This window comes from Eubacterium sp. SB2 (assembly GCF_001244405.1).
Classification (GTDB): Bacteria; Bacillota; Clostridia; order Lachnospirales; family Lachnospiraceae; genus Faecalicatena; species Faecalicatena contortus_B.
The window spans coordinates 1-115,343 of the sequence record NZ_LN865150.1; the positions used below are offsets into that span (position 1 = coordinate 1).

Sequence of the window (115,343 nt, forward strand, 5' to 3'; positions counted from 1 at the left end):
GAACTCCAACCCGTGAGAGAAGGCAAGTTGGTTATGCTAATAAGAGCGTATGGTGGATGCCTTGGCACTAAGAGCCGATGAAAGACGTGATAAGCTGCGATAAGCTTCGGGGAGGGGCAAATACCCATCGATCCGGAGATTTCTGAATGGGGAAACCCACTGGAGCAGACCTCCAGTATCCTTAACCCAATCCATAAGTTAAGGAAGGGAACCCGGTGAACTGAAACATCTAAGTAGCCGGAGGAAGAGAAAACAACATGTGATTCCGGAAGTAGCGGCGAGCGAAACCGGAAGAGCCCAAACCAGGGTGCGTGCACCCTGGGGTTCGGACCGCATAATTGATTCATGGAAGATAGCAGAACAGTTTTGGGAAAGCTGGCCAGAGAGGGTGAAAGCCCCGTAAGCAAAATCCAACATGACATGGCGGTATCCAGAGTACCACGAGACACGAGAAACCTTGTGGGAATATGCGGGGACCACCCCGTAAGGCTAAATACTCCTTAGTGACCGATAGCGCATAGTACTGTGAAGGAAAGGTGAAAAGGACCCCGGGAGGGGAGTGAAAGAGAACCTGAAACCATATGTTTACAAACTGTGGGAGCACTATATAGGTGCAACCGCGTACTTTTTGTAGAACGGTCCGGCGAGTTACGCTGGCTGGCGAGGTTAAGGGCCAAAGGCCCGGAGCCGAAGGGAAACCAAGTCTGAATAGGGCGATCATAGTCAGTCGGAGTAGACCCGAAACCGGGTGATCTATCCATGTCCAGGTTGAAGTTGCCGTAAAAGGCAATGGAGGACCGAACCCACATCCGTTGAAAAGGGTGGGGATGAGGTGTGGATAGGGGAGAAATTCCAATCGAACCCGGAGATAGCTGGTTCTCCTCGAAATAGCTTTAGGGCTAGCCTCATACTCAAGTCTTGCGGAGGTAGAGCACTGAATTTCCTAGGGGGCGTCAAAGCTTACCAAAGAATATCAAACTCCGAATGCCGTGTAGATGATGTATGGGAGTCAGACTGTCCGAGATAAGTTGGATGGTCAAAAGGGAAAGAGCCCAGACCTACAGCTAAGGTCCCAAAATGTGTGTTAAGTGGAAAAGGATGTGGGATTTCGAAGACAACTAGGATGTTGGCTCAGAAGCAGCCATCCATTGAAAGAGTGCGTAATAGCTCACTAGTCGAGAGGTCCTGCGCCGAAAATGTCCGGGGCTGAAACACACTACCGAAGCTTAGGAATTAACGAATGTTAATTGGTAGAGGAGCATTCTTAACTGCGACGAAGCTGTACCGTAAGGAGCAGTGGAGTGTTAAGAAGAGAGAATGCCGGAATGAGTAGCGAGAGGAAGGTGGGAATCCTTCCGGCCGAATATCTAAGGTTTCCAGAGTAAAGCTGATCTGCTCTGGGTAAGTCGGGGCCTAAGGCGAGGTCGAAAGACGTAGTCGATGGACAACAGGTTGAAATTCCTGTACTTTTAACTGACAGAACTGTGGGGACGCAGAGAGAAAGCGCAAGCCGGGAGTGGAAAATCCGGTGCAAGCGGGGTAGGAGTATATCAGGCAAATCCGGTATACAATCCGAAGACGTGATGCGGAGCGAACTAAAGTAGCGAAGTGCGTGAGCTAGCTGCCAAGAAAAGCCGCTATTGTTCAGTTAAAACCCGTACCGTAAACCGACACAGGTGGATGAGGAGAGAATCCTAAGGCCGACGGGAGAAGCATTGTTAAGGAACTCGGCAAAATGACCCCGTAACTTCGGGAGAAGGGGTGCCTCGCGAGAGGCCGCAGAGAATTGGCCCAAGCAACTGTTTAGCAAAAACACAGGTCTATGCAAAACCGAAAGGTGAGGTATATGGGCTGACGCCTGCCCGGTGCTGGAAGGTTAAGGGGAGAGGTTAGCGCAAGCGAAGCTTTGAACTTAAGCCCCAGTAAACGGCGGCCGTAACTATAACGGTCCTAAGGTAGCGAAATTCCTTGTCGGGTAAGTTCCGACCCGCACGAAAGGCGTAATGATTTGGGCACTGTCTCAACAATGCACCCGGTGAAATTGAAGTACCAGTGAAGATGCTGGTTACCTGCGCCAGGACGGAAAGACCCCATGGAGCTTTACTCCAGCTTGATACTGGGATTCGGTATTGCATGTACAGGATAGGTGGGAGGCTAAGAACTTATGACGCCAGTTGTAAGGGAGCCGCTGTTGGGATACCACCCTTGCAGTATTGGGTTTCTAACCATCAGCCGTGATCCGGCTGGGGGACAATGTCAGGTGGGGAGTTTGACTGGGGCGGTCGCCTCCGAAAGGGTATCGGAGGCGCTCAAAGGTCTTCTCAGAATGGTTGGAAACCATTCGCAGAGTGCAAAGGCATAAGAAGGCTTGACTGCGACACCGACGGGTGGAGCAGGTACGAAAGTAGGACTTAGTGATCCGGTGGTATAAAGTGGGATTGCCATCGCTCAACGGATAAAAGCTACCCTGGGGATAACAGGCTTATCACTCCCAAGAGTTCACATCGACGGAGTGGTTTGGCACCTCGATGTCGGCTCATCGCATCCTGGGGCTGAAGTAGGTCCCAAGGGTTGGGCTGTTCGCCCATTAAAGCGGTACGCGAGCTGGGTTCAGAACGTCGTGAGACAGTTCGGTCCCTATCCGGCGTGGGCGTAGGATATTTGAGAGGAGCTGACCTTAGTACGAGAGGACCGGGTTGGACTGGCCGCTGGTGTATCTGTTGTTCTGCCAAGAGCATAGCAGAGTAGCCAAGCCGGGAAGGGATAAACGCTGAAGGCATCTAAGCGTGAAGCCCCCCTCAAGATGAGATATCCCATAACGTCAAGTTAGTAAGACCCCTTGAAGACGACGAGGTAGATAGGACAGAGGTGGAAGTATGGCAACATATGGAGCTGACTGTTACTAATAGGTCGAGGGCATAACCAAGCAAGGTGATAGGAAATGGATGTATTTAATTCTTTGTATGCAGTTTTGAAGATACATATCTTCATATGGCCCAGTGGCTCAGTTGGTTAGAGCGCCGCCCTGTCACGGCGGAGGTCGAGAGTTCGAGTCTCTTCTGGGTCGTTGCTTATTTACCGTATAGGCTTTTAATTTGGTAAATAGCATTAATTTTGTGGGATCTTAGCTCAGCTGGGAGAGCATCTGCCTTACAAGCAGAGGGTCATAGGTTCGAGCCCTATAGGTCCCACTTAACAAGAATGGATGGATTCCCGAGTGGCCAAAGGGGGCAGACTGTAAATCTGTTGGCGACGCCTTCGAAGGTTCGAATCCTTCTCCATCCACTTGAGAAGTAATTCTCATAAGCCGTAAGGTGAGTGCTGATGTGGCTCAATTCATTAAGATTGACTATGTCAATCGCAGGCAGAGTTCTGATTACAAATCAGTTGCTCTGAGAGGATGTAATTATGCCGATGTGGCTCAATTGGCAGAGCAGCTGATTTGTAATCAGCAGGTTATCGGTTCGAGTCCGATCATCGGCTTTATCTCATTAGAGATAAGAAAAATTTAATAGCGCGGGGTGGAGCAGTCTGGAAGCTCGTCGGGCTCATAACCCGAAGGTCGTAGGTTCAAATCCTGCCCCCGCAACTCAGACTTTTTAAGTCTAATGCCCAGATAGCTCAGTTGGTAGAGCAGAGGACTGAAAATCCTCGTGTCGCTGGTTCGATTCCGGCTCTGGGCATTTTCTTTGCCAAAAAGAAAGACAACTTAATAGGGGCGTGTAGCTCAGGTGGTAGAGCACTTGACTTTTAATCAAGTTGTCCGGGGTTCGAATCCCCGCACGCTCATTACAAAAAAATGCCGCAAATCCTTAAAATACAGAGGGTTTGCGGTATTTTAATTTTTATGCAAATTGTAATTATCCACAATCTGCGGGCGCGCATTGGTTTCATTCTCCCAAGACAGCTAAAAAGATTGTGGTTATCCCTTATTTTATGGTACCATATAAGAGGGTTATTGGACGGAAAAATTAGACGTAGAAATGGAATTTACGGCGTTAGCCGGAGTATAGGAGTATGAATGGACAATTTATATAAAAAATTGCGGGAATACAGCCGTTCTGATTATTATGGATTTCATATGCCGGGGCACAAGCGGAAAGGAATCCTGACAGGTTGTGATCTGCCGTATTCAATCGATATTACAGAGATAGAAGGATTTGATGATCTGCACCATGCAAGAGGTATTCTAAAGGAGGCAGAAGAGCGTGCTGCTGCATTGTACCATTCTTTAGAGACACATTACCTGATTAATGGCAGTACAACAGGGATCTTGAGCGCTGTAATGGGGTGTACGGCAAAAGGGAACAGAATCTTAATGGCAAGAAACTGCCACAAATCAGTTTACCATGCAGTTTTAATGCATGAACTAAGACCAGTATATATTTACCCGCAATTTTATGCAGATATGGAATTAAACGGACCTGTTAAATCAGAGGATGTAGAAAATGCCTTGGATAAGTATGAGGATATCAAGGCGGTGGTAATTACGTCTCCAACATATGACGGAGTTGTATCGGATATAAAATCTATTGCGGCTGTGGTTCACAGGAAGGGGATTCCTTTGATTGTCGATGAGGCTCATGGAGCCCATCTGGGGTTTCATCCATATTTTCCGAAAAATTCAGTGTCCCTTGGGGCCGATGTGGTTATACACAGCCTTCATAAAACTCTTCCTGCACTGACACAGACAGCCTTAATCCATATCAATGAAAATAAGAATTTAAAAGAAAATCTGGATATCAGTGGGGAGATCACGCAGTATCTGCATATGCTGCAGACGAGCAGTCCTTCCTATGTACTGATGGCAGGTATAGATGTATGCGTTGAGATGATGTCCTATGAAGGGCATACGTATCTTGATAAATATGCAGTGTTATTAAAGCAGTCACGTGAATTGATGCGAAAATTAAATTGTATGAAACTACTTGAAACAGAAGTATATGATAAATCTAAGATAGTGATTTCAGTAAAAGGGACTGGTATAACGGGACGGCAGCTCTATATGACTCTTTTGGAGCGATACCATCTGCAGCTGGAGATGGCGGCCGGGTCTTATGTGATTGCCATGACTTCGATGGGAGACACAAAAGAGGGCATGAAGCGCCTCACAGATGCGCTGCTGGAAATTGACGCGGGCCTGTCAGCTGAAAAAGGGGTGTCTGCAGATTTTGCACTTCCTCCGCTTAGGCAGATATATACGAGTGCAGAGACAAAAGAAGCTGTGGGAAGAGGAAGCGGCCGTAGAACCCAAAGCCTGGAATGGGGAAAATCTGTTGGTAGAGTTTCATCAGAATATGCTTATATTTATCCTCCTGGGATTCCGTTAATTGTTCCCGGGGAAGAGATTTCTGAAGAAGCAGCCGCTTTACTTGAAAAATACCGGAATCTGGGATTTTCTGTGGAAGGTTTGAAAGAAGAAGGAAAAATTGAGGTGTTGATCAATGGGTAAGATATGTTACATTATGGGAAAAAGTTCCTCCGGAAAAGATACTATTTTTAAAAAATTGAAGGAGATACTGCCTCAGTTCAGAACGATTATTCTATATACGACAAGGCCGATCCGGGCAGGGGAAACGGATGGGGTGGAGTATTATTTCACTGATGAGGCAAAGCTGGAAAGTCTGGAGAAGCAGGGGGCTGTCATTGAGATGAGAGCCTATCATACAAAATGCGGCGTATGGAAGTATTTTACGGCAGACGACGGGCAGATAGATCTGGAAAAATATGACTATATTGTCATTGGGACGCTGCAGTCTTATGAGGAAATGCGCCTGTATTTTGGGAAGGACAGGCTGGTACCTGTTTATATAGAAGTGGAGGACGGGGAAAGGCTCTCAAGGGCGCTTATGAGAGAGCGGCAGCAAAGTGAGCCTAAGTATTCCGAGATGTGCAGACGGTTTCTGGCAGACCAGGAAGATTTTTCAGAAGAAAACCTGGAAAATGCAGGAATTATAAGGCGGTTTCAAAATAATAATATGGAAGAATGTATTCAGGAAATACAGATGTATCTGGAGAGAGAGATGGATGAGGGATAGTTTATTTATACAAAGAGGGAGAAACAGATTACTCTGCTTCTCCCTCTGCTACTATATCCTCGAGTACACGAATCAGGTCGTGAATGTTCTTTAATTGGACATTTCTTTCGAGTATACAGTCTTTCAAGTTGATCGGTAATGATTCAAACTTGTCCCGGAGTTCCGGTGCTATATAAGATGCCATATTCTCACCTCAGTATAGGATGTCCGGATCGGGGATAAATTATGAGTGAAAAATAGAAAAAAGAGTGATGATTCAAAAAACATTTCATGCCCTATTTGGGACAAAACAGCAGTCAGGCGGAGGGAAATCACCTTTCCCTTTATTTTTTTGATTTTGGGGCGTTTTAAGGACATTGAAAAGTGTTTTACGGACTCACTGTGCTGAAAGTTGTTTCTTAAAAAATAATTCGATAATAAATTAATTGACTGTGATAGGGCAGTGATAGTTACTGTTCAGACCGTGCCGTGCACCTCGCTGCACGGCATCGGAGCCGATGAAGTGATGGTCTCGGGGCATCTGCCCTTCGCCGTAGGCGACTTTAAATGGGCAGATGCCGTTACTGTGCACACCCATAGGGTGTGAACAGTAACCAGTGATAAATTCTCGAAGAAATCCCGTATTTATGGGCTATATCTTCATGAATATTTATGATATACTTAATGAGTAGTTCACAACTTTGTAAGAAACCTATTGTACAATAAACGTAACTGTTCATACTTTGAACAAGTACAGTAACCAGATGGTAACTTACAAAGGAATACGGAGAGGCAGCAGGTGATGTAATGAGCGGTTTTAAGGATGTAGTCGGACACAAAAATATTATACAATATATAGGCAATGCAGTGAAGACGGACAAGGTCTCACATGCATATATAATGAATGGGGAAAAAGGGGCAGGCAAGAAGCTGCTTGCTAATTTATTTGCGATGAGCCTGCAGTGCCGGAACCGGGAGGAAGACGGAGATGCCTGCGGCAAATGCCAGTCCTGCAAACAGGCGCTGAATCAGAATCAGCCGGATATCATTAAGGTTACGCATGAGAAACCCAATACGATCAGCATCGACGATATCCGTGAACAGGTAAATAATGATATTGTGATCAAACCATACAGCAGCAGATATAAGATTTATATTATAGCAGATGCGGATATGATGAGCGTACAGGCCCAGAACGCGATTCTTAAGACGATTGAAGAGCCGCCGGAATATGCGGTTATTATGCTGCTTACGGAGAATGCGGAGACGCTGCTTCCCACAATCAGGTCCAGATGTGTGATGCTCAAGCTGCGGAATATTAAGGACCAGCTTGTGAAAAAGTATTTGATGGAACAGATGCAGGTGCCGGATTATAAAGCGGATGTCTGTGTGGCGTTTGCTCAGGGCAATATGGGAAAGGCCATTATGCTGGCCACTTCGGAACATTTTAACGAGATTAAGGAAGAAGCGGTTCATTTGCTGAGAAATATCAATGATTTGGATTTGAATGAACTGATCGAGGCAGTGAAGAGATGCATGTCTTATAAGCTGGAGATCACGGATTACATGGATGTGATCGCAGTATGGTACAGGGATGTGCTTATTTATAAGGCAACCAGAAATGTGGACAGGGTTGTATTTTCGGATCAGCTGAAGTATATTAAAGAACGGGCGAGCAAGAGTTCTTATGAGGGAATCGAGATTATTCTGGATGCACTGGAAAAGGCAAAGTCCCGCCTAAAGGCGAATGTAAACTTTGAATTGACTATGGAATTGCTTTTATTGACAATAAAGGAGAATTAACGGGATGACGAAAGTAATAGGTGTGAGATTCCGCACCGCAGGAAAGATATACTTCTTTGCACCGGGGAAGTTTGATATCACACAGGGTGACAATGTAATTGTTGAGACAGCGAGAGGCGTAGAATACGGGCGTGTTGTAAGCGGACCAAAAGAGGTGAAGGACGAGGAAGTTGTGCAGCCGCTGAAGTCGGTGATCCGTGTGGCTACTGAGCAGGACCGCAAAGTAGAGGAGAAGAACCGTGAGAAGGAAAAAGATGCCTTTAAGATCTGTCTGGAGAAGATCCGCAAGCACGGCCTGGATATGAAACTGATTGATGCTGAATATACATTTGACAATAATAAAGTGCTGTTTTATTTTACGGCGGATGGCAGGATCGATTTCAGGGAGCTGGTAAAGGATCTGGCAGCAGTATTCAGAACCAGGATCGAACTCCGTCAAATCGGTGTGAGGGATGAGACAAAGATCCGCGGAGGAATCGGCATATGCGGGAGACCTTTGTGTTGCAATACTTATTTATCTGAATTTGCTGCAGTTTCTATCAAGATGGCGAAGGAGCAGAATCTGTCCCTGAATCCGACGAAGATATCGGGCGTTTGCGGCCGTTTGATGTGCTGCCTGACCAACGAGGAAGAGACATACGAGGAGCTGAACAGCCAGCTTCCTACTTTGGGAGATACCGTTACAACGCCGGAGGGGCTTTCAGGAACGGTTCATTCACTGAGCGTACTGCGGAAGCTTGTAAAGGTTATAGTGGTGCTGGAAAACGATGAAAAAGAGATACGGGAATACAGAGCGGAGGAACTGAAGTTCAGGCCGCGGCGTAAAAAGGCAAAGGTGTCCAAGGAAGAGATGAAGAAGCTGGCCGCGCTGGAAAAAGGTGAAGGAGCATCGAAGTTAGATGACAACTAAGTTAAGACCGGGAGAGAGGCTGGATGATCTCCAGCTGGACGGATATGAGATTATTCAGAATCCGGAGAGGTTCTGTTTTGGGATCGATGCCGTTCTGCTCTCCGATTTTGTAAGAGTAAAAAAAGAGGAGACGGTTCTGGATTTGGGGACTGGGACGGGTATCCTGCCCATTCTCCTGGCGGCAAAGACGCAGGGAAAGCATTTTACGGGGCTGGAGATACAGGCGGAAAGCGCAGATATGGCGGTGCGAAGTGTGGAGCACAACCGGCTGGGAGACCGGATTGATATTGTAACAGGAGATATCAAAGAGGCAGCGGAGATATTTCGGCCTGCCTTTTTTGATGTTATCGTGACAAACCCGCCGTATATGCTGGCGGAGCACGGACTTCAAAATCCCGGGGATGCCAAAGCCATTGCCAGGCATGAGGTGCTCTGTACGCTGGATGATATACTGCGGGAGAGCGGGAAGCTGCTGCAGGAGAGCAAAGGTAGATTTTATATGATTCACAAACCGTTTCGTCTTGCAGAGATTATTATCAAGATGAATCAGTATAAGATCGAACCGAAGCGTATCCAGTTTATCCACCCGTATGTGGATAAAGAGCCGACGATGGTTCTGATTGAAGGAATCAAGGGCGGAAAGTCCAGGGTAAAAATCGAACCTCCTGTTATTATGTACAAATAGATGTAACCGTTCAGACTTGCCCGAACGGTTACCAATAGACAGCGGGTGGGATATCTGTGGCTGATAAGGAGGAGTTATGTCAGGAATATTATACTTATGCGCTACCCCGATCGGAAATCTTGAGGATATGACGTTTCGGGTGATCCGGACTCTGAAGGAGGCGGATCTGATCGCGGCGGAAGATACACGCAATAGTATCAGACTGCTGAATCATTTTGAGATCCGGACTCCTATGACTAGCTACCATGAATATAATAAGTTTGAGAAGGGCCGAAAACTTGTGGAAAAGCTGCTGGACGGCCAGAATATTGCGCTGATTACAGATGCGGGAACACCCGGGATCTCAGATCCGGGAGAGGAACTTGTCCGGATGTGCTGCGAAGCAGGGATAACAGTGACCTCTCTTCCGGGTGCGTCGGCTTGCATTACGGCGCTGACAATATCCGGTCTGTCCACCAGGAGGTTTGCTTTTGAAGCTTTTCTTCCCACGGACAAGAAGGAGAGGGAGTGGGTGCTGGAAGAACTGGAGGGAGAGTTTCGGACGATTATTTTGTATGAGGCGCCGCACAGGCTTGTGAAGACGCTGAAGCTTCTTCTGGAGCGTCTGGGGAACAGACGGATTACCGTCTGCAGAGAGCTGACGAAAAAGTATGAGACTGCATTTACTACGACCCTTGAGGAGGCTGCTTTGTATTATGGGGAGCATGAGCCAAAGGGGGAATGTGTGCTTGTGGTTGAGGGCCGCAGCCGCAGTGAGGCTGTCCGTGAAGAACAGGAAAAATGGGAAGAGATGAGCATTGAGGCACATATGGAATATTATACTTCCCGGGGAATGGCAAAAAAAGAGGCTATGAAGACGGTAGCAAAAGACCGTGGAGTTCAGAAACGGGAGATTTACAATTATTTGGAACGTCAGAAATAATCATATTGTTAAGAATTAGTCAACATAGACAGAGAGATTAAAAATTTCCACCTGAATTTTAGAAAATTGTAACATTGACGATTTGGAAAGGAAAGTATAGAATAAATTACAAGTTCAAGAAAACCAGGCAGACAAAGGCGTCGCATTTAGAGGCGGCCCTTTTTCTTTTAAGATCTCCGGACAGGACATTTTGGACAGACATCGGGTAAGACAGCAGGACAGACATCAGGTACAGACATCAGTTAAGGCATCTTGAAGAGACATCGGATCAGGCATCCATGCAGAGCATGACAGGAGTTCCGGAATATACAGCATCAGACTTGGATTGAACTATGTTAGGGCGTATTACATTTTATGTAATGCGCCTTTTCATATGCAGATTTATTGGGGAAAATAGAATAGCTGAGGAAAAAGAAAAAAGGGTATGGCCCTTTTTTTTGTCCGTTTTTACGAAGATAAGGCTGTTTAGTAAATATTTCAGGCTCTCTCTTTTATAAAACTTAAAAAACGCAAGCTAAAATAAGAAGAAATAAAAAAAGTTCGTCAAGATAAACATATTAAAAGTCTTAAATAGTATAAATAATGGTAAAAATTCACTAATAAAATTTGGTGAATGATAAAAATTAGTATAAAAATATAATTAAAACGAAATAAAACAGATAATAAATGTTGAATATGCACAATTGCAATGCTAGAATGTTAAAAAATGAAATCGCGATTCATTATATGAAATGCAAGTCCTGCATTTTACACTTATTACCTAAAAATGAGATGGTGTTTCACAATGCGGGACAAAGGAGGAATCATATGGAAATATCCAGAAATACGCAAGGTATAAAACCATCCTCCATACGGAAGATGTTTAATAAAGCATTGCTGTATGATAATGTAATTAGTTTTACATTGGGGGAGCCGGATTTTACAGCTTCCGAAAATGTTGTAGAAGCAGGATGCCGGGCCATCCGGCAGGGATATACAAAATATTCCGCGAATGCAGGGCTGCTTCCGCTTAGAAAAGCGATTGGTGAAGCCCTAAATAAAGAGACTGGGCAGAACTATGATGCGGATCGTGAGATTACGGTAACAGTAGGGGCCATGGGGGCTTTATATCTTTCACTGAAAGTACTCATCAATCCGGGGGATGAAGTCATTATATGTGAGCCTTACTGGACGAATTATGTACAGCAGGTAAAGATGTGTGATGGAGTTCCTGTATTCGTCATATGCAGAGAAGAGAATCACTTTATGCTGGATGTAAATGATCTGGAGAAGGCGATTACGGAGAAGACCAAAGCGGTCATATTAAATTCCCCTTCCAATCCGACCGGAGGAGTGCTTGATATGCAGAGTCTGGAAGCAATTGCACAGGCAGCCAAAAAGCACGGGCTTGCGGTGATCTCGGATGAGGTATACAAAACCATTGTTTATGATGGAACCAAAGCTCCCTCCATTGCTTCCGTGGAAGGAATGAAAGAACGTACCATTGTGATTAACAGTTTTTCAAAAGGGTATGCCATGACAGGGTGGAGAGTGGGATATGCCGCAGGGCCGGAAGAGGTGATAAGCAATATCACGAAACTGCAGGAAAATGTGGCGGCATGCGCAGCTATGCCCAGCCAGTATGCGGCCCTGGAAGCTTTGACCGGCCCGCAGGATTACAAGGAATATATGGTGGAAAAGTATAAGGAAAGGCGCAATGTGATGGTGACAAGGCTGAATGCAATTCCCGGCATGTCCTGCAGCGCGCCAAAGGGTACCTTTTATGCATTTGTGAATATCAGGAATCTTCCTTTGACATCAGAAGAGTTTGCAGACAGGCTTCTAGAAGAAAAACAGGTGGTGGTAGTTCCGGGAACTGCTTTTGGTGAAGGAGGAGAAGGATATATCAGGCTGTCTTATGCAACTTCCCTGGAAACGATTGAAAGAGGCATGGATTTAATCGAAGAATTTGTAAAAACTCTTTAACAGCCAGGAGGTAACCTGAATGGATATTAATGGTGACAGGCTCCTCAAGGAGCTTACAGAACTTGGAAATATAGGATATAAAGAGGGTGTTGGAACGAGCCGAATGGCATATTCCGAAACATTTAACCAGGGGCGGAATTATGTGAAGCAGCTGATGGAAAGTAGCGGGATGGCAGCAAGGGTTGATGAAGTCGGTAATCTTACCGGTGTGCTGAAAGGGGAAACCGACAAAATCATATCCATAGGCTCCCATATTGATACAGTACCGGGAGGCGGAATCTATGACGGCGCCCTGGGAGTTCTGGCAGGGATTGAAGCAGTAAGGGCATTAAAATCAGCCGGATACCGCAGCAGACACAGCATAGAAGTGATTGCATTTACCGAGGAAGAGGGGAATGTGGTTGGCGGCACATTTGGAAGTAAAGCCTTTACCGGACAGCCCCAGGAACCAGATTCGCTGCAAAGGGCAGTCAGGTACAATATTACGGAAACGGATATCCTGAATGCCAGGCGGAATCCGGAAGATTACAGATGCTATCTGGAATTACATATTGAACAGGGTGGACGGCTGGAACAAGAGCAGATCCCCTTTGGGATTGTGCAGGGCATTGTAGGAATTGCAAGGTATAGGGTGACTGTTGCAGGTAAAACCAATCATGCCGGCAGTACTCCCATGAATCTGCGCGATGATGCTCTGGTAAAAGCAGCTCCCATGATCACGGGAATGATGGATATCGCACGGGATATAAACTCCGATATGACATGCACCATAGGGAAAATCCGGGTGGAACCCGGCGCAGTCAATGTAATCCCCGGATTAACGGAATTTATGATTGAACTAAGATGTATGGATACGCAGGATATCAAAAAAGCCATCCATAAATTTAAATCAGAGTTTCAGAGTGAAGATATTACAATTGAAAATTTTCTGTGGCAGGAAGCGACAAATATGGATGGAGAATTAATGGAAGTCTTTCAAAAGTGCTGTCTTGGAAGAAAAACAAACTTCTGCCATATGCCAAGTGGTGCTGGTCATGATGGGATAAACATGGCATTATTCACACCTTCAGCAATGATTTTTATCCCGAGTATCGGCGGAATCAGCCATAATATAAGGGAAGAAAGCAGACCGGAAGATATCATAAAAGGAAGTAATATACTGTTGGATGCGATTCGAATGATTGACCGGCAGTGATGAGGGGGAGGCAGTATGAAAATAAAACTGATCAATCCAAATACGACAGTGGCTATGACACAGAGCATTCAAAGCTGTGCAGAAAAGTATGCGCGAAAAGATACTGAAATATATGCGGTCAACCCAACTGTCGGTGTAAACAGTATCGAGTGTTATGTAGACGAATATCTGGCGATTCCCGGAGTATTGCGGGAAGTCCAGAAAGGGGAGCAGGAAGGGGCCGATGCGTATGTCATTGCCTGCTTTGGAGATCCCGGCCTACAGGCAGCAAGGGAAATCACGGACAAACCGGTCTTAGGAATTGCAGAGTCCGCCATCGCCGCTGCCAAAGTAATTGCACCGTATTTTTCAATTGTATCTGTTCTGGACCGTTCAATCAAGGTGACGGAAGATGTGGTTGTCAATTATGGAGCAGAAAAATTCTGCAGATCCATCCGCTCCACGGGACTCAGTGTTCTGGAATTTGGAGAAAGCCCGCAAAGAGGGCTGGATGCGCTTCTGCATCAAAGCAGACTTGCAGTGAGTGAGGACAAGGCGGAGTGTATTCTTCTTGGATGTGCAGGGTTTGTTGATTTTGTAGAAAAGATAAAGAAGGAATTGGGGGTTCCGGTGCTCGACGGGGTTATGCCGGCCGTAAAGTTTGCAGAAGCATTTGTGGAAATGGGGCTTGGCACCAGCAAAGCAAATACTTGGAGTTATCCTGAGAAAAAAGAATATGCAGGTTATGATCTTGAAACGGTAACATGGATGCCAGGAAAACCGATGATATGTGGTAAATAGGAGGAAATATGTATGAGAAAGAAAAGATTGTTAGCATTTGTACTTAGTTGTGTAATCGTATGTTCCGCACTTCTTGCAGGATGTTCCGGGGGAAGCAAAGATGAAAAACAGCCTGAACCTAAAGCTGAACAGACAGAGGAGACAAAAGAAGAGTCCGGAGAGCCGGCTAAGGTATTGGATTCCGGCGATGTTAAGGTCGGTATCAGTATCAATGCGCTGGATGCGATTAATAACCGCCAGGTATTTGAAATGATGCAGAATAAGGCAGAGGCAGCCGGTTATGAATACGTTGCGACCAATGCGAACGGCACGGCAACCCAGCAGTCCACGGATATTGAGAATCTGGTTCAGCAGGGATGCAATGTGATTGTTGTTTTGAACGGCGATACAGAAGGGCTGACCAATGCGGTAAAAGAGGCATCTGAAAAGGGTGTATACGTAATCAGCGTAGAATCAGGATATATTCCGGGGATTTCTGCTTACTTTGCAAAAAACGATTTTGCCCTGGCATCCGCAATGTATATGATGCTTGCAGGAGAGATGGGGTATGAGGGTGAAATTATAGCAACCGGGCATAATGATCATCCTGCTATCCGGGCAAGAGTAAATGTCCAGGAAGCAATGCTGAAGGAATATGCCAACATTAAACTGGTAAACCGCGTAACAACGGGATACCCGGGAACGACAGAACTTGCTTATAACGGCGTGGAAAGCGCACTGCAGCAGAATCCGGACGTTAAGACAATCTGGTGTACCTTTGACCTGGAGGCACTGGGGGCGGCACAGGCATGCGAAGCGCTGGGCAAGAAGGATATCAAAATTGTAGGAGCCGACGGAGAAATTGATGTGCTCCGTATGATAAAAGACGGAAAATATATTATTGCGACATCCGTAGCTGACTTGGAGGCAACGACCGATGATGTTATTCAGACGGTGGCTGATTTATCTTCCGGAGCGGAAGTAAAGATGTTCCATGAGATGCCATTTATTATGATCACAGAGGAAAATGTAGATGAATGGATTGAAAGGACAGAGTCCTATCTGAAAGAAAGCGAATAAGAATTGTAAAGGGCGCTTGCAGGCGCCCAATACTCAAATACAAAAACTGTTTTAAGCCGGAAAGGAGTAAATATGGCAGAGCAGGAAATGGCAGTAGAAATGAGAAATATCAGTAAATATTTCAATGGCATATGCGCACTCCATGACGTAAACCTGCAGATAAAAAAGGGGACTATCCATGCCCTGCTTGGCGAGAATGGGGCGGGAAAATCCACCTTAATGAAGATACTTTGCGGAATTATTAAGAAAGAACAGGGGTCCGTTTATCTGTTCGGAAAAGAAATGAACATAAGGTCTGTGATAGAGGCCCAGGATCATAAGCTTGCGATTGTGCCTCAGGAACTGGCATTAGTAGATTATTTTACCGTAGCCGAAAACATTTATCTGGGGCGTGAGCAGGTAAAAGGGCCGGGCCTGGTATCACGCAGCAAAATGTTTGAAGAAGCAGAAACGATTCTGAAAGAACTCAAGATTCATCTGGATCCAAGAACGTCTGCCGGTAAACTGAGTGTTTCAGACAAACAAATGCTTGTAATTGCAAAAGTGCTGTCGCTGGATGCAGAAGTGATCATTATGGATGAACCTACCGCCAGGCTGGGCGTTAAGGAAATCAAGGAGTTTCTGGAGTACATGAAATACTTGAGAAGCATTGGAAAAACCATTATTTACATATCCCATAAATTAGAGGAGATTTTTGAAATCTGTGACGAAATCACGGTACTGCGCGACGGTCAGACGATCGGAACCCATCGGACCGCGGATATCACGGTTGACCAGCTGATTAAAGAGATGGTCAACAGATCCTCGGAAAGTCTGGATATTAAAAAGAATCTAAAAGAGTTCGGGGAAGAGATCCTGAAGGTCGAGGGACTGTCATGCGAAAGAATGGTGGCGGATGTACATTTTTCTTTGAAAAAAGGAGAAATTCTGGGCTTCTATGGACTAGTCGGTTCTGGGCGTACAGAGATGATACGCGCAGTTCTTGGCATTGATCCCATGAAGAGCGGTGAAGTCACCTATAAAGGAAACAGGGTCAGGTTTAAAAATATCCGTGAATCCATGGCTGCGGGGCTGGTTTTAATCCCGGAAGAGAGAAGAAAACAGGGACTTGTTATGAATCTGTCTATCCGCCAGAATGCGTCGCTTACGAAGCTAAAAAGATTCAGTAAAGCCGGATTTATGAATAAGAGTAAAGAAGTGGAAAGCGCGGAAAAACTGCGGGAGGAGTTACAGCTCTCCTGCCCCGGCATTGAAAGCCCGGCCGGTGCATTAAGCGGCGGGAACCAGCAGAAGGTTGTCCTGGCGAAATTTGTAGACATGCCGGTGGATATCTTTATATTTGATGAACCGACCAGAGGGATAGATGTGGGGGCAAAAAGCGAGATTTATACATTGATAGAGAAAATTTCAGAACGGGGAGCATCTGTCATTATTATTTCATCCGAAATACCGGAACTGCAGTCAATCTGCGACAGGGTTGCAGTCATGCGGGAGGGCCGGGTTACGGGAGTATTGGGCAGTGAAGAGTTCCAGGATGCGGAGACCATTCTGAAATATTCTATAGGAGGCTAATATGACAGGACAGGTGCAAATGAAAAAGAAAGTGCATTTTTCAGAATTTGTGATGAAATACGGGACATTGATGTTTTTGGTGCTTCTGTGCATCGCATTTTCGGTATTACGGCCAAGCACATTTTTAAGTGTGGGCAATCTTTTGACCGTACTGAGGCAGATTGTAATCTTGAGCATACTGGGCGGAGGCCTTACGGTTGTTATGATTACAAACCGCATTGACCTGACGATAGGCTATACGACCAGTTTTCTTGGAATTGTTGCAGGTGCGCTGATGGTAGACTTCGGGATTCCTGTTCTGCCTGCAGCGATCCTGACTTTGATAGCGGGGGCCATACTGGGGAGCCTGAGCGGTATTGCTGTGGCATTAATTGGGATTCCTGATTTTATTGCGACTTTATCCTTGGGATTTTTGATTTCAGGCTTTAACCAGTCCTATACAAAAGGGCATCCGATCTCAGGGCTCCCGGCGGAGTTCAGCATATTTGGCGCTAAGTTTGTTAAGGGAATACCGACTTCCATATTTTTTATGATTGTATTTCTGGTTATTATTTTTATACTGCTTAACTTTACAAGGTTTGGAAGACATGTTTATGCAATCGGCGGTAATGAAGAGGCATCCCTGATGTCAGGTGTAAATGTAAAGGCGAATCTGATCTGGGCTTATGTTGTCAGCGGTGTCGGCGCAGGACTGGCCGCATTGATCCTGGCGTCTAAGCTTGGAACCGCACATCCTACGGCGGGGGATAATTATCTGATGGAAGCGCTGGCCACCGTCTATGTTGGGGGAACGGCATTTAAGAGCGGGGAACCTAATATTGCGGGAACCTTTGTGGGTGCTATGATTATCGGAGTTCTTACAAATGGACTGACCCTCTGCAACGTTCAGTATTACAACCAGGACATTGCGAAAGGGCTTGTCATTTTTCTGGCTGTCACCATAACATCCATCCAGAGAATGAAAAAGAAATAAGAAGGAAGGGGCATACATATGAGTATTTTAATAAAGAACGGAACCGTATTGACAGCGGAAAACGAGGTAAAAGCCGATATTTTAATCATTGATGAAAAAATTGCTGCGGTTGGACAGAATATAGGGCAAGAGACAGATGAGGTGATTGATGCAGAGGGAAAATATGTATTTCCGGGAGGAATCGACCAGCACACCCACTTTTCTGCACTTTGTAATTCGGGCGATAAGGATACCGCAGGATACGAGACAACGAAAGCAGTTATCGTAGGGGGGACTACTACGATTATAGATTACGCGCCCCAGGATCCGGGCTGCGGGCTGATTGAATCTGCACAGTACCGTATCAACACGAGGGCAAAGGGTAAGACATGCGTTGATTTTGCCCTGCATTCTCTGGTAACCGAAGTGACGGACGCTATGTTTGACGAGATAAAACAGCTGCCGGACTATGGCATTGCAAGTATCAAGGTGTTTATGGCGTATATCGGTTCCCCGCTCCACGTAGGGGACGATACCTTATATAAGGTACTCCAGGAAAGTAAAAAGGTGGGGGTAACCGTATTTGTGCATGCGGAAAATGGAGAGATCATCGATATGCTGCAGAAGGAGTGTGTAAAAGCCGGGAATGTAACGCCGGAATTCCATGCGGTATCCCGCCCGCCGCTTGTTGAGACAGAGGCTGCCCAGAGAGCCATCTACATAGCGGATCAGTTAGACGCACCGCTTTTTATCGTACATGTTTCCTGCAAGGGGGCGTCAGACGCCATTGCAGAGGCAAGATATAAAAAACAGAGAGTATATGGCAAGACATGTACACAGTATCTTACGACGACAAAGGACCGCCTGAAAGATCCGGACTTTAATATTGCCGCCCAATTCGTATGTTCGCCGGCGCTCCGTGATGAGAGTGATATTGACGCCATGTGGCAGGCGTTATATGATGGTGTATTAAGCGCTGTGGTATCGGATCACTGTGGAATTGACCTTGCAGAAATGAAGCAGACGGGAAGGGAAAATTTTGTGGATATACCAAACGGGGCTCCCGGGGCAGCCGACCGCATTCATATGATCTGGACAAATGGCGTGGCTAAAAACAGGATTTCCAGACAGAAGTTTGTGGAGGTATGTTCGGAAATGCCTGCAAAGATTAATGGCATATATCCAAGAAAAGGTACCATAGCAGTTGGGTCAGATGCGGATATTGTCATTTTCAATCCGGACTACAGAGGTGTTGTAAAACTTGCGGATAACCCGAATGGCGTAGACTATAATATTTATGAAGGAAGAGAGCAGATCGGGCAGGTGGAAACCGTACTGCTGCGCGGTAAAAAAGTAGTAGAACATGCACAATTTGTGGGCGAAATGGGACAGGGAGAGTTCATACCAAGTAAACCATATGCTTATTGCTTTGAAGGAAGAGAATAGTCAGGAGGCTGTTTTATGGACAAGATATTAGAAAAAATCCGCGAGTACGGAGTGATGCCTCTTGTTACGCTGGATGATCCGCAGGATGCGTATGTACTTGGCAGAGCACTGACGGATTGCAGCCTGCCCATTGTGGAGATTACGTTTCGGTCCGGCGCGGCGGAGGAAGCAATCCGTATTCTCAGAAGCACCTATCCGGATATGTTGGTCGGAGCAGGGACGGTGCTGGATGCGGATATGGCGGAGCGGGCGATCAAAGCGGGAGCACAGTTTGTACTGGCGCCTGGTATGAATCCCGGCATGATAGAATATTGCCTTGAGGAGGAAATTCCTGTATTTCCGGGGTGTATGACTCCAACAGATCTGGGACAGGCGCAGAACCTGGGGCTTAAGGTTGTGAAGATATTTCCGTTTATGCAGTTGGGCGGGATCCCGATGCTCAAAGCAATCTCAGCCCCTTTTGGCAAAATGGAATTTTTGGCAACCGGAGGAATCAATGATGAGAATTTAGCCTCGTCCCTTGCATTTCCAAGAATGGCTGCATGCGGGGGCAGCTGGCTGATTAAAAAAGAAAAGCTGAGAAAAGGCGACCTGGAAGGCTTGAAAAGCGATATTAACCGGACTTTAACGGCAATGCTCGGGCTGCGGTTTGCACATCTGGGGATCAATTATGGGATGGAGGCAGCGAAAACATTGGAGCAGATTCTGAATGTACAGACTCTCTGGGGGCAGACCTCCGGCTTCACCGGAGATTATGTTGAGGCTGTAAAAACCGCAGGACAGGGGAAAAATGGGCATATAGCGGTTGGAACCTGTGATATCGGGCGGGCAATATTCTATCTGCAAAGGAAGGGTTTTGGTATTCAAACGGAGTCTGTCAAAAAAAATGAAGCAGGTCATATCTTAGCTGCTTACCTGAAAGAAGATGCGGGCGGTTTTGCAGTCCATCTTCTTCAGGAAACATTAAACTGAGAGATCTGGAAAGGGTTACTATGTCAACAGCAACGGTACAATCAATTGATAGGGCATTTGAGATTCTGGAGGCGTTGGGAAACTGCCCGAATGGGATGCAGGTCAAAGAATTGTCGGCTGCGCTTGCACTGAATAAAAGTACGGTGAGCCGTATTCTTTTGACTTTGGCCAGTAAAGGTTATGTGGTAAAAAATAAAGATAATTATTATCGACTGGGAATGCGTCTGGTGGATTTGTGCAGCTTCTACTTAAACAGTCTTCAGCTGAAAACGGAGGCGCTTCCTTTTTTAGAAGAGCTTAGAAACCAGACGGGACTCATCGTGCATCTGGGAAGTCTGGATGAAAATGAAGTAGTTTATCTGGATAAAATCAGTTCATTTAATAATATACGGATGTATTCCCAGATAGGGAAACGCGCCTATGTTCATTGCACAGGGCTTGGAAAAGCAATGCTATCCCGGATGAGCAGGGAAGAAGTAGAGGAGATCCTGGCCGTGAAAGGGCTTCCGATGATGACAGAATATACCTGTACGGACCAGAAGAATTTTTTTGACGAACTGGATCGGACACGTGCCAGGGGCTATGCCGTAGATGAACAGGAAAATGAGGCGGGAATCAGGTGCGTGGCGGCGCCGGTTTTTGACTACAGAGGGAATGTGATAGCCGCGGTAAGCGCAACGGGATTTATCGATATGTTTCCAAAAGCGCGGATAGAAGCAATGTCTGTGTATGTGAAGAAATGTGCGGAAAGTATTTCAAGAAGCATGGGGTATCGCTGAAAATAAGTAGTCTGAAGAAAAGCGAGGTGAGACATTTGGCGGAAGTGATTACATTTGGTGAGGCAATGGTTGTCTTTATTTCTGAGGAGACAGGGGAGTTTAAAGATGTTTCTGACTTTACTAAAGGCCTTGCCGGGGCGGAATTGAACGTTGCGGTTGGAATCACCAGGCTTGGACACAATGTAAAATACATAACCAGGCTTGGCACAGATCCATATGGTGATTATATTTTTGACTTTATTAAAAAAGAAGGCATTGATACAAGCGGGGTAATATTTGACAGGGACCATTTGACAGGTTCTTATATCAAGTCTAAAGTCCATCAGGGGGATCCGCAGGTTTTTTATTATAGAAAGAATTCGGCGGCATCCTGTGTGAGCAGGAAGGATATAGATCAGGTAGACTTTGAAGGCGCAGGGGTATTACATCTCAGTGGAATTACGGCGGCTATCTCTGGAAGTTGTCTGGATGCGTGTTATTATGCGTTGGAGAAAGCAAGAAAATGCGGCATGAAGGTAGTATTTGACCCAAATATCAGACGGAAGCTTTGGAACAGTGAGGAAGAAATGATTTGGACTTTGAACGACCTTGCAGGCAAATGTGATGTTGTATTACCCGGGATCGAGGAAGGCAGAGTGCTGGCTGGTACAAAGGATGAAAAGGAAATCGCCCGGTTCTATTTGTCACTGGGGGCTAAAACGGTAGTTGTTAAGTTAGGGGCCTCCGGAGCATTTTATCAGGAAAACACCGGAAGAAACGGTTATGTGAAAGGTTTTAAGGTGGACAATGTAGTAGATACGGTCGGTGCGGGGGATGCTTTTGCATCCGGCTTTATCAGTGGTATTCTGGAGGGAATGCCGGTGGAAGATGCGGTTGTCAGGGGAAACGCAATGGGGGCTATTATTATTACCTCCAAGACCGATAATGAGATATTGCCGACAAAAGAGGAATTAGAAAAGTATTTGCAGAAACACTTGATGCTGGGATGAGGAAAACAGGATGAACGAATTAGACAAAATTGACATTCAGCTTCTGAAAGCACTACAGGAGAATGCGCGGACTTCGATTAAAGAACTGGCCAGTCAGGTATACCTTTCTTCGCCGGCCACAGCATCCCGGATATCCAGAATGGAGAAGATGGGGTATATCAAGGGATACACTGTTATCGAGGGAGAAAGCGAACTGGGGTATCCAATCAAAGCAATCATTAATATACAAACGGATAGAAAAGGCAGAGAGAGTCTGTTTTCTTTTATCTACAGGTGTCCAAATGTTACAGAATGCGCTTTTGTATCGGGAATATATTCCATAGTGATATCTGTCTTTTTTGAAAATACACAAAAACTGGATAAGTTTATTAATGAAATCCAGAAACGGGGTGCTGATACGATGACACAGATCGTGCTGTCAACACCTATACTGCACAGAGGTATAGGAGGAATTATGGAGGAATAAAAAAAGGGGGCTGCCCCCTTTTTTTAATTTCCGCCAATGTGCTCTCTGATCTCGGTGATCTTTCCTTCCTTCATGAATATTACCCGGTTTCCCATCGTAATAGCTTCATCGTAATCATTTGTCACGTATAATACAGTAATTCCAAGCACTTTATTGATCTTCTGAATATCTTCGATCATCTCCATCCTCCGCTGCTCATTCTGCCTTGCAAAATCTTCATCGACAAGAAGAACCTTGGGGTGGCAGACAACAGCACGTCCAAGCGCAACCTTCTGTCTGGCTTCATCGTTGATCGACTTAATCTTTTTATCGAGCTTATCTGCGATGCCGAGAAATTCAGCTGCCGTCTTCACACGGGTATCAATCACTCCGCGCGGAAGATTGCGGAGCCTTAGGCCAAGTGCCATATTATCATAAACATTAAAGTAGGAATACAGTACATAGTTCTGAAAAGCCATTGCAAGGCTTCTGTCTCTGGGAAGTATGTCATTGAGGAGATCATCTCCCAGGTATATCTCTCCTGAGGTAATATCCTCCAGGCCTCCAATCATGCGGAGAATGGTGGACTTTCCGCATCCGCTCGGGCCGTGAAAGGCAACGAATTCCCCATCTTTAATATGGAGAGATACGTTCTTTACGGATATAAATCCGTTAGGATATGTCTTATTTAAGTTCTTAAATGTCACGCTTGCCATAAAAACACCTCCGCTTATTCTTATCACAATTTTAGCACATACCGTATGCCAATGCAAAGGGGGCAAGGTTTTTTAAGGGAGTTTTTATCAAAAATGCAGAATATTCAGAAAACGGTGAGCAAAGGGGTCAGACCCCTTTACATCATTCCTGCGATCAGGACGCTTGCGGCAAGTCCGGCTAAGGTTGCCAGCAGCGCTCCGGTGAGTGTATAACGCGTTTTTTTAATTTTTGCGGTCATGAAATATACGCTCATTGTATAGAAAATTGTCTCTGTGCAGGCCATGGATATGGAGGCAATAAGCCCCAGCCGGGAATCAGTGCCGTATTCTTTGAAGATGTCCAGCAGGAGACCGGTGGCAGCGGAGGAAGAGAACATTTTTACAATGGTGAGTGGGACGAGTTCTCCGGGGAAGCCTATGTATGCGGTAAAATGGCCGATTAAGGAGGACAGAAAATCAAGGAAGCCGGAGGCGCGCAGGATTCCGACTGCAACCATGAGGCCGATGAGGGTGGGCATAATTTTGATGACGGTGAAGAATCCGCTTTTTGCCCCTTTGATAAAGTTGTCGTATACATTGGTTCTCATAAGTATGCCGTAAGTAACGATAGCCAGAATAATAAACGGAACTATGAAATCCGTAATATACAGAAAAAACTGCATAAACATCCCTCGGCAATCTGTAATATCATTGCTTTATTTATATGCTTATCCGGGGGAAACGATACCTTATTTTGCAGCTCAGCTGCAAATCCACCCGTCAGGACTTGAGCTTACGGGGGGCATTGGGTATGAATTAAAGAGGATGGAATGCCTGGCGTTAGCATAACAGGGGATTTTTACTCATAATATGAAACAAAGACTTTGGGGGAGTTCCTATGCCATCTCTAATTCCCAAACATATCAGAAAACGGCTTCTTGCCGTGTGTCTTACCGTCAGCACAACAGCGGCCCTTTTGTTTACAGGGTGCAGCGTCAGTACAAATACCAACCAGAATAAAACATTCCAGTCATTTACAAAAGAGGTGTTCTGCCAGGAGGTTTCCTCCAATTCGATCAGTCTGCATTATTCACTGAAGGAGCCGGAAAAGTATGGAATCAAGGAAGCACCGGTTACTTTTGGCGGTTTTACTACGGATTCGAATGAAGCGGCGGCCTCACTGGAAAATCTTCGTGCAGCACTTGACAGATTTTCCTATGACAGCCTGTCGGTGGAAAATCAATTGACCTATGACGTTCTGGATTATTACCTGAATATGGCAGAAAAGAATACGGATTATCTGCTGTACAATGAGCCTCTCGGCCTGGTCAGCGGGATCCAGACACAGCTGCCGGTCCTCTTATCAGAATATCAGTTCTACGACGAGGAGGATGTGGATACATATTTAAAATTGATGCAGTCAACACCGGAATATTTTGAGTCACTTATCGCATTTGAAAAGCAAAAATCGGCGGCAGGCCTGTTTATGGCGGATTATGCAGCGGATACGGTGATTTCCCAGTGTACAGCTTTTATGGAAATGGGCGAAAGTAATTATTTAATTTCTACCTTCGTAGAGCGGATCAAACAGCTTGGACTATCGTCTGAGGCTCAAAGCCGCTATATTAAAAGAAATGCCCAGATGCTCCAAAGTTATGTCCTGCCTGCTTATAATCAGCTGATTTCAGCCGTACAATCTTTAAAGGGCACCGGAAAAAATGAGGAGGGGCTCTGCCACCTTCCCGACGGAAAGGCCTATTATGAACAGATCGTGGCTGAATCAACAGGATCAGAAAAGACGGTTCCGGAGCTGGAGGATCTCACCAGGAGACAGATTATATCTGACCTGGAGGCCATGGAGGAAGTGCTTAATATAGCCGGAGACCAGGCAAAAGAGACGGCAGCCATGGAGGAGAGTAATCCGGTTACCATACTGAACGAATTGGAGCGCAAGACGGGCGGGGCATTCCCAGAGCCGCCGGAAACGGTGACACAGGTCAAATACGTGCCTGAGGCTATGGAGGAACACCTGAGCCCCGCATTTTACATGATTCCCGCCATTGATAATACAGCGGAAAATGTAATCTATGTGAACCAGTCTCATATGAGCAACAACCTGACACTCTATACCACGCTTGCCCATGAAGGGTATCCGGGTCATTTGTATCAGACGGTATACTATGCAGGGACAGATCCTGACCCGTTAAGAAGTATTTTTAATTTTGGCGGATACGTGGAAGGATGGGCAACTTATGCGGAAATGTGCAGCTATTACCTGTCCTCACTGAGTAAAGAGCAGGCTACACTGCTGCAGAAAAACAGCTCCATTGTACTCGGGCTCTACGCACTTGCGGATATGGGGATTCACTACGATGGGTGGAGCAGGATTGACACGGTGGCTTTTTTCAAAAATTATGGGATCAAAGACGCGAAAACAATAGAACGTATTTATGAACTCATTATAGGTTCGCCGGGAAATTATCTGAAATATTATATCGGTTATGTAGAATTTTTGGAACTGAAAAAAGAATGGGCCGCGAAAAAAGGCAATCATTTTTCACAGAAAGAATTCCACGAGGCAGTGCTGTCTGTAGGACCGGCTCCTTTTGCTCTCGTGGAAGAATATATGTGGAAAATGCCTGTTGATTAGAAGAACAGGCGGGAATCCACGGTGATTCATTATCTGAAAATCATGTGAGAATATGATAGAACGCATACTGATTCTTGCCATTTTGCTTTGAAAGGTACAGCGCTTCATCTGCGTGCTTAAACAGCTCTCTGAAAGTGGTACCATCGGCGGGGGACAGGGCGATGCCGATGCTGGCTCCTATTTGGGGGAGTTCCCTGTCAGCCGCAGTGTTTATCGCATTGATTGCTTCAAGAAACTGCACAATACGGCCCCGGGGGACGTCGTCACTTGAACAGTCGGGGAGAAAGATTAAAAACTCATCGCCCCCGATACGCCCTATGATATCCGAAGAGCGGAACGTTTCCTGCAGTACTGCCCCTACTTCTTTGAGCACCTGATCGCCGCAGTCATGCCCACCGGAATCATTGACCAGTTTAAAATTATCAATGTCGATGACTAAAAGTGCACCCTGGGCATTGGGGCGGGAAAGATGGGAAGTAATCTTTCTCTCACAGAATCCACGGTTCCAGAGACCGGTCAGCTTATCCGTATCTCTTTGAATTTCCAGAATGTTATTAGACATGATCTGCTGGAAATTGAGGTAGTTGAACTGGTGAGAAGTAAAAATGCTGAGCAGATAAAAAACAACGGTATTTATAATATCATAAGAGGCAGTGTAAGGAGTCTTATATATTTTGGAAAAAATACAGAAGATCACACAGAATATGCCCATAAACATGCAGATGCGGGACGGTATATCAACGATAAAAAGGGGAAGTCCCACAAGAAATACTATAAAGGCTACTGCGTTGAGCTCCGGCTGCATAATAGTACCTAAATAGACTGACACCCCGAGTATGATGGCAGCCATAGTATAAAGGGCGGCAGGTATTAGCCTTTTATGCGCCTTCAGGTACGTTTTTGCCAGGATATTCAGAAAAACCGAAGCTGCAGAAATAATAATATACGGTATCGTTGCGTTCAGGAAGCTTTCCAGAAAAAGGCTGATGAGAATGAGCGGAATGCCCATTAAAAACCCAAGGGTCGTTATAAGACGCAGGCTTTTTAGATTTCTGTCCGCAATGTCGTCATAATAAGTATGATAATTTTCAACAAAATAGTTACTATATGGAATCATGATATTAACCCCCGATAAAATATACTGATACATTGTTTCTATTCTACCATATAAAGTAAGTAATATTATGAATAAAATAAAAAAATTTCAGGAGGGTCCTATGCTGAATTACTTATGGGCGGGCATGATTATCGTCGGTGTTATCTTCGGGGCTTTTAACGGGAAGATGCCGGATATTACGAATGCGGCGCTGGATTCTGCAAAAGAAGCGGTAACCCTGTGCATCACGATGATGGGAGTGATGTCTTTTTGGGTGGGAATGATGGAGATTGCAACAAGGGCCGGGATTATTGAGATTGCTTCTAAGAAGCTGCGGCCGCTGGTACGGTTTTTGTTCCCCAATATACCGGAGGGGCATAAGGCAAATGATTATATTACGACAAATTTTATCGCCAACTTTCTGGGGCTGGGCTGGGCGGCTACGCCTGCAGGACTGCAGGGGATGGGAGCGCTGGCGGATCTGGAAAAGGAGAGACGGGAAGGAAGGGCGCCGGGGGCAGCGCAGAAGCCGGGGGTGGCTTCGGATGAGATGTGCACGTTTTTGATTATGAATATATCATCCTTGCAGTTGATACCGGTGAATGTGATCGCTTACCGGAGCCAGTACGGGAGTGTGAATCCCGCGGGAATTGTTGGGGCGGGAATTGTGGCTACGGCGGTGAGTACGGCGGTGGCTATGGTTTATTGTAAGGTGAAGGCGAAGAGGCGGAGGGCTTAATAAGCCCTCTGTTTTTATGATTTGAGAGCTGTTATTGTTGTGAATTGGCAATAAGATGAATAAACGAAATTAAACACGTATTATCTGCTAAGCAGGAGAACCAAGGATAATCTCTACACCTGCTTCTTTAAGTCTGGTAACATAAGTGGAATCCAAGTCACTGTCAGATATCAGGCATGTTATTTCATTGATATCTACTGTTTTTTCGATAAACGGTTTTACAGAAAATTTAGTTGAATCAGCCAGTATATAGCATTTTTTTGCGCACTTAATCAGGCTTTGTTCAGTTCTGGGATCAATATCGAGAGAGGTAATTCCCACATCAAGATCCACAGAGTCACAGCCGGAATAAGCTTTGTCCACCTTCACCGTACTAAAAAAAGCTTCGGATGTAGGACCGAAACACGCACCGTTGCGTTCGCGGATCTGGCCGCCGCAGACATAGAGCTTTATGTTGGGGTGGAACAAAAGAAGGTTTGCTACAGGGATGGAGTCTGTAACGACTGTTAAATTTTTCTTATGTATAATTTTGGACGCGAGAAGAAGAGCCGTAGACCCGCTGCTGATAGCAATAAAATCGCCGTCCTCAATTGTTTCAGCTGCGGCTGCAGCAATCTCCTGTTTCTTATCATAATTGACAATCCCATCAAATATTTCCGGCTGAACTGTTCTCGTATTAAAGTCTTTTGGATAATCCGCCTTTATAGCGCCACCGTGGGTGCGCAATAGCAACCCTTTTTCATGCATACTTTGAAACTGAAGACGTATTGTGGAAACAGACAAGCCTGTAAGCTCAGCTGCTTCAGCAACAGTTATCCTGCCATTCTTTTGAAGTAAATCTAATATCACTTTTTCGCGTTCTTCGTAAAAGGAACCGTGTGTTTTTCCTGCCATATAATTCTCCAAATAATAAAAGGTTAATCTGTACATGCGGCGTATCTGTTCATGATTCTGAACAGATACAATGTATTTTATAATTATATCATTGGGAATGATGGAAAACAAGTAAAAATGATAATTCACTATTTTATATCAGCGATATAAAATGGAAAACGGTTAAAAACAATCGAAATACATAGCAAAACTAACAAATATCGATGATTTAAATTGTTAATAATAACAAATACAATTAAAAACGGTAAAAAACGCTTGATATTAATTAAAAACGGTGATAATCTAATAACAGAAACCCGGGGAACAGTTAAGAAGTTTTAGAAACAGTGTAAATCATGCATATTTAGAAAGGATGAGTGGCTATGTCGGGGAATAACAACAGATATTCTAAAGAATATCTTCAGGAAGCAGAGATACGGCTTGAGGAAATGGAAGATCCGAATTATGAATTTCCAACTCCATTCAGTAAATTAGATTGGATTCTGGCAATTGCAACAATTATAGTATCTGGATTACTGCTTATTGGCGGATATTGGATGTAATGTAAAGAGATTTTACTGTATATGAGGAGGAATAAAATGGCAAAGAATCGAAAAAGTTCAGATGAACAATATACAAAAGAAGCAACATTTGGTACGCTGCCGGTACGCAGATCAGAACGTCAGTATGGAATGTTAGATGCATTCCTCGTGCTCAGCGGGTATGGCGTAGCTACCTGGTGTTATACACAGGGAACTTTTCAGGCGGCTTACTGTAATTTTAAACAATTATTGACAACTACCTTTGCAGCAAACATTTTTGTACTTGCCTTATATTTATTGCCGGTACTTTTTGCGACAAAGTATGGTATCGATATGTGGCAATGGCTTAAGTCTACATTTGGCACAAAAGGAGCCGGAGTTGTTGCATTGGTTCTCACCGCAGTTAATTTCCCGTGGTTTGGACAATGTGCAGAGATATTTGCAAACACAATAGACAATTTGTTTCGAATGGCAGGCATGACGCCGCCGGCATTCTTACATAAACCAATGGGGCTGCTTTGCATTGCGCTCGGTACTGTCATTGCAATTGCCGGACCTTTGGTAATTAAGTGGGCAAACCGTATTATTGTTCCTTTGCTTCTACTGGTTGGCGTCGCTATCTGTGTTATAGCTTTTACTTCTGTACCACTTGGCGAAATTACTGCATATAAACCGGATCTTTCATTTCTTGGCGGTGACAGCGGTGCAGCTTATGCAATCGCATGTGAGGCCGGTCTTGCATTTGGAATGTCCTGGTGTGCAAGTACTGCGGTTACTCCACGTTTGTGTAAAAAAGAAAGGGACGGTTATTGGGCTACAATCGGTGCATATGGTGTAGTTGCCCCATTTTTTGTAATGGCAGGCGGAGTACTTGGTATTGCTACTTTTATAAAGACTGGTGTCATGGGAAATGATATTACAGAAATGCTGGTTACACTCAGCAGTCCTGTCATGGCTCTTACAACACTCGCACTGGTTATTTTTGCAAATATTGCAACGCAGGGGACTGGATCATATATGTGGTCTGTAGTTCTTAAATCCACATTCCCAAAGGTAAAGTTCAATATAATTGCTATTGTTCTCGGCGTTTATGCCGGAATTATGGTTATATGGGGACAGCTCCTTGATTATATCGGGGCAATGATTACGATTGCGGCATTCTTCTATGGACCAGTCATGGGGATTATGTTTGTTGACTATTTCTTTATTCGTAAAAGAAAAGTTTCACTGCGTGCGGTCTATGAACTCGAAGGACATGACTGCTACAAATACACCAAAGGATTTAATGTGGTGGCATTTGGATGCGCTATCATAGGAATTATCGGCGACCTTCTGATTTTCGATCCAATTGGATATGTGCCCAAAAGCCCGGTCTTTAATTTTGCAACATGTACATTTTTTGGATTTATACTTACAGCGGTTTTATTCTTTATTGCAAATCAGATTCCGGCAATCAAGAAGTATATGATTCGTGACCGTGAAGATATAACTGTATAAAGCTTTATATGAAAAGAGGAAATGATAAAATGAAACCTGAACTTATAATTATGTTAACATACAATGATGTAACAGTATCGAATGCTTCCGAAGTTTTTGAATCCTGTAAGGACTTGCCTATAACCCGCTGGGGATTTAAAGATGTTGGGCTTAAGAAAGAAGAGATGATTGCGCTGAATCGTGAAATGAAGGCTGCCGGGAAGACAACATATCTGGAAGTAGTTACATATACGGAGGAAGGCTGCTTAGAAGGCGCCAAGTTAGCCGGAGAATGTGGCTTTGACTTTTTGACAGGGACAGTTTATTATTCAAGTGTAGACAGTTTGCTGCAAAAATATGGATTAAAATATTTTCCTTTTGCCGGGAAAGTGGGCGGAAGTCCGGTAGCATTAAAAGGAACAATTGAAGAGATTGTATCTGACGCCGCCAGACTCATTGCAGCTGGAGCTGACGGTATAGATCTTACGGCATATCGTTATGTGGATGGAGACCCTCTTGAGCTGGCACGCGCGGTAGGGGAAAAAATAGGTATGGATAAACTTGCAATAGCCGGCAGCGTAGGAAGCAAAGAGCGGATGGATCAGATGGCCAGGCTGGGATGCCATGCCTATACGATGGGAAGCGCATTGTTTGATTCCAAGTTTGTAGAAAACGGAACGTTCCGGGAAAATCTGGAATACGTACTTAATTATTGTAACCAATAGGCGGATATAAGAATAACGCAGAAAGGCTGTAAAAGTGAGATATATTCTTGGCATAGATATAGGAACAACTGCAATTAAGGCGGCAGTTATAGGTGAAGACGGAAAGGTATATGGCGAAGAGACCTGTGAATATGTGCTGACAACGATGCCGACCGGCGAAGTTGAAGCAGACTTACAATTGTATACAGAGGCATTTTCAGGTGCGGTCACGGGAGCGGTCCGAAATTCAAACGCTGATAAAAAGGATATAAAATGTATTGGATTCTCTTCAACAGCGGAAACATGTGTATTCCTGGATGAAAATAATGAACCGCTTTGCAAGGTCATTGCGTGGATGGATATGCGGGGAACTAAAGAGGCAGAATATCTGTCAAAGCATTTCAGAAAGAAAGAGATTATCAGTAAGGTAGGTTTTGATAATATATATGCGATCCATCCAATCAGTAAAATATTAGCAGTGAAAAACAAATCTCCGGAAGTATTTGCTAACACCAGGATGTTTGCACAGATTAAAGACTATTTTGTTTATGTACTTTCGGGAAGATTTATTACGGAATATTCCGTAGCCAGCGATCATGGTTTTTTCGATATAACGAACAGATGCTATTGGCAGGAGATGCTGGATTTTGTTGGCATTAACAGAAAGTATCTTCCGGAACTTGTTGAGCCGGGAACGGAAATTGGAAAAATAACTAAAGAAGCAGCAGAAGCATTTGGGCTGGATCCGGATACTGCGATTAATGTGGGGGCATTTGACCAGGCCTGCGGGGCAATCGGAGCAGGAAATATAAAGTCAGGAATCGCCTCTGAAAGCACGGGATCGGCGCTTGTAACTGTTGCGACCATTGAAGAATTAAGCCCTGATTCAAAAGGTGATGTACCGACACTCTGCAGTGGCATTCCGGGGAAATATATATATCAGCCATATTGTACAGGGGCTATGATTACAAAATGGTTTAGGGATGCATTTTGTGAGAAGGAAAAAGAGATAGAAAAGGAGACAGGGCTCAATGCATATACGCAGATGGATGAATTAGTTAAATCAACGCCTCCAGGTGCGGATGGCCTGATTATGCTCCCCTATTTTCAAGGATCGGGAATTCCAGAGCTTAATGAGAAAGCAAGCGGTGTCTACTATGGTATAAATGCAGGGCATACAAGAGGTCATTTTATCAGGGCTATTATGGAGGGGCTTGCAATTGCTTTGAAAAGAATGCTTGAATGTGAAAAAGAGCTCGGGGCGGTCATGGATGAAATCCGTTCACTCGGCGGCGGCTCTAAATCAAAGGCTTGGTGCCAGATTAAGGCGGATATACTCGGGATTCCGGTTAAGGTGATTAAAAATAGCGGCAGCACTCCATGTATGGGGTGTGCAATACTTGCCGGAGTAGCAAATGGGATATGGACATCGATAGAAGATGCGGCGGAGAAGTTTGTTGAGATTAAGGAGACTTATTATCCTAATCCAGAAAACGCAGAGGTTTATGAGGAAACTTATCAAAAATATGTGGAGATTACAAATGCACTTAATCCTACATTCCGATAATACAGGCGTGAAAAGTAATGAGCGCCCGTTAATTTACACACACCATCCAGTATCAGTAAATCGGGATTTAGCGACGAGCTTTAGCCTCGGCGCGGATGGGGACGCTCCATAAAGGGATAGCCGAAAACCTCCCGGAGAACATCCATGTCCTTTCAAAAACGCGGCCGCGGACCTAAGAAATTCTAGGCGGGAAACAGCCCTGAAAATGGAGCACCACTGACACATCACGAGAAATCCGATGATTTCTCGCGCTGGGTCAGCTGATTTTTGGATTCGGAATCCAAAAATCTCTCCATTTTCAGGGCTGTTTCCCACCAAGAATTTCTAAGGTCCGCTTTGAGCGTTTTNCCGAAAACCTCCCGGAGAACATCCATGTCCTTTCAAAAACGCGGCCGCGGACCTAAGAAATTCTAGGCGGGAAACAGCCCTGAAAATGGAGCACCACTGACACATCACGAGAAATCCGATGATTTCTCGCGCTGGGTCAGCTGATTTTTGGATTCGGAATCCAAAAATCTCTCCATTTTCAGGGCTGTTTCCCACCAAGAATTTCTAAGGTTCGCTTTGAGCGTTTTTGAAAGGACATGGATGTTCTCCGGGAGGCTTTCGGCTATCCCTTCATGGAGCTGGCGCATCCAACCGGCAGGAAAAGGACTCGTTCCTAAGGTGGGGCCTCAAACGGGGGCAGCGTATGGATATAGAATTGGCGGGACTTTTATGTCCCCAGTAGGTGTACATAAGCAAAGGGATACGGTTCCAGTATCAAAATAATTCAATACACATCTTGAAGATAAAAAGACACGCATAGCCAATCCACATCCGCTGCCCTGGTCCAGGATCCCACCCGGATGGCGGGTTTTCCTGCCGATTGGATGAGCCAGCTTTATGACAGGGAGGCCGGGGAGGTGCTGGGGCTGTATATGCCGTTGCGAAATGCTGGAATGCGCTTAGTGATTCTTGAACAGCCGATGCCGGATAGGCGGGGAAAAACTTGATCTCCAAATCAAGTTTTTACTGAACCCAGCGCGGGAAATCATCAGATTTCCCGTGATGTGTTCAGTGTACCCGCCTATCCGGCATCGGCTGTTCTAGAATCACTTAGCAGCATGGGTGCATATCGCAACGGCATATACAGCCCCAGCACCTTCCCGGCCTCCCTGTCATGAAGCGTCCCCGTCCGTCGACAGGACTGAAGCCTGTCAACTGAATCCCGATTTAGTTGTTGGTTGGAGTGTGAAAAGTAAGGATCGCTCAATTAAATATAAGGAGGAATTGCCGGAATTGGAAGCGGAGGTAATTTCGGGGATGTGATTAAGTCCACGGCGGTGAGTACGGTGGTGGCTATGGTTTATTGTAAGGTGAAGGCGAAGAGGCGGAGGGCTTGATTGCTCTCTGCTTTTTAATTTACTTGGTAAAGATCACTAAAAAAGAACAATTAATATTGTGAATAATGGACAAAATATAAAATTTTGTTGACAAATTAAAATACAAAGAGTTATAATTCTCATATAAATGAAACGTTTCAATATCATCATAGAGGTAAAGAATGTCAGCAATAAAAAAAGAAAAAACAACAATCACTCAGGTAGCAAAATATGCAGGTGTGTCAATTGGAACTGTTTCAAATTATCTGAATGGAACTGCCCAGGTCTCCCCACAGAAGGCGGAGAATATCCAGGCTGCGATCGATAAATTACATTATACCCCGGATACGGTTGCAAGCTCTTTAAGGAGGAAGAACAGCAAGACGATTTATATCCTGACGCCAAACCTGAATAATACATTTTACACGAGGATTATCAGTTCCTATATGGCATATGCGTACCAGGCGGGATATACGGTACAGATTTCCGGTTACGAATACTCCGCCGAAGTGGAAAAGAAGCAATTGGCTGCTCTTGAGAACTGCAAACGGGGAACCATTGTAATCATCTTCAATGGCAGTAAGGATGAGGCGGAGATCAAGAGGCTTATGCAGAACGATATCCATGTCATATTAGCCGACCGGAATGCAGAGGGCTTAGATGTATCCAGTGTATCATTTGATAACCAGGATATGTTATATACAATTGTAGCAATGCTAAAGGAAAAGAATTATAAAAGAATTGGCTTATTTATAGAACCTGTTACTTTATCGAACTTAGAGAAAAGATATGAGCATTTTTTAAAGGCTTCCGAAAAATTTGGCTATAAAAATCCTTTAGATAATGTATTTACGGATAAAAGTCTGGCTCTTAATAAATTACACAGCAGTTATATTTTTATGAAAACAATTCTGGAAAATCATAAAAAAGAAGATTTGCCGGATGCCTGGATTGCCTCATCGGATTACTTGGCGATTGGTATGATGCGGGCAATGAATGAATTGGGATACCGTGTTCCGCATGATTTTGGAATCATAGGTTTTGATAATCTGGATATTTCAGGGTATGTAAACCCAAGGCTTACGACTGTGGAGCAGAATCAGGAACAGTTCGGTGAACTGCTATGGAAGGTAACAAAGAAGCTGGTTAAAACACAGGAGAATCAACATTTGGTAATTCCACAAAAATTAGTTGAAAGGGAATCCTGTTAAAATAATATGTATTGCGTAAGCGGTACATTTATTTTTATAAAATATTGAAACGTTTCAAGATGTACTTTATCAGGTATGTCAGCTATTATTTTTTTACACGCATTTTGAAACGTTTTAATATAGAAACCCAAAAATATTAAAGGAGGAACAGGAAATGAAAAAAGGTATCGCAGCATTATTATGTGCAACAATGGTGTTGGGTCTGACGGCGTGTGGATCTGATACAAAGGAAACGTCCGGAGAGAAAAAAGCAGAAGAAACAGCGGCATCAGAAAGTGTGTCATCTTTGGCGTCAGACGAGGCTGTAAAAAAGGCCTCAGATGAGGGGTGGGAGATCGCCGTAGTGCCGAAGGATTCTACAAACCCATGGTTCGTAAGAATGAATACAGGAGTAGAAGAATTTGCGGATCAGACAGGTGTCAACTGCTACCAGATTGATACAGGTGAAATTGATGCAACGCATCAGGCTCAGATGGTCGAAGATTTGATTGCCCAGGGTGTAGATGCAATTTGTGTGGTTCCTGTAGATGTGCAGTCTATGGATGTGGTACTTAAAAAAGCCCAGGATGCAGGAATTGTAGTAATCGCCCATGAAGGCGCAGAACTGAAAAATGTAGACTATGACATTGAGGCTTTTTCAAATGCAGGGTATGGCGCGTTTATTATGCAGAATCTTGCAGAAGCGATGGGAGAAGAAGGTGTGTATACCACTATGGTGGCATCGTTGACAAACGGCTCACACAATGAGTGGGCGGATGCTGCAGTTGAATATCAGAAAGAACACTATCCTAAGATGACGCTGCTGGAAGAAAATCCGCGTGTGGAATCTAATGATAATGGAGACACAGCATACAATGCAGCAAAAGAACTGATTAAGACCTATCCGGATCTGAAGGGTATTTTAGGTACTTCGTCCTACGACGCGCCGGGTGTCGCAAGAGCAATCCAGGAGCTGGGACTGCAGGATAAATTCTTTACTACAGGGACAGGAATGCCGGCAGATAATGCGGAGCTGCTTAAATCGGGTATTATTAAATCTCTGACATTATGGGATCCGGCTATGTCCGGCGAAGCTATGGTTTCACTGGCTTGTAAAGTCCTGGCGGGAGAGAGTATCACAACACCATTAAACCTGAATGTAGACGGATATACAGAGATGTCCGAACGAGAAGGTTCTAAAACCGTACTGGAAGGCCAGGGCTGGATCACAATTGATGCAGACAATGTAGATAGTTTTGGTTTCTAATAAACTTTGAGAATCGGAGCGCCGTTTCGGCGGCGGTTCGATTCTTTTAAAAGCGAAGAGGAGGACGCATATGTCAGAGTGTTTGTTAAAGGCAGAACATATTCAAATATCATTTGGAAATGTTCATGCACTCAAAGATGTTTCATTGGAAATCGTTCCTGGAGAAATTCATTGTCTGGCAGGTGAAAACGGCTGCGGGAAATCTACACTTATTAAAATTATCTCGGGTGTACACCAGCGCAGCGGGGGCACCATCGAATTTGATGGAAAGAAACTGGAAAAGATTACACCAATTGATGCAATCAATATGGGAATTCAGGTTATTTATCAGGATTTCTCTTTATTCCCTAATTTGACTGTAGCAGAAAACCTGGCATTAAATTCAGAATTAGCATCAGGCAAAAAAACAATCAGTTGGAAGAACGTAAGGAAAATCGCGGAAGAAGCAATTAAAAAAATCAATATGGATATTGATTTGGATGAAAAAGTAAGCCGTTTATCTGTTGCCCAAAAACAGATGGTAGCAATCAGCAGAGCGCTCATGTTCAATGCAAAATTGATTATAATGGACGAACCTACGACTGCATTGACTAAAAAAGAAGTAGATGCACTATTCAAGATCATATTAAAACTGAAAGAACAAGGGATTGCAATTCTCTTTATCAGCCATAAATTAAATGAAGTATTTGAAATATCAGACCGGTTTACAATCTTTAGAAATGGAGAGATGGCGGCAACCGGAAAAACCGATGAATTAGATGATAAGAAATTTACTTACTATATGACAGGACGTGAATTCGCAGATAAAACTTTTGTTCCTGAAAAAGTGACAGATAAACCTATTTTTGAACTAAGGAATCTTTCTTTGGAAGGTTCATTTAAAAATATCAGCCTTACTTTACGAGGCGGTGAAATCCTGGGGATTACAGGTCTTCTGGACTCAGGCCGTACGGAACTTGCGCTGTCTATGTTTGGGCTGAAGCCCGCTACATCGGGGGAGATAATCCGAAATGGAAAACCTGTAAAAATCACAAATCCGAGAGAGGCCATTGCTAACAAAATAGGATATGTACCAGAAGACCGTCTGTCAGAAGGGTTGTTTTTACAGAGATCCATTGGTGACAATATTATTATTTCTGAGATAGATTCTTTAAAGAAGAAAAATGGCCAGTTCGATTTGAAAAAAAGAGATGAAGAAGTAGACCGATGGGTAAAAGAATTCGAGATAAAAACAAAGAATCCAGATAATCCCGCAACCACCTTATCAGGCGGAAACCAGCAGCGCATAGTTTTGGCAAAATGGCTGGCATGTAATCCGGATGTTCTGATCTTAAATGGTCCGACGGTCGGTGTTGATATTGGATCGAAACATGATATTCATGCAATCCTTCAGCGATTAGCCCAAAAAGGCCTGGGCGTTATTATTATTTCTGATGATCTCCCGGAAGTAATACAGAACTGCTCACGCCTTTTAGTCATCAAAGAAGGTTCTATAGTTGCCGAATATGATACTCAGCAGGTAAAAGAACAGATGATTATTGATGCAATGATGTAAGGAGACAGGCGAATGAATAAAAAATTAAAATCAACATTTAAATCCAATGAAATATACATATTTTTCATTATAATTGCGTTAGGAATCTTGGTGCAGATTCGCTCGGGACAGTTTTTTACCGGAAATAATATGGTGGATTTGTTAAGTGCGATGATTGTACCCGGAATGTTTGCTGTGGCGGAATTCTTAGCGATCATTGCCGGAGGCATTGATGTATCTTTTCCGGCATTGGCTTCTCTGTCTGCATATGCATCCACCAAGATTTTACTGGACCAGAATTATGACGGCAATGTGGTTCTGGCGTTTGTGATTGCCATGGCGATTGGCGCTCTGTTAGGCGCTGTAAATGGTTTTCTGATTGGTTATCTGAATCTCAATGCTATGATCGTTACATTAGGCACTTCCAGCGTATTTCAGGGATTCATGCAGGGGGCACTGCGGGCAAAACAGTTGTCTGTTATACCAGCTGGTATGAAAGAGTTCGGTACAAATTCGTTTATCACGGCAACGAACAAAACGAATAATCTGACTTCCATTCTGCCCTACACTTTTATTATTCTGTTGATTGTTTGTGCAGCCATGTTCCTTATCCTGCGGTATACGATTTTTGGACGTGGTATCTATGCGATCGGAGGAAATCCGGTCAGTGCACATACGGTAGGATTTAATGTAAAACGAACAAAATTTTTCATGTATATTATCATTGGCATGATTGCGGCAGCAGGCGGTATCTGCCGTGTATGCATGATGCAGCAGATGCATCCGACCAACATGCTTGGAATGGAAATGAATATTATTGCAGGCGTTGTGCTTGGCGGAGTTGCGCTGACTGGCGGGGCCGGAACCCTGATTGGATGCATACTGGGTACATTTTTGATTATACTGGTTCAGAACTCCATGATTCTCCTGGGCGTGCCGACTACCTGGAGTAATGTGTTTGTTGGAATCGTAATTGTTGTGGGCGTGGCATTAAGTGCATACCAGTCTATCAGGACTGAAAAAGTAAAAAGTAAGATGGTAAAGGAGGCAGCATAATGGACAGAGTAAAAAGTTTTTATTCAAAAAACCGGGAAGTGAGCCGTCTTTTTATTATTATGATTGCTTGGCTGATATTTATGCTGCTGACACAGGCCGGAAAGTTTTTTACAGGTGCAAATTTCCTGACTATGGCAGGACAGTTCCCGGAGTATGGCCTGATGGCATTAGGAGGCATGCTCTGCATGATGACCGGAGGAATTGATTTATCGGTAGTTGGAACAGCCAATATGACAACGATTATCAGTGTCTATGTGCTGAACTGGATTTTTGGTGTAGACGGGACAATGCCGGCAGGATTCTCTGTTGTGATATTTCTGATTGCCATACTTACCGGCTGTGTGATAGGGGCTTTTAATGGTTTTTTGATTTCGGAATTAAAGGTGCCGCCTATTTTGGCCACCTTAGGAGTAAATCAGCTGATTACCGGTCTGTGTATTGTCATTACGGGGGGAGCGGCTGTATCTTCCTTCCCAAAACAATTTTGCGATATTTTTTCTACGAATTTGTTTGGCATTATTCCGGTTCGTGTGCTTGTCTTCATACTGGTGGCTGTTATTATCTGGTTCATGCTGGAGAGAAGTACCTATGGGACGAAATTAAGGTTATATGGATCAAGCGCGCATGTGGCGGAGTTTTCCGGAATAAACACAAAGAAACTGGTTTTTAAAACCTATATGACTTCAGCTGTTTGTGCCTCTGTAGGCGGTCTGATGATGCTTAGTACATACGCATCTGCAAGAGCAGATTATGGAAGTAATTATACCATGCAGTCAATTCTGCTGATTGTGTTGGGCGGCGTCAGCCCGAATGGCGGAAAAGGCAGATTATCTGGTGTGGCTGCGGCAATCATTCTTTTAAAATTTATAGAATCAGGTATTAACCGTTTCAGAAGTGTTTCCACATACTATGTAACACTGATTTGGGGCGCGGTTTTAATCCTGGCTCTTGTAATAGACTATTTTAGTGCACGTCCTAAAAAAGTAAAATAGCATGGGAGAATAACTATGAGCAGAAAAGTATTTGGGCAGATTGGCCGGCTTAAAAAAGATAAAATACAGGAGTATAGAAAGCTGCATATGGATGATGTTCATACACCGCATTGGGAAGGGGTGCTGCGCATGATTCATGACTGCAATATACGGAACTACAGAATCTTTATAAAAGATGATTTAGTTTTTGGATATTTTGAATATGTTGGACACGACTATGAGGCAGATATGGCAAAGATGGAAGCTGATGAAGTAACCAGGCAGTGGTGGAAACTTACGCGCCCCTGTTTTACAGAATATTCAGCTTCAAGCAAGGAAGCATTTTATGAGGACATGGATCAGATCTTTGATTTTGCAGAATAGAAAGTAGAGGCGATTATAATGAAAACAATTAAAGACAAACAGATTCTTGTTGGAGCAGATTTTGCGGGATTTCCATTAAAGGAGGCGGTTGTAGCTCATTTGAAGGAATATGGATGGACCGTAACAGATGTAGGGGTTCAGTCAGAGGAGGACAGCAGTACAGAATTAATGTTTCACAGAATTGGACTTCGTGTTGGTTCCATGATATCGGAAGGAGAATTCGAACGCGCATTAATTTTTTGCGGAACAGGTATGGGGATCCATATTGCGGCAAGCAAGTGTCCGGGAGTATTTTCCGGCGTTGTGGAAAGTGTACCGGCGGCACTTCGTGCGATTACAGGGAACGGAGTAAATGTACTGGCAATGGGAGCTTTTTATGTAGCTCCTAAGATGGGATGCGATATTGCAGATGCGTATCTGAGTAATAATCTGGGTGATGGGTATGAGTGGTGGCCCAATTTTTATGAATTTCATAAACTTGCGTGCGATGAACTGAACAGCTTTGATTATAACAGATATAAAGAAAACGGGTATAAACTTGAACATTTGGGAGATTATCCTTTAGAGCTGATGCAGGATCCGGGGCTTTTCGGCTGCAGGTAGAAATGAGAAAAATTTTATACTTTAGAACAATAGAAAAGGTTTGATATGCTCCCTTCCGGGCAGCAAGTTGAAGTAATTAGGACTTGCGGCTCAGGAGGGAGCATATTTTATGGGAATAAATAGCAGGGGGCCGGCAGAGAGTATAAAAATACACCCCTAAAGTATAAAAAACGACTCTTATAAGGTAAATGGAATCCGTATATAATAGATTCAGGATATCCGAAGAAGAAACTCATTTAGCAGTGAAAAAGTGAAAAGTACGTGGGAGGGTTCATCATGAAAAGAAGATTAAAAAAATTAGCTGCATTTGGTTTGGCAGCAGTTATGACAACTGGTATGCTGGCAGGCTGCGGCAGTGGACAGGCCGACAGTGAAAAAACAGATTCCAAAGAAGCGGATAAGTCAGCAAAAAATGAGACTACGCTGGAGGTAGAGGTTATCTACACGGGTCAGCCGCTGGATCAGTTCCGGGAAGTTTTGGACGGATTCACAGAAGAGACAGGAATTGGAATTGAATTGGTTACACCGGGGTCAGATTATGAGGCTGTTATGAAAACAAGGATGGCATCAGGAGAAATGCCGGATGTTTTTGTGACACACGGCTGGTCTATTGCAAGGTATAAGGAATACCTGACAGCCTTGAATGACGAGGAGTGGTACGACAGAATTGATGATCCGGTTCTGCCCATTATTTCTGACGACGACGGCAGCATATACGTACTGCCTGTCAGCCAGGTGACAAACGGTGTTGTATATAATAAGACGGTGCTTGAAAATGCAGGAGTAAATGTCGGTGATATCCGCACTATGGACGATTTTAAAGACGCCTGTGAGAAGATTAAAGCTTCCGGCGTTACCCCATTTTTCGTGGGAGGAAAAGACACCTGGACTGCAGCGGTTCTCTATAATGCGATGGCGCCGGCATTCTATACCACAGAAGGCTGTAAATACCCATCCGGTGAGGAGCTGAAAGATGGAACCTTTGACTGGGATACAAAAGGAAGCTGTGTTCTGGAAGAAATCGCAGATATGGTACAGGCCGGATATTTTAATAAAGACCTTGTTACCGCTGATAATGCGGCAACCCTGACAGCCCTGGGGGAAGATGCCTGTGGATTTAGTACCGAGGTTGAGATTGTGAAAGTATTAAACGTAGCTCCGGATGCACAGCTTGGGATCATGCCGATTCCATGTACGACTGAGGAGGGTAAATCCCAGTATATGATCGGGGAAGGAAGCTGCTTTGGAATCTGGAAAGACACAGAAAAGATGAAGGAAGCAAAACAGTTTTTAAATTACCTTGCAAAACCGGAAGTGGCAGACAAGATCATGGAACTGGACGGAGGGCTGCCCGCTCTTAAGGATATGAACACGGAAAATGTAAGCTACAAGGCCTTTTCAGAAAGCCAGGAAATCTTTGAAGGTGATATCTTCTACGATAATCTGTTCGACCGGGAATATTTCCCAAGCGGAATGTTTAATGCAGATGCGGATGCAGTGATCGAGGTTTTTATGGACCCAACAGAAAAAGGGGTTAACGCCGGACTGCAGCATTTAAAGAGTACGTTCCAGGATAAATATGTAGCAGCAGAGTAAGCAATGTAAAGGAGTGAAACCAAAGTGAGGAAACGAGCAGTAAAAATGAGCTGCTTTTACATACCGGCCATTTGTCTGATTCTGTTTTTTGTAGTGAGGCCTTTTTGTGAAACGGTTTATGTATCTTTGTGTAAGTGGAATGGGTATTCGCGGGAAAAAATCTTCATAGGACTTGAAAACTACAAGGCAATGTTTTCGGACAAGCGTCTCTTGACGGCATTTATTAATACACTCATATACGGTTTTGTGTCCACTGTGCTTCAGAATATCATCGGATTGGGGGCGGCATTGTTTGTCAATTCCCGTTTTAAGGGCAACAACCTGATCCGTGTGGTGATCTATATGCCGATTATGATATCAAGCCTGATTATGGGGTACATCATGTATTTCTTTTTAACCTATGACAATGGTGTGCTCAACGATATTCTGGGGATATTTGGCAAGGGGGCAGTAGATTGGCTGGCAGACGGAAAGAATGGAGTATTGTTCATCACCATAATTAACACCTGGCAGTACGCGGGATATTGTATGATCATATATCTTTCCGGGCTTCAGAATATCTCGAAAACATATATTGAGGCGGCAGAAATTGATGGAGCAGGCTCATTTGCACGTTTCCGGTACATTACCCTGCCCATGCTGATTCCGGCCATCACAAGTGCTGTGATGATCGACCTGATCGGCGGACTAAAAATATTTGACGGCATTATATCATTGACAAACGGCGGGCCGAATTACAGCACGCATTCGATGATGACGTATTTGAACAGCCAGTATTTTCTGGCGGAGAAAGCGGGTTATGCATCTGCCATAGGTATTACCACCTTTGTTATGATTATGGTGGTCGCTCTGTACAGCAATCACTATTTAGAGAAAAAGAGTATCGAAGCGTAAAGAAAGCGGGACGGTTAACAGATGAAAACAGGAACATTAAAAAAACAGATCAAACAGAATTGGTGGAAGTATCTGGTGGCGGCCGGCATATTGATTATTTATCTGCTTCCAATTTATGTGGTAGTGGTTACATCCTTAAAACCTATGACAGATCACACGTCCAGACTGCTGCCGCCCATGGAACTTCATTGGGAGAATTATATCAGGGCATTTCAAAACAGTAACATATTAAATGCCATTAAAAATTCCTTTATTATTACAGTTGGAACAGTTATGATTGTAGTGATAGTAGGCTGCCTTGCAGCTTATCCAATGGCAAGGAATAGAAACCGGCTCAGTAAGACCATGAAGACTTTTGTGCTGGGCGTGATGATGGTGCCGGGAATGTCTATGGTTGTTGGTATTTATTCCACCCTGGTTTCGATCCACGCGATTTCTACCTACTGGGGAATTATCGCGGTGAGTGCGGCGTTTGGACTGCCGGTATCCATTTATATGTACAGTAACTTTATTATGGCAATCCCGACGTCTCTGGACGAAGCAGCTTATATGGATGGCGCCGGAATTTTAAGGACATTTTTTCAGATTATCCTTCCGCAGCTGAAGCCGGTGACGGCCACGGTTGTGCTGATGCAGGCGGTTTCAACCTGGAATGAATATGGATATTCACTCTATATTCTGCAGAAGAAAGAGATGTATAATGTCACCCTGACCGTAAAACAGTTTTTCGGGGAGCAGATGAAGGACTTAAACGGTGCAGCTGCCTGTGCGGTGATTGCGATTGTTCCGGTGGTGATTGCCTATTTGTTTTTACAGAAATATTTTATCCAGGGCAGCCTGGACAGTGCGGTAAAAGGGTAGGGAAGAGGTAAGTGTTCCTAACCATGAGCCGTCACAATGAGACAAGACACAAGGAGTAAATAAGATGAAAAAAATTGCATTTATAGGCGCAGGCAGTGTTGTATTTACCAGAAGCCTGGTGCGGGATCTGATGACGTTTCCGGCATTCCAGGATGCCACGATTGCCCTGATGGATATTGATGATGAAAAGCTGATGTATGCGGCAAAGTCTGTGGAGAAAATTATTGGTTCCGGAAATTATCCGGCAAAAGTGATTTCTACGAAAAGCCGGATTGAGGCTCTTAAGGATGCTGACGGCGTTGTCAGCACCATTAATATAGGAGACCTTGCTGTCTGGGCAAATGATATTACGATTCCAAAGAAATACGGTGTAGACATTAATGTGGGGGATACCAGGGGACCGGCCGGAATCTTCCGGGCTATGCGGACCCTGCCGGAGATGCTTGCTATCTGTAAGGATATTGAAACCTACTGTCCCGGGGCCATATTTTTGAACTATACCAATCCTATGGCAATGCTGTGCAGAGGGATGCAGAGCGAGACAAAGGTGAATGTGACGGGACTCTGCCACAGTGTACAGGGAACTGCAGAAATGCTGGCAGGGTGGATCAAAGCCGATATGGAGGATATTACATATACCTGCGCCGGCATCAACCATCAGGCCTTTTATCTGGATTATAAATGGAAGGGGGAGGATGCATACCCTCTGATTAAACAGGCGGCAGAAGAGCATTATCAGGAGGAGATCGTGCGAAATGAGATGCTCCGTCATCTTGGCTACTATGTGACAGAGTCCAGCGGACATGCCTCAGAATATGTGGCCTGGTTCCGTAAACGTCCGGATCTTATTGAAAAATATTGTACTCACGGAACAGGCTGGAACCCCGGACACTATTTCATGGTGAAGGACGAGTACGAAAAAAGAGAACATACCTGGAAGAAAGAATTTCTGGAATGGGCCGACAATCCGGTGAATCTGAAACGTGGAAATGAGTATGCCGCCAATATTTTCAATGCCATGTTTGGTGATGGCGCGCTGTATAAATTCAACGGGAATGTAAGAAACTTCGGCCTGATTGACAACCTTCCGGAAGGCTGCTGCGTGGAAGTGCCGGTGCTTGCCTCCAAAGGCACGCTGGAACCGATTCATGTAGGTCCGCTGCCTCCTCATCTCGCGCTTCTAAATAATGTGAGCTCCAGAATCGAGGAGCTGGCTGTAGAAGGGGCAATTACCGGAGATCCGCAGAAGATCTACCAGGCCTGCTATTTTGACCCATTGACGTCCGCAGTCTTAAGCCTTGCAGAGATTAAATCTATGGTGCGGGAAATGTTTGAAGCAAATAAAGAATATCTGCCGCAATTCAAATATTACGAATAAATACAGAGGAGATTATAGCATGACATTTCGTGAGAACGTACTGGCGATCCTGCATTATGAAAAATATGAACACTTCCCGGTAGTTTCCTTCGGGTATTGGGAAGAAACCTTGGACAAATGGGCGCAGGAAGGCCACATTACCCAGGAAGAGGCAGAAGGATACCGCAGGGAAGGGGACAATTCCTCCGCTGATCAGTCTGTCATGAAGAGGTTGGGATTTGATTTTAACTGGAATTCCTGTATAAGCACAAAAAATCAGATGTTCCCAGCCTTTGAAAAAAAGATTCTGGAGGAAAAACCAGATGGCAGCAGGATTGTAAGGGATGAGCAGGGCCTGATTGTTCTGGAAAAACCGGACACCATTTCAATTCCGGCGGAAATTGGGACTTCTCTTATGGATCGGAAGGCATGGGAAGAACTCTATCTGCCAAAGCTTGAGTGGAAGGAAACACGGGTAGACCGGGAATTTTTCAAAAATCTTCCTTCTCAGGGCAGCAGGGAAATCCCCATTGGCCTGCACTGCGGCTCTCTGATTGGGTATATGAGAAATCTGCTGGGGGTTGAGCAGTTAAGCTATCTGTATGTGGATGATGAGGATCTGTATGTGGAGATCATTGACACCATCGCAGAACTGGGGTATCAATGCCTGGAAGAGGTCTTAAAGACGGGAGCAAAGTTTGATTATGCTCATTTCTGGGAGGACATTTGTTATAAGAATGGACCGTTGGTTACACCAACCGTTTTTGAGGATTATGTGGCTCCTCATTATAAAAAGTATACGGCATTGCTGAAGCAGCATGATATTGACATCGTTTCTGTGGACTGTGACGGCTGTATTGACCGACTGGTACCTATCTGGCTTGAGAATGGGGTTAATACCATGTTTCCCATTGAGGTGGGTACCTGGAATGCAAGCATTGGGCCATGGAGAGCGCAGTATGGCAAAGAGCTCCGCGGCGTGGGCGGCATGAACAAGACAGTATTTGCCCGTGATAATAAGGCGGTCGACGAGGAGATAGAAAGGTTAAAGACGCTGATTGAACTGGGAGGATATATCCCATGTCCGGACCATAGAATTGCTCCGGATGCTAAGTTTGAGGTGGTTCAATACTACTGTGAGAAAATGCAGAATCTGAAATTATAAAGAATGGGGCGCAAAGGGGTCTGACCCCTTTGCGTACCATTTTCTGAATATTCTGAACATTATCGGGGAGGGCATAATGAAAAAATATTCTTTGAAGGTATCTTTGTACCGGGCATTTGCCAGTTCTGTGTTTATGCCCTTCATTATAATCAGTTTTATTTTATTGAACTTTTTTAACCATCAACTCTTAAACAGTTACAATACTAACAATAGGATTATTCTTCAGACCCTTACAAATCAGCTGGACAGTTCCCTGCAGAATGGAGAGCATTTTTTTCTGCAGTATTTGGCGGATACGAATATTGCCAGGTTTTATCAATATGTAAATAACACTGAAATTGATGCTTCACAGGAGAATTTGTATGGTTATATCCGATATTCGGTCAAGTACAGAAGCGCATTGAATAAGTATCTGACCGTGTCGGATCCCATTCACAGAGGGATTGGATTTTTGCCGGAAAATGCGAATAAGGGAAATTTCTTTTATTTGAATAAGTATGGCGGATCAATCCTGCGGTATGAGGAGAATGCAGAGCCGTTGTATGAAGAGCTGACAAAGCTGTTATCTGGTGAGGTGAGATTTTTCCCCGGTAGCCTTATGTCCGGAAGTGAGGAATATCATGAGGAGCAGCCTGTCTTTACGATGCTGTGTCCGGTGAGCAATCTGGAAACGGCATCACGGCAGGGATATGCGTTTTTGGAACTGTCCCAATCGGTATTTTCAGACCTGAATGAAAAAATTACGCTGCCTGAGGGCGCGGGACTGGTTATTTATTTTCCGGACGGGACTCCGGCCTATGCCACAGAGGAAAGGTTTATCACAGAGCAGGATGATATGGCGGACACGAAGGAGCTCATGGGCAGGAAGGTGAGGATAGAAGGAGATACACATTATCTGTACCATATGAAGGAGGAGAAATATGGGTTCAAAATTGATTATGTGCTGCCGCACAGCACCATATTAAGGGAGGCCAACCATACTTCTTTTGTGATCCTGCTGTTTTGGTTTTGTGCGATGGCAGCGGCATTTTTTATTTTTATGAATTTAAGCCGCCGTATATCTGTTTCTACGGAAAGGATTGTCTCGTATATCCAGAAGTACCGGTTGGGAGATGAGGAGAGCAGCGGGAATATGCCTGCAATCCCCATAGAGGAGTTTTCGGAGATTTCTCTGGCAATGACGGAGATGACAGAGCGGATCACGGATCTTGTACAGCACGAGTACATCTGGAAAATGAACCAGCAGATGGCGGAATATAAGGCTATGCAGGCGGAAATTAATCCTCACTTCTTCTATAATGTCATGAACTCCCTTCAGGCGCTGAATCGGATCGGGGATACGAAAAATCTGGAAAAGGGGATTTTAAATCTTTCCCGGATGTTTCGTTATACCTGTGAACCGGGATATGATTCAAGCATTCAGAAGGAATGCCGGTTTATTGAAAGTTATCTTATGCTGGAAAAAATCCGGTTTGAAGAACGCTTGTATTATGATATTCAAGTGGATGAGCAGCTAATGGACTTTACCATTCCCAAGCTCTTGCTTCAGCCTTTGATTGAAAATGCTATGCGTCATGGAATGGCGCCGGATGGAAGTTCCTTAAGCATTTTGCTGCGGGTCTGCCAGGTAAAGAGCACAAATGGAGCGGCTTTTGTATGGATTCAGGTAGCTAATGACGGAATCCCATATAAAGAGCAGGATATCTATACTAAGGACAGGGTAGGAATTACGAGTGTTCTGGATCGCCTTTTTATTACATATCCGAACTCCTTTTTTTGGTATGACAGAAAAGGAAGATATCAAACGGTCTGTAACCTGTTGATTGCAAAAGAAGAAAGTCTGTACCAGTATTGAGGAAGGCAGGGGAAATTTATGAATATCTTAATAACAGATGATGAGAGGCTGATAAGGCTGAGTTTACTGTCTATGCTGGAGGAACTGTATCCGGGGGTTCATCACATTTCACAGGCAAAAGACGGGGAAGAAATGATCCGTATGGTGGAACAATCATTCTACGATCTGGTTTTTCTGGACATTAATATGCCGAAAGTTAATGGGCTGGATGCTCTGGAAATATGCCGTCAGAAGGCTCCTGAGACCCAGTGGTGTATTCTAACGGGGTATGCTGAGTTTGAATATGCGAAGCGGTCGATTGGCCTTGGAGTCAAGGAATATCTGCTGAAGCCATTAGATATTGACCAACTAAAGCAGCTCATGGGTGAGATCATAAAAGGAAAGCAGCAAAAGCTTCAGAACCAGAATCAGCTCTTCGAAAACAGAGTGAGCCAGGCCATTGCCCTGGCGGACATGGCAGGGGGTGTCAAGCAGATGCAGCCGGCAGGGAAGGACGCGGTTTACAGTATGTATGTGTTCTTCTTGGATACGGATGAGAACAGAAAAAGGCAGGAGCTATATGCAGAGCTGTACGAACATCTCTCCGTATATCTGAGCAAAACTATAGAGGAAAGGGACCGCTATGCCTTGTTCTTTCTGCAGACCAGTGAGCTTTGCATGGTCATTGAGGGAAAAGAATATATGAGGATTCATTCCTATTTGCGCCACCATCAGGATCTGTTTGACAAAAATACGAGAATTGTGGCAGTAAGTGCGGTGGCAAAGGACTTCCGGGAGATGTATATGAATAAGCAGATTATGCTGGCGCTGGCAAGCGTCCGTATACTGGAGGAAAATTATAAGACCATATCTTTACAGGCATTAAATGATCAAAAAGATTTGATGGAAAAACAGTATTTATGCGAGAAAATAGAAATGCTTACAGCCAGCTATATGACGGGAAACTATGGGTTGGCAAACGAATTGCTGCAGGAAATGGAGCGTGAAGACGAACTGAGAAAAAGCTTTGAAAAAATAGACAGCCGTCCCCTGCGCGCCTATTTGTCCGTTATCTGGAAAAGCAGCTTTGAGGGAGAAGAATATGCAGATCTGCTACGGCATTTCCGAAAGCTCCTGCAAAATGCCACGTGGGAACAGAACAGCGAAAATCATGATATTGTTCAGCAGATTAAGGATTATGTGACGGTAAATTACATGAATGATGTGACCATAGCGGAGATGGGGAACCGATTTGATATCAGCCCTTCCTATATCAGCAGAATTTTCCGGAATAAAACAGGGGAGAAATATATTGACTTTGTCACCGCAGTACGGATGAAGAAGGCAATGGAAATTATCCGGAAGAGCCCGTCTTTATCAGTTAAGGAAGTGGCGGAACGTGTGGGATATATTAGTGAAAAGCATTTTTCAAAAACCTTTAAAAAATATTTTGACTGCCTGCCTTCGCAAGTGGCGAGAGAATAGGCGGTTTATTATGGGAAACTATATACCCAAAGGGCACTCCGCAACTTATGCCCTTTGGGTATATCTTATTTTTCAGCTTTGCTGAGGACCCGCCCGGCAGGGGGAGGGAATCCTTTTGGTGATGTAATGCCTTGCATTTTCAGTTACTCATCATGATGAATACAAAGATTCCATATCTAACTTTGCATCATAAAATCTTCTGTTTGAAGCAAAGTAATGCTTCAATATGAGAAAATAATGTTGCAATATGTAAATCTATGTGCTATATTGAAAACAACATATAGAACAAAAATCTTAAGGGGGTAGCTTTATGGTATATACAGAATTTTATAAACAGTTGGCGGCGTTCCGGAAAGCATGCGGGCTGACTCAGGCCGAGATGGCTGCGAAGCTGGAAGTTTCCAGATCCACCTATTCAAACTATGAAGCAGGAAAGCGTACTCCGGACTTGTGGATGCTGATCAAGATTGCAGACAAATTAAACTGCTCACTGGATGAACTCGCGGGGCGGGATACCGCGATGTCGAATACAGAGCATCCCTGTCCAATGGTAGTTCGTGAGACTGGATCCGGTTATCGCACGTCAATGGGGCATAAATCAATGTCCGGTAATCCGTCTGCGATCCAAAAAGTAAAGTTTGATCATTACACAGAACACAGCATAGAGAAACCGAAACATCCAAATTCCGTAGAAAGACGCAGGTATCGCAGAGAGAAAAAGGGACTTGGAAAAGGACTGGCAATCGGAGAGCAGAACTTCCGCAAATTACGCGAGATGGGCGGCTATTATGTAGACAAGACTATGTTGGTGGAACAGTTTTTGGATTCTTATGAAAATGTGGTTTTAATCATCCGTCCGAGAAGATTCGGCAAGACATTGAATATGTCTATGATGGCGGAATTTCTGGACTGTACGAAGGATGCGGAAAAGATTTTTGAAGGAACAGCGATTGCACAGACGGAGACTTGGGAAGACAGGAATCAATATCCGGTGGTGTATTTATCCTTTTTGAATGTGAAAGGGGATGTGGAAAAAGGCTTTTGGGGATGGCTCGTAAATGTGCTGCTGGCAGAGTACGAAAGATACCGGTTTGCGTGGGAAAACGAGCGGGTGTCCGAAACGTGCAGGAAAAGTGTGGAACAACTGCTGGAGGTCCTGTGGGAGATAAAGAGTGGAGATATACAGAAAAAGTATGATATCACCGGAGCGATCCAGCTGCTTTGTCAGGTATTGGAAGAGTATTTTGAACAGAAGGTATTCCTGCTGATTGACGAGTACGACACTCCGTTTATTGCTGCAAATGTGGGTGGTTATTTTGAGGAGGTCAGAGGGGTTCTGGCTCAATTATTGTCATCTGCGCTGAAGGGAAATCCGTTTCTTGACAAAGCATTTTTGACAGGAATCCAGCGTGTGGCAAAGGAAAATATCTTTTCCGGGCTGAACAACCTGCTGGTCAGCACAGTCAATGATGCAGAGTATGCACAATATTTTGGATTTACAGAGGAAGAGACAGCGGAGCTTTTGAATTACTATCATCTGGAATTGACAGAAAAGGTCAGGCAGATGTACGATGGCTACCACATTGGAGATGTGGATCTGTATAATCCCTGGTCGATCTGTATGTATGCACTTCGGAAGCGCCTGGATCCCTATTGGATAAATACCAGTGAAAACAGCATGATCCGTAATGCCATGGATCACTGCGGAGAGGACTTTCGGGAAGACTATGAGCAGCTGATTGAGATGGGAACTGTGACGACCAAGGTGGAACTGGAAAGTTCATTTTACGAAGAGGCGAGTACGGCATCACTCTGGGGATTGTTAATTAATACCGGGATGGTGACAGTGAAAGAAAAAACAGATAGAGGGATGTGTAAAATTCGAATTCCAAATCATGAGGTTGGGAGGGCATTTGAAGATTTGACGGCACATCATTTGGGAGTATCGGGGAGCAAGCTGTCACAACTGGGGGATACGCTTTGTCTGGAAAAACTGGACGTATTTGCAGATGTCTACCGCCGTATCTTGCTGGAGCTGCCGTCCTATCATGATTTGAAGGACGAGAATAGCTATCATATGATGGTGCTGGGAATGTGTTCCTGCCTGTATGGAGAGTATGAAATCAAGAGCAACCGGGAGAGCGGCAAGGGAAGAAGCGATCTGATCCTGAAAAATCTGACCGGTAAGTATGCCCATTACATATTGGAATTTAAATACACAAAAGAAGAGTCTCAGAATCTGACCGGGCTTGCGGAAGAAGCGATCAGGCAGGTGAAAGTGAAAAGGTATGATGCGGGGATGAAGGGGAAGATCTTCTACATCGGGCTGGCACACCGGGGAAAAGAATCGGAAGTGGTTTGGGAAGAAGTGTAGAAGGCGGTTGTAAAAAGCAGCAGGCAGATCCGCTAGGGACAGAAGGAAAAGAGAGGCAAGGCAGCTTTAGATGCTGCCTTGTCTTTATGTAGGATTCAAGACAATAGTTGAATATATAAAATGCTAAGCTTCGACATATGTAAGCACAATTTAAAAGCAAATAGGAATGAAATCATCTAATTGATCTCCGAAATCATTCTAAATTCCGTAGGAGACATACCGGCTATTTTCTTGAATGTATTAGAAAAATAGCTTACATCGTTAAAGCCAACTGCCATGGCAATATCCCGTAATCTTAAGGATTCATCCTTTAAAAGTTCCTTTGCCTTTTCGATCCGAAACTGAGTAAGGTGTTCTGTGATAGATTCACCCGTTTCTTTTTTGAATAAACGGCTAAGATAACTGGCATTAAGACCAACAGCGTCTGCAATGTCGTTAAGCCCAATCTGTTCATTAAAGTTGTTTTCGATATATTGTACAGCTTTTTTTATAGGCAGATTCTGGCTGAGTGAGGGAGAAGATGTATTATTTTCGGCGCTGTAAAACAGGATCTTCTTTTCACTTTTTGCATTGTGTTTGAAACAATAGCAGCATTCGAGATAAGCTGTATTCAGTTCTGTGATCGAAGAATGGGGAGTACTGATTGCAGCTTTTAATCTGTATGCCGGGTAATTTTCTGCAAAAGTAAAAATCTGATTTAAGGAAGGCACGATGGGTGTATGCTCCAGTTTACTGGTATCATTTAATACAATGCACAAGTATTTGGAGTGCACCGGAAAAATAACAGGTTTTACAGAGGAGAAAATTCCTCTGAGGAATCGGGTAACTGTGTTGATAAAATCTTCTTTAAGCTGGGCGGAGTCGTCGATGATCCGGATCTTTATGAGGATACAGTAAAAATTATTGCCGGATACCTGATAAAGCCGTGTTTTATCGATAATCTCATCGGGAGAAAGCGGAACATCGTAGACAAGATCCTGGTAGAATTTTATCTGAAGTTCTTCCTGATTTTTGATAATTGTCTCCTGTATACTGTCAAAATGGCGCTGCTTTTTCTGCTCCTCCTGTATGGCACTGATTGCCCTGCGGACAGCATTTTCTATCTTACTTAAGGGATTATCCTTTAATATAAAGTCGAATGCCCCATGACGCAGGGCTTCCTGGGCATACTTAAAATCGGAATACCCGGACAGGATGATTAATTTGGTGGAAGGGGCATATTTCTGCACATACTCTGCTAACTCTAACCCATTTTTTCCGGGCATGCGGATATCCGTAATTACGATATTCACACAGGTGGTTTGGAGAAATTCAATAGCTTCCAGACCGTCGGATGCTGAGTGTACAATCTGGCAATCCAGGCCTGCCCAGTCTATAAAAGTGCTGATTCCTTCCCGGATAATTAATTCATCATCTACAATCATGATTCGATACATAGAACATCCTCCTTTTTGCTCTGTCATGACAGCGGCAGCCTGACAGATATTGTAGTTCCTTCGCCCGGCGTGCTGGCAATGGTAATCCCATACTGTTCGCCATAGGTGTATTTTAAGCGTAAGTGTGTATTAATCAGACCAATGTGGTGTCCTTTTCCCTCGGATTGGGATAACACTGAAGCATCTGGCTCATTCAGCTGTCTATTCATTTCTTCTGGATGAAACCCAATTCCATTATCAATGATCTGGAGCAGCATTTCCTGTTCATCTACGATATCTCCCGTAATTAATATTGTACCTTCCTCCACCTTATTCTCCAGGCCATGGACAACAGCATTCTCTACAAGCGGCTGCAGGCAGAGCTTCAGAATGGAATGATCCATCAATTTTGTATCTACATCAATATCGTAAGATAGTTTTGGACCAAAGCGCACCTTCTGTATCTGCAGATAGTACCGGACATTCTGAAGCTCTTCCTGCAAAGTGATAAACTTTGTTGCAGGAGTATAAATATTGGCATTGAGTAAACTGCTGAGTGCCGTAATCATCTCATAACATTCCATATCCTGGTTTGCACGGGCTTTCCAGCTGACAGACAGAAGCGTATTAAATAGGAAATGCGGGTTAATCTGCGCCTGCAGTGCCTTGAGTTCACTCTCTTTTAAAAGGACTTCATTGGCATACTTTTCATTTAAAAGCCTTTTGATCTGAGAGGACATCGTAGTAAAAGCTGTACTGAGGTTATCAAGCTCTGTAATTCCGTATACAGGCAGGGTTTGTGAATAGTCGCTTTGGCTTAACCGGGTCATGCGTTTGATCAGTAAGTGAATATATCTGCTTACATACCGGGAAACTGCGAGGGCAAATACGATAACGAGCAGCAGCAAACAGATAAAGATAACCAGATAACCTCTTAATTGACTATGAAGTTCCTGATAGATGGGCTCCAGCGGAATCAGTACGCAGGCAGTAAGCGGATAATTCGTTAAAGTCTTCGTTTTGGCCAGATAGTTGTCTGGATCTTCCATCATATGTTTTAAAGAGACCCCTTGGACGGATAAAGCGGATATGGTTTCGCCCTGCAGTTCCTCTTTGCTGCTCATGATGACAGTTCCTGATTCATCAAAGGCAAAACAAAGCGTGTCCGTGTACTTATCAAAGTCGGTGAAATTGGACATGAGTGATTCCTCGCTTAACTGGAAACTGAGCAGGCCTTTAAAAGCGCCATCGGGATACCCATAATAGTCCCGTATATAAAACAGGCTGCCGGAGTCATCTCTGGAATGCATAAGGGTGTGGATTCTTTCGGTACCCAGTGATTTGCTGAGAGCTTCCCGATTATCGGTAATCATGTTAAGGGAGGAAGAATCCTCCTTGCCAGGATATACGCCATATTTTGGATTACCTATATAATGATACGTATTAAAATCATTCGTAAGGGTAATTGAAGTCAGGATATTTTCGTTCCAAATCGTGGTATAAAACATCATTTTCGTAAGGCGTTCATCGACAGATTCGTTGAATGTAGTTTCATTGCCTGGAAAGATATAATTATATAGCTCGGGATTGATTACCGGATCACTGATGATTGAGTAATAAGCATTTTTTACAGAGAGCAGAGTAGAGTCAAGAGAGCTGAAGGAGCTTTCGGCGGATGAATCGATATTTCGCTCAATTGTATCAAAGGTGCTGTTCCTCAGAGTGGCATAGAAGTAAATACCTGCAATCATACAAGGCGTAATCATACATAAGGAAATAATAAGGGTTATTATAACAAAAAGTGATACAGGTTTTTTCGTATGCGGCAGCAAATTGGACACCCCCATAAAAGGTAAAATAATTACATAATATAAAAATGTTTTACATGTTTCCAGGTCAAAAGCATTATAATGTAAAAAATATATAAAAACAAGTAAAATCCACTGATTTATTTATAGATTATGCCAAGATATAATAAATCCATCAAATACAAAAAATAAAAAGGAGAAAAGGAATATGAAAGCAAAACGAATCGTATCGTTAATGCTGGCATTTAGTATGGCAGTGGGATTAACGGCTTGCGGCGGGGAAGCAGGAGGAAAAGCGGAAAAGGAAGACGGAAAGGTAAGCATTACCGTTTTCAGTGAATGGGTAGGAGCACATCCATATGCAAAATATTTCGCAGAGAGGGTGGAAAGTTTTGAAGAAGCCCATCCGGAGATCGATGTAAATGTTGAAGAGATAGCAGGTTCTACAACAGCCAATATGGATGCAAAATTAAAAGTGCAGGTTTCATCTGGAGAACTTCCGGATGTATTCTATACCAATGACCAGAGCATTATTGATCTGGCCAAAAAGTCAAACTTACTTTATGACTTTAAGGATAAATTGGATGCAGACGCTGAATTAAAGGATGAGCTGGATATGGAGGACATTGCGTCGTGGAATGAGGGATCGGACCAGGTATATGGCATCTGTTCTCATAAAGATTTTTTTGGATTTTTCTATAATAAAGAAATACTAAAAGCGGCTGGATATGAAAAATTTCCAGAGAGCTGGGATGAGCTTTATGATTTATGTGAAAAATTAAAAGGAGACGGAGTAGCTGCTATGGCTCTGGAGACAAAGACAGCTTGGTATTCAAGCCTTACACTTCTGGCAGCACTGGCCAGCGGAAGCGAGAAAGGGCAGGAGATGGCGAAAACGGTTGGGCTTACAGATTATAACACGCCGGAATTCATCGAGGCCGCTTCACAGCTTCAAAAAATGTTTATGGAATATTCAACCACAGATGCTCCGGGTTCGGATATTAGCGTTGCTTTGAATAACTTTACAAGCGATAAAACAGCGATTGTTCTGGATGGGGCCTGGAGGATTGCCGAACTAACGGAAGCTATGGGAGATAAGGTGGGAGAAGCATATCTTCCTGGTAAGGGTGCTGTATCTTACCCGGGGTATGCATGGTTCTCCGGCTCTAAGGATGAGAAAACGGCGGCGGCTTCCTATGAATTCATTAAATGGTTTAACAACAAAGAGGATCAGGCCATCCGCCTGGAACAGTTAGGTTTGATTCCGGCCTCCGCAAATATTGACTATGAATCTCTGGAACTGTCACCACTTATGATGGAAATTTTGGAAATGAAAGACGATGTTAATTACACAGTAAGTTCCTGTTGGAGAGTGTATCCTGCCGCAGTGACGGCCATCATACCCCAGGAACTTGCAGCATTGGGAACAGGCCAAAGCACGCCCGAACAGTTTGCAGAGAATTTAACAAAAGCATCAAACTAAACGCACCCCTGTAGGAGGAGTCTGAATGAAATCTAAAAAAACTAAAATCTGGCTTGCAGCCTTTTTGGCTCCCACGCTGATCCTCTTTTTGGGGTTTTACGCATATTCCATTATTACGGTCGGAATTACCGGATTTACGGACTGGAAGCTGGGGGAGCCCATAAGATTTGCAGGTGTTGACAATTTTATAAAAATGTTTCAGGATTCCACTTTCCATATATCCTTTAAAAATACAATTATATGGATGGCCCTGCATTGGGTCATATTAGTAGGAACCAGCCTTCTGGTGGCATTGGCAACGTTAAAAAAGTCACGCTTATCAAAAGCCGTGAGAGTAATCTATCTGATCCCGAAAATGATGCCGCTGGCAGTAATCGGATTTTTATTCTACTTCATGTTTAATCCATCTATTGGGCTTGTAAATGATTTTATCCGCAAAATAGGATTTGAGAATTTTAATGTAAACTGGTTTCAGGACGCAAGGACTGCATTTGTGGCGGTTACTGTGACGACCATTTTTTACGGGGGAGTTTTTATGCTGCTGATCTCATCAGAGATAGCAGCAATCCCCGCAGAAGTATATGAGTCGGCAAAAGTGGACGGAGCGACAGAATCCCAAATCAACAGATTAATTGTGATGCCCCTGATCAAAAATATCGTGGGAACATGCCTGATTCTTGCAACGGTAGACTGCCTGAAAACGTTTGAAGTCATATATCTGACCACGAGCGGAGGCCCGGGTAATTTAACAATGAATCTGCCGGTTATGATTTTCAGGACGGCAATGAATAATTCCAATTATGGATATGCCAATGCAATCGCGTTTGTAACAATTCTGATTGGAGCAGCAGCAATGCTGTTGATAACAAAAGTGTTCCGCATAGGAAAAGATTAAGGAGTAGCTATGAAGGCAGGACAAATCATCGGAAAATTAGGAAGAATTGTATTTTTGGTATTTATAATTGCAATTTCGACGGTACCACTTTTATGGACGCTGGTATCTTCTTTCAAAACAAATAAAGAGATTATGGATTCCGCATTCTCCTTACCGGTTTCCATCAACCTTGACAATTATATCATGGCATTTAAATATTCACCGTTGGGTACATACTTTTGGAATACATTTATAATCACCGTTTTCTGTATTTTTTTTGGGCTAATCATATTCAGCATGTCGGCATATGTGTTTGCAAGGTTCGAGTTTAAAGGAAAAAACTTTTTATTTGCCTTAATCGGCATGTCAATGCTTGTACCTACATCGGCATTGATATTTCCGGTGTACAAGCTGATGAATGCCATGAACCTTTATAATACGAAAAGCGGACTTGTGCTTGTATATATGGCAATTGCGATGCCGGCAGTACTGTTTGTTTTAAGAAGTTATTTCCTGACGATCCCGAGGGAAATGGAAGAGGCGGCGAGAATTGACGGTTCCGGGTTTTTAAGAACCTTTATTACTATTATGCTTCCGCTTGTTAAGCCGGCCATGGCAACGGCTGCGATACTGATCTTCATGGCGAGCTGGAATGATTTTATTTACAACCTGATGCTTTCATCAGGCAACAATGCGAGAAATGTATCGGTAGCATTGTCGCAGTTTTTGAGCATGTTTGGAAGCGACTATGGTCAGCTGTTTGCGGCATCGTTTGTCGTAGTGCTGCCAAGTATACTGCTCTATTGTCTGCTTCAAAAAAGAATAGAATCCGCACTATTAGCAGGTGCAGTTAAGGGGTAACAGAATATGCAGTATAATTTAGCAAAATATAAGACTGATGTAAAATATGGGACAGAGGTTATGGGGCCGTCAGGTGTCCCTGGCGCATATGATGAGATGGCTGTGGATTGTCCCTTCGTGTTTTATCACAATAATCAATACTATATGATGCATGTAGGTTTTGACGGAAAAGGATATCAGACAGGTCTCGCAGTAAGCCGGGATCTGCTTCACTGGGAAAAAGAGTCGATTATATTCAAAAGAGGAGAACAGGAAGGCTGGGATAAAGGTGGAGTCGCAGGCATGTGGATCCTGAAAGAAAATGATCTGTTCAAAAAACCGTCCTTAAAAAAGGTGGACGGGAAGTACTGGATGATATACCATAGCTATCCGGATGAGGGATATGAGGCTGGTCCTGCCCAAATCGGACTTGCTTATACTGAGGACGAGTCGCTGCATCACTGGACACGTCTGGACAAACCGATCCTGAGCTGGAAAGATGGTGATGACTGGGAACGGGCAGGGTTATATAAAGGCTGCCTGATTGAGGACCGTGGGAAATATTATATGTTTTATAATGCCAAAGACAGCGAGGTATGGAAATGGCATGAACAAATTGGAATGGCGGTATCCGATGATATGCTGGAATGGAAACGGGTATCCGGGCAGCCGGTTATTTGTAATACAAAACCTGGCTGGGATTCGTACTTTTGCGCTGACCCCTGTGTGGTTAAGGATGGTGGATTATGGCTGATGTATTATTACGGATATGATGGAGAGCATGCACAGGAGGGGATTGCATTTTCAGAAGACTTGTACCGCTGGGAGAAGGTGGATACCCCGATTTTAAAACATGGGAATGCGGGAGAGATCGATGAACTGCATGCACATAAACCCTGCGTTATAGAAAAGGATGGAACCTTGTATCATTTTTATTGTGCTGTAAGGGAAAGCAGGGAAAAAGACAAGGCTGTCAATATAGATCCTACCCAAGAGGAGGGAGAAGAAAAAACGGAGTATCGCTGCATATCTGTAGCAACAAAACGGGCATAGAGTACTAAGTATTCATGGTTATATATATCTTCCTTTACAACAAAAAGATATGCTAAATGAAAATAGAAATAGGAGCAACCGCCTGCGAAGTAGTTAGCCTCTGATTAGTAAAAAGCCTGCTTAGTACTGCAAAGTACAGAAGTAGGCTTCTTAATTTTCGATTATTAATTTTTATTTAGACAAGCAGTGTAATATGAATGATATCAATATCAAATTATCTGTGTCTGCGCTTCACAGAAACAACAGCAATCCCGCATGCTGCGAACAATGCAATTATGTAGAACACCATCATACTGCTGTCGCCTGTTTTTGGGCTGACGGCTTTTGCAGTAGTTTTAGGCTTTTCAGTAGTCTGAGGTTTTGTTGTGTTATCCGTTTTCCCCTTATCATCGTTCTGACTTGGTTTATTATTATCCGGTTTGTTATTTGGTTTGTTATTTGGCTTGTCATTTGGTTTGTCATTTGGTTTATTACCCGCCTCATCTTTCAGAGCCGGTATTGTTAAGTTAATAGATACATAACCCAACCCATCACCTTTTGTTAATCTTAATGATCCTTCTTCAATCAGGCCATCCTGGTTTTTCTGGGCTTTGATCATTTTAAAGTCAGCATACCACTCGATATTGATATCGTTACCTATTGCATTTTTTACGACATTATAAATATCATCTTTCGTTGTATCGTTCGATGGTACAAATGCATCTAAAGCGTCATATGCTGCCTGTTTTGCTTTTTCAATATATTCCTGGTCTGCGTTCGGATTATTCTGGGGCTCGTCAAGTTTAGGGATTATCAAATTTACGGGAAGTATCGTGCTTTCACTTCCTACGGATAACCGTATCTCGCCTGTGACAGCGCCTTCTTTTGTTGTAGTAGCTTGCTGGATTTTCATTTCTGTGGCCCAATCTGCATCGGCAGCAGAACCAATCGCATTTTTTACTAATTGGAGAATCCCTGGAGCATAGGCGTTATTCGAAGGTTCTATAGCTTTTAGGGCCCTTGTTGCATCAGCTATTGCAATCTCCAGGAGCTCTGCATCGGTCATAGGCCTTTTGGGGATGGTAAAGTGCCAGGCAAAATTCTGACTGTTGTCTTCCCCTGCTGTCATTCGAAAGTTTATATCAAATGTGCCTTCCTCCGTGAGTGTGGACTCTTTTTTGTCACAGTCAATCAGACTGAATTCCACACCATTAATATAACGGCTGAGAGCGCCTAATATGTCTTCCGGCATCATTTCGTTAGACATTTCCATGGCAACTTGCGCCTTAATGTCGTCTAACTTTGAAAGTGCATTTTCAAAATTCTGTTCATCTTGAGTCATAATCCGGATCGTTCTTTCAAAGGGGTATTTTTGCGATTGGTTACCTACGCATATAAGTAACGTTGCCCGAATCTTTCCTTCACGTTCTGTAGTAGCATTAGTTTTTCGGAAATCTGTAAAGGTAAGTGTGACCTTATCTGACACCTGCCCACGGCATGCATTTAAAAAAGTTTCCTCATTTGTCGAATTAGTAACCGGATCAGGGATACTGCTGATACAACCATCCACGATCCAGAATGCTTCAGTAAGCAGCTCCTCATCCGTCTTATCTGCAGCATTTACCTCCGCTGCACCCATTCCGCCAAGTAGAGAAATTCCCATTATGACAGCGGCGAGCAGGCTGAACAGTCGTTTCCCTATTCCTTTTTTCTTTTTCAATTCCATTGTCCTTCCTCCTAGTATTCTTCCTAACAGGTCCCGGGAATCTGTTCTCCCCGATTTTCTCCCCTAAATCAAATATTCACAGGACTGCCGGACATAGTTTTACTCTCCTAGAATACTATAAAAATCTCATTCTGGTGTGATTTAGAAGATTTGTTGTTATTTGTTGTTGTTTTTTGCAAGGAGCGGTATGCTTCTTGGGAGCTGATGCCTACATTTGGTTCGCAGCAATTTAAATGCACAAAAGCACCCCCGCTGAAATTATGTTTATCATTAGTATAATTTCAGCGGAAGGTGCTTTAGTGTGTGTTTGATGTGGCGGAGAACCTCACATTCTATAAAAGTTTAAGATATACTTAATATCTCATCTAAAAATTCCTGATATAAGTCCATATAATCCTTAACAATATATGGTTTCAAAAGTACGGAAAGATTTTTCGAAATAGGTACCGGTGTAAGCCCTTCGTTATAAAACGGCATGCATTCCATAAGCCAGCCGGCTGTTTGTGCTGTAAAAGATAGTGAAAGGATATTTAGCTCTTCAGCAGAAAATTTTTTATCGATAATGCCGGCATTTTGAAGCGTAATAAAACAGGAATTATAGTAATTATAAAGCTTTATCTGGAAGTTAAATCCCTTACTCTTAAAATAATCCGAGCTTTTTACAAGATCATTGAGATTTTTAAAATAGAACGGAAAATGCTGTTCATTCTCTTCTACTTTTCTAAATGACGAGATCAAATCTTTTAACAAATCCACCCCGGAGAGCTCTGCATTGAGATATATCTGGAAATCTTCATGAAGTTCTGAAACGATCTGTATCACAATATCTTCTTTTTTAGGGAAATAATATGTCAAGTTTCCGATCGTTGTACCCGCTTGCTTAGCAATTTCCCGCATACTTACCTGATCATATCCTTTTTCATTAAATAGCTGTGCCGCTGCATCACAGATGGCCTCTTTTCTATTGATACGCATTCTACATCACCTTTTTTCATCATAATCCCTATTCTATCAAAAGACCCGGAGAAAGTAAATGCATAAGAGTTCAGGCAAAGCCGGACGGTAACCACAAAGTGTAACAGTTCAAACAATCCTGAATTGTTATCATAAATCTACAATATTTAGTACAATGTACTAAATATTGATTGACAAATAAAATAGTACAGTGTACTATAAAGAAAAGAACAAATTAAAACTACATACAGGAGGTAGAAAAATGGAAATCAGAAAACGTCCGCCAGCCCAAAACATGGGGAGAATTCTTGCCGGAGGAATGGCAGCAGAGGATTTTATTGTGTTAATGAACCGCACAGAGCTTAACTGTGAAACATTTGAAAAGGTATCCCCCGAGGATGCAGAGGATTTTGTAGCAGTGTGTGAAGAACTCGGGGACAAAGCAATTGCTTATGCCGAAGAACACGAGAAACTTGGTCATAAACAAACAGCAAGCGACTACTATTTTAATGCATGTTCTCTTTTCAGAATCGCAGACTATGGTATACGCGGAGTGAATGAAGAAAAATTTAGAATCTATGGAAAATTAGTAGATAGCTTTCATAAAAGTAAGGAACTTACCTGCTATGAAAAAGTTGAATTTGTTGAGGTGCCGTTTGAGGGAAACAGCATGCCGGGATATCTTGTGCTGCCGGATCATATTGATAAAGAAACGCCGGTGATCATTTATGTTCCCGGAGCAACCGGTTTTAAGGAGGAAAATTACACCGCACCAAAAAAACTATGGGAACGCGGAGCAGTATCCATCATCTTTGACGGCCCGGGGCAGGGAGAGGCTCTATTAAACAGAAATATGTATTTAACGGCAGATAATTATGACAGGGCTATAAAGGCAGTTGTTGACTTTATCAAGGCGGATGGCAGATTCGGTAATAAGATTGGACTTATGGGAGTGAGTTATGGTGGATATTTAGCGGCCAGCGGCGCCATCTACTGCGGCGATGATATCAAGGCGCTGGTATCACGCGGGGGATGTTCAAAAACGGATCAGCTCACCATGCATCCGTTTGCGGGAATCGACAACTTCTACCTTAACGGCTTTCTTCCGAAGTTTCATGTTACAGACCCGGAAGAAGCAGCGGCCATAAGCCATCAGATGGACATAGAGGATAAACTTTATAAGATCAAGTGTCCATTACTTGTCCAACATACGGAAAAAGACCCGATTATTGGAACAGAAGGGGCAAAAGCGCTCTATCATAAGTCATCAAGCGAAGTGAAAGAGTATTGGGAACACGAAGGAAGTATGCATTGTGCAAATGATATAGAGCTGAAAGCATGTGCATATGCTGTTGACTGGATTTTAGATCAGTTAAAATAAACAGATGCCACAATAAACCCATGATCCAGAAGATTCTTATGGCATATACGACATTTAAAAGATGAATACAAGAGCAGGCACATGATTCTGAATGAATATTAAGACTACATCACAGAAGGTTTACCGGTCGGCTTAGCTGACCGATAAACCTTTATTATAATAGGGAATTGCCCGGCACGCTTTGTTTTTTTCTATCATATTGGTAATTGACAAAATGATATCATTATGATATCATTCAAATATAAACAAGAATTACCAATTACTTAGGAAGTGAAAGAGAGGGATTATTATGAATGAAAAGATCCTTAGTACAAAAAAGAATGGCATGCTGGTTTTAATTATTACAATACTGCTCTATGCAGCAGCCATCGCAGGCTGCATATTCGGCGGGGTGATCGTGAACGACGGCGGCTTGCCGGTTCTGCTGATTATCAGCATAATCTGGCTTTGCATCGGATGGCTTCCATTCTGTGGGCTGAAGGTATTGAAACCGCAGGAAGCGCTGGTACTGACGCTTTTTGGTAAATATGTGGGCACCTTAAAGGATGACGGCTTTTACTTCGTGAATCCATTCTGCACCAGCGTGAACCCGGCAGCCAAGACAAAGCTGAACCAGAGCGGCGATGTGGACGGCGGAGCACAGAAGGCCTTTGCAGTCACTGTTAAAAATGAAATTTCCGTTGGGGAAGCGTCCAGCAAAAAGATTTCCCTGAAGATCATGACGCTGAATAATAACCGGCAGAAGATCAATGACTGCCTTGGCAATCCTGTTGAGATTGGGATCGCAGTTATGTGGCGGGTGACAGATACCGCAAAGGCAGTATTTAATGTAGACAACTACAAAGAATATCTGTCATTGCAATGCGACAGCGCGCTCCGCAATATTGTACGGATTTATCCATACGATGTGGCGCCGAATGTAGATACTACTGGTGATGGCGTTGCGGATGAGGGAAGTCTGCGTGGTTCCAGTGAAGTGGTTGCTTCCAGAATCCGGGATGAGATCCAGCAGAAAGTAGCGGATGCAGGGCTGGAGGTGATCGAAGCCCGTATTACTTATCTGGCGTACGCACAGGAGATCGCAGCTGTTATGCTCCAGAGTCAGCAGGCTTCCGCAATTATCGATGCAAGGAAGATGATCGTGGACGGTGCGGTCGGCATGGTGGAGATGGCTCTGGACCGTCTGAACGAGAAAGAGATTGTGGAACTGGATGAAGAAAGAAAAGCGGCCATGGTTTCCAATCTGCTGGTGGTGCTCTGCGGCAATCATGATACGCAGCCCATCGTTAACACGGGAAGCCTCTACTAAGTATGGCAGATTCCAAGAAGAAACAGGTTCCCCTGAGGTTATCCGAAAAATTGTACAATGCCATTGCCGCTTGGGCGGAAGATGATTTTCGCTCTGTGAACGGACAAATCGAATACCTTCTGACAGAATGCGTAAGGCAGAGAAAAAAAGATGGGAAATACGTTTCAGAGCATTTGGATGAACCACCGGAACTGGATATTAAGTAGCGCAAAGGGGTCTGACCCCTTTGCCGAAAGGTTTGTTCTTTTTAAAGATTAACAGTTATATAAAAGAGGTTTTCAGCATAATACTGGAAGCCTCTTTTTCGTTTAAGGAGGGGAATTTGAAAATCAGCAGTATTATTCATGAAAAAATGTACTGGGCGCAGGTAAAGCAGAATGGATAAGAATAAATAGTGAAATGTTTAAAAAGTTGAAACAGGAAGTCCAATTACAGTGTCTAATGAGTAGAAAGAGGCTGAGGGGAGGGAAAAGAGTGGAAGAGCTGGTTCGAAAAGCAAAACAGAAAGACCCGGAAGCATTTACGGAGCTGATGCGGTTACACATGCAGAGCATGTATAAGGTTGCCAGGGCATATCTATCCTCAGACGAGGATGCGGCGGATGCTGTGCAGGAGACGATTCTGACCTGTTATGAAAAGCTTCCGCTGCTGAAACACGATAAATATTTCAAAACATGGATGACAAAAATACTAATGAGAAAATGCTGTGATATTTTAAAGAGCCAGAAGGTCATTGATTTTAACGGAAAAACCGCGGAGCAGGGGGCCTGTGATAAGTCCTTTGAGGAATTAGAATGGAAAGAAGTCATTGGGCTTTTGGATGAAAAATACCGTCTGATTATGGTGCTGTATTATGTGGAAGGGTTCCAGACAGGGGAGATCGCCCAGATCCTGGATATGAATGAAAATACGGTGCGGACCAGGCTGAAACGGGGCAAGGAGCAGATGCAGGATGTATATGTAAAAAAATCAGGAAGGAGGAAACCGCATGGACGAAAAACGGGAGTGGCTGCGAAAGCTGCAGGAAGAGGCGGAAATTCCGGAAGTCGTATGGAAAAAGGCTGAGCAGACCTTTGAAAAAATCCGGGAAGAAGAAACTTACAGGGAGATTCCCAGGCGTACAAATAAGAGGAAACGCAGGCGTAGCAAGAGGACAATCGCAGTTATCATTGCGGCGGCAGTGCTTATGGTCAGTACATTGACAGTTGGGGCAGCCAAATATTTTCACTGGAACGACAGCTTTTCCAAAAGATACAACATTGATCCTGAAACAGAGAAAAAGCTGAATGATGCGAACTCTGCGAAGGAAATGAACCAGTATACGGAACATGACGGCATCAGGATAGAGGCAGTGCAATCCGTAGCAGACAGCTATGCGGCTCATATTGTTCTGATGATCCGGGGAAGCGAAGAGTTCCCGCTTGAGAGCCACATGGGGTTTGAGAGCATTGATGTGCAGGTGGAAGGGAATGAAATAATCGGCTGGGAGGGGAGATTCCTCAAAGAGGTGACCGATGACTGGTCGGATGGAGTGGAATATGAAATTACCGTACAAGATCTCGGTGAAAAAGGGTTGTTAAACAAACCTATTAAGCTGTCGTTTCACAAAATAACAGATGCGTACACAGGAAAATTAAACAGAACCGCGCCGCCTGTACTGCTGGATACCTCCTGGGAGCTTACACTGAATCTGGATAATGAGGATACCGGAAAGGTATACCAGGTCAACCAGAAGATACCTGGAAGTGAAGCAGTCGCCAAATCGCTTCGTTTATCCTCAATCTCTTATACTCTGGATATGGAATGGACGTATCAGAAAGAGACTTTGTCGGGTATTGATCCCAACACAGGTGTGGAGGTGGAATTTGAACATGTCAAGAACCCGCCAATGCTTATGGGGCTTGTATATGAGGATGGGAGTGTGCGTGAAAATGTACTTCTCCATATGAGTGGACATTTTACCAATGAAGAAAGAACGGAGTACCGGGCGTATGGGTATAATTACGAGATGGCTGAGTATGAAAATGTGAGCGGGCTGCTCTTTTTTGTGGGAGAAGAAGTGGTACGTGTGCCGGTGGAGAAGGCGGATTAAAGTAGTGTCAATAATTGCTTATATTTTGCCATACGAAATCTGTGCTTTTTGCGTTACGCGGCGAATTTTCCTTTGTTAGAATACAATTGTTACAAGCTCAGTTAACAATGATTCATTATAGGAGGAAATGACAATGGTAGATCTTTCAAAAATTGCAAACAAAGAGGAATTCGCTAAATTATTTGACTATAACATTCTAGGGCGTAAGGAAGCCACAACTGCAGAACTTTACTCTGCCCTGGAAACAATGAAAAAGTATAAGTTTGCCTGCTTTATGACTGGAGCTGCAATGGTTCCTATCGTAGCAGAAGAGCTAAAGGACTTAGACTGTGAAATCGGGACTGTTATAGATTTTCCTTTTGGATATTCGGATACAAAAACCAAAATTCAGGCCACCCAAAATGCGGTAAAATTGGGTGCAACCTCTGTTGACATGGTGTTCAATATAGGAGCGCTCAGGGAACACAGATATGATTACTGCCTCAATGAATTAAAAGAACACGTAAAGGCAGCAGAGGGCGCGGTTACCAAGCCGATACTGGAAGTTGCGTTTTTAACCGATGACGAAATCAAGGCTGGGTGCGACATTATTGTTGAAGCAGGGGCAACCTTTGCAAAAACTTCTACCGGACAGTCTAAAGGTCCTTCCCTGGAACAGATTCTGGTAATCAAAAAGGCTGTGGAGGGAACGAATGTAAAAGTAAAGGCAGGGGTTGTTTTTCCGAAACCTCAGAATTCAGTTGCTTTCTTTAAGGCAGGGTGTGATCGGATCGGATGCTTTGAGGCCCCAATGGTGGTGGATTTGTTTGATACCATGCGTGAGATTGATATTATCCCGTCTTATGCAGGTTGAATAAAGAGCTGAGCAAGGAGTGTTTAGAAACGGAGTTTCGGAAAGGAAGTGCAGGTTATGTTAAAAAAAATATCACCATTATTATCCCCGGAAATATTAAAACTGCTGGCAGAGATGGGGCACCAGGACAGACTGGTGCTTGGTGACGCCAATTTCCCGGCGGAGCGTTATGCAAAACAGGGTGTCATTGTACTTAGGGCGGATGGAATCCGGGCGCCGGAGCTGTTGGAGGCGGTTCTGGAATTATATCCGTTGGATGAATATGTCCGGACTCCGGTTAACCTGATGGCGGTTCCGGCGGATCAGAATGTGGAGACGCCCATCTGGGATACTTACAAAGATATCGTAGGGAAATACGACAGCCGCGGAACAGATGCTGTCGGGGTACTGAAGAGGGACGCTTTTTATGAAGCATGCGCAGACGCATATGCTATAATACAGACAGGAGAAACTGCGGTGTATGCGAATATCATGCTGGATAAAGGCATCGTATAGTGAAAGGCGGAGTAAGGATGAAAAAATCTGCAATAATGGGAGTCGATTTTGGACTTTCAAAAATCAATTCTACACTTACCTGTATAGAGAACGGAAAGCTTCTGCTGGATTCTGAGTTCAGATACAAGTGGGATGTTCAGGCAAATAACTGGATGGAGACGAACCCGGAGCAGTTGTGGGAGGTGTCCCAGAGGGCGGCGGAGGAAGTGATCGCCAGATGTGATTTTCAAGAGGTGGAGATCTGTGCCATTGTATTGTCGTGCTTTGGGGAAACGATCGTGCCTGTTGACAGGGAGGGGAATCATTTATATCCGATCATTGGATCCAATGATATCAGAGCCAATAGGGAAAGTATGCAGATTCCGGAACGATACTGGCAGATATGAGTTCAATTGCTCCGCTGGCTTCCCAGGAAATTGGAAAGGCATGCATGGAAAAAGGTGTTAAGATGCTGGATGCCCCTGTATCAGGATGGGAGCCGAAGGCGGTCGATGGAACGTTGTCTATTATGGCCGGGAGCGAAAAAGAAGTCTTTGATGCCATGTACGATACATTTATGGTCATGGGGGGGAGCTGCTGTCTTATGCGGGGAGCTGGGAGCAGGTAATACGACGAAGCTGGCTAATCAGATCATAGTGGCATTAAATATCGCCGCAGCTTCAGAGGCTTTTATGCTCAGTACAAAGGCAGGTGTTGATCCGATTAAGGTATTTGATGCAATTAAAGGCGGTTTGGCTGAATCAACGGTCATGAATGCGGCGGTGACGATCACAGTGCAGTTGCGAAGTACTATGAGATGCTGGCGGGGATGGAAATACGCAGGAGCGAATAGGTGTAGAATAAATATTGCATTTCTAAACAGAATAATTCAGACTGTCTGGGGCCGGGAAAGTTTCCCGGCTTCAGGCAGATAAATCAGGGGGTTATGCATTCTAATGAAATGTTCAAACAGTTTATTGTACTCCAACTCATATTTTTCTGACAGTGCACACTTTTACAATATTAATATACCTTATTTTTCAGCTTTAGCTGATAATCCGCTCTGCAGGGTTATGAGTTACGCGGTGCCCTTGGGTATATTTTACTTGGTAACCCCTACAAAATCCCAAATTCTTTGAATAGAACTTGCGAATAGGCTTTGTCTTCAGTGGCGCGTTTTAAATCCTCCAATCGGCCAGCCTCTATCAGAAGTCTGGTCAGTTCGAGTACGTTCTCTGCGCCTTCAATTCGGCCTTCTTCCCTGCTGACTTCTCTTTCCTGGCGCATATGTTTTTCTTCATCATATTCATAAATACTCACGCTTTTCGCCTCCGCTCTGTTTTTACTTAGGAAATTTGCCAGAATGCCATCTGAGATGCACTCGGTAATAGCCCTTTCCACAGCCTCCTCCAGTTCCATATTCTTTGCGTATATGCGTATCTTTGAGGTAAATACAGAATAATCATGTAAAGTTTTGCAGCTATCCATAAGTTGTTGATTATACCCCAGATTAATGTTCAGCATTAATGCCTTCAACTCAAGCGCAGGTGCCTCCTCGTGTATAGCATACATATCGGATAACTTTAATGTCTGTGATTCCGGTTGTTCATAATTACCATTATAGAAGATTACAAACCTGGGGGCAGGTATGCGTATAACCCGCGTTCCGTATAAATTAGCTTCTCTTGTTTCGGCGGAATATAAATCTGAAACATAAAACAGATACCGCAGAGGCAGGTTGGGACTACAGGTTGACTGGTGTTCATAAAGTGCCAGCCTTGAGTCAATGATAAAAGAGACATCATTATGCATAGACATATATATAGCATTCTCCAATGTATTAATTTGTAATAATTCGGGATCATCATAGTCAGTTCCGTTCATTGCATTATATAATTGAAGCAACTCCTTCTTATCACGGAATATCAGTTCAAATAATCTGGACTTATAAAGAAGGTTTGATTTTGGCTGCGTAGCAATTCTCATATATTAGTGCCTCCTTAGTTTTTAGTGCAGGAGGCCTGAAAATATTGTCCAGTTTTATGAAACCTCGCTGCTATGGTTTTGGGTTTACAAGCATTGAGATTTCTGCGGTTGATTTCCTGTATAAGGAAGAAAGGCTTCAGATGTGACGGCTGTCACTTAGAATAATTAGAAATATAATGCTTTAAACTAATTCTATCAAAGAGTACATTTTTTAACTAGTCTATTTGTAACATAAAATTGGAGTTTGGGAAATGAAAGGTAACAGTTCAGACAAGTCTGAACTGTTACAATAAAAGCTACTGTACAAGCCCAAAGGGCGCGAAAACCAAGCAGAATTTCAGGAAAAGCGGCGGTTAATACATAGAGTGTCTTTATGCCACCCATTATATATATAAAAAAAGAAAGAAGCCGGAAACTGACGGCGATGGAGAGAATCCGGCTTATAAATTCCTAATAATCATATTTTAGAAAAAGGACTAATCCTCTTCTTTCAAGCATAATATACAGTACTAATGTATTGTACAAGCGTGAAAGGAGAGGGTATTTTGTTTGAGGAAAAGTCACTACATGAGATATCAGAATTGCTGCATACGGACAGGGGAAAGGGCCTGTCGGAGGCGGAGGCAGCGAGGCGGCTTGGGGAAGACGGGCCAAATGTTTTAAAAGAAGGAAGAAAAAAAACGGCCGTGGAGTCTTTTCTGGAGCAGTTGAATGACCCGCTCATCTGTGTGCTCCTTGTGGCTGCTCTTGTTTCCTTTCTGCTGAAGGAAGTAAGCGATGCAATTATTATCGCTATTGTGATTGTAGTAAATGCAACGGTAGGCGTGATTCAGGAAGGGAAGGCCCAGAAAGCCCTGGAATCGCTTAAAAAGCTGACAAGCCCCAAGGCGGTGGTAAGAAGAGACGGTATAATACGTGAAATTCCGGCTTCGGAACTGGTAAAAGGGGATCTTGTTCTTTTGGAAGCAGGTGTCCAGGTGGCCGCGGACCTGCGGCTTGTTAGGACCTGGAATCTGAAGGTGGAAGAGTCGGCATTGACAGGAGAATCGCTGCCCGTGAATAAAGATTCGGCTTTTCAGGCGGACAAACCGCTGCCTGTAGGGGACAGGAAAAATGAGGCGTTTATGTCCACCCTGGTGACCAGCGGTAGAGGGGAAGGCGTTGTAATTGGGGCAGGCATGGAAACGGAGATTGGGAAAATCGCGGCAATCATCAGCGATGTACCGAAAGAATTCACGCCGCTTCAGAAGAAACTGGCCGGACTGGGAAAGATGCTCAGTATCGTATCGGTTCTTCTGTGTGCCGCCCTGTTTGCTATTGCGGTCTTCCAGAAACGCAACATACTGGAAATGCTGATTACGGCTATTTCATTGGCTGTAGCTGCTGTACCGGAGGGCCTGCCAGCTATTGTAACCATCGTTTTGGCGCTGAGTGTTTCGAAGATGGTCCGGGTGAACACAATTGTAAGAAAACTCCCCTCCGTTGAGACTCTTGGTGCTGTTAATGTAGTCTGCTCGGATAAAACCGGTACACTGACTCAAAATAAAATGACAGTTACGAGATATTTTGTAAACCAAAACGTTTACAAAAGCAGCCAACCGGCGCCCAATATGCCGGAGGAGTTCGTGGAAGGAATGACGCTCTGCAATGACGCGGTTATAACGGAACGGGAAGAACTGGGAGATCCAACCGAGCTTGCCCTGCTTCGTTTCGCTCAGGGATACCGTTCCAGAGGCGACGCGCAGTCTTCGGGACGTTCCCAGAAAGAAGCGCTGGAGGGAAGAATGCCGCGGGTAAACGAGAAGGCTTTCGATTCCCAGCGCAAGATGATGACCACGGTACATCAAAGCACACAGGGGCTTAAGGCCTACACAAAAGGCGCCCCCGAGGTTATATTGGGAAGGTGCAGTAAGATCCTGATCAATGGAAAAGTACAGTCCCTGACAGATGCCCACCGAAGACAGATACGGCAAGCTGTAGACGACTTCTCAGCCCAGGCGCTGCGTGTGTTGGCAGTTGCAGTAAGGAAGGGCGAAAAGGAAGTAAAAGAACAGGATATGACCTTTGTCGGACTTGCCGGGATGATCGATCCCGTCAGGCCGGAGGCAAAGGCCGCGGTGGAGCGGTTTAAAAATGCATCTGTGCGTACCGTTATGATCACCGGTGATCACATTGATACCGCATTTGCAATTGCAAGAGAGCTTGGGATCGCAAAGAAGCTGGATGAATGTATGACAGGCGAGGAGCTGGAAAAGACATCCGATGTCCAGCTGAAGGAGAAATTAAAAAGAACCAGCGTATTTGCAAGAGTTTCACCGGAGCATAAGGTTCGGATTGTGAAGGCGCTGAAGGAAACCGGAAACATTGCAGCCATGACCGGAGACGGCGTGAATGACGCTCCTTCACTCCGCATGGCGGATATCGGGATCGCAATGGGGGTTACCGGGACGGACGTAGCCAAAAATGCGGCAGATATGATTCTGACAGATGATAATTTCGCTACAATAGAAAAAGCAATAGAAGAAGGCCGCAGTATCTATGAAAACATCAAGAAAACGGTACTGTTTTTATTGTCTTCAAACTTTGGAGAAATCATCACGATGTTCACTGCCGTCATCCTCGGGCTTGCATCCCCCCTCAAAGCCAGCCATATCCTATGGGTCAATCTGATCACAGACTCCCTGCCGGCGCTGGCGCTGGGGGTCGATAAAAACGATAAGGAAGCCCTGATGAAGATGCCTCCCAGAAAGGCAAATGAAGGCTTATTTTCAAATGGGGGAACCGCCTGTACCATTTTCTACGGCTGCCTGATTGCGGCCATAAGCCTGACCGCATTCCTGAAGGTTCCCTGGGATATACTTGCCTCCCAGCAAAAAGCATTTACCCTGGCCAACATCTCGGTTATATTTGCCGACGCGGATCTGCTGGCCAGAGCACAAACCTATGCCTTTACCGTACTGGGAATGTCTGAACTGTTCCATGCACTGGGAATGAAAGACATACATACTTCCGTGTTTTCCAGAAAACGGGACTTTAATGTGGTGATGCTTGCTTCCTTTGGAGCGGGGTTCGTCCTGCAGGCCGCAGTAACCGAGATCCCCTATCTTACAGCTATGTTCGGGACAGCGGCTCTGTCTCTCGGAGAATGGGTATCCCTGATTATCCTGTCTGCATTCCCGATATTGGCGCATGAGATATTCGTGCTGCTGGGAGTGACACACTTTGGGTCCGCCAGCGTTAAACAAAAACTGGCTTCAGAAAATAAAAAAATCAGCCCGCAGGCGGATGGGGTTAAATAAAAACGGATATATCCGTAAAATACAAATAAGACGCGCTTTTCGCAGGAAAGCGTGTCTTATTTATCTATATTACAATATTTCGCAAAGGGGTCAGACCCCTTTTATACATTGTTCCGCAGCTGGCTGAGGATCCGCGCGCAGGGCATGAGTTACGGGGGGCCTATGGGGTTAATTTTTTCCCCAGCATCTCCGGATTCGAAGCATAAGTCAGTGCAGTATCCCGGGATATTAATCCATCTTTATAAAGCTTCAGCAGACTTGTATCCATTGAAACCATATCTTCCTTAACAGAACTATAAATAATTCCATCGATCTGATGCACCTTATTATCCCGGATCATGTTCCGGATCGCCGGTGTAACGGTCATTATCTCGAATGCCGGCACTACTTTTCCATCCACCGTAGGAACCAGCTGCTGAGACACGACGGCATTGAGCACCATGGAAAGCTGCACAGCGATCTGCCTCTGTTGATTCGACGGAAATACATCGATAATACGGTCGATGGTATTCGCGGCGCCGATGGTGTGCAGGGTAGAGAAGAGCAGATGCCCTGTCTCTGCGGCGGTCATGGCAACGTTGATCGTCTCGTAGTCGCGCATTTCCCCAAGCAGGATCACATCGGGGCTTTGGCGGAGCGCAGCGCGCAGGGCGGTGACGTAATTGTCTGTATCCACGTTAATCTCGCGCTGGCTGACAATGCTGCGGTTGTGGCGGTGCAGGAATTCCAGCGGATCCTCCAGGGTGATGATGTGCTCATCCCTTGTCTTGTTGATCTGATCAATGATGCAGGCGAGCGTGGTAGACTTGCCGCTCCCGGCGGGGCCGGTGACAAGAACCATGCCTTTGCCGCTGCTGCCGAGCTGGATGATATAATCCGGAAGCCCAAGCTCTTTAGGATCCGGCAGGGTGAATGTGATGACGCGGATGACCGCGGAGAGCGCACCTCTCTGTTTATAAGCGCTGACACGGAAGCGGGAAACGCCCTGGATGGCAAAGGAAAAGTCATCATCCCCGTGCTTGTGGAGCTGGCTGATATCCCGGTTGTCTGCCAGGCGGTATATCTCCACCAGCAAACTTTCCGTATCCGGGGGGAGCAGCCTGTCTTCATATATACGGTTGATGACACCGTTCTTCCGGCAGGAGACGGGCAGCCCGGCTACGATAAAAATATCGGATGCACCATTGGCCACAGCCTGTTCCAGTATTGTTTTTGCGTCCATAGATCTATTCTCCTTTAATTCGTAACAGTTCAGGCGGAGCCGACGGTTACTTCAATTCCACTATTTAATGAGTTTTAACGTATTATCACCATTCCATTCCGCCTGGGAAACGACTTTCCACTGTGTAACCCGGTAGAAGCCGTCTTCTTCGTCGGCAGGCAGCAGTTCCAGAACCACAGATAAAAATTGTTTGTCATTAACAGGCACCTGGTAAGACACGGAAGGTTTTTTAGCAGAAATGTTCACCTCCAGCACAACATCATCGGTATCCACAACCGGCGTCAGTGCAGAGAGATTTTTTTCTACTGTTGAATAATAAGTTCCGGGGGCATCTTTGTAAGCCTCCGCAAGAACGGTATCAATCTGATCCAGTATGGTTTCGGCCTGGCTCGAAGCCCTGTAATAGTCGGTTTTGCGTTCCGCCAGCCTGCTGCTGAAGCCGTAGTCGCTGCGGGCGCTGGAAAGAGACAGTGTCGCAAATGTTACCAGGCACAGTACCAGAAAAATAACCAGCAGCAAGGAGGAACCGATATTTACAACGGGGGAATGTTTTTTATTTCCATTCATGATTTATCCCTCCTTTGCAGATGATGGGAGTTATCCAGTGAATAGATGACCTTCCCGTCGGTTTGTCTCTTCATGTTTATTTCGGCGTGAAGCATAAAATCTTCCTGGGAAAGGGCTATATCCAGAGTGTAGGCAGCATCATTCTGTCCGGTACGGGAAAAGCTCTTATCATAAAAAATTGTCACCTTCTCCATACCGATGACTTCTGAATCCGGATATTCCGAACAAATCAAATCGATTGCTGACTGCTGATCCGAAGAGGCATTCATAAGTTCCGCAATGCTGGATACTTCATTAGCGGAAACCTGGAGTTCACGCGATTCCTGGCTCAGCAGATGTGATTTTACAAAAAATTGTACGCAAACGGCACTTGCAATTGAGAAAAACAAGATTGCAAGAATCAGTTCCAAGAGGAACAGACTGGAAGATTTGGCCCGGTTTCTGCGTGTCATAGTGCTCTCCTTTACTGTATATTACTGTGCTTCGGTGCTTCTTGCCGTTACGACAGAGGTGGCATTCTGCCCCGCATCATCTGTACAGGTGAAGCGGAAGGTATGATCACTTACGGCCTCCATCTCAAAGGACTTTACCTGCAGGATCTGCCTGCCCCGGGAGGCATCAGCCTTTACGCCTTCTTTTACAAACAGCTCTTTTAACTCATGTTCATCGGTGTAAATATAAGTAAAATAGGATGCCCCGTCGTATTCCTGCTCCAGGATAAGCGCATCCAGCCCGTCAAATGTCCCCAGTGAAACACTCCCGTTCTCATCACTCTGATGGATCTTTTCGCTGATATAGGACAGTGATGTGCCGGCCGTATAATTCAGAGACGAATGTTCGGTGGCAGAGCGATATATATTGGTGGCAAGAAGGATGACTGTCAGTGCGGACACTGCAAACACAAAGAACAGCGCCACTGGAAATAAAAAATCAATCATGTGGTTCTTCCGGGTTCGAAAACGCATAGTCAGTCTCCTTTCTCAATGATTGTCACATCGGGCAGGATGTTGGCGCCGACGATTTTATAATCAACAAAAAATCTATCTTCATCATAAGTAATACCATAATGTTCCTTCAGATATTCCAGGCTTTCCGGATAACTGCCCTCCACGGCATAGCAGTAAGTGATACTGCGGTTCAGCGCGTTTTCCAGGCTTTCTTTCTGGCGGCGCACAGAACCGGAGGACAGCGATTCAATGCCCTGATAGAAAAGAAGCACAATCAGCAGAAAAACACAGACTGAAATGATAAACTTCCGATATGTATGCTGTTTTTTCTGATATTCAAAACGTGCCATAAGAACCTCCGTTTAAATACTGGACATGATTCCCATTAGAGGAAGCATGACAGAAAGTAAAATTACGCCGACGATCAGAGAGAGCGCGATGACAAGTGTAGGCTCCAGTACGGCCAGGCTGTTATTCATACGGGTATCAATATCATCCTGATAAAGCCCTGCAATATTGTCCATTACCTGGTCCATAGAACCGGTTTTAGCGCCGATAGAAGCCATTCTGGCATACATTCCGGTTAAAATGCCTGTGCCGTGCAGAGCTTCGGCCAGATCCTGCCCCTCATCGATGAGGCTTTGGCAGGCATCAATTTTTTTCTGAAAATGCACGTCGTCATTCAAGGCGCTGACCAGTTCCATGCTGCGCTCCGGATTCAGTCCGCTGCTAAGCGTGAGTGCCATACCGCTGGCAAACCTGCAGGCAGCAATCTCTTCATAAATAACACGGGTAAACCTAAATTTATAACCAATATTTCGGGACATCTGCTTTCCGCCGGCCGTCCTGGTGCCGAATAGAATCAGGGCCGCAATGACGACCAGAATGACAACAAATACGATAGAATAACGGTTGATAGCATTGCCAATCCCCATGAGCGTCCGGGAAAATCCGGTCATCTCGGTGCCCAGCTGGATAAATACCTGATTGAAGATGGGCATAACCTTCACAAGAAGTACAATAATGACCACCACCATCATACCGGCCATGATAAGCGGATAGGTTACCGCATTTTTAATACTTTTGGCAATGGAGTCCTCCCGGTCGTAATGCTCGCTCAGTGCAGACATGACCTCGTCAAGGGTGCCTGTCTCCTCTCCGATCTGTATCATATGCAGCATATAAGACGGGAAAAGCCCCGTATTCTCAAGCGCCTGATACATACTTCCGGTTTCCTGCATGTGATCCAGAATCGCCTGCAGGATATCTTTTTCATCTGCAGAGGCAGCGTCCTCCAGCATGATTGTAATACCTTCCAGAGAGGAGATGCCCGACTTTAATATCAGGGCAATCTGCCCGCAGAAGGAAGAAACCTCCATATTTGTAAATGGTTTTCCCTGTACTTGCTTCTCCATAGTGTGCCCTCCGTTATTTTCTGAATAGGAATAAACATGATTATTAGCATAAAAGTAACTGTTCAGTACAGGACTGTGCATTTACTGCACAGTCCGTACAAAAACCATGAACAGCCACGAATAAAATTACTAATAAGAATACTTTACTGTGTAATGGCTTCCGTCACCGATGTACTTGCCGACTGCCTTCCTGCTGTTATTTGCGGCAAGAGTCGGATCCATAAGGGACCAGCTTTTGCCGTCAAACTGAATGATCTTATCAACCCAGCCTTTTTCCTTCAGGTAAACGCTTACCCATGCGTGGTATGCTTCCCCCGAATATCCGACTTCCAGCCTTGTCGGAACCGACTGGGAGCGGAGCATGGCGGCCATCAGCGAGGCATAATCGAAACATATGCCCGTTTTATCTTTTAAGGTCTGATCCAGGTTGGGCAGGTAGTCGGTCGGAATGTTTTCCGCTTTCTTATCATCATATACAATATTCTCAATGACGTAATGATACACATTCTGAACATAACTGAGATCATCGGAGGACTTATCAGAAATCTCCCGCCCCAGCTTAACGGCCTGGGAATCCTCTGTAAACCATACGTATTGGTTGGGATAGAGGAAAGGCTTAAACTCATCACTGATATTGACCTCTATATCCTGGGAAAATGCGAGAGCATAGAGGTCGTCCCGGACATTTTCCAGGATATCCAGGTGATAGGAGCCGTTTCCCCCTGTAAGAGGAAATGTTTCATAGGAACCTCCGCCCAGTGTGTAAGTGTAAACAGTTCCGTCAGGTATCGTGATCTGCAGTTTGACCTTAGAGGCGCTGCCGCCGTATTGTACCATAACGTAGCCTTCGCCTGTATTGGATGCATCAATAGAAATAATTTCATTTCCATAAACGACTGAACCCGATGCCTGCGGATTAAGAATCTGGAGCGCGCTCTGCCTTTTTTTACCAGTCGAAGCGGAGGCGCTTGAAATGTCGCCGTTTCCCTTCGAACAGCCGGAAAAAGAGGAGACCGCAATCATAATGAACAGAACTGCACTTAATAACCGTGAACTCTTTCTCATTACATCAGGCCTCCTCTCAGGGTTTCTGTATTATTCCCTGATTGTTAGAATCAGGTGAAGCGTATTGCCGGCCTTGTCCGGCACATAAATATTAAGTGATTTTTCGGGATAATCAAATATGATGTAGTTCCCCTCTTCATCAAAGGAGACGGGTTCTACCTCTTTTCCGTCTATATCCAAAGCAGATATATTATCATAGTCAACGCCGGAGTCGGGATCGGAGAGATACAGATAGATCTGGTCTCCCACCTGCTTGTCAGAAAGAACCATCGGTGAGGTGGTATCCACACCGTTCACCTCACAGGTAATGGAAGCGAACTGGCGGTTTTTTAGGGTAACGGTAACAGTCATGGTTCCATTCAGTGTGGGTTCAATGGAATAGGTCTTGTCGGCCACTTCATATACCGGAACATTGCTGCCGCCTATATTGGCGGTGATCCTGCTGACCGGTATAAATGTATCCACTACCAGTTCGTATGCGGGTTTGCCGTTAATCCCCTGATCCTTGAGGTTCAGGTCTATATCCGGTGCGATAAACATAAGAGGCGTCAGGCAGAAAAACAGCAGGATAATTACGAGGAGGACTTTCTGCAGAAGAAAGCGCTCCCTGCGGTAATTGCTGTACGATGTCAGCACGGAAAGAGGAACAGTATTGGGTTCTACCTCGCATGCGTCAAATATATTTTCAAGCATCTGGCTGGCTAAGGATTCATCCAGCACAGGGCCTTTTGGCTTTTTAAACTTGTCAGTTAACACGGTAAAACTCACCTCCTTAGCGTTCCAGTGTCTGTGCCAGCTTTGTACGTCCGCTGTTAAGATACCTCTTTACAGTACTTCTGCTGACTTCCATCACATCGGCGATGTCTTCCAGCTTCATATTCTGATAATATTTCATGATAATAGCCTGTGATTCGGTAAACGACAGATCCAGAATCTTTTTCATGATATACTCTTGTTCATCTACCCTGATGACCTGTTCTTCCGGATTCGGATGATGCTTCATATGGCGCTTATTTCCCTTCATGTCTTCCTTGGCATAGACGGACAGTTCCTGGTCAAAACGGTTCTGCTTGCGGTGCATATTAAAGCAGACACGAAAATTAATCTGATTGAGCCAGGAAATAAAAAGCTTGGAATCCCGAAGCGTATAGAGATTCTTCAGTGCAAGGATATAAGTCTCCTGGAGGGCGTCCTGCGCAAGATATTCATCCTTCAGATAATTATATGCGAACCTGTATTCTTTTTGATAGGTGGCAGCATATAATTCGGCAAAGGCATCGCTGTCACCGGTACGGGCGCGGCTGACCAGGGTCGATATATAATCATAATCTAATTCTGCCATCTATTCACCTACTTCCTATTTTTAGTCACAAAACATTAAAATTTAAGCGTTGTATATCCGCTTATTTGCAAGTGCGATCAGATCTGTAATCGTATTGGCTCCGCTTCCTTCATTGAAAGCGCGGCCGTATTTGTATGTAATAGGATGTGTTCCCGATCCCGAATTGTGTGAATCGACCTTTGTATAAACACGCTCCAGGAAATTATCAAGTTTCTCATTGCTTCCATTCTCAAACAAAGCCATAAATTTATTTCCTCCATTACGGCCAATAAAACAAAGGTCTACAGAAGCCATCTTGAGGATATTAGAGAAATCTTTTATCAGAGCATTTCCTTCAGCGTGTCCATACAGGCGGTTAATATCACCCACATTTGTAAGGTCGAACATGATGCAGCCAATATCTGAAGGCAGCGGCTGGTCAAGATATTTCTCAATCAACGCGTCACAGCTGAAACGGTTTGGTATACCGGAAAGAGGGTCTGAATGTACGGCAAAGTCCAGATCCCGGTAATCCCTCTTAAAGGATGAGAAAAAGTTAAAGTCAAGAAACAGAAATAAGAAAGACAAACCGAGTACAGCCCATAACAGGCCGCAGATAAGCCGGATGGACGGGTTAGTGGCTATATATTGATATACCTCAGGATCCATCATAATCTTGTATATGCAGAACCCGGTCAAAAAGACATAGATGATCAGTTGTATTGTTTTGAAAATATCTAGTTTTTTCATAAAATAAAGCCTCCTTATTCCTTTGGATAATATCCCGGAACCTCCCGTTACTAATACTGAAAATCTTCAGTAAACATTATAAGTATATCATATTATAAGAAATATACCTATATTTTTTCAAGTTATAATTTGTGTACATCATAGTTATGCTATAAAATTGCACAAGTATTTAATATGAAGTTAATGCAGATAATATGAAGTTAAGAAAAAAATAAAAAAAGACTAATAAAAATGACCCTTTTCCCCTTATCAGGCCCTCTTTATATATGTAACGTCTAAATCTGCAAGTCCTTAATGTTGAATGGTTCTAGGACAATTCAAGGGATTGGATTTTGGCATATAGATGATTGGAGATTTAAAGAGGAAGGAGAAAGATTATGAAGAAGAATTTTAAACGCTGGCTTGCTCTTCTCTTAGCGGTTGCGATGGTAGCGACAAGTGCCGTGTATTCATCCGGGACGTCTCTCAAAGCCACCGGTGATCCGGAGAATGTGGAGCAGAGTGACCAGCAGAGCGAGCCTCAGACCGGGGATGAGGGAACGGGCAGCGCGGATGCGGCGGCGCCTGACTCGGATGCAGGGACCCAGGAAACTGGTGAGACCGAGTCGAAGCAAGTGATCGAACTGGAAAAACCACAGGGAGATCAGGGAACTTCGGATCAGGAAGCGCAGAATCCGGAGCAGAAAGAGAAGGAAGAAGTCACCCCAGAACAAGGCGGCGAACAGGAACAGACCGGAGATATGCAGGAAGAACCAACGCCACAGAAGTTTAGTGTTGTGTTTCATAAGCCTGCGGTTGAGGGCGGTTCCCTAAAAGTCTGGGAAGATGGAAGCGATAAGAAAGACGCTACATATGATGGAGAAGAGAAATATACAGAGGAAATAACAGAGGGCGCTCTGTTAAATTTCGAGATTACGGTAGATGAAAAGTATTCTATTGAAAAAGTTACGGATCAGAACGGGGCAGAGATCGCTCCTGTATCTGCAGAAGGAAATATCTTTACTTATCAGATGTCCGTTTCTGAGAACAAGGAAATAAATATATTATATAAGGAAGTTTCTCAGAATAAAGAAGAGCCAACTCCTTCGGAAGATAAGAAAGAGGAAACGGAAAATACGGCTGGTGAAGCTAATAATGAAGATGCTGAGCATACAGAGATGCCGGCAGCAAACTTCGAAGGCAGTGCATCTAACGGACTGAACGTTACGGCAACGGTAGACGAGGGGGTATTCCCGGCGGGAACCACCATGAAGGTCACGAGTGTTTCGGACAGCAAAGCAGAGAGCCTGCTGGAGGAAGCATTGGATGATAACCAGAAAGTAGTATCTGCGCAGGCGGTCGATATTATATTCCAGGATGCAGACGGCAACGAGATACAGCCAGGCGGTCGATTTTTTTTTCAAGCAGAAGGCGGCAAACGAGATACAGCCGGCGGACGGCGGCATTGTAAATGTTTCAATCACGGGAGCAAGCGTTGCGGGTGACGAGATTGCTGTTTACCATGTGGATGAGGCAGAGAATGTGGAGAAGGTTGCAGAGGCCGCTTCTACAGGGGCTGAATTTGCTGCAGAAGCATTTTCAATCTATGTTGTCGGCGGATACACAGACGCAGGTCGGTACGAATATTATCGGTATGAGCTGAAAGTAGGAGAGTCTGTCGAGGTATATACAAGTTCTAGTTCAAAAAACAAAAGCTGGAATAGCAGCAATACAGCAGTAGCAGCTGTAACAAAGTTATCCGGCAATAATGGACGGTATGCCCAAATAACGGCAAAAGGTGTAGGAAAGGCAACCATCACCTATAACAATAGCAGCTACGAGAAGTTTTATGTAGAGGTAACGCAGAATAATGTGAAGGTTACATCTATTACAATAAGCGGCAACAATACTGTTAACGTTGGCGAGAGCACCACCTTAACTGCAACGGTACGTCCCAATGATGCAGCAAATAAAAACGTGACATGGAAGTCTTCGAATACGGGTGTTGCCACTGTTAATAGTTCAGGCAGGGTGACGGGGGTCAATGTTGGTACGGCTAAGATCACCGCTACTGCAGCCGATGGTAGTGGAGTGAAAGATGAGTTTACCATACAGGTTGGCCGGGCAGTAAGCTCTCAGACCGCATATTTTTATATTCAGCGGCCGGAACAGGATCCGGGAAATTTAAAAGATGATGCATGGCTTTATGTTGGAACAGGTTCAATTGATACTGCAGGACTAAACCTTCAGGCGGGAAAAGGTCAGTTTGCTTTAAATATTGCGGACCGTATACTTTCTTATCCGAATGAAGCAACGATCAAATCAAGGATTGCAGCTCTTTATGGTGTAGATGTAAGTGCAGTTGCCATTGAATATAGCCCTTATAAAATCACCTACCCGATGGGTTGGGTGGATGAGAATGGCACAGGCCATGATGGGGGAAGAGCTTGTTATCATGTAGACATGACAGTTTCTATTACTACAAAAGAAAAGGCAAGTGCAACCTATCACCTTTGGGATTATAATTCAACCGGATTCACACCTGTTGAAAGTTCCATGGTATATATTGGAGAAACGACAAGTCCAAAGTCAGGTAATTATCCTGCTACCAAGAAGGACGCTTACGGGAATGTATATACGTTTGACGGCTGGTATACAAATGCAGGTTTAACAGGCGAGAAGGTAGTTTTTCCATACACTGTTAATTCCGCTGTGAATTTCTACGCGAAATATGTGCCAAAGAATACGTTCAAAGTTACTTATGACGGTAACGGCAATACGGGAGGGACGGTTCCTACAGATGCGGCATCCTATTTGAGCGGGAATCAAGTTACTATTAAGCGCGGAACACCGGAAAAGAACGGTTATACATTTGAAGGCTGGGAATATGACGGGGACGTATATACACAGGGGCAGACATTTACGATGCCGGCATCCAGTGTAATTCTCAAAGCAAAATGGGCGCCAAAATCCGATGTGGGTTATACCGTACATTACTATCTGCAAGGGTCTGCGGTTAAGGTGAGAGATGACAAAGTAGTTGACGGGCAGACCTTTGATTCAGAAGTAACGGAGAATGCGGTAAACATTACTGGTTATACCGCAGTGGCTCCTACAGAAAAGACAATTAAGTTAGATGCATATGATAAGGAAATTGCGTTCTATTATACTGCAAACAAAGATGTAAGTTATACAGTGCACTATTATCTGCAGGACACAGAAAACAGCCTTGCACCTGATAAGACGGTCGATAACCAGGAATTTAATAAGGTAATAACAGAGACAGCAAAAACGATTCAGGGTTATGACCTCGTTGGCGATAAGACACAAACATTCAGATTAGATGAGTATAATAAGGAAATCGTGTTCTATTATACTGCTGGAACAGAGACGCCATATCAGATAGAGTACTATCAGCAGAATGTGAACAACGATGACTATACGAGGGTAGAGACGGTAAGAAAAACCGGAACCACGGGAACAATAGCAGCAGCGGAAGAGAAGTCCTACACCGGGTTTAAACTGAATAAAGATGCAGCGGATACAGTAGCAGAGGGAACAATTGCTGCAGACGGCAGTCTTATATTGAAGCTCTTCTATGACAGGAACCAGTATAAGGTAACTTACGAATATACCGGTACTGTTCCTGAGGGAGCAACAGCACTTCCGGAAGAAGCGACTTATAAATTCGGCGCTCAGGTAACCGTAGCAGAGGCTGCTTCAGCACCGGGCTACACATTCAGCGGATGGAACAAAAACGGCACATTTACAATGCCGGCAGAGGATGTTTTAATCCAGGGTTCGTTCACTGCAAATACAAATACAGAATATATCGTACAGCACTATTGGCAGAACATTGACAATGATGAATATACTTTGCATGAGACAGAGAACCTGACAGGAACAACAGGCGTCGAAGTAACTGCAGAGCCTAAGAGCTATACCGGCTTTACATTTGACAACACCGTAGATGGCACAGTTGAAAAAGGCACAGTAAGAGGCGACGGCAAGCTTGAGTTGAGATTATACTATACAAGGAACAGCTACCCTGTAGAATATTCCTATGTATATAAAGTCCCGGACGGCGCAAGCGAACTGCCGGCAAAGGCATCTTACAAATACGGAGCTACCGTTAAGACCGCAGAGGCGGCAACAGCGCCTGGGTATACTTTCCGTGGCTGGGATAAAGAGGCTGAGTTCATAATGCCGGCTGGACCGGTTTATATTCATGGCTACTTTACTGCTGACACCGATACGAAATACACTGTGATTCATTATAAAGAAAAACTTGAAGGCAAATATGAAGTAGCTGATACAGAGAATTTGACCGGAGTTACAGACGAAGAAGCACTAGCAATTGCAAAAAGCTATCCGGGCTTTACGTGGGATCCGGAAGTAGCAGGAACCAAAGTGACTGGTATAATCGAAGCAGATGGAACGCTTGAGTTAAGACTTTACTATAACCGTAATATACATGCTGTAACATACGGCTATGAGGGGGTAGTTCCGGATGGCGCAAGTGACCTTCCTGCTTCAAGAGACTATAAGTTTGGCGAAGTTGTCAATATTGCAGGACCGGCCTCAGCGCCAGGATATGATTTCAGCGGATGGAGCCTGACAGAAGGCTTCACTATGCCGGATAAGAACGTAGAGATCAAGGGACATTTTACTGCAAGAAACGATACAATTTATACGGTAGAGCATTATCTGCAGGATCTGGACGGCAACAGCTATACCCGGGAAGAAGCAAAAGAATGGACCGGAATTACAGGGGCTACTGCTACCGCAAAGCCGAATACCTATAAGGGCTTTACTTTTGACGGCAGCGTGGAAGGCACAGTTCAGACAGGAACGATCACCGGAGACGGCAAGCTTGTATTGAAATTGTTCTATACCCGCAACAGCCATACGGTAACCTATAATTATGAAGGCAAGGTTCCTACAGGAGCAACGGCGCTGCCTTCAGCAGAAACATACAAATATGGCGAACAAGTGAAAGTGACGGACGCGGCAACAGCGCCGGATTATATATTCAGCGGATGGAATAAGAGCGATTTTGCAATGCCGGACGAGGATGTGGAAATCACCGGAAGCTGGAGCAGAGACTTCAGAACGATTTCCGTTGCGCCATATCATGAGATATACGATGGTGAAAGCCACGGAGTTACAGTAACCGGAACCGTTGAGGGAGATATGATTGAATATTCCACAGACGGAGAAAACTTCGATTCTGAAGAACTTCTCTATAAAGATGTTGTAAAAGATGACAAGGGAGAGGTTACAAGCTATCCGGTATACGTAAGGGTGAAAAATGGGGATGAATATTCTTCCATCATGGAATCCTATGTTAAGATCACCCCGGCAACGCTGACAGTACAGACCAATAACGGCTGGAAGGTTTATGACGGTGAACCTTTAGTTGGAACCGGTAGTATATCCGGTTTTGTAAATGGTGAGGAAGCAGAATTTATAGTAACCGGTCAGTTGACAGATGTAGACATAATTCCGAACACCTATGAGATTAAGTGGGAGGGAGCGACAGCGCTGATTGATAACTATGTAATCTCTGAGACGCTTGGTAAATTGGAAGTTGTTCATAATACACAGAAGATCACAGTCACAACAAAGGGAGACACATACACTTACGATGGAACCAAACATGGTGCGGAGGTCACGGTATCTACACCACTGCCAAAAGGTTACGAAGTGAAGAAAGCAGTATCCAACACAAGCGTAAAAGACGTCACAACGGATCCGGTTGAGGTTACATGCGATGAACTGATTATCGTAAATGCCGCAGGAGAAGATGTAACGAAGGATCTTAACATCGAATACGTGGACGGCACGATTACCGTAAATCCTGCAACACTGTATGTACACACCTATGAGGCGGAGAAAGTATACGACGGTACAGCCCTATTGGGAGACGGGAAGATTGAAGGCTTTGTCAAAGGAGAGACAGCGGACTTCAAAGTAACCGGATCACAGACAAAGGTAGGGCACAGTAAAAACACATATAAGATTGAGTGGAACGGTAATGCGAAAGAGAGTAACTATGTAGTTGTAGAAACACTTAAATTCCTGTATGTGAAAGAGTATGCCGAGGAAATCGTTGTAACTACAAAGGGTGGAACCCACGAATATACAGGCAAACCATTTGGGGCCGAGGTAACCGTATTCGATCTGCCGAAGGGATATCATTTAGAGGAAGCAGTATCCTATGCGACAGCAACCCATGTCGCAGACGGAGCCGTAGAGGCAGGCTGTGACAAACTGGTTATTAAGAACGATGACGGAGAAGATGTAACGGGCAATTTGGTAATTAAATATGTAAACGACACGATTGTCATTACCCCTGCAACATTGGATATAGTAACCTTTACTGATCAGAAGGTATACGACGGAACAGCTCTTATAGGAGACGGTGAAATCAAAGGTCTTGTAAACGATGAAACAGTCGGATTTAAAGTAACCGGAAGCCAGACAAAAGTAGGTACCAGTGATAACGAGTACGAACTAGAATGGAGCGGGACAGCAGTCGAAACAGATTATGCAATCCATGAGAGCATCGGCCAGCTGACAGTATCCGAATCCAAAGAAGAAATTGTAGTAACAACAACAGGTGGAACCTACACATATTCAGGGGAACCACATGGTGCAGAGGTAATCGTATCTGATCTGCCGGAGGGTTATACTCTGGAGACCGCAGAATCCAATGCAGCAGTTACAGATGTAACTGCAGAACCGGTTACGGCAACCTGTAACAATTTGGTTATCAGAAATGCAGAGGGAGAAGATGTAACATCCAGTCTGAATATTAAATATGTGGACGGACAAATTACAGTAGAACCGGCAACTCTGACAATTGTAACGGAATCTGCAAAAAGGGAGTATAATGGCAAACCACTGACGGCAAACGGAAGTATTACTGGTTTTGTTCACGATGAGGACGCAACCTTTACCGTAATTGGAAGCCGTACTGAAGTAGGAACAAGCAAGAATACCTATGAGCTGGTATGGAATGGTTCCGCTAAAGAAAGCAACTATGTAATCAAAGACACTATTGGGGAACTGACCATTGAAGAGAGCACTGCTGAGATTGTGGTAACAACCACAGGAGGAGACTTCACTTATACAGGAACTCCTCATAAAGCAATGGTATCAGTATCGACACTTCCTGAGGGTTACAAACTGATAACCGCGGAATCCAATGATAGTGCCAAAGATGTTACAACAGAGGCAGTAGAGGCGAACTGTGATACTCTAGTTATTCATAATGCAGAAGGCAAAGATGTAACAGAAAAGCTGAATATCAAGTATATCAATGACAAGATAACCGTAAAACCTGCAGTTTTGAGGGTTGTGACACAAGGTGCATCCAAAGAGTATGACGGAACACCACTGACAGCAGATGGAGAGATGACCGGTCTGGTAAACAATGAGACAGCTAAGTTGAGTGTAACCGGAAGTCAGACGAAGGTGGGCAAGAGCGATAACACCTATAAGATTGAATGGAACGGAACGGCTAAAGAGAGCAACTACGAGATTCAGGACACGATCGGGAAATTGATTGTTGAAGAGTCGACAGCAGAGATTTTAGTAACTACAGCCGGCGGCGATTTCACTTATACAGGTGAACCGCATGGTGCAGAAGTTACTGTTTCCAATCTGCCAAAGGGGTATAAAGTAGTAACAGCCGAATCCAGTGCAAGTGCAACGAATGTAACAAAAGAAGCTGTAACAGCAACTTGTGATAAACTGGTTATCTATAATGCAGAGGGAGAGGATGTCACCGATAAACTGAACATTAAACTTGTAGACGGTGAAATCAATGTAGAACCTGCAACGCTGAAAGTGGTTACAAACAATGCTGATAAGCCTTATGACGGCACGCCGCTGACAGCAGAAGGAATGATTACAGGCTTTGTCGAAGGTGAAACAGCAACATTAAAAACAACCGGATCACAGACGAAAGTAGGATACAGCGATAATACTTACGAGATCATATGGGACGGAACTGCAGATAAGGATAACTACAAGATTGAGGAGTTCCTGGGATTGCTGGAGGTATACGAAAATACTGCCGAGATCGTAGTAACGACAAAAGGTGATATCTATACCTACACCGGAACACCACATGGAGCAACCGTAGAAGTATCAGAACTTCCGACCGGCTATGAATTAGAATCAGCCGTATCTGATGCAGCAGTAACAGATGTTACCGAAGAACCTGTAAAGGCAGGCTGTGACAAATTAGTCATCAGAAATGCAAGCGGGGATGATGTTACAAAGAATCTGAATATCACATATATTGACGGTGAGATTACAGTCGTGCCGGCAACACTGACAGTAGTAACTGAGGGTAAGGAGAAGGTTTACGATGGTGAGCCGCTGACAGCACCGGGGAAGATTGATGGATTTGTAAATAATGAGACCGCAGAGTTCCGCGTGACAGGAAGCCAGACGGCAGTCGGAGACAGTCTGAACAGCTTTGAGATCATCTGGAATAAAACGGCAAAAGAAAGCAACTATACCATCGAGAAAGAACTGGGAACACTGTTAGTAAAAGAGTATGAAGACAGCATCGTAGTCACAACTACGGGAGGCAGCTTTACTTATACAGGTAAGCCTCACAAAGCAACTGTCACAGTATCTGATCTGCCGCAAGGCTATACATTAGAAACAGCCGAATCCAGCGCAAGCGTAACAGATGTTGCGGACGGTACAGTAACAGCCACCTGTGATAAGCTGGTCATCAGAAATAAGCAGGGAGAGGATGTAACCAAACAGCTGAAGATTCAGTATGTCAATGATGATATCAAGGTTACTCCGGCCAAACTGACAGTGAAGACAGAATCAGCCAATGGCGTTTATAACGGCCAGCCGCTGACTGCAGAGGGAAGTATTGAAGGATTTGTAAATGATGAAACCGCAGACTTCCAGGTAACCGGAAGTCAGACGAAAGTCGGACATAGCCTGAATACTTATGAAATTAATTGGAACGATACTGCCAAAAAAGACAACTACGAGATCAAAGAAGATATCGGATTACTGACAGTAAGTGAATACAAAGAAGAGATCGTAGTCACAACAACAGGCGGAAGCTTCCCTTATACCGGTAAAGCCCACGGAGCAACAGTTTCCGTATCCGACTTGCCGGATGGCTATGAGCTTGAAAAGGCAGAGTCCAGTGCAAGCGCAACAGATGTAACGTCAGAAGCAGTAACCGCGTCTTGCGACACGCTGATTATCAGAAATGCGCAGGGTGAAGATGTAACAGAACGTCTGAAAATCCGCTATGAAAATGGCTCTATTACAGTAACCCCGGCAAAATTGACGGTGGTTACGCAGACTGCAAATAAGGTATATAACGGAACACCGTTGACAGCAGGCGGAAGTATTGACGGATTTGTTGAGGGCGAGACCGCAACCTTTACCGTAACCGGAAGCCAGACAGAAGTTGGTTATAGTCCGAATACCTATCATATTGAGTGGGATAAAACCGCAAAGGCCAAAAACTATGAGATCGACGAATCCGTTGGAGAACTGACTGTAACAGAAAATAAAGCAGAGATCGTAGTAACCACCCAAGGCGGAACCTTCACCTATACAGGAACCGAACACACGGCAGATGTAACCGTATCCGATCTTCCTGACGGATACGAATTAGAAAAGGCCGAATCCAGTGCAAGCGTTACAGATGTAACGGATAGCCCGGTTTCAGCAACATGCGATACTCTCATCATTAGAAATAAGCAGGGAGTCGATGTAACTTCGAGACTGAATATCAGCTATGTGGATGGTGAGATCATCGTAGAACCGGCAGTGCTGACCGTTAAGACAGAACGCGCGGAGAGAGTATACAACGGAGAGCCGCTTACAGCCGGAGGAACAATTGAAGGATTTGTAAACAACGAAACCGCAGACTTCCAGGTAACCGGAAGCCAGACAGAGGTCGGAGTAAGCGATAACACCTACGTGATCAACTGGAATGGCACGGCCAAAGAAAAGAATTACAAAATCAATGAAACTGTAGAAAAACTGATTGTAAAAGAAAACGCAGAACAAATCGTAGTAACAGTGACAGGCGGCACCTTCACCTATACAGGCTCGCCTCACAAAGCAACTGTATCCGTATCTGACCTGCCGGACGGCTATACATTAGAGACAGCCGAATCCAGCGCAGCAGTAACTGACGTAGAGGACGGAACAGTAACAGCAACTTGCGATACACTGGTAATCAGAAACGCACAGGGTGAGGATGTAACGGATAAGCTGAACATTATAATCGTTACAGACACAATCGCAGTGGCTCCGGCGGAACTGATAGTTGTTACAGACGGCGCAGAAAAGGTATATGATGCGAAGCCTTTGACAGCCGGCGGTACAATCAACGGCCTGATAAATGAAGAAACAGCAACATTAAAATTAACCGGAAGCCAGACAAATGCCGGAACAAGCGATAATACCTATGAGATCGTTTGGGACGGAACCGCAAAACAGAGCAACTATATTGTTAACGCAGCAGAGTCCCAAATTGGAGTATTGGATGTTCAAAAACGTCCGATTCTGATTACGGCGGCAAGCGCTGATAAGACCTATGACGGAACAGCACTGGTTAAGGCAGTCAGTACAGCCGGACTTGGACAGTTATTACCACTGCATACTTACACGGCAAATGTGGAAGGCAGTCAGACATACGTAGGCACAAGTGACAATATCGTTAAGGATGCCGAAATTGTTACGCTTCTGGGCAGAGATGATGTAACACCGAACTACGCCATTTCCTATGCAAAAGGCAAATTGACTGTAACGGATCAATCAGTAGATGTTGATGACGTAGTCACCAAGACACATGATGATAATAAGACCTATAAGCTAGGAGATACCGTAACATTCGATATCTCAGTCAAGAACATCTATGATGAAGCCAAGACAATTACCATCATAGAGCAGGATGGCGTAACCATCACCGGAAATGACGTATTCGAAGATGTAGCGCCAGGTGAAGTAGTAACAACGACTGCCACCTACACAGTAACAGAAGAAGACATCCTGAACGGAAGCTTTACAAATACCGTTACAGCGAAGTTTTCAGACGAAAACAAAGATTACGAGAAGGACGACACGGTTGACAAATTTGAAGATCCAGCCGGCCATCTGACCGTAACAAAGGAAACAACAAGCAAGCCCGCAAACGGCAAAACATACGCCCTTGGCGAAACAATCATTTACAAGGTTGTGGCAGTCAACGACGGAAATCTGACGCTGAACAGCGTGGTAGTAACAGATGAGCTGACCGGCGATGAATGGACAGTAGGAACACTGCAGCCGGGACAGAGCAGCGAAGCTTTCAAAGCTGAATACACCGTAACAGAGGAAGACATCCTGAAGGGCACAGTGCTTAATGAAGCTACGGCAGCAGGCAAGAGTACAGATCCTGAGAATCCAAATCCGGAGATCGTACCTGGCAATACCGAAGACCCGACAGATCATCCGAACGGCCATCTGACCGTAACAAAAGAAACAACAAGTACACCGGCAAACGGGGAAGCATACGCTCTTGGCGAAACGATCACCTATAAGATCACAGCCGCCAATGACGGCAACCTGACGCTGAAGAATGTAGTTGTAACAGATGAACTGACCGGAGACGAGTGGACCATAGATTCACTTGCGCCAGGACAGAGCAGCGAAGCATTTACAGCGAGCCTCAAAGTAACGCAGAAAGATATTCTGAACGGTTCCGTAGTAAACGAAGCGACAGCAGCGGGCAAGAGCCCGGATCCTGATAAACCGGACCCGGGAGTAGAACCTGGTGAGACAGAGGATCCGACAGTAGATCCGAACGGCCACCTGACCGTAACTAAAGAAACAACAAGTACACCAGAAAACGGAGCAGCATATGCTCTTGGAGAAACAATCACTTACAAGGTTACAGCAACCAATGACGGAAACCTGACCTTGAAAAATGTAGTGGTAACGGATGAGCTGACCGGAGACAAGTGGACAATTGAGTCCCTGAAACCGGGAGAAAGCAGTGAAGCATTTACCGCAGAATACAAAGTAACAGAGCAGGATATTCTCAAAGGAAGCGTACTCAATGTAGCAACAGCGAAGGGGGAAAGCCCAGATCCTGATAAACCGGATCCGGGAGTAGATCCTGGTGAAAAGGAAGATCCGACAGAGACCCAGCAGCCGAGCCTGTTTATAGAAAAAATAGCGGCACCTGCACCAAATGGCGGATATGCCCTCGGCGATACCATTCCTTATACCATTAAGGTTGTGAACAATGGAAATGTAACCATAAGCGATATTACAGTAACAGATGATCTGACAGGAAATCAGTGGACAATTGGCAGCCTTGAACCTAATGCTGAGAAATCATATTCTACAGAGTATGTTGTAACAGAAAAAGACATCATGGCAGGCAAGGTTGTTAATGTAGCGGCAGCCGAAGGAACAGCTCCTGACGAAAGTAAAGTAGGAAAAGAAGATACGGAGACAACGGTGACAGAAAACTCTAATCCGCATCTGAGCGTTTCAAAAGAGACAACAAGCAAGCCGGCTAACGGAGAAGCATATGCTCTTGGCGAAACCATCACTTATAAGATTACGGCAGTCAACGACGGAAACCTGACGCTGAAGAACATTGTAATTACAGATGAACTGACCGGAGATGAGTGGACAATTGATACACTTGTACCGGGACAGAGCAGTGAAGCATTTACCGCAAGGCATAAGGTAACAGAGAAGGATATTCTGAAAGGATCTGTATTGAATGAAGCCGCAGCGTCCGCAGAGAGTCCAGATCCGGAGAATCCGGATCCGGGAATCGTACCTGGCGAAACAGAAGATCCGACAGTAGATCCGGCAGGCCATCTGACCGTATCAAAAGAAACGACAAGTACACCGGCAAATGGAGCAGCATATGATCTTGGCGAGACGATTACTTACAAGATTATCGCAGCGAATGACGGAAATCTGACTCTGAATCATGTAGTAGTAACAGACGAACTGACCGGAGATGAGTGGACAGTTGGAACACTTGCACCGGGACAGAGCAGTGAAGTATTCACTGCAAGCTACAAAGTAACAGAGCAGGATATCCTCAACGGCAGGGTACTTAATGTAGCAACAGCCGCCGGCGAAAGTCCTGATCCGGAAAATCCGGAACCGGGAGTAGACCCAGGCGAAAAAGAAGATCCAACAGCATCACAGCAGCCGAGCCTGTTTGTAGAAAAGACAGCGGCTGTAAAAGAGAGCGGTGCGTATGGCCTTGGCGATACCATTCCTTATATGATTAAGGTGGTTAACAATGGGAATGTGACCGTAACAGATATTACAGTAACCGACGATCTTACAGGAAACGAATGGACCATCGACCAGCTTGAACCTGGTGCATACGAGGAGTATCAGGCTGAGTATACCGTTACCGAAGCAGATGTTATGGCTGGCAAGGTAGTCAATGTGGCAACTGCAGAGGGTACAGATCCTGAAGGAGAAAAGGTAAGCAAGGAAGATACGGAGACCGTAGAAACAGAGATTTCTAATCCGCATCTGACCGTTGTCAAAGAGACAACGAGTGCACCTGCGAACGGAGAGTCTTATGTTCTGGGTGAGACGATTTCCTACAAGGTTGTCGTGACAAACGATGGAAATCTGACGCTGAAAAATGTAGTAGTAACCGATGAACTGACCGGAGACGAGTGGACCATCGACTCACTGAAACCTGGTGAGAGCAGCGAAGCATTTAACGCGAGCCACAAGGTAACACAGAAGGATATTCTGAAAGGTTCTGTAGTAAATGAAGCAACCGCAGCAGGCGAAAGCCCGGATCCGGATAAACCGGACCCAGGAGTAGACCCGGGAGAGACAGAGGATCCGACCGACAATCCGAACGCACATCTGACCGTAACTAAAGAAACAACAAGTACACCAGAAAACGGAGCGGCATACGCTCTTGGAGAAACAATCACTTACAAGATTGTGGCAGCAAATGACGGAAACCTGACACTGGAAAATGTAGTGGTAACAGACGACCTGACCGGAGACGAGTGGACGATTGATTCCCTGAAACCGGGAGAAAGCAGCGAAGTATTTACCGCAGAATACAAAGTAACAGAGCAGGATATCCTGAACGGAACGGTACTCAACGTAGCAACCGCTAAGGGAGACAGTCCAGATCCGGAAAAACCGGATCCGGGAGTAGATCCGGGCGAGAAGGAAGATCCAACAGTGACTCCGCAGCCAAGCCTGTTTGTAGAAAAGACAGCAGCTGCAGGTCCGGAAGGCGGATTCAGCCTTGGCGATACAGTACCTTACACAATCAAAGTTGTAAACAATGGTAATGTAACAATCAGCGGCATTACAGTAAATGATGATCTGACAGGCGGGCAGTGGACAATTGACAGCCTTGAGCCAAATGGTACGCAGGAGTTTACAACAGACTATGTTGTAACAGAAGCTGACATTCTGGCAGGCCAGGTAGTCAACGTTGCTGCAGCAGGCGGTACGGCTCCTGACGGAAGCGAAGTAACAGGAGAAGGTACGGAGACAATTGTAACAGAGAGCTCCACCCCGCACCTGAGCATTTCCAAGGAGACAACGAGTACACCGGCCAACGGTGAGACTTACGCCCTTGGCGAAACCATCACTTACAGTATTGTTGCAACAAATGACGGTAACCTGACATTAACGAATGTAGTGGTAAGAGATGAACTGACCGGAGATGAGTGGACCATAGATTCACTTGCACCTGGAGCAAGCAGCGAAACATTTACCGCAGAGCACACAGTAACATCAGCGGATATCCTGAATGGCTCAGTTCTCAACGTGGCAACAGCCGGCGGAGAGACTCCGGATCCGGATAAACCAGACCCAGGAGTAGACCCGGGAGAGAAAGAAGACCCGACAGTAGATCCGAATCCAAGTGTAGCAGTAGTTAAGGAAGTTACAAGCACACCGGCTGACGGTGAGGCATACGCACTCGGTGAGACGATCAGTTACAGAATCACCGTAACGAACGACGGCAACATACCGGTTGAAAATATCAGGGTTGAGGATAGTCTGGTAAGTATTACAGAGAATATTATCACAAGCCTTGCACCGGGAGAGAGCAGAGAATTCACATACGAATATACCGTAACAGAAGCCGATATCAGAAACGGCCAGGTAGTTAATACGGCAGCAGCATCCACTGATGATCCGGAAGGGCCTAAGGGAAGCGATGAAGTCGTAACTCCGACAGAGCCGGCAGATGCGGCATATACAGTGAATAAGTCCGTAGTGGAACCGCAGGATGAATACAGGGTTGGCGATACAATCCAGTACCAGATCGCGGTAAGCAACACCGGAAATGTGACACTGCACAACGTAGTTGTAAGTGATAACCTTCAGGGAGCATCCGGCAGCGTAACATTTACAAATGCAGGAGACTACACCGTTGAAGGAAACAAAGCAATAATTAATGAAATTGGCATCGGTGAGACAATAGTACTGAACTGTGAATACCTGATCGTCAGAGAAGATGCAGGAGCATCCATCAGCAACATCGCAAGTGTAAGAACAGATGAAACGGGTGAGACTCCACGTGAAGACGAGACAGAGGAAACACCGGTTGTAAATATCTACAGACTGACCATTCATTATGTAGATGCAGCCGGAACAGCGGTAGCACCGGATTATACCGGCGAATACGAGGTGGGTGCAGCATTCTCCATCGAGTCACCGGCAGTCACAGGCTACACACCGAATTACGCAACCGTAAACAGTGGCGCGGACGGCATGCCGGCAGCGGATGTAGAGGTAACAGTAACCTACACAGCGAATCCAGTCATCGTACCAATCGTACCGCCGGTAACACCGACGACTCCGGCAACTCCGGCAACACCGGCAGCACCAGTAACGCCAGTAACACCGGCAGCGGTAACGCCAACCACACCAACGGCAATTATACCGCCGACACCGACACCTGCAGCACCGATTGACGCTGAACTAACAGAAAACGATGAAGGCGACTATGATTTAACACCAATCCAGGACGAGGAAACACCATTAGCGAAACAGAACCTCGATGACCACGTTTGCTGCATCCTTCACTTCTTACTGATGCTGCTCGCACTGATTGTGCTGGCATTCTACACTAGAAGCATGAAGAAACGGCAGGCAAGAATCTTCGAACTAAGAGAAGAGCTGGAGCTTGAAATGGCGAGAAGAGGCTTAGGCGAAGAGGAAAAGGAAGATGACGCTGAATAATCAAAGCAGCGCAAGACCGAAAAGGAGGGAACCATATGTTGTATAATTTATATCAATTCATACACAACACTTTAGGGTTATGCTTCTGGGATTTACCGGCGCTGCTGGTGGGAATCATCATGATAGTCGTATTCGCAGTGCATAAGCATAATCAGAAGAAACGTCAGAGCAACTTCGAAGATGAGCTGGAAGAAAAAATGAAAGCAATCAAAGAAGGAACAGCGGGCGAGGAGCCCGTGCAGGCATAACAACAAAGGCTGGCGCCGCCGGTTCCATCCGGCGGCGGACAGCACAAAATGAAAAGGAGGAATCAATATGTCATATATCTTTTCACACACCGTGCTTGGTTTTTGCTGGTGGGATCTTCCTGCATTAATCGTTTTGATTGTTGTTATCGTTGGATTTGCGGTAAAACACCACAACATGAAAAAAGAGGAAAACGATCTGGAAGATCAGCTGTCCGAACTCTACACAAACGATACAGTAGAGATTGACAGTAAAACATAATTATTAAAAACAATAAGCCCCTGGGAGTAACCTTCCGGGGGCTTTTTTAGAATATTCTGAAAACGGTACGCAAAGGGGTCAGACCCCTTTGCAATATTCCCAATCCGAGGTATAATAGGGATATATAATTTATATAGAAAGCAGTGAATCCCATGTCAAAGAGAATACTAAGCAAATATGACGGTAAAAAGCAGAAGTGGCTGCATGATATTATTGAGATCATTATAATTTTTCTTGTAGTTCTTATTTTATTTAATTTTATTATAGGAGTATCGTTTGTTAAAGGAAAATCCATGTATCCAACGCTTCACAACAATGAGATTGCCTTTTATACCAGAATTATTCCGCATTTTGACAGGGGGGATGTGCTGTCTGTGAGAATGCCTTCCGGGGAGTATTACGTGAAGCGTGTCATTGCAGTTGGCGGTGATACGGTGGACATCAGGAAAGGAAAGTTATATGTTAACGACGAGGAGATGGATGAGCCCTATGTGAATGGGGAGACCGAGAGGAAGGTCGGAGGGGTTGAGTTCCCTTATACTGTTGAGGACGGAAAGGTTTTTGTAATGGGGGATAATCGTGAGGAGTCTATGGACTCCAGGGATTTTGGTGCTGTTATCCGTAAACAGATAAAGGGGAAAGTGTGGTTGTACATCGGCAGGATATCGTAAGAGCTGCCGCAGAGGAATGAGAACCAATAAAAGAGAGCTTCACAGGACTGATGCCAGAGGGTGGCAGTTCCGTGAAGCTTTTTTTCGTAATGGGAATGCTTTCATTTCAATAATAAAAAAAGAAAAAATACTTTCAAAATGTATATTTTTCTGTCAAAATTGTATTTTAATAAATAAACGGAGGAAAAAAATATGACAGAAAAATTATGTATTAAAAAAGTGAAAGAATTTGAAAGAAACCTGGTTTTGAATGAAAAATCTCAGGCTACTATAAAAAAATATTTAAAGGAAATACAAAATCTATTTGATTTTCTTGGTGACGGGGAATTAAGTAAAAGCAGACTGTTAGAATACAGAGAATTTCTGCAGGAGGAGTACAAAGCACAGACGATTAATGTAAAGCTGTCGGCTGTTAATGCGTTCCTGGAATTCGCAGGCCTATCGGACTGCCGTATAAAATTTGTTAAAGTCCAAAAGAAATCGTTTGTAGAGGAAGAAAAGGAGTTAAAAGACGCGGAATATAAGTCTTTGCTGATTTCCGCCAAAAAGACAGGGAAAACCCGGCTATATTATATTCTGCTTACATTATGCGGGACAGGAATCCGAATCAGTGAGCTGAAATATATCACGGTTCATGCAGTAAGCCAGGGCCGGGCGGAGATAAATATGAAAGGCAAGCACAGAGTAATCCTTCTTCCCAACGAGCTAAAGGATAAGCTCAAAGAATATATAAACCATAAAAATATTAGGGAAGGGTGTGTGTTTATAACAAAAAACGGGAATCCGGTAGACCGGTCCAACATCTTTCATGAAATGAAGAAGTTGTCTAACGCGGCAGGAGTAGAACCGCAAAAAGTATACCCGCATAATCTCAGGCATTTGTTTGCGAGAAGCTTTTATGAAGTAGAAAAAAATCTATCCCATTTAGCGGATATTCTGGGCCATTCTTCTATTGAAACAACGAGGATTTATGTTGCATCCAGCTATAGGAACTTTGACAGGATACTGGATAAAATGCAGCTGATAATATAAAAACCACAGAATCAGTATTCTGTGGTAAAAGAGATAAGTTATACATAAATTTGATGCTTTTATTATATATTAAAATCCGTCGATATTCAATTACATTTTATAAAAGCAATATAATTTTATACTGTTTTTAAGCATTCCTACACAATTTATCATAATTTAAAGATCTATATGTATAAAAATAAGACCTGCCGCAATTATTTTTCAAAACAGGTCTGCCCAACTACGCCCAAAATGTAATCTGAGCATATAAAACATAGATATCTCTAAAGAAGAATCAGAAAATGGCTTACATAATCTGAACCTCTCCACCACAGAATACTGATTCCGTGGTTAAATACATAAAAACAGTGATATCTAAATTATCCGGCCACCACAGAATACTGATTCTGTGGTAATTCAATGAACAGGATAAAAAGGACGGCCCCCTATGGATAAAAGATATCACATTTCCGCTCCGTTGAGCATAGAATTTCAAAAAAAATCCATGTTTTTCCTTTATGAAGAAAACATAAAAAAGGAAATCCCTTATTCAGAGCTCATCATTGTTTATCTGGCAGTGAAAGACAATTATTCCGGCGGAATATACATGCCGGATATTACAGAAATCACCCCGGACATGGATGGCTTTATTATGATATACGGGCGGGCAGCGGATTATGAGCTGCATACATATAAGACACATAAGACTGCAGGCGAATTGTTTATTGAGATGGCAGCACATGCAGGGCAGGGTCTGTTTGGCTATGAGCAGTGGATCGAAGAGATAAGGCGGGATGCTTTTGAAGATGCCGGAGACATGATGTCAGGATGGCAGTACTAGTATAGAGGAGGGACAGTATATGAGCATCGTTCTACAAATATTATCTGTTGCGGTATGTCTGTTAATGTTATACGGCCTATGCCGGGAGATGAAAAAGAAGCATCTGTCAGAAAATCAGGCGATCCTATGGATTGCAGGGGTGGCAGGCCTTCTGATTTTATCAGTTTTTCCAAAGATACTGCCTTGGGCGGCACAGCTTCTGGGAATCTGGTGGCCGCCGGCATCCCTGATCTTTTTCTTCCTTATCGTTATTATATTGATTATACTGCGCCATACGGTCACGATCTCCTCGATGGAGACAGAGATAAAAGAGCTGGCAATGCAGATAGCACTTTTAAAGGACGAGAACACTGAACTGGAAAACAGGTTAAACAGTAAAGCTAAAGGGGAGAGCGCCGATATATGAAAGTATTGATTTGTGGAGAATATGGCATATACTGCAGGGAGTTAATTTCCAGGCTGAAAAAAGAGAAGCACGACATTTTTGTTATAACAGGATCGGAGAAAGCCCGGAGGGAGAAACCAAGATCCGGAGTTTTTCAAGAATACAATTTCAGTTACCGGAGTAAAAATATCGGTACGATCATGAAAAATGTACAGGCGGATGTGCTGCTGATTATGGGAATCTGCGACACCAAATTTACCTGGCAGGATATAAATCAGGAGTCGGTGCGCTATCTGACCAGTATCACTAATATCCTGATGAGCGCAAAGGAAGCGGGAATCAAACAGGTCATCTACTGCTCCTCCCTGGGGATCTACGATGGCTGTGAGGATGAAGTTATTGATAAGGACACTGATTTTGAAGCCAATTCTATTCTGATGCAGACGGTAATTCAGACGGAATACATGTGCGCAGAGCAGAATATCCCGGGGGAGTTTGAAATATGTGTTATCCGTTATCCGGAAGTATACGGTGATTATAAGACCCATAATGGCAATATCTGTACAAGGCTTATGGAGACCTTTTTTACCAGTACGGAGATGGAGATTGAAGCGGGAAGGCAGCACCGGGTGCTGTATGTCAATGATGCTGTAGATGTTCTGATGCGGGTATTTCTGTGCAAAGAACGGGAGAAAAATTACCTGATACCAGGAACTGTTTATACGGAACGGCAGCTCATCGATGCAGTTAAGACCGTGATCCCGGGAAGGGAGACCAGGATCAATGAGGCCGTGTATAAAACAATTCCACTCCCCGGGATAGCGGATCCGCATCTGGAGAGGCTGGGGATTTACGAAAAATACAGCCTGGAAGATGGGCTGAGAGAGTTGTTTAAGATATACGAAAAGGAAAAAAATCTGGAGATAAAAGAGGAAAAGAAAAAATCGGTTATCAAAGACAAATTAATTCCTCTGTTGGAGAATGTAGGGCTGTTTCTTCTCATGACACTGCTGACCTACCTCCTCAAAGACACCTGGTTCGGGAGCATAGCCGATCTTTATCTGATCTATGTAGTTATTATTGCCGTGGTATACGGGTGCGCCCATGCGCTTTTTGCAACGCTGCTCACGCTGCTGGCAAAGATTGGGGAGATCCTTATTACAGGAGGCGCATTTGATTATGCGGCTTTTACAGGAATCCTGCAGGTTCTTGTCATCGGCGTTGTTGTGGGGCATATGAGAGACAAATACAGAAGAAAAAACGGCGATCTGGAGGACGAGAAGAAATATTACCAGAGCGAGCTTGTAGATATGACCCGAATCTACGATGGGAACCGGTACGTCAAAGAGATTTATGAAAAACGGATTGTAAACTACGAAAACAGCATGGTGAGGGTCTATGAAGCCTCCAGTCAGCTGGACTTCTGGGAACCGCAGAAGGTGATTTTCCAGGCGGTCGATGTAGCGAGGGAGCTGATGGGAATCGATGACGTAGCAATCTACATAACAGGCAGCAATACGGGATATCTGCGCCTTGCGGCTGCTTCCTCCGAAGAGGCGCGTCAAATGGGCAAGTCCATTCATGCGGACGAGAATTTCTTCATGGGTAGGCAGCTGGTTGAAAGAACGGTATACCGGAACAGGGATCTTGAGTCGTCCCTTCCATCCTATGCATGCGGAATATATGACAGAGAGAATCTGAATGCCATTATCATGCTGTGGACGAAAGACCTTACCAAAATTAACCTCTATGAGTCTAATATGCTGGCTCTGATCTGCCGTCTGATTGAGGCATCTATGAACCATGCGGCCACATACTGGAACCGGCTGGCGAACCAGTATATCGAGGGGACAAATGTACTCAAAGAAGAGGAATTTGATAAAATGTATCAAATCTGCCAGGAGGGATCCAAGCAGAATAAGCTGGAATATACGGCCCTCAGGGTACCCGGACCGTACCTGCAGAGCAGGGGGGCAGAAGGGTACACCCAAATTGCTTCCTTAATAAGGCAGACAGATATCATTGGGGAAAGAGACGGAGATATATGCATTCTCCTGATGAACACGAACGAAAAGGAAGCCGATTATGTAATTCAGCGCTTTCAGAATGCAGGAGTACGGGTAGAAAATGGAATTGGATGATAGGAGCTGGAAAGAGTGGAAAACAAATGGTTCATGTGGATTTTGATCATAAACACGTGTCTGGCGCTGGTTTATTTTCTGTACAGAGGCGTACTAAAAAAAGAATATAAAAAGGCCTTTCTTCTGACCATATTCATGATACTGGTTCCGGCAGTTGGAGTCATATTCTTATCGTGCAGTGAGCTGTTTAACTTTATCCTGTTTCATAAGCGCGACGGACTGTTGAACGAAGAGGAACTAAGTTTCAGCAAAAAAAGAACCCGTATGATCATAGGCGAAGATATTGAGAAGGAGGTTGACAGAGTGCCCATCGAGGAAGCGCTGATGATCTCTGACACCATGAACAGAAGGCAGCTTTTCCTGGAGGTACTTAAGCGTCCGGATGTGGAAGATTATATGGGAGGAATCCGCAGCGCCATGGCGCAGGAGGATTCAGAGGTGGTGCATTATGCGGCATCCTACATAACAGACACGATTGCAAAATATAAAGATACGGAGAAACGGCTCCGGTCGATCTATGAGCAAAGCAAGGAAATTGATACGCTTCTGCTGTACCTTCAGTTCTGTGACAATATGCTTCACAAAAAAATATTCAGCGAACCTGAGCAGAAAATTTATCTGAATTTTTTTGAAGGATACATGGAAGAACTCTATCAGAAGGACAAAGCAAAGGTGAATGGAGCCATGCTGGGGGATATCATTGAATTCCGGAACGAGTATCAGGACGTGGGCAGCACTGAAAAATGGGTGAAACGTGCAGAGGATATGATGGAACAGGATCTGGCTGCGGCTAAGGAAGTTCTGAAGTACTATTTTAAGATAAAAAACAAGTATGGGTTCAGGGAAGCTGTCCGGCGGATTAAGGAGTCGTCTCTGAATCTGGACAGCGAGCTTCTTGAATGGATCCGGTTTTATCCGGCAGACTGATGAACCTGAGAAAAGAAGCATGACATGACACACGACGTGCGCCCCGTCCTGGTAATTCCGGGGTGTACTTGAATAAACAGACAGGGTGGTAGATGACGATGATATGGGAAAATGTGTGGACGATAATAGGGAGCGCGGCAGGATATTTTTTTCTGACTCTGATGCTTCCCTCTGTCTGCCTCCGAAAATATACAGCCGAAAAAGAGCTGACTTTCCGTTTTTTCTTCTATCAGTGCATCGGAAATTTATATATTAACTTTATTGTTCTTTTACTTGGATTTCTGCATTTGGTTCATTTTATTTCTCTGCTGCTCCTGCTGGTTATCCTGCCTTTATCCCTGACATCCTGGAGAGAGCGCAGAAGGATCATGGCCTTTTGGCGGCGTTCGGCAAAGGTCCTGAAGGAACTGATACTGGGAATCTATGGCTTCCAGGTGTTTTTCCGTAAAATCAGGCAGAAGCTGCTGGGGTGGCTGATCCAAAAGAAGCGCTGTCTTAAGGGAAATGTGGCAGAAATCCTGATATTTAGTGCTGTGATGGCCTGGATCATCTGGTTTTACGGATGGTACAAACTGCATAACACGGGGTATGGGCACACGGACGAGGAGACCCACCTTTACTGGATCGGGGCGCTGATCCATGGTAACCTGTTCCCGGCCGGAATGTATCCCCATGGCGTGCATACCCTGAATGCAGCGCTTGGAACATTGTTTCCGATGAATGTTACCCGGGTTTACCTGAACTTTTCGGTTCTTTCAACCGTCATGGTTTTTGGCTCGGCATATGCACTGTTCAGAAAATTCTTTTCCAACAGATATGTGGCCATGGCAGGCTGGGCCTTTTTTGTTTTTACGGATTTATTCCATACTACGTCCTATTTTAGATTTCAGTTTTCCTTTCCAATGGAGTTCGGGCTTGTTGCTGCTTTCGGCATGGTCTATGCCATGCTGGCGTACATAAAAAATAAGCAGAAGGGAGAGCTGATATTGTTCTCCGCGTGTATTACGTGGACGCTCATGGCCCATTTTTATATCACCATCCTTTGTTTGGTTATCTGCGTCTGCTTTGGGTTGGTCTTTTTCATTCCCATTCTGCGAAAGAAAGTCCTGCTTCGATTTGCTGCGGCCGGGCTTGCAGGCGTTATTCTGGCGTGTATCCCCTACGTCTGGGGATATCTGAACGGATATGAGTTTGAGCGTTCCATTGAATGGGCGCTGGGGATCGCACAGACAACGGCGGAGTCGGAGAATCAGGAAGATGCGGATGGCGGTAAGGCGGAAGCAAAGTCCTATAACTGGCGGGAGGAAGATGTCCTGACGCTTGCGGAAAATCTTCTGAAGGATGAATCCAAATATCTGTCTTACAACTATGTGAACAAGAGAGATACGGCCAGTATGCTTATGCTGGCGGACGGGGCGCTTGCCGTTTATGCCCTGCTGGGCCTGATCTTTTCCAGACAGAAGATAAGGTATCTGGGGTATCTCTTCTGGGCTGTATTGTGGGAGGCCGGCGCGATACTCGCATGTGCCTATTACCTGAATCTTCCGGCCCTGATCGAAGTAAAGCGCATGGCAACGTTTCTGACGTTTTTGAGTATCCCGCTGCTGGGGCTGCCTTTCGAAATGCTGTTTACTATGCTCAGGCTGTGCAGGATAAAGGAAAAGTACCTGGAAATGTCCTTCGCAATTCTGATTACCGGCGGTATCTGGGCCATGTCGTCTGCCGGGAGAATAAAGGAAGAGCGCTATTACAGCATTACAATCTCTGAGGCAGATATGAGGGTGAGCCTGGATCTTTGTGAAAATCACGAAAAGTACACGTGGACAGTCATATCGCCCACCAATGACCTGTCGGTAATCCGGTACGATGGCTATCATTATGAAATCGTGGACTTGTTAAAAGACTTAGACAGGGGAAAGAAAAGTATCTATATTCCCACTCCGGACATATACGTAGTGACAGAACGGCATCCGATCTCTTTTGCCAATGACCGGCGGGAAATAGACAGAAGCGACATCGATGCACCGGACAAGGTGAAGGCAATCAGCCCGGAGATGGCACTGCAGGACATTGACTGGACCGAGGATTCAAGCGGGCTGCATGGTGCAGATGCGCCGTATTATTACCAGAGGGATGTGGTTATGTCCAAGCTTCATTACTGGATGGAGGCGGTAAAACAGATCTATCCAAACCATGTCTGGGAATATTACAGCGATGAGACGGTGACTGTTTTTAAGATTTCACAAGATCCTTATTTTACATTAAATCTGTCTGTAGACTATAAGAAACTAGCGGAAGAAGAGGTAGGTGGCAAAGAATGAATAATATACTTTTGATGATACCGGCGTATAATGAGGCTGAAAATATAGGAGATCTGCTTCTAGACATGAAAAAAATGGGGCTGGAGGCGTACATGGATGTCCTGGTGATCGATGACTGCTCTGCGGACAGTACTTCAAAAATTGTGGAGGAGACCGGTTTTAAGGTGATACGCCAGGTCTTCAATATGGGATACGGCGCAGCTTTGCAGACCGCTTATAAGTATGCCGTGGAAAAAAAATATGCTTATCTGCTTCAGATGGATGCGGACGGCCAGCACGATCTCTGCAACATAAGAGTAATTTGTGAAAAACTGGGCTGTTTTCCGGCGGATGGCGGCGAGCAGAAAGGCACATGTGGGGACGGCGCCTGCCCGGATATTGTGATAGGTTCCAGGTTTCTCGAAGGGAGCCAGTCTTTCCGGATTTCAAAATTAAAAAAGTATACGATCTATTTCTTCCGGAAAATCATTAAAAAAGTGACCGGCTGCAGTCTGACCGATCCTACCAGCGGCCTGCAGGGACTGAACAGAAAGGCGTTTGCATTCTATGCTGAGTACAATAACTTTGATTTAAAGTATCCGGATCTGAATATGATCGTGCAGATGCTGCTGCTTGGTTTTAAGATCGAAGAGGTACCTGCCGTCATGCATGAGCGGACCGCGGGGGTATCCATGCATACCGGCCTGTTAAAGGTAGGGAAGTATATGGTGTTAATGATGTTGAGCACATGGAATGCCTGGTCGCGTTATAAAACAGGGAGCATAAAATGAAATTACTGAATAAGCTTGACCTTTCCAAAAAGAACCAGCTGAAGAAATACATATTTGTTTACATAGTAATTATCCTATTCTGCCTTCTCTTTGTTTTTTTGATTGTGAGCAACCTGGATAATATTTGGAGGAGCATTCATGAATCCAGCCGAGTCGAAACAGACAACCGTGCAGAATATAAGGCGGTGGTGAAGCTGGCGGAGCAGCTGGATAAAGAACAAGCCGGAAAGGGAGCAGAATACAAGACTGCTGAAAAGACTGTAGTCTGGGGGCGGGATACCGCAGGTTACCAGACATCCGTCCTGCAGCTTGAAAATATGAAAGAAGGTTTTCGGACGGAAGAGGTGCTTGAAGATTGTGCCGGGGCTGAAATCTTATTTATATGCAGAACAGATTTTTCGGAGCAGGAGCTCAGGCTGCTAAAACAGTACAGTGAAAGAGGCACAACGCTTTTCTTTACAGAGATCCCCTCGGAAACCGCACTGGAGGACAAAAGCGTGAGAGATCTCCTGGGAATCGATACTTATAAGGGGATTGAGCAAAAAAAGGGGATCCGGCTTACAGAGAATCTTTTGTTCGGTGAGATAGCAGAGAGCAAAGAAGCATTTACGATGAAGGCCGTAACCCTGAAAAGGCAGACAGAAGTCTATGGCTCGGCACTGCAGGATAAGAAGGTAAAAAACGAAAAGCTTGCCCCGGTATTCTGGCGTTATCAGGACAGCATAAAGGGCGGAAGCGTTTATGTGGCGGACCGGGAGCTGATGTCCGCAACCATGGGCTATGCAGTAATCAGCTTTCTTTTTACAGATTTATACCAGGCGTATATGTACCCTATCGTGAATGCTTATTGCTTTGTTGTATCAGGAATGCCATATACCGATGAATTCTCATCAGATTATTTGCAGAAGGAATATGAAAGAAACAGCATGGGAGTGCAAAATGATATTTTCTTCCCGGAATTCCGGCGTTGCGAAGAGCGGTATTCGGTTAAAACGACATGGTACACAGATGACGGTGAGGGGATCAAAAAACCTTCGAATGCGATGCTCGCATATTATCTGGAAGGGATTGTGGAGGGAAGTAATGAGATCGGCTCGCTTAACAGCTACAGCCAGAAACGGGAGACGGACTCGCCCTTTGATAACCGGCTGGAGTTGTGGGATTCTGATTTTAAATGGACAGAAGGGATGACGGATACGGTCTGCATCCCATATCGGCAGATATCAAAGAAAAAATATCAGAACGTCATATTTCAGGATAAGGGGTTAAGCCGCGGAATAGGATTCAATAGTGTTTTTACAGATATTGCCCCGTTTCTATACGGCACGGATGAGGGGAAACCGGTACGATGGATTGACTACTGCCGCAATCTGGAGACAATACTGGGGGTAGAAAAGGAAGATATCCCATGGCTGGAACGAGTGACGGTCGGCGAGGCCGTGTACAGAATCAAAGCGTTTCAAATGATGGAACCGAATATTACGTATTCGGATACCGGGATAGATGCAGTAATCGGTAACTTTACAGGGAGGGCATTTTTCTATCTGTCCCTGCCGGCAGGCCGGGAAATAGTATCGGTAAAAGGGGCTGAGACTACTAAAATCAATGATACGCTTTATTTGGTAGATGCGAAAAAAGAGCATGTAAAGATTACATACCAGGAGAAAAGGTAACAGGAACCGGATGAGGCCGCACAAGGGCAGTATAAGGAAGAAAGGAAATGGTTTGAATGAAAGTATGTTTAATTGTTGAAGGAGCATATCCCTATGTCAACGGCGGGGTATCAAGCTGGATGCAGGGGCTGATGCTTGCCATGCCGGATGTAGAATTCGTTGTGCAGTCTATAGCGGCAAGCCCGGATGCGAATCTGCAGTTTAAATATAAGATTCCTTCGAATGTCAGTGAGATTCAGGAGGTGTATCTACTGGACGACGATTATGTGAATAATAAAACCCAGAAAAGGGTTTCCCTGACAGGGGAAGAGTACGATGCGTTCGAAAACCTGATGTTCGAAAGCAATCCTGACTGGAATGTGATAATCCGGTTTTTTGCAGAAAAAGAGGTTTCGCTGAATGCGCTGCTTTCGGGACGTGATTTTTTTAAGATGACTCTGGACTACTATAATACGAATTTCAGAAGGGTTGTATTTTCAGATTTCCTTTGGACCATGCGTTCCCTTTACCTCCCCCTGTTTACGATCTTAAAATCCAGGACGGAGAAGGCGGATCTGTACCATTCCGTATCCAGCGGGTATGCCGGGATCTGGGGGTGTATGCAGAAGAGCTTATACGGGCGCCCCTTCCTGATGACAGAGCATGGGCTGTACACACGGGAACGGGAGGAAGAGATCATCAAGGCGGACTGGGTAAGCGGGATCTACAAGGATATCTGGATCGACCAGTTCAAAAAGATCGGAGAATGTTGTTACCAGTACGCCGACAGGGTGGTATCCCTGTTTGAAGCTGCCCGAAGGTTCCAGATTGAACTGGGATGCGACGAAAAAAAGACGCTGGTTATTCCGAACGGCGTAAATTACCACAAATTTGAGGGGATCCGGCAGAAAGAGGATACGGATCCATATATCAATGTAGGAGCAGTTCTTCGTGTCACCCCTATCAAGGATGTTAAGACTATGATCAGCGCCTTTGCGCTGGCTAAAAACATGGAGCCAAGACTAAAGCTGTGGATCATGGGGGGCATGGAGGAAGCAGAGGAATATGCGGAGGAATGCCGTACCATGGTGCGGGATATGGACATTCAGGATGTGGAATTTACTGGGATCATTGACGTAAAAGAGTACATTGGCAGGATGGATATTCTGATGCTGACGAGTATCAGCGAAGGCCAGCCGCTTTCTATTTTGGAGGGCTTTGCCGCGAAGAAACCATTTATTGCCACAAATGTAGGGAACTGCAAGGGGCTGATCGAGGGGGAACGCGACAATTACGGCATGGCCGGTTATATTGTGCCTGTAATGGGCGTATCCGAAATTGCCCGCGCGATCCTGAAGCTGGCAGGAGATGAAGCGTCCAGAATCAAGATGGGGCAGGCGGGTTACCAGAGAGTTGTAAAGGCATACGATGAGTCCGAGGTTTTCAGCACATATTATAATCTTTATCTTGAACTGTCAGAAAGAGAGGAGGAGAAAAATGGCGGGCATCGGATTTGAATTAAAGAAAATATACAGGAAAGAAAGCATATCCAGGGGAATGCTGGGCATTGTGTACAGTTCCCTTGTGACCATCGGTCCAATGATACTGGTGATCGTGGCCATCCTTCTGCTCTATTTTTTCCTGGGGATGACGAAGGTGCCGTATGCGGACAGAGAGCTGCTGTCCTCCACCATACTTTACACCTTTATCTTTTCCGTCATACTGACCTCTCCGTTCAATGTCATCTTTTCCAGATATCTGGCGGATAAATTTTACATGGAAGAGTATTCCAACATACTGGCCTCCTACTATACGGGGAATTCTGTATGCTGTATCATAGCAACGCTTATGTTCCTTCCTGTGGGATGGAGCCTGAGGGTACGGGGGAAGATCGACCTGCCGTTTATTCTCGCTGCCTATGTGCAGTGGATGTCGCTGGTTATATTATTTTTTGCGATCACGTATCTGCATGCGACCAAAGATTATAAAATCATTGCGCTGTTCTTTGTGATTGGTATGGCGATCAGCTTTGTCGTGTCTTTTGCCTTCTACCGGTTGGCTGGACAGGATGCGATCCACTCCATCATATACGGGCTGTCGCTGGGATTCTTTGTGATCGCAGTCTGCGATTTTTCCTATATCAAGCGGTATTTTAAAAGCGTGTCGAACGAATACGGGGAGTGTATGCATTACTTGTGGTCGTTTAAACGACTATTAGGGGCCAACCTTTTATACATCCTGGGCCTGTATGTCCATAATTTTGTATTCTGGACCGTGCCCGGCCGCCTCTATGTGGCTTCTACTTATTACAGCCACCAGGCCTATGACATGGCCTCCTGCCTTGCCATGTTTACAAACATTTCCGTGATGGTTTCCTTCATGGTTGTGGTGGAGACGAGGTTCCATACTGCCTATAAAGAGTACATGGAAGGCGTCATCGGGGGAACCTATAAAATGATCGCAAAGGGACGCAAAAAGCTGTTTCGGACGCTCTCTCAGCAGATTATCCAGGTGTTTGGCACACAGATTGCAATCACGTCGGTTATATTTCTGTTTATGGTGTTGTTCGGAAAGAAGATCGGGTTCGACAGTGTTACGATGACGATTTATCCTATGCTGGTCGTTGCCTTTCTCGGAATTTTCATGATGTATGGGAATATTATTTATCTGTATTACTTCGCAGATATGACGGGAGCATTTCTGACGGGCGCGCTGTTTTTTGCAGTTACGCTGATTGCCAGCCTGTTCTCCAGCAAGTGGCCGATTCCGTTTTGGGGCACGGGGGTATTTATCGGAATGCTGACGGGATGGACATACAGCTTTTTCAGAATCCGCTGGATCGAGAGAAATCTGGATACCTTTATCTTCTGCGATTACAAAGTCGTGGACACGATGAAGTCTTCTAATAAAGGAAAAGTTGTTTACCGAAAGAAGGAGCGCAATGCAACAGGATAGTGGAAAAAAGCTACTGCAATGGAATATCATTGTCAGCATGCTCAGCCAGGTCTTGTCACTGGTGATTAATCTGATATCAAAGCGGGTGATATGCCTGTATCTGAACGTGGAGTACCTGGGCCTCCAAAGCCTGTACTCTAATTTCTGTGACGTGCTGTCCTTTGCGTATTTTGGCGCGGGGACGGCCATGCTGTTCAGCTTTTACGGCCCGCTGGCCAGGGGGGACAAAGAAAGGCTGGCCGCAATTTACAGGTATTATGACGGCATTTATAAAAAAATGACCTGGGTAGTTCTGGGAATCGGAACTGTATCGACCATATTTGCAGTATTCTCGGTAAATGCCAGTATCAGTGATGTGGAGGTCACTGTCACATATCTGACATTCATGCTGTCCGTTGTTTTATACAACAGGCAGATGGTGAGAAATTACTTCATCCAGGCGGATCAGCGCAGATACTTTGTGGCGGCGGTGACCGGCGGTGTGGATGCCTCGGCTCTGATCGTTGAGATTCTGCTGTTAAAGTATTTCAGGAGCTATGAGGCATTTGTAATCTGTATACTCGTGAAAAATATTTTCATAAATGGAATTTTCGGCAAATATCTGAAGGCTCGGTATGGATTTTTGTTTGAACCGGGCAGGGAGTTGGAAAAAAAGGAAGCAGATGCCATCAAAAATAATGTGGCCGATATGGTGATGTACCGTTTCGGGAAAGTCCTGATCAGCAATACGGACAATATCTTCATCTCCCGCTTTATTAATACGGCTATGGTTGGAATCTATTCCAATTACCAGTTTATTATTGCGGGAATTACAAGCCTGATTGGAGCATTCTACGAGGCTATTACGGCAAGGGTGGGACAGCTGCTGTCTGTAAGCGAACGGGAGAATCAATACCAGGGATTCCAGTTTTATTCGTTTATCAATTCCTGGATGACGGGAGCCACAATCGTCTGTTTTTATTATCTGGTTCAGGATTTTATCAGGATCTGGATGGGGACGGTGGAGTTGTTGTCCCGGGAAGTGATTATAGTGATCATTGTAAATTACTACCTGGAAATATGCCGTTCTGCCACCAAGATGTACCGGGAGAGTGCCGGGCTGTTTAAAAATATAAAACGGATGATATTGATTAAGGGCGGACTGAATATCGTCCTTTCCTTTGTGCTGGGAAAAATATGGGGTCTGTGGGGTATTTTATTTGCGACGACCATTGCATCGGCGGTCACGCTTTTTTGGTATGAACCCCTCATTGTGTTCAGGTATTTTAGAAAAAGCTTCTTGAATGAAATATACTACCAGTTTATCACGCTTCTGCTACTGGCAGTGTCCCTCTTTGTTACGGGGGCTGCCGTGAGGGCGCTCCCGGAGGGCGGGGTCCTGCATTTTCTGCTCAAAGCGGCTGTATGCGGGGTGGTGTGCAACCTCTGCTATCTGGCATTCTATCTCATCTTTAACCGAAGGATGAAAAAGAACATGAAGGCATAGAGGGCGTGGGCCCGGAAAATTATATCGAAAGAGGAGTCGCTATGGAGATCAGTTTTATCATACCCGTATATAACGGGGAGAAGTTTATACGACGCTGTATTCGTGCGATTCGCAGATGGGAACGGGAGGAACAGATCGAGATTCTGATCATTGACGACGGTTCTGTGGACAGCACGGGGAAGATCTGCGACGAGGAGGCCGCAGAGGATGGCAGGATCAAAGTGTATCACATTGAGAACTGCGGGCAGGGGCTGGCCAGAAACTACGGGCTCAGAGCGGCGTCAGGGAAGTATATCTGTTTTGCGGATGCGGATGACTGGTCGGACACTGACAGTATATACAGGCTGTGGAAGCAGGCAGAAGACGTCCGCGCGGACGTTGTCATGGGCAGTTATTACCGGGTAAACGGCGAAACCCGGGAGTGGGTGCACGCCGCCGGAGAAGGCCTGATGAAGCGGGAGGGAACCGCCGCAGAAACGGGACTGTACCATAAGGTGAAGACGGAGAGCATGTTTGGTTATGTGTGGAACAAATTATACCGGAGGCAGTTTCTGCGGGAGCATGATATATGGATGGATGACATCCGGTCTATGAATATGGAAGACTTTCTGTTTAATATGAAGGTATGGAGCCACTATCCAGTGTTTTATTGCATGGACTGTCCGGTCTGCTATTATGTGACGGATCATGCTTCTACGACCCGAAAATCAGATCCTCAGATACACACAAAAAGCGTCAACATGATTTGTTCGCTGGTTGGTTATCTCGAGGGGGAGGGCGTACTGGAAGAGAACTTGGATATGGTTGTTCCGCTGATCATGCGGTCTTTCTGCTGGTCAATGATAAAAAATATTCCCTTTGAAGGAAAGTCTTTGAGACGCCTTGAGGAGCGGGCAGGTACGTTTGCCTATGCTGCGGAGACAGAGAAGGCGCTTGGGACCGCAAAGGCATCAGAACAGCTGAAGACACTTCCCTCGGCGCTGCAGCGGTGGTTCTATCTCTTCTGCATGTGTGCACTGAAACGCAAATTAATTAAGATTATCAGTCTGTTTTTTTATATATGTTATCCGCTGATGAAACGGTATGTATCGGCAGTTTTAAAGTAGAGGGTAAGAGTTCGGGCAGGCCTGAATTCTTACAGTAGAGGAGCTAAAGATATGATAAGTGTCATTGTCCCGGTTTACGGGGTGGAAAAGTATCTGGAGAGATGTGTCGGTTCTATTCTTAGCCAGACATTTCAGGATTTTGAGTTGATTCTGATAGATGACGGTTCCCCGGACAGATGTGGGGAGATGTGCGACAGGTATGCAGGGCAGGATGCCAGGATCCGCGTCGTGCACCAGGAAAACCGGGGGCTGTCCGGGGCCAGAAACACAGGGCTTGGCCTGGCAGCAGGGGAGTATATTACATACATTGACAGTGATGACAGGATCGAGCCGAAATACCTGGAGGTGCTGTATAATAATGCCGTAGAATTCCAGGCGAAGGTATCTGTCTGTGCATACGGCCTGGAATGGGAGCACAAAAGCAGACAGGGTCAAAACAAGCAAAACGAAAGCAGGCAGAACAAAAATCAAGGGGAAGAGGTCTTCCATACCGTGGTTTATACCGGCAGGCAGGCTGCCGAAAAGATTGTGAAAGAAAGCGCACGTGCGATGATTACTGCCTGGGGAAAGCTTTATCACAGAGACCTAAAGTCGCTGCTGGTATATCCGGAGGGGAAGACTCATGAAGACGAGTTTGTGACATACCGTGTTTTTTATGAAGCCGGCCGGGTCGCCGTATCAAACCAGCCGCTGTACCGTTATCTGCAGCGCGGCGGGAGTATCATGAATGACGGCTTTCGGGAAAAGCGCCTG

91 protein-coding genes, 7 tRNA genes and 1 rRNA gene (1 of these 99 running past the window's edge) are annotated in these 115,343 nt (G+C 44.7%); 79 read left to right on the plus strand and 20 right to left on the minus strand.

From position 1 onward, the window contains the following. The first annotated feature begins 29 nt into the window (after positions 1 to 29). The 10 genes from BN1938_RS03320 (at position 30) to BN1938_RS03365 (ending at position 6,038) form a co-directional block, all read left to right on the plus strand. Positions 30 to 2,926: ribosomal RNA gene (locus tag BN1938_RS03320) — 23S ribosomal RNA — on the plus strand. Positions 2,927 to 2,993: 67 nt separating this feature from the next. Next, positions 2,994 to 3,067, plus strand: a tRNA-Asp gene (locus tag BN1938_RS03325). A gap of 51 nt (positions 3,068 to 3,118) precedes the next feature. Beyond that, positions 3,119 to 3,191, plus strand: a tRNA-Val gene (locus BN1938_RS03330). Between the two features lie 12 nt (positions 3,192 to 3,203). After that, positions 3,204 to 3,285 (plus strand) — tRNA-Tyr (locus tag BN1938_RS03335). Between the two features lie 125 nt (positions 3,286 to 3,410). Continuing rightward, positions 3,411 to 3,483, plus strand: a tRNA-Thr gene (locus BN1938_RS03340). A 32-nt stretch (positions 3,484 to 3,515) separates the two neighbouring features. Next, positions 3,516 to 3,589 (plus strand) — tRNA-Met (locus tag BN1938_RS03345). A 21-nt stretch (positions 3,590 to 3,610) separates the two neighbouring features. After that, positions 3,611 to 3,683 (plus strand) — tRNA-Phe (locus BN1938_RS03350). A 33-nt stretch (positions 3,684 to 3,716) separates the two neighbouring features. Further along, positions 3,717 to 3,789: transfer RNA gene (locus BN1938_RS03355), tRNA-Lys, on the plus strand. 232 nt (positions 3,790 to 4,021) lie between these two features. After that, on the plus strand, positions 4,022 to 5,452 hold the full coding sequence (locus BN1938_RS03360) for an aminotransferase class I/II-fold pyridoxal phosphate-dependent enzyme (protein ID WP_050639245.1): 1,431 nt from the start codon (positions 4,022 to 4,024) through the stop codon (positions 5,450 to 5,452). Next, positions 5,445 to 6,038: a nucleoside/nucleotide kinase family protein gene (locus tag BN1938_RS03365; RefSeq protein WP_050639246.1), complete on the plus strand. Its 594-nt coding sequence runs from the start codon at positions 5,445 to 5,447 to the stop codon at positions 6,036 to 6,038. Before BN1938_RS03360 ends, BN1938_RS03365 begins: the two co-directional genes overlap by 8 nt. Before the next feature lie 28 nt (positions 6,039 to 6,066). Here the strand turns inward: BN1938_RS03365 and BN1938_RS23620 are convergent, their stop codons facing one another. Beyond that, positions 6,067 to 6,222, minus strand: a complete 156-nt coding sequence (locus tag BN1938_RS23620) for a hypothetical protein (RefSeq protein WP_025653901.1) — start codon at positions 6,220 to 6,222, stop codon at positions 6,067 to 6,069. Between the two features lie 602 nt (positions 6,223 to 6,824). Here BN1938_RS23620 and BN1938_RS03375 point away from each other — a divergent pair. The 15 genes from BN1938_RS03375 (at position 6,825) to BN1938_RS03445 (ending at position 22,512) form a co-directional block, all read left to right on the plus strand. After that, positions 6,825 to 7,820, plus strand: coding sequence for a DNA polymerase III subunit (locus BN1938_RS03375; RefSeq protein ID WP_050639247.1), 996 nt, complete (start codon positions 6,825 to 6,827; stop codon positions 7,818 to 7,820). Between the two features lie 4 nt (positions 7,821 to 7,824). Further along, positions 7,825 to 8,730, plus strand: coding sequence for a PSP1 domain-containing protein (locus tag BN1938_RS03380; protein WP_050639248.1), 906 nt, complete (start codon positions 7,825 to 7,827; stop codon positions 8,728 to 8,730). Next, positions 8,720 to 9,415: a tRNA1(Val) (adenine(37)-N6)-methyltransferase gene (locus tag BN1938_RS03385; RefSeq protein WP_050639249.1), complete on the plus strand. Its 696-nt coding sequence runs from the start codon at positions 8,720 to 8,722 to the stop codon at positions 9,413 to 9,415. Before BN1938_RS03380 ends, BN1938_RS03385 begins: the two co-directional genes overlap by 11 nt. A gap of 76 nt (positions 9,416 to 9,491) precedes the next feature. Further along, positions 9,492 to 10,337 (plus strand): 16S rRNA (cytidine(1402)-2'-O)-methyltransferase, encoded by an 846-nt coding sequence (gene rsmI, locus BN1938_RS03390; RefSeq protein ID WP_050639250.1) that lies wholly within the window; start codon positions 9,492 to 9,494, stop codon positions 10,335 to 10,337. 807 nt (positions 10,338 to 11,144) lie between these two features. After that, a complete protein-coding gene (locus BN1938_RS03395; protein ID WP_050639251.1) occupies positions 11,145 to 12,302 on the plus strand; it encodes a pyridoxal phosphate-dependent aminotransferase in 1,158 nt (385 codons plus the stop codon). Between the two features lie 19 nt (positions 12,303 to 12,321). After that, entirely contained in the window at positions 12,322 to 13,497 is a 1,176-nt protein-coding gene (locus tag BN1938_RS03400; RefSeq protein WP_050639252.1) for a M20 family metallo-hydrolase, read from the plus strand. 15 nt (positions 13,498 to 13,512) lie between these two features. Then, entirely contained in the window at positions 13,513 to 14,277 is a 765-nt protein-coding gene (locus BN1938_RS03405) for an aspartate/glutamate racemase family protein (protein ID WP_050639253.1), read from the plus strand. A 12-nt stretch (positions 14,278 to 14,289) separates the two neighbouring features. Continuing rightward, complete coding sequence (locus tag BN1938_RS03410; protein WP_050639254.1) at positions 14,290 to 15,336, plus strand: sugar ABC transporter substrate-binding protein; 1,047 nt, start codon at positions 14,290 to 14,292, stop codon at positions 15,334 to 15,336. Between the two features lie 72 nt (positions 15,337 to 15,408). Continuing rightward, on the plus strand, positions 15,409 to 16,908 hold the full coding sequence (locus BN1938_RS03415; protein ID WP_050639255.1) for a sugar ABC transporter ATP-binding protein: 1,500 nt from the start codon (positions 15,409 to 15,411) through the stop codon (positions 16,906 to 16,908). Position 16,909: 1 nt separating this feature from the next. Continuing rightward, positions 16,910 to 17,881, plus strand: coding sequence for an ABC transporter permease (locus BN1938_RS03420; protein WP_025653924.1), 972 nt, complete (start codon positions 16,910 to 16,912; stop codon positions 17,879 to 17,881). An 18-nt stretch (positions 17,882 to 17,899) separates the two neighbouring features. Next, positions 17,900 to 19,306: a dihydropyrimidinase gene (gene hydA, locus BN1938_RS03425; protein ID WP_050639256.1), complete on the plus strand. Its 1,407-nt coding sequence runs from the start codon at positions 17,900 to 17,902 to the stop codon at positions 19,304 to 19,306. 15 nt (positions 19,307 to 19,321) lie between these two features. Further along, positions 19,322 to 20,278: a bifunctional 4-hydroxy-2-oxoglutarate aldolase/2-dehydro-3-deoxy-phosphogluconate aldolase gene (locus tag BN1938_RS03430; RefSeq protein ID WP_050639257.1), complete on the plus strand. Its 957-nt coding sequence runs from the start codon at positions 19,322 to 19,324 to the stop codon at positions 20,276 to 20,278. A 20-nt stretch (positions 20,279 to 20,298) separates the two neighbouring features. Then, positions 20,299 to 21,057, plus strand: a complete 759-nt coding sequence (locus BN1938_RS03435) for an IclR family transcriptional regulator (protein ID WP_050639258.1) — start codon at positions 20,299 to 20,301, stop codon at positions 21,055 to 21,057. Between the two features lie 44 nt (positions 21,058 to 21,101). Continuing rightward, a complete protein-coding gene (locus BN1938_RS03440; RefSeq protein ID WP_242843804.1) occupies positions 21,102 to 22,046 on the plus strand; it encodes a sugar kinase in 945 nt (314 codons plus the stop codon). Between the two features lie 10 nt (positions 22,047 to 22,056). Beyond that, complete coding sequence (locus BN1938_RS03445) at positions 22,057 to 22,512, plus strand: Lrp/AsnC family transcriptional regulator (protein WP_050639260.1); 456 nt, start codon at positions 22,057 to 22,059, stop codon at positions 22,510 to 22,512. A 23-nt stretch (positions 22,513 to 22,535) separates the two neighbouring features. On the opposite strand, the gene BN1938_RS03450 is transcribed toward BN1938_RS03445, so the two are convergent. Then, positions 22,536 to 23,207: an ABC transporter ATP-binding protein gene (locus tag BN1938_RS03450; protein WP_050639261.1), complete on the minus strand. Its 672-nt coding sequence runs from the start codon at positions 23,205 to 23,207 to the stop codon at positions 22,536 to 22,538. Positions 23,208 to 23,344: 137 nt separating this feature from the next. Beyond that, on the minus strand, positions 23,345 to 23,869 hold the full coding sequence (locus BN1938_RS03455) for a nucleoside recognition domain-containing protein (RefSeq protein ID WP_050639262.1): 525 nt from the start codon (positions 23,867 to 23,869) through the stop codon (positions 23,345 to 23,347). A gap of 215 nt (positions 23,870 to 24,084) precedes the next feature. Between BN1938_RS03455 and BN1938_RS03460 the strand changes: the two genes are divergently transcribed. Next, entirely contained in the window at positions 24,085 to 25,836 is a 1,752-nt protein-coding gene (locus BN1938_RS03460; protein WP_050639263.1) for a DUF885 domain-containing protein, read from the plus strand. A 40-nt stretch (positions 25,837 to 25,876) separates the two neighbouring features. On the opposite strand, the gene BN1938_RS03465 is transcribed toward BN1938_RS03460, so the two are convergent. Further along, positions 25,877 to 26,953 carry a GGDEF domain-containing protein gene (locus BN1938_RS03465; protein WP_050639264.1) on the minus strand — a complete coding sequence of 359 codons (1,077 nt, stop codon included), beginning with the start codon at positions 26,951 to 26,953 and terminating at the stop codon, positions 25,877 to 25,879. A gap of 100 nt (positions 26,954 to 27,053) precedes the next feature. On the opposite strand from BN1938_RS03465, the gene BN1938_RS03470 reads away from it, so the two are divergent. Further along, positions 27,054 to 27,671, plus strand: a complete 618-nt coding sequence (locus BN1938_RS03470) for a nucleoside recognition protein (protein ID WP_050639265.1) — start codon at positions 27,054 to 27,056, stop codon at positions 27,669 to 27,671. 87 nt (positions 27,672 to 27,758) lie between these two features. On the opposite strand, the gene BN1938_RS03475 is transcribed toward BN1938_RS03470, so the two are convergent. Beyond that, the gene (locus BN1938_RS03475; RefSeq protein WP_050639266.1) at positions 27,759 to 28,565 is read right to left on the minus strand and encodes a DeoR/GlpR family DNA-binding transcription regulator; all 807 of its coding nucleotides are present in this window, start codon (positions 28,563 to 28,565) and stop codon (positions 27,759 to 27,761) included. Positions 28,566 to 28,927: 362 nt separating this feature from the next. Between BN1938_RS03475 and BN1938_RS03480 the strand changes: the two genes are divergently transcribed. From BN1938_RS03480 to BN1938_RS03570, 19 genes are all read left to right on the plus strand, one after another. Then, on the plus strand, positions 28,928 to 29,107 hold the full coding sequence (locus tag BN1938_RS03480; protein WP_050639267.1) for a hypothetical protein: 180 nt from the start codon (positions 28,928 to 28,930) through the stop codon (positions 29,105 to 29,107). A gap of 36 nt (positions 29,108 to 29,143) precedes the next feature. After that, a complete protein-coding gene (locus BN1938_RS03485; RefSeq protein WP_050639268.1) occupies positions 29,144 to 30,583 on the plus strand; it encodes a cytosine permease in 1,440 nt (479 codons plus the stop codon). A gap of 29 nt (positions 30,584 to 30,612) precedes the next feature. After that, positions 30,613 to 31,287 (plus strand): hypothetical protein, encoded by a 675-nt coding sequence (locus tag BN1938_RS03490; RefSeq protein ID WP_050639269.1) that lies wholly within the window; start codon positions 30,613 to 30,615, stop codon positions 31,285 to 31,287. A gap of 34 nt (positions 31,288 to 31,321) precedes the next feature. Continuing rightward, entirely contained in the window at positions 31,322 to 32,833 is a 1,512-nt protein-coding gene (locus BN1938_RS03495) for a xylulokinase (RefSeq protein WP_050639270.1), read from the plus strand. 1,546 nt (positions 32,834 to 34,379) lie between these two features. Continuing rightward, a complete protein-coding gene (locus BN1938_RS03500; protein WP_050639271.1) occupies positions 34,380 to 35,408 on the plus strand; it encodes a LacI family DNA-binding transcriptional regulator in 1,029 nt (342 codons plus the stop codon). A gap of 154 nt (positions 35,409 to 35,562) precedes the next feature. Next, complete coding sequence (locus tag BN1938_RS03505; protein WP_050639272.1) at positions 35,563 to 36,654, plus strand: autoinducer 2 ABC transporter substrate-binding protein; 1,092 nt, start codon at positions 35,563 to 35,565, stop codon at positions 36,652 to 36,654. Between the two features lie 82 nt (positions 36,655 to 36,736). After that, positions 36,737 to 38,209 carry a sugar ABC transporter ATP-binding protein gene (locus BN1938_RS03510; RefSeq protein ID WP_242843795.1) on the plus strand — a complete coding sequence of 491 codons (1,473 nt, stop codon included), beginning with the start codon at positions 36,737 to 36,739 and terminating at the stop codon, positions 38,207 to 38,209. Positions 38,210 to 38,221: 12 nt separating this feature from the next. After that, on the plus strand, positions 38,222 to 39,244 hold the full coding sequence (locus BN1938_RS03515; RefSeq protein ID WP_050639274.1) for an ABC transporter permease: 1,023 nt from the start codon (positions 38,222 to 38,224) through the stop codon (positions 39,242 to 39,244). Further along, positions 39,244 to 40,236 carry an ABC transporter permease gene (locus BN1938_RS03520; RefSeq protein WP_050639275.1) on the plus strand — a complete coding sequence of 331 codons (993 nt, stop codon included), beginning with the start codon at positions 39,244 to 39,246 and terminating at the stop codon, positions 40,234 to 40,236. The genes BN1938_RS03515 and BN1938_RS03520 overlap by 1 nt, the downstream gene beginning before the upstream one ends. A 15-nt stretch (positions 40,237 to 40,251) precedes the next feature. Continuing rightward, positions 40,252 to 40,599, plus strand: a complete 348-nt coding sequence (locus BN1938_RS03525) for an L-rhamnose mutarotase (RefSeq protein WP_050639276.1) — start codon at positions 40,252 to 40,254, stop codon at positions 40,597 to 40,599. 18 nt (positions 40,600 to 40,617) lie between these two features. After that, the gene (locus tag BN1938_RS03530; protein WP_050639277.1) at positions 40,618 to 41,202 is read left to right on the plus strand and encodes an RpiB/LacA/LacB family sugar-phosphate isomerase; all 585 of its coding nucleotides are present in this window, start codon (positions 40,618 to 40,620) and stop codon (positions 41,200 to 41,202) included. A gap of 276 nt (positions 41,203 to 41,478) precedes the next feature. Further along, positions 41,479 to 42,798: an ABC transporter substrate-binding protein gene (locus tag BN1938_RS03535; protein WP_050639278.1), complete on the plus strand. Its 1,320-nt coding sequence runs from the start codon at positions 41,479 to 41,481 to the stop codon at positions 42,796 to 42,798. A 24-nt stretch (positions 42,799 to 42,822) separates the two neighbouring features. Then, the gene (locus BN1938_RS03540; RefSeq protein WP_050639279.1) at positions 42,823 to 43,692 is read left to right on the plus strand and encodes a carbohydrate ABC transporter permease; all 870 of its coding nucleotides are present in this window, start codon (positions 42,823 to 42,825) and stop codon (positions 43,690 to 43,692) included. Positions 43,693 to 43,713: 21 nt separating this feature from the next. After that, positions 43,714 to 44,553 carry a carbohydrate ABC transporter permease gene (locus BN1938_RS03545; RefSeq protein WP_044926034.1) on the plus strand — a complete coding sequence of 280 codons (840 nt, stop codon included), beginning with the start codon at positions 43,714 to 43,716 and terminating at the stop codon, positions 44,551 to 44,553. A gap of 64 nt (positions 44,554 to 44,617) precedes the next feature. Beyond that, complete coding sequence (gene melA, locus BN1938_RS03550; protein WP_050639280.1) at positions 44,618 to 45,931, plus strand: alpha-galactosidase; 1,314 nt, start codon at positions 44,618 to 44,620, stop codon at positions 45,929 to 45,931. A 19-nt stretch (positions 45,932 to 45,950) separates the two neighbouring features. Further along, a complete protein-coding gene (locus BN1938_RS03555; RefSeq protein WP_050639281.1) occupies positions 45,951 to 47,075 on the plus strand; it encodes a uroporphyrinogen decarboxylase family protein in 1,125 nt (374 codons plus the stop codon). A gap of 76 nt (positions 47,076 to 47,151) precedes the next feature. After that, on the plus strand, positions 47,152 to 48,930 hold the full coding sequence (locus BN1938_RS03560) for a sensor histidine kinase (RefSeq protein WP_050639282.1): 1,779 nt from the start codon (positions 47,152 to 47,154) through the stop codon (positions 48,928 to 48,930). 18 nt (positions 48,931 to 48,948) lie between these two features. Then, positions 48,949 to 50,394, plus strand: coding sequence for a response regulator transcription factor (locus tag BN1938_RS03565; RefSeq protein WP_050639283.1), 1,446 nt, complete (start codon positions 48,949 to 48,951; stop codon positions 50,392 to 50,394). A gap of 310 nt (positions 50,395 to 50,704) precedes the next feature. Then, on the plus strand, positions 50,705 to 52,768 hold the full coding sequence (locus tag BN1938_RS03570; RefSeq protein WP_050639284.1) for an AAA family ATPase: 2,064 nt from the start codon (positions 50,705 to 50,707) through the stop codon (positions 52,766 to 52,768). Between the two features lie 176 nt (positions 52,769 to 52,944). Here the strand turns inward: BN1938_RS03570 and BN1938_RS03575 are convergent, their stop codons facing one another. After that, positions 52,945 to 54,204 carry a response regulator transcription factor gene (locus BN1938_RS03575; RefSeq protein ID WP_050639285.1) on the minus strand — a complete coding sequence of 420 codons (1,260 nt, stop codon included), beginning with the start codon at positions 54,202 to 54,204 and terminating at the stop codon, positions 52,945 to 52,947. Positions 54,205 to 54,227: 23 nt separating this feature from the next. Further along, on the minus strand, positions 54,228 to 55,934 hold the full coding sequence (locus tag BN1938_RS03580) for a sensor histidine kinase (protein ID WP_187376286.1): 1,707 nt from the start codon (positions 55,932 to 55,934) through the stop codon (positions 54,228 to 54,230). A gap of 265 nt (positions 55,935 to 56,199) precedes the next feature. Here BN1938_RS03580 and BN1938_RS03585 point away from each other — a divergent pair, with 265 nt between their 5' ends. The 4 genes from BN1938_RS03585 to BN1938_RS03600 are packed head-to-tail and all read left to right on the plus strand — an operon-like array spanning position 56,200 to position 60,241. After that, positions 56,200 to 57,474 carry an ABC transporter substrate-binding protein gene (locus tag BN1938_RS03585; RefSeq protein ID WP_050639287.1) on the plus strand — a complete coding sequence of 425 codons (1,275 nt, stop codon included), beginning with the start codon at positions 56,200 to 56,202 and terminating at the stop codon, positions 57,472 to 57,474. Between the two features lie 25 nt (positions 57,475 to 57,499). Continuing rightward, positions 57,500 to 58,369 carry a carbohydrate ABC transporter permease gene (locus BN1938_RS03590; protein WP_050639288.1) on the plus strand — a complete coding sequence of 290 codons (870 nt, stop codon included), beginning with the start codon at positions 57,500 to 57,502 and terminating at the stop codon, positions 58,367 to 58,369. Between the two features lie 9 nt (positions 58,370 to 58,378). After that, the gene (locus BN1938_RS03595) at positions 58,379 to 59,209 is read left to right on the plus strand and encodes a carbohydrate ABC transporter permease (protein ID WP_050639289.1); all 831 of its coding nucleotides are present in this window, start codon (positions 58,379 to 58,381) and stop codon (positions 59,207 to 59,209) included. Positions 59,210 to 59,215: 6 nt separating this feature from the next. Continuing rightward, entirely contained in the window at positions 59,216 to 60,241 is a 1,026-nt protein-coding gene (locus tag BN1938_RS03600; protein ID WP_050639290.1) for a family 43 glycosylhydrolase, read from the plus strand. A gap of 214 nt (positions 60,242 to 60,455) precedes the next feature. Here BN1938_RS03600 and BN1938_RS03605 read toward each other — a convergent pair whose 3' ends face one another. Both BN1938_RS03605 and BN1938_RS03610 read right to left on the minus strand, forming a co-directional pair. Then, complete coding sequence (locus BN1938_RS03605; RefSeq protein WP_050639291.1) at positions 60,456 to 61,946, minus strand: LPXTG cell wall anchor domain-containing protein; 1,491 nt, start codon at positions 61,944 to 61,946, stop codon at positions 60,456 to 60,458. Positions 61,947 to 62,288: 342 nt separating this feature from the next. Continuing rightward, entirely contained in the window at positions 62,289 to 62,921 is a 633-nt protein-coding gene (locus tag BN1938_RS03610; protein ID WP_050639292.1) for a TetR/AcrR family transcriptional regulator, read from the minus strand. Positions 62,922 to 63,162: 241 nt separating this feature from the next. Between BN1938_RS03610 and BN1938_RS03615 the strand changes: the two genes are divergently transcribed. The 10 genes from BN1938_RS03615 to BN1938_RS24160 all read left to right on the plus strand — a co-directional run bounded on the left by BN1938_RS03615 (position 63,163) and on the right by BN1938_RS24160 (position 69,944). Further along, positions 63,163 to 64,281: an alpha/beta hydrolase family protein gene (locus BN1938_RS03615; RefSeq protein ID WP_050639293.1), complete on the plus strand. Its 1,119-nt coding sequence runs from the start codon at positions 63,163 to 63,165 to the stop codon at positions 64,279 to 64,281. Between the two features lie 289 nt (positions 64,282 to 64,570). Further along, positions 64,571 to 65,590, plus strand: a complete 1,020-nt coding sequence (locus BN1938_RS03620; protein ID WP_050639294.1) for an SPFH domain-containing protein — start codon at positions 64,571 to 64,573, stop codon at positions 65,588 to 65,590. A gap of 2 nt (positions 65,591 to 65,592) precedes the next feature. Further along, a complete protein-coding gene (locus tag BN1938_RS03625; RefSeq protein ID WP_050639295.1) occupies positions 65,593 to 65,796 on the plus strand; it encodes a type II toxin-antitoxin system antitoxin in 204 nt (67 codons plus the stop codon). Between the two features lie 268 nt (positions 65,797 to 66,064). Beyond that, complete coding sequence (locus BN1938_RS03630) at positions 66,065 to 66,655, plus strand: RNA polymerase sigma factor (protein WP_070102313.1); 591 nt, start codon at positions 66,065 to 66,067, stop codon at positions 66,653 to 66,655. Next, complete coding sequence (locus BN1938_RS03635) at positions 66,579 to 67,682, plus strand: DUF4179 domain-containing protein (protein WP_050639296.1); 1,104 nt, start codon at positions 66,579 to 66,581, stop codon at positions 67,680 to 67,682. The genes BN1938_RS03630 and BN1938_RS03635 overlap by 77 nt, the downstream gene beginning before the upstream one ends. 133 nt (positions 67,683 to 67,815) lie before the next feature. Continuing rightward, positions 67,816 to 68,535 carry a deoxyribose-phosphate aldolase gene (deoC, locus tag BN1938_RS03640; protein ID WP_050639297.1) on the plus strand — a complete coding sequence of 240 codons (720 nt, stop codon included), beginning with the start codon at positions 67,816 to 67,818 and terminating at the stop codon, positions 68,533 to 68,535. Between the two features lie 57 nt (positions 68,536 to 68,592). Next, positions 68,593 to 69,030 (plus strand): RbsD/FucU family protein, encoded by a 438-nt coding sequence (locus tag BN1938_RS03645; RefSeq protein WP_050639298.1) that lies wholly within the window; start codon positions 68,593 to 68,595, stop codon positions 69,028 to 69,030. A gap of 17 nt (positions 69,031 to 69,047) precedes the next feature. After that, entirely contained in the window at positions 69,048 to 69,416 is a 369-nt protein-coding gene (locus BN1938_RS03650; RefSeq protein ID WP_050639299.1) for an FGGY family carbohydrate kinase, read from the plus strand. After that, positions 69,413 to 69,637 carry an NAD(P)-binding domain-containing protein gene (locus BN1938_RS24155; protein ID WP_330581538.1) on the plus strand — a complete coding sequence of 75 codons (225 nt, stop codon included), beginning with the start codon at positions 69,413 to 69,415 and terminating at the stop codon, positions 69,635 to 69,637. The genes BN1938_RS03650 and BN1938_RS24155 overlap by 4 nt, the downstream gene beginning before the upstream one ends. Beyond that, positions 69,567 to 69,944: an NAD-binding protein gene (locus BN1938_RS24160; protein ID WP_369794738.1), complete on the plus strand. Its 378-nt coding sequence runs from the start codon at positions 69,567 to 69,569 to the stop codon at positions 69,942 to 69,944. Before BN1938_RS24155 ends, BN1938_RS24160 begins: the two co-directional genes overlap by 71 nt. Positions 69,945 to 70,125: 181 nt before the next feature. Here the strand turns inward: BN1938_RS24160 and BN1938_RS03660 are convergent, their stop codons facing one another. Further along, entirely contained in the window at positions 70,126 to 70,995 is an 870-nt protein-coding gene (locus BN1938_RS03660) for a hypothetical protein (RefSeq protein ID WP_050639300.1), read from the minus strand. A 545-nt stretch (positions 70,996 to 71,540) separates the two neighbouring features. Here BN1938_RS03660 and BN1938_RS03665 point away from each other — a divergent pair. Next, a complete protein-coding gene (locus BN1938_RS03665; protein ID WP_082202772.1) occupies positions 71,541 to 74,294 on the plus strand; it encodes a cation-translocating P-type ATPase in 2,754 nt (917 codons plus the stop codon). A gap of 160 nt (positions 74,295 to 74,454) precedes the next feature. Here BN1938_RS03665 and BN1938_RS03670 read toward each other — a convergent pair whose 3' ends face one another. The 10 genes from BN1938_RS03670 to BN1938_RS03715 form a co-directional block, all read right to left on the minus strand. Continuing rightward, entirely contained in the window at positions 74,455 to 75,516 is a 1,062-nt protein-coding gene (locus BN1938_RS03670) for a type IV pilus twitching motility protein PilT (protein ID WP_050639302.1), read from the minus strand. Between the two features lie 60 nt (positions 75,517 to 75,576). Beyond that, a complete protein-coding gene (locus BN1938_RS03675; RefSeq protein ID WP_050639303.1) occupies positions 75,577 to 76,083 on the minus strand; it encodes a hypothetical protein in 507 nt (168 codons plus the stop codon). Further along, on the minus strand, positions 76,080 to 76,535 hold the full coding sequence (locus BN1938_RS23835; protein WP_050639304.1) for a type IV pilus modification PilV family protein: 456 nt from the start codon (positions 76,533 to 76,535) through the stop codon (positions 76,080 to 76,082). Before BN1938_RS23835 ends, BN1938_RS03675 begins: the two co-directional genes overlap by 4 nt. Positions 76,536 to 76,556: 21 nt before the next feature. Further along, on the minus strand, positions 76,557 to 77,048 hold the full coding sequence (locus tag BN1938_RS03685; protein ID WP_050639305.1) for a DUF4860 domain-containing protein: 492 nt from the start codon (positions 77,046 to 77,048) through the stop codon (positions 76,557 to 76,559). A 2-nt stretch (positions 77,049 to 77,050) separates the two neighbouring features. After that, a complete protein-coding gene (locus BN1938_RS03690) occupies positions 77,051 to 77,380 on the minus strand; it encodes a hypothetical protein (protein ID WP_050639306.1) in 330 nt (109 codons plus the stop codon). A gap of 12 nt (positions 77,381 to 77,392) precedes the next feature. After that, positions 77,393 to 78,445: a type II secretion system F family protein gene (locus BN1938_RS03695; protein ID WP_050639307.1), complete on the minus strand. Its 1,053-nt coding sequence runs from the start codon at positions 78,443 to 78,445 to the stop codon at positions 77,393 to 77,395. A 129-nt stretch (positions 78,446 to 78,574) separates the two neighbouring features. After that, a complete protein-coding gene (locus BN1938_RS03700; RefSeq protein WP_050639308.1) occupies positions 78,575 to 79,510 on the minus strand; it encodes a transglutaminase-like domain-containing protein in 936 nt (311 codons plus the stop codon). Between the two features lie 30 nt (positions 79,511 to 79,540). Next, the gene (locus BN1938_RS03705; RefSeq protein ID WP_050639309.1) at positions 79,541 to 80,266 is read right to left on the minus strand and encodes a hypothetical protein; all 726 of its coding nucleotides are present in this window, start codon (positions 80,264 to 80,266) and stop codon (positions 79,541 to 79,543) included. 16 nt (positions 80,267 to 80,282) lie between these two features. Then, positions 80,283 to 80,852 carry an RNA polymerase sigma factor gene (locus BN1938_RS03710; RefSeq protein WP_050639310.1) on the minus strand — a complete coding sequence of 190 codons (570 nt, stop codon included), beginning with the start codon at positions 80,850 to 80,852 and terminating at the stop codon, positions 80,283 to 80,285. Between the two features lie 42 nt (positions 80,853 to 80,894). Further along, entirely contained in the window at positions 80,895 to 81,581 is a 687-nt protein-coding gene (locus BN1938_RS03715; RefSeq protein ID WP_050639311.1) for a GGDEF domain-containing protein, read from the minus strand. Between the two features lie 377 nt (positions 81,582 to 81,958). Between BN1938_RS03715 and BN1938_RS23840 the strand changes: the two genes are divergently transcribed. The 18 genes from BN1938_RS23840 to BN1938_RS03800 all read left to right on the plus strand — a co-directional run. Further along, entirely contained in the window at positions 81,959 to 83,065 is a 1,107-nt protein-coding gene (locus tag BN1938_RS23840) for a hypothetical protein (RefSeq protein WP_242843796.1), read from the plus strand. A gap of 367 nt (positions 83,066 to 83,432) precedes the next feature. Then, the gene (locus tag BN1938_RS03720) at positions 83,433 to 97,817 is read left to right on the plus strand and encodes a DUF7507 domain-containing protein (RefSeq protein ID WP_242843806.1); all 14,385 of its coding nucleotides are present in this window, start codon (positions 83,433 to 83,435) and stop codon (positions 97,815 to 97,817) included. 35 nt (positions 97,818 to 97,852) lie between these two features. After that, on the plus strand, positions 97,853 to 98,065 hold the full coding sequence (locus BN1938_RS03725; protein WP_050639313.1) for a hypothetical protein: 213 nt from the start codon (positions 97,853 to 97,855) through the stop codon (positions 98,063 to 98,065). 67 nt (positions 98,066 to 98,132) lie between these two features. After that, a complete protein-coding gene (locus BN1938_RS03730) occupies positions 98,133 to 98,324 on the plus strand; it encodes a hypothetical protein (RefSeq protein ID WP_050639314.1) in 192 nt (63 codons plus the stop codon). Between the two features lie 152 nt (positions 98,325 to 98,476). Then, entirely contained in the window at positions 98,477 to 98,995 is a 519-nt protein-coding gene (lepB, locus tag BN1938_RS03735) for a signal peptidase I (RefSeq protein WP_050639315.1), read from the plus strand. Positions 98,996 to 99,187: 192 nt separating this feature from the next. After that, a complete protein-coding gene (locus BN1938_RS03740; RefSeq protein WP_050639316.1) occupies positions 99,188 to 100,027 on the plus strand; it encodes a tyrosine-type recombinase/integrase in 840 nt (279 codons plus the stop codon). A 427-nt stretch (positions 100,028 to 100,454) separates the two neighbouring features. After that, positions 100,455 to 100,847, plus strand: coding sequence for a hypothetical protein (locus tag BN1938_RS03745; protein WP_050639317.1), 393 nt, complete (start codon positions 100,455 to 100,457; stop codon positions 100,845 to 100,847). A 19-nt stretch (positions 100,848 to 100,866) separates the two neighbouring features. Then, positions 100,867 to 101,253: a DUF2304 domain-containing protein gene (locus BN1938_RS03750; protein WP_082202773.1), complete on the plus strand. Its 387-nt coding sequence runs from the start codon at positions 100,867 to 100,869 to the stop codon at positions 101,251 to 101,253. Further along, on the plus strand, positions 101,250 to 103,373 hold the full coding sequence (locus tag BN1938_RS03755) for an NAD-dependent epimerase/dehydratase family protein (RefSeq protein WP_050639318.1): 2,124 nt from the start codon (positions 101,250 to 101,252) through the stop codon (positions 103,371 to 103,373). Before BN1938_RS03750 ends, BN1938_RS03755 begins: the two co-directional genes overlap by 4 nt. A 15-nt stretch (positions 103,374 to 103,388) precedes the next feature. After that, positions 103,389 to 104,300, plus strand: coding sequence for a hypothetical protein (locus BN1938_RS03760; protein WP_242843797.1), 912 nt, complete (start codon positions 103,389 to 103,391; stop codon positions 104,298 to 104,300). A gap of 92 nt (positions 104,301 to 104,392) precedes the next feature. Further along, positions 104,393 to 106,621 (plus strand): pilus assembly protein, encoded by a 2,229-nt coding sequence (locus tag BN1938_RS03765; RefSeq protein WP_242843798.1) that lies wholly within the window; start codon positions 104,393 to 104,395, stop codon positions 106,619 to 106,621. Next, positions 106,618 to 107,391, plus strand: coding sequence for a glycosyltransferase family 2 protein (locus tag BN1938_RS03770; RefSeq protein WP_050639320.1), 774 nt, complete (start codon positions 106,618 to 106,620; stop codon positions 107,389 to 107,391). The genes BN1938_RS03765 and BN1938_RS03770 overlap by 4 nt, the downstream gene beginning before the upstream one ends. Then, entirely contained in the window at positions 107,388 to 109,064 is a 1,677-nt protein-coding gene (locus BN1938_RS03775; RefSeq protein ID WP_050639321.1) for a DUF2194 domain-containing protein, read from the plus strand. The genes BN1938_RS03770 and BN1938_RS03775 overlap by 4 nt, the downstream gene beginning before the upstream one ends. Before the next feature lie 56 nt (positions 109,065 to 109,120). Then, a complete protein-coding gene (gene pelF, locus BN1938_RS03780) occupies positions 109,121 to 110,560 on the plus strand; it encodes a GT4 family glycosyltransferase PelF (RefSeq protein ID WP_050639322.1) in 1,440 nt (479 codons plus the stop codon). After that, the gene (gene pelG / locus BN1938_RS03785; RefSeq protein WP_050639323.1) at positions 110,541 to 111,998 is read left to right on the plus strand and encodes an exopolysaccharide Pel transporter PelG; all 1,458 of its coding nucleotides are present in this window, start codon (positions 110,541 to 110,543) and stop codon (positions 111,996 to 111,998) included. Before pelF ends, pelG begins: the two co-directional genes overlap by 20 nt. After that, positions 111,985 to 113,484, plus strand: coding sequence for an MATE family efflux transporter (locus tag BN1938_RS03790; protein ID WP_050639324.1), 1,500 nt, complete (start codon positions 111,985 to 111,987; stop codon positions 113,482 to 113,484). Before pelG ends, BN1938_RS03790 begins: the two co-directional genes overlap by 14 nt. Positions 113,485 to 113,525: 41 nt before the next feature. Next, on the plus strand, positions 113,526 to 114,590 hold the full coding sequence (locus tag BN1938_RS03795) for a glycosyltransferase family 2 protein (RefSeq protein ID WP_050639325.1): 1,065 nt from the start codon (positions 113,526 to 113,528) through the stop codon (positions 114,588 to 114,590). 51 nt (positions 114,591 to 114,641) lie between these two features. Continuing rightward, positions 114,642 to 115,343 carry the 5' portion of a glycosyltransferase family 2 protein gene (locus tag BN1938_RS03800; RefSeq protein WP_050639326.1) on the plus strand. Its footprint extends 318 nt past the window's final position, so 702 of the gene's 1,020 nt are visible here — the first part of the coding sequence; the start codon lies at positions 114,642 to 114,644; its stop codon lies beyond the right edge, outside the window.

Excerpts from the sequence above, each read along its gene's own strand:
- BN1938_RS03360 (WP_050639245.1), top strand. The coding sequence starts at position 4,022 with ATGGACAATTTATATAAAAAATTGCGGGAATACAGCCGTTCTGATTAT.
- BN1938_RS03365 (WP_050639246.1), top strand. The coding sequence starts at position 5,445 with ATGGGTAAGATATGTTACATTATGGGAAAAAGTTCCTCCGGAAAAGAT.
- BN1938_RS23620 (WP_025653901.1), bottom strand. The coding sequence starts at position 6,222 with ATGGCATCTTATATAGCACCGGAACTCCGGGACAAGTTTGAATCATTA.
- BN1938_RS03375 (WP_050639247.1), top strand. The coding sequence starts at position 6,825 with ATGAGCGGTTTTAAGGATGTAGTCGGACACAAAAATATTATACAATAT.
- BN1938_RS03380 (WP_050639248.1), top strand. The coding sequence starts at position 7,825 with ATGACGAAAGTAATAGGTGTGAGATTCCGCACCGCAGGAAAGATATAC.
- BN1938_RS03385 (WP_050639249.1), top strand. The coding sequence starts at position 8,720 with ATGACAACTAAGTTAAGACCGGGAGAGAGGCTGGATGATCTCCAGCTG.
- rsmI (WP_050639250.1), top strand. The coding sequence starts at position 9,492 with ATGTCAGGAATATTATACTTATGCGCTACCCCGATCGGAAATCTTGAG.
- BN1938_RS03395 (WP_050639251.1), top strand. The coding sequence starts at position 11,145 with ATGGAAATATCCAGAAATACGCAAGGTATAAAACCATCCTCCATACGG.
- BN1938_RS03400 (WP_050639252.1), top strand. The coding sequence starts at position 12,322 with ATGGATATTAATGGTGACAGGCTCCTCAAGGAGCTTACAGAACTTGGA.
- BN1938_RS03405 (WP_050639253.1), top strand. The coding sequence starts at position 13,513 with ATGAAAATAAAACTGATCAATCCAAATACGACAGTGGCTATGACACAG.
- BN1938_RS03410 (WP_050639254.1), top strand. The coding sequence starts at position 14,290 with ATGAGAAAGAAAAGATTGTTAGCATTTGTACTTAGTTGTGTAATCGTA.
- BN1938_RS03415 (WP_050639255.1), top strand. The coding sequence starts at position 15,409 with ATGGCAGAGCAGGAAATGGCAGTAGAAATGAGAAATATCAGTAAATAT.
- BN1938_RS03420 (WP_025653924.1), top strand. The coding sequence starts at position 16,910 with ATGACAGGACAGGTGCAAATGAAAAAGAAAGTGCATTTTTCAGAATTT.
- hydA (WP_050639256.1), top strand. The coding sequence starts at position 17,900 with ATGAGTATTTTAATAAAGAACGGAACCGTATTGACAGCGGAAAACGAG.
- BN1938_RS03430 (WP_050639257.1), top strand. The coding sequence starts at position 19,322 with ATGGACAAGATATTAGAAAAAATCCGCGAGTACGGAGTGATGCCTCTT.
- BN1938_RS03435 (WP_050639258.1), top strand. The coding sequence starts at position 20,299 with ATGTCAACAGCAACGGTACAATCAATTGATAGGGCATTTGAGATTCTG.
- BN1938_RS03445 (WP_050639260.1), top strand. The coding sequence starts at position 22,057 with ATGAACGAATTAGACAAAATTGACATTCAGCTTCTGAAAGCACTACAG.
- BN1938_RS03450 (WP_050639261.1), bottom strand. The coding sequence starts at position 23,207 with ATGGCAAGCGTGACATTTAAGAACTTAAATAAGACATATCCTAACGGA.
- BN1938_RS03455 (WP_050639262.1), bottom strand. The coding sequence starts at position 23,869 with ATGCAGTTTTTTCTGTATATTACGGATTTCATAGTTCCGTTTATTATT.
- BN1938_RS03460 (WP_050639263.1), top strand. The coding sequence starts at position 24,085 with ATGCCATCTCTAATTCCCAAACATATCAGAAAACGGCTTCTTGCCGTG.
- BN1938_RS03465 (WP_050639264.1), bottom strand. The coding sequence starts at position 26,953 with ATGATTCCATATAGTAACTATTTTGTTGAAAATTATCATACTTATTAT.
- BN1938_RS03470 (WP_050639265.1), top strand. The coding sequence starts at position 27,054 with ATGCTGAATTACTTATGGGCGGGCATGATTATCGTCGGTGTTATCTTC.
- BN1938_RS03475 (WP_050639266.1), bottom strand. The coding sequence starts at position 28,565 with ATGGCAGGAAAAACACACGGTTCCTTTTACGAAGAACGCGAAAAAGTG.
- BN1938_RS03480 (WP_050639267.1), top strand. The coding sequence starts at position 28,928 with ATGTCGGGGAATAACAACAGATATTCTAAAGAATATCTTCAGGAAGCA.
- BN1938_RS03485 (WP_050639268.1), top strand. The coding sequence starts at position 29,144 with ATGGCAAAGAATCGAAAAAGTTCAGATGAACAATATACAAAAGAAGCA.
- BN1938_RS03490 (WP_050639269.1), top strand. The coding sequence starts at position 30,613 with ATGAAACCTGAACTTATAATTATGTTAACATACAATGATGTAACAGTA.
- BN1938_RS03500 (WP_050639271.1), top strand. The coding sequence starts at position 34,380 with ATGTCAGCAATAAAAAAAGAAAAAACAACAATCACTCAGGTAGCAAAA.
- BN1938_RS03505 (WP_050639272.1), top strand. The coding sequence starts at position 35,563 with ATGAAAAAAGGTATCGCAGCATTATTATGTGCAACAATGGTGTTGGGT.
- BN1938_RS03515 (WP_050639274.1), top strand. The coding sequence starts at position 38,222 with ATGAATAAAAAATTAAAATCAACATTTAAATCCAATGAAATATACATA.
- BN1938_RS03520 (WP_050639275.1), top strand. The coding sequence starts at position 39,244 with ATGGACAGAGTAAAAAGTTTTTATTCAAAAAACCGGGAAGTGAGCCGT.
- BN1938_RS03525 (WP_050639276.1), top strand. The coding sequence starts at position 40,252 with ATGAGCAGAAAAGTATTTGGGCAGATTGGCCGGCTTAAAAAAGATAAA.
- BN1938_RS03530 (WP_050639277.1), top strand. The coding sequence starts at position 40,618 with ATGAAAACAATTAAAGACAAACAGATTCTTGTTGGAGCAGATTTTGCG.
- BN1938_RS03535 (WP_050639278.1), top strand. The coding sequence starts at position 41,479 with ATGAAAAGAAGATTAAAAAAATTAGCTGCATTTGGTTTGGCAGCAGTT.
- BN1938_RS03545 (WP_044926034.1), top strand. The coding sequence starts at position 43,714 with ATGAAAACAGGAACATTAAAAAAACAGATCAAACAGAATTGGTGGAAG.
- melA (WP_050639280.1), top strand. The coding sequence starts at position 44,618 with ATGAAAAAAATTGCATTTATAGGCGCAGGCAGTGTTGTATTTACCAGA.
- BN1938_RS03555 (WP_050639281.1), top strand. The coding sequence starts at position 45,951 with ATGACATTTCGTGAGAACGTACTGGCGATCCTGCATTATGAAAAATAT.
- BN1938_RS03560 (WP_050639282.1), top strand. The coding sequence starts at position 47,152 with ATGAAAAAATATTCTTTGAAGGTATCTTTGTACCGGGCATTTGCCAGT.
- BN1938_RS03565 (WP_050639283.1), top strand. The coding sequence starts at position 48,949 with ATGAATATCTTAATAACAGATGATGAGAGGCTGATAAGGCTGAGTTTA.
- BN1938_RS03570 (WP_050639284.1), top strand. The coding sequence starts at position 50,705 with ATGGTATATACAGAATTTTATAAACAGTTGGCGGCGTTCCGGAAAGCA.
- BN1938_RS03575 (WP_050639285.1), bottom strand. The coding sequence starts at position 54,204 with ATGTATCGAATCATGATTGTAGATGATGAATTAATTATCCGGGAAGGA.
- BN1938_RS03580 (WP_187376286.1), bottom strand. The coding sequence starts at position 55,934 with ATGATTGCAGGTATTTACTTCTATGCCACTCTGAGGAACAGCACCTTT.
- BN1938_RS03585 (WP_050639287.1), top strand. The coding sequence starts at position 56,200 with ATGAAAGCAAAACGAATCGTATCGTTAATGCTGGCATTTAGTATGGCA.
- BN1938_RS03590 (WP_050639288.1), top strand. The coding sequence starts at position 57,500 with ATGAAATCTAAAAAAACTAAAATCTGGCTTGCAGCCTTTTTGGCTCCC.
- BN1938_RS03595 (WP_050639289.1), top strand. The coding sequence starts at position 58,379 with ATGAAGGCAGGACAAATCATCGGAAAATTAGGAAGAATTGTATTTTTG.
- BN1938_RS03600 (WP_050639290.1), top strand. The coding sequence starts at position 59,216 with ATGCAGTATAATTTAGCAAAATATAAGACTGATGTAAAATATGGGACA.
- BN1938_RS03605 (WP_050639291.1), bottom strand. The coding sequence starts at position 61,946 with ATGGAATTGAAAAAGAAAAAAGGAATAGGGAAACGACTGTTCAGCCTG.
- BN1938_RS03610 (WP_050639292.1), bottom strand. The coding sequence starts at position 62,921 with ATGCGTATCAATAGAAAAGAGGCCATCTGTGATGCAGCGGCACAGCTA.
- BN1938_RS03615 (WP_050639293.1), top strand. The coding sequence starts at position 63,163 with ATGGAAATCAGAAAACGTCCGCCAGCCCAAAACATGGGGAGAATTCTT.
- BN1938_RS03620 (WP_050639294.1), top strand. The coding sequence starts at position 64,571 with ATGAATGAAAAGATCCTTAGTACAAAAAAGAATGGCATGCTGGTTTTA.
- BN1938_RS03625 (WP_050639295.1), top strand. The coding sequence starts at position 65,593 with ATGGCAGATTCCAAGAAGAAACAGGTTCCCCTGAGGTTATCCGAAAAA.
- BN1938_RS03635 (WP_050639296.1), top strand. The coding sequence starts at position 66,579 with ATGGACGAAAAACGGGAGTGGCTGCGAAAGCTGCAGGAAGAGGCGGAA.
- deoC (WP_050639297.1), top strand. The coding sequence starts at position 67,816 with ATGGTAGATCTTTCAAAAATTGCAAACAAAGAGGAATTCGCTAAATTA.
- BN1938_RS03645 (WP_050639298.1), top strand. The coding sequence starts at position 68,593 with ATGTTAAAAAAAATATCACCATTATTATCCCCGGAAATATTAAAACTG.
- BN1938_RS03650 (WP_050639299.1), top strand. The coding sequence starts at position 69,048 with ATGAAAAAATCTGCAATAATGGGAGTCGATTTTGGACTTTCAAAAATC.
- BN1938_RS24155 (WP_330581538.1), top strand. The coding sequence starts at position 69,413 with ATGAGTTCAATTGCTCCGCTGGCTTCCCAGGAAATTGGAAAGGCATGC.
- BN1938_RS24160 (WP_369794738.1), top strand. The coding sequence starts at position 69,567 with ATGCCATGTACGATACATTTATGGTCATGGGGGGGAGCTGCTGTCTTA.
- BN1938_RS03660 (WP_050639300.1), bottom strand. The coding sequence starts at position 70,995 with ATGAGAATTGCTACGCAGCCAAAATCAAACCTTCTTTATAAGTCCAGA.
- BN1938_RS03670 (WP_050639302.1), bottom strand. The coding sequence starts at position 75,516 with ATGGACGCAAAAACAATACTGGAACAGGCTGTGGCCAATGGTGCATCC.
- BN1938_RS03675 (WP_050639303.1), bottom strand. The coding sequence starts at position 76,083 with ATGAATGGAAATAAAAAACATTCCCCCGTTGTAAATATCGGTTCCTCC.
- BN1938_RS23835 (WP_050639304.1), bottom strand. The coding sequence starts at position 76,535 with ATGACACGCAGAAACCGGGCCAAATCTTCCAGTCTGTTCCTCTTGGAA.
- BN1938_RS03685 (WP_050639305.1), bottom strand. The coding sequence starts at position 77,048 with ATGCGTTTTCGAACCCGGAAGAACCACATGATTGATTTTTTATTTCCA.
- BN1938_RS03690 (WP_050639306.1), bottom strand. The coding sequence starts at position 77,380 with ATGGCACGTTTTGAATATCAGAAAAAACAGCATACATATCGGAAGTTT.
- BN1938_RS03695 (WP_050639307.1), bottom strand. The coding sequence starts at position 78,445 with ATGGAGAAGCAAGTACAGGGAAAACCATTTACAAATATGGAGGTTTCT.
- BN1938_RS03700 (WP_050639308.1), bottom strand. The coding sequence starts at position 79,510 with ATGAGAAAGAGTTCACGGTTATTAAGTGCAGTTCTGTTCATTATGATT.
- BN1938_RS03710 (WP_050639310.1), bottom strand. The coding sequence starts at position 80,852 with ATGGCAGAATTAGATTATGATTATATATCGACCCTGGTCAGCCGCGCC.
- BN1938_RS03715 (WP_050639311.1), bottom strand. The coding sequence starts at position 81,581 with ATGAAAAAACTAGATATTTTCAAAACAATACAACTGATCATCTATGTC.
- BN1938_RS23840 (WP_242843796.1), top strand. The coding sequence starts at position 81,959 with ATGAAGAAGAATTTTAAACGCTGGCTTGCTCTTCTCTTAGCGGTTGCG.
- BN1938_RS03725 (WP_050639313.1), top strand. The coding sequence starts at position 97,853 with ATGTTGTATAATTTATATCAATTCATACACAACACTTTAGGGTTATGC.
- BN1938_RS03730 (WP_050639314.1), top strand. The coding sequence starts at position 98,133 with ATGTCATATATCTTTTCACACACCGTGCTTGGTTTTTGCTGGTGGGAT.
- lepB (WP_050639315.1), top strand. The coding sequence starts at position 98,477 with ATGTCAAAGAGAATACTAAGCAAATATGACGGTAAAAAGCAGAAGTGG.
- BN1938_RS03740 (WP_050639316.1), top strand. The coding sequence starts at position 99,188 with ATGACAGAAAAATTATGTATTAAAAAAGTGAAAGAATTTGAAAGAAAC.
- BN1938_RS03745 (WP_050639317.1), top strand. The coding sequence starts at position 100,455 with ATGGATAAAAGATATCACATTTCCGCTCCGTTGAGCATAGAATTTCAA.
- BN1938_RS03750 (WP_082202773.1), top strand. The coding sequence starts at position 100,867 with ATGAGCATCGTTCTACAAATATTATCTGTTGCGGTATGTCTGTTAATG.
- BN1938_RS03755 (WP_050639318.1), top strand. The coding sequence starts at position 101,250 with ATGAAAGTATTGATTTGTGGAGAATATGGCATATACTGCAGGGAGTTA.
- BN1938_RS03765 (WP_242843798.1), top strand. The coding sequence starts at position 104,393 with ATGACGATGATATGGGAAAATGTGTGGACGATAATAGGGAGCGCGGCA.
- BN1938_RS03770 (WP_050639320.1), top strand. The coding sequence starts at position 106,618 with ATGAATAATATACTTTTGATGATACCGGCGTATAATGAGGCTGAAAAT.
- BN1938_RS03775 (WP_050639321.1), top strand. The coding sequence starts at position 107,388 with ATGAAATTACTGAATAAGCTTGACCTTTCCAAAAAGAACCAGCTGAAG.
- pelF (WP_050639322.1), top strand. The coding sequence starts at position 109,121 with ATGAAAGTATGTTTAATTGTTGAAGGAGCATATCCCTATGTCAACGGC.
- pelG (WP_050639323.1), top strand. The coding sequence starts at position 110,541 with ATGGCGGGCATCGGATTTGAATTAAAGAAAATATACAGGAAAGAAAGC.
- BN1938_RS03790 (WP_050639324.1), top strand. The coding sequence starts at position 111,985 with ATGCAACAGGATAGTGGAAAAAAGCTACTGCAATGGAATATCATTGTC.
- BN1938_RS03795 (WP_050639325.1), top strand. The coding sequence starts at position 113,526 with ATGGAGATCAGTTTTATCATACCCGTATATAACGGGGAGAAGTTTATA.